We start from the raw sequence: 115,343 nt of genomic DNA on the forward strand, positions 1-115,343 counted from the left end.
GGTGGTAACGCAACACTACTTTCACTGGGTGACAGTGACGAGTAACAATAAGATACAGATCACCTAACTGTGATTAATCTTAAAAACCAGATCTTCGGATCTGGTTTTTTTATATCTAACTTGTAACGGCCTCTCCCAATAAATCGACACTCCCTTCGATCCTGATTGAATACAGCTCATCTTTTTTTTGCGACTTGACTATTGTCAATTTCAAATCAGTTAAACCCTTTAACCTACTTCATGGAGACACTTTTTAATCAATACCCCCTGAGGCTAATGGCTCATAGGGCAATGAGAAAGCGCTAAAACGGAGTATCAAATGGACGAGAATCAATCTGTAAAATCACCGAAAATAGATCAGGACCGCAGACACTTTCTAGGTAGCTCAGTTGGAGCTGGCATTGTTGGAGCTGGTGTTGCAGCGGGCCTGATGTCGAGTAGTGCAATGGCAAGAAGCTCATCATCAAAAGTTGACCGAATGGCACACTACACCGCCGATCAGTTGGAACGAGTGACTCAGGAACTTGTCGTGCCACCTATGGTGCCAAAGCATGACCAAGTTGCTCAAGGCAAGCCTAAAGTGATTGAAGTTAAACTGATGGTGGAAGAGAAGCAGGTGGAACTTGAAAATGGCACAAAAGCTTGGGTCTGTGCCTTTAACGGCAGCGTGCCAGGTCCTATCATCGTCTGTCATCAACATGATTTTGTTGAACTCACTCTCGTTAACCCAAAAACAAATGTACTGGCTCATAATATCGACCTTCACTCTGCAACAGGGGCATTAGGTGGCGGAGAGTTAACACTCGTCAGTCCGGGTCAAGAGGTTACCTTCAGATTTAAGGCAAGCAAGGCTGGCACATTCGTTTACCACTGTGCACCAGGTGGAGTGATGATCCCATGGCACGTTGCAATGGGCATGCACGGCGCCATCATGGTACTTCCCCGAGATGGTCTAAAGGATAGTGAAGGTCAACAACTCGTCTACGACAAAGCATACTACATAGGTGAAGCCGACTTTTATATCCCACAAGATGACAGCGGCAAGTATAAGCAATATGACTCTGTCATGGGCAGTATGAGCGAAGTTCTCGATGTCATGAAGGGGCTCACCCCCTCCCATATCGTATTCAACGGTGCCGTTGGTGCCTTGACAGGAAAGGGATCGATGACAGCTAAAGTGGGAGAATCTGTACTGTTTATCCATTCACAAGCGAACAGAGATACTCGTCCTCACATTATCGGTGGTCACGGTGATTACGTCTGGAGCACCGGCTCTTTTGCCGACAATCCACAGCGAGATCTTGAAACCTGGATGATACCGGGTGGTAGTGCTGCTGCGGCAATCTATACCTTCCGTCAACCCGGGCTTTATGCCTATGTTAACCACAATCTTATCGAAGCTATTATGAAGGGCGCAGCAGCTCATATTAAGGTCGATGGTGAGTGGGATGACAACTTAATGGTACAGGTGAGAAAACCGAGTGCTATCGCCTAGGTTTCATACCAATCGATATCATTTTTAGTGAGATTGATTGCTGGGGGCGGACTGAGGCTTATTGAGTCCACTTCCAGCTAACGATGCCCCTCTTGCTTTAGGAGTATTAGATGAAAATAGCTATCTATCTGCTACTTACCTTACTATTTGTCAATGTGAGTACATTTGCCAATGCCGACGAGCAACGTAAAAACTATGCTCTTAATGGCGCAATATATCAGTGGTATGGTCAGCTCGACCGCGGTATTTTACCGACTGACCTAGTCTCAAAGTCATCCATAGATCAGCCATCACTCTTCGACAGTTCATATTATCAAAATGGACAGATAGTCGCCGGAGCACATCATCTATTACAGATAACGCCTATCACTAAAGATAGTCAACATACCCAAGTTGAAGTGACCTTTGAGTTTTACCATTATGACGAAGAGCAGACTCGGGTAACTGGGCGTTACGTAATACAATCACTCACCTTAGAAAATGACAACTTATCTCTAGTCAGCAGCCAAAATATCACTAATGAACTTGATGATTTTGAATCAAAATATATCCCTTCGTCAGACAATAATTTAATCCGCTCTTTAGTCTATCGATGGACGAACTCACTTGATAAGCCTGGCAGTGTCAATATAAAACAGCTGATCACAGCTAGTGCTCCCTTTAAAGCCGCTGAGACATCTGTCGCCTCTGCAAAACAATATCCGCTGTATCTTGCTTCGCTCAACTTCAGTGATAGCCGCAGAGTCATTAAAAACCTGCAGATAAGCAAACAAGTGATAGCGCAAGGGAGATATAGCGTCAGCTATGAGTATCAATGGACAGCCATTAACGCCGAAGGTGAGCTTGAACTTGCTCAGGTCGGTGTCAATCTCAGTGTCGACGTTGCTAATGGTATCGCGGTGATAAGCGACTTTTGGGAGGAGTACCTTCCACCAGTGACAGATTTAGGTGCTGAGATCCGCTGCTAGCCTGTTCAAAAAAGCGAATAAAACAAGAATGAGAGGAATTTATCCCATGATAAAACTAGATAAGCAAACCAAGGTCGCTAGCCTCACCTTAATAACCATTGTGTTGGCACTCATTTTTTTAAGTATAAGCTTCACCGCAAAAGCAAACGACATGATGCCAATTCTAAAAGGCATAGGCGGCAACTTTAGCCTGCAAAGTAGTCGAGGTGGAGAGGTATCGCTGTCCGATTTTGAAGGTAAAGTGCTGATGATGTTTTTTGGCTATACCAATTGTGCTGATATTTGTCCGACCACCATGGCTCATATTAGCCAATTGATGAATAGTTTACCGCCTAAGCAACGCGAACAGGTGCAGGTACTATTTATCAGCATCGACAGCGAATATGACACCCCAAAGCACCTCAATAAATACCTAAGCTACTTTGATCCAAACTTTATAGGTCTAGTCGACAGTAGGGATAAGATTGACCATGTCGCCGAGCTCTATAAAGCTGAGTATGCCAAGCTCGCCAATGAGAAGGTCACCACAGAATATAAGAAGCTCAGCCTTGAAGGTGATGACAAAACACAGAAAGGTTACCTCTATTCCCATACAGCCAAAATTTTTGTCATCGATGGAAAAGCTCGCGTCAGAGGTTTTTTCTATACCGGAACCCCCATTGCAGATATGAAACAACAGCTAATCAGCTTGCTTTAATTTGAGAGGAAAATAACCATGAAATATCTACTTAGCTTAACGACTATGTTGCTATTGACCCTTAATGCTCAGGCTTCTGCGCTCGAGGTAGACAATGCCTGGATCCGCGCAATGCCACCAACATCTAGGGTAGTACCAATCTATCTCACCATGAATAACCAAGGCATAGCAGAAATTCAGTTGGTCGCAATTGAATCAGAGGCGGGAAGCGTTGAGCTGCATCAGACAGTAATGAAAGGAGAGAGTATGCACATGACGCCAGTAGCGAGCATTCCGGTCTCCTCTAACGGCACTACAAAGCTCGCCCCTTCAGGCTATCACGGCATGATGTCGAATTTCAGCAATGGAGTCCCCACATTGAACACCAAGGTATCGCTAACATTAGTTTTTGCAGATGGGACAAAGCAAACCATTGATGCAAAAGTGATTAAAAACTCCGTAGTGAAAGATACAATGGCACACCATCACCATTAGCATAAATAACCTTCTATAAATTTAGTAAACACTAAACTGATCTAGATCACTACAGCTGTACAAAATGTGATCTAGATTGGACAGATCAATGTAATAGTTCTATGGATAGGAAAACTTACGTGATCTCAGACAAAAATATAAAAAACTGTGTTCATAAGCATCATCTTTTCTCCTCACTTGTCCCTCAAGAGCTGGCTATTCTTCTTGAAACCGCCGCGCGGATGCATTTTGAACCACAGGAAAACATCATCTATCAAGGTGATAAAGCGCTGCGCTTTTATCTTATAATTGAGGGGCATCTGCAACTATATCGTACGAGCTTACAGGGACAAGAAAAGGTCATTGAAGTCGTTAGACAGGGGCGTACCTTTGCCGAAGCATTAATGTTTTCAGAGCAATGTACCTACCCGGTATCGGCTCAGGCAGTTTCACCTTGCCAACTCATTAGTTTCGATAGTGAGAGTTATCTAAAAATGCTCAGAAACAACCCTAAAGCCTGCATCGCCATTATGGCTGATATGAGTGTTCGTCTGCGTAAAGATCTCAATGAGGTAGAGATCTTATCAGTACAGAATGCGCAAAACCGATTCCTACTTTTTTTACAAAGAAACATCAACTATTCACATCGTAATCATGGTGTTATCAAATTGGATATTCCCAAAAGAATGCTTGCATCCCGACTATCTATCCAACCTGAAACCTTCTCAAGATTAATTAATAAGATGGTCAAAGATGGTCTTATCATTGTCGATGGCGGTCTCATCGAGGTTCCTGATCTCAATAGACTTTATGCTAACTCAGATATTCCTTTGGCTCATCTCCCGCTCAACAAGCAGATCAACTTTCAGAACAAAAATTCAAGCGCTGCAACGCTGCAAAGTATCTCAGTGCAAAATATTTAACAGCGCTATCACCATCAAAAATGCTATTCGATGCAATAATCATTAGTTCAACGCTGTGAACTTAAGCATCACTTTTAACTAAACCTTTAGCGTCCTCTCAAGTACAATCATCACAAAATCCTACTAAAGCTATGACTTTACAGCACATTTAACTATTCCAAGACAACATAAACCAAGTTAAGTAACGATAATCCTACATAGAATAAAAAACAGACTCATGACATTAACAATCAAAAGAAAAATTCAAATTGCGATCCTACTGACTTGTGCGTTTATTAGTGCTGTACAGTCATACATTTCAATATCACAGCTTATTGAAGAGACAACCAACACCATTACCCATAGAGTCAATGAGACAAGTATCGCCACCAGCAACCTTATTGCCACCAATATTAAGCTAGGCGCTAACTTACTACTGGCCAATGAAGCTCTCATTAGCACTAGTGTTGATGTTGAACGCGAAATGTTACTGACCTTACGAGCGGGTGGGTTTATGTCTGTCTATGCAGGTCTCGATAATGGCGATGTTGTTTATGGTAACCAAGATGAAGTGTGGCCGAGTGATTATGACCCTACGACTCGCCCTTGGTTTCAACAAGCAAAGCGCAGCCAACAACTGATCTTCACCGATCCCTACCTCGATTTTGACGGCAGTATCGTTGTTACCATGGCCAAAGCCTTCTCCGGGAAAAACAGCGGGGTAGTCGCTGCAGATATGACAGTCGATGACATCACCAAGCAAGTTGAACAACTGCAACTGCCCAATGATGGCTTTGCCTTTCTAATCGACGGTAGTAACCAAATACTGGCGCATAATGACCATCAGCTACTGTTTAAGTCCGCCACTGAATTGAGTTCAAATTTTAACTCCCGCTATGTCGAACAAACTCGCGTTTCAGGCGAGCTACTTACCCTAAATTGGCGCGGTGATGACCAAAGTAGACTGGTACAGTTAACTGCGATTGCTGGAACTGATTGGACATTAGGTATCGTAGAAGATGAAGATTTAGCCTATGCAGGCGTTCGCAGCCAAATTACTCGAGTAATCGTTATTATGTCAGGGCTATTTATACTGATTTTAATATTGGCTACGTTCGCATTAAACCGCATGTTTGCCCCGCTGCATAAACTAACGTTAGCGTTAGAGAGTTTGTCCAAAGGACAAGGCGATTTAACCCAAAGGTTTGAGATTAAACACGCCGATGAAATTGGCACCCTTTCATTGCATATGAACGCCTTCTTGCAATCGCTGCAACAGATGATAGCCGCGCTCGTTAATAATGCAGCAGAGCTCACCAAGCAAGCTAACGACTCCTCTTCGCTAGTCAGTACCACCAGCGCGCAGATCGACATTCAGCACCGAGATATCGACCAGATAGCCACTGCGATCCATGAGATGTCAGCAACCGCAGGGGAGGTCGCCAACCATGCTGAAACGACAGCCAGCGCCGCCAGTGTATCAGCTGACAACTGCCAACAAGGGCAGTTGATCATTCGTCAAAGCAATACCTCTATCAATCAGTTATCACATCAGTTAGCGCAAGCGTCTAGTGTTATCACAGAGTTAGAGGAGAACACCACTGCCATTAACTTGGTACTGGCGACGATACAATCGATTGCTGAACAAACTAACCTGCTGGCGCTAAATGCTGCGATTGAAGCTGCGCGAGCGGGTGAACAGGGGCGCGGGTTCGCCGTGGTTGCAGATGAAGTGCGCGTGCTCAGCCATCGTACTCAAGACTCTACGGAAGAGATCCGTAACATGATTGTCACCCTGCAAAAAAATAGCCAGTTGGCCGTAAGCAATATGCAAACCAGTACCGACATCGTGGTTGAAAGTGTTGATAACTCAGAAAAGGCCTTAGAAAACTTAGAGCTTTTGACGCAGTCAATTACCGATATTTCTGACATGGCAACGCAGATTGCTGGCGCCGCTGAAGAGCAGCGAGCGGTGTCAGAAGACATTAGCCGTAATACTGAGGCTGTTCGTGAGGTGTCGGACTTACTGACCACCCAAACAAACAGTGTGGCCAGTAATGCGGATGAACTGCTTAGCATAGCGGCAGAGCTAAACGAAAGAGTGGCCAAATTTAAGATCTAACATTTAGTTCTTAACAAGATCTAATTGGGTAATTTTAGCGTAATAAAATGCCACGTTAATAAACTATTATCGTGGCATTTTTTATAAAAAACGATTAAGCCCCTAGGCTAATTTCTGATATAAGCTGGCGTAATAACTATCGTTTTTGAGTAGTTGTTGGTGATCCCCAGAGCAACGAACCTTACCTTGTTCCATTAAATGAATGGTGTCCATTCGCGCCATTGCTGTTAACCGATGGCTAATCATCAACACCGTTTTATCGCTGGCAAACTCAAACAATAATGACAAAATTTCTCGTTCAGTCTTTTTATCTAACCCTTCCGTTGGCTCATCTAGCAGCAGTATAGGGGCGTCTCTAAGCAGTACTCTAGCGACGCCAATTCTGCGCAGCTCGCCACCGGATAACTGCCGCCCACCTTCACCAATCCAGTTGTCTAATGGCTTATCGCCTTTAAGCAGTTCACTTAGGCCCACCTTAACTAAGACCGCAATCAGCTTAGCGTCATCTTTACGGCTAGAATTATCTAAAGCGATAGCTAGGTTTTCCCTTAAGGTGCCGCTAAACAGGTAGATACGCTGGCTCACCACCGACATCGATTTACGCAGAGCATCCTCAGAATAGGCACTGGCTTCACGTCCATCCAGCAATACTTGGCCACTTTGAGGCAACCACTCGCGAGTAATGAGTGATAATAAACTCGACTTTCCACAACCCGTCTGTCCCAGCAATGCCACTTTACTGCCCGCCGGCACGACTAAGTTAAGTTGTTTGATTACCTTGTGCTCAGCATCATAGCCAAAGTTGACATTGGTGAGTTCAACGCGACCCTCAGTGACATGCAGATCGTCATTGTCTGCAAAGGTCACCTCAGGAGATTGCTCTACCACTTGATTGAGCCGGGTCGCCGCTGAGCTACATGCCGACAGGTGCTGAAATGCTCCGGCTAAAGGCATCATCATCTCTATGGTAGCCATCGTCATAAACACAATCATGGCCAATTTAGGCCCTGGTGGCACTGACTCCCCTACACCTGCAGCGGCCATATACAACATGACTAGCACCGCAAAACCATGGCAGAAGATGAGGCATGCTTGACTGAGTGCTGTCACCCGATTCATTCGGTTCTGACTGGCAATCATTACGCTCTCAGCACCGTTAAGCCGTTGACGATATTGCGCTTGCGCAGCAAATAAAGTTAACTCAGCTTGGCCTTGTAAATACTCAAGTAACTGCACTCGCAGCTGACGCTTAGTTTCGAGTTGTGCGATACCCGATTTACGACCGAGAAAATAAAATACTGTCGGCAGCAGCAACCATATCGCCAGTAATATACTGCAGAGTGTGACAGCCAGCCTTGCATCAAACCATGAAACAAAGAAATACAGCCCAGCTAACATCAACAAAGAAGCTAAAAGAGGGGTTAATAAGCGCAGATACAGATGATCTAAGGTGTCGATATCGGCAACTAATCGATTGAGTAGATCACCGCGACGGATCCCTTGCAGGTTTTTGGCACTGAGTGGCATCAGCTTATTCCACACCCAACAGCGTAGATCGGTTAACAGGCTAAACGTGGCCTCGTGAGTCGCTAATCGTTCGCCATAACGGCTTGCGGTACGAACAATAGAGAGAAAACGCACCCCCCCCGCTGGCGTGAAATAGTTAAACATCTGCGCCGTAGCTATGGTTAAACCAGCAACGGCTGCTGCGGATAAAAACCAGCCAGAAAGGGCTAATAAGCCGATACCAGCCATTAAGGTCGTCACGCTTAAAAATAAGCCAACAAACATCATCAACCATTGGCTTTTAAATCGTTTAATGTAAGGTAATAGCGCTCTCATTACAGCTCTCCCTCAGGTTTAACTGTAGGCTCAATATCAACAGTAGCTTCTATATCTACTGACTCTGATTCAGTTTCAAGGGCTGTAGACTCAAGCAACATCTGTTTAAATGTCCCTTCAGCTGCGCTAAGCTCAGCGAATGTGCCTTGTTGCACTAACAAGCCTTTCTCCATCACCAGCACCCTATCCATCGAACTTAGCGATTCCAACCTGTGAGTCACCATCAAGCAAGCCGTATCTTGCATGGCTTGAGCTAATGTCGCTTGTACCGCTTGCTCGCTTAAACTATCAAGACTGGCGGTAGGTTCATCCAAGATATAGAGTTTCGGCTGCTGAGCGAGTGCTCTAGCAAGGGCGATACGTTGCGCTTGCCCAACAGACAAGCCTGCGGTTTGCTCCTGTATCGGATGGTCTAGTCCTAGCGGCTGCGATTCAACAAAATCGAGGATGTGCGCTCGGGCTAACAATGCCTTGATAGCGTCATCTGGCAAAGCCGAATCAGGCGTTAGCTTACCGAGGGCGACATTTTCACGCACTGTGCCACAGAACAGTTGTGGCTCCTGCCCCAGCCATGCCAATTTTTTTCGCCATTGCGGCATGGATAACTGGTTCAGCTCTCTACCGTTTATCTTGAGCTGACCTTGATAAGGTAAGAAGCCCAATAAGGCGCTAAGCAGGCTGGTTTTACCCGCGCCGCTCGCCCCCACCACAGCTAAATGTTCACCTTTTTGCAAGGTAAAACTAATAGGTCCAAGTAGCTGGCTGCCATCAACGCTATACACTTTAAGATCTATTGCTTCGATGTGTATATCAGTCTCTAGGATGTCACCAACATCCAACTTTTCACTTGAGCTTGAATCCGGCTGGTCAAGCAATACCATTAACTGCTCTGCGGCGCCTATCGCCTGTGCTTTGGCATGATAATGCGTACCCATATCGCGCAGGGGCTGATAAAACTCAGGGGCTAAGATAAGAATAAACAAACCGGTAAATAAACTGATTGAGGTACCATAATGACCAAAATCTAGATGACCTAAATAACTAAAGCCAAAGTATACCGCTAACACAGCAATCGATACGGCGGCAAAGAACTCTAGTACAGCCGAACTTAAAAACGCCATTCTCAGCACCGACATAGTACGCTCTCTGAACTCTTCTGACGCCTTCTCTATCGCCTTCGCTTCTTTAGCGCCTTGATTAAACAGCTTTAACGTCGATAAGCCTTTAAGCCTATCCATAAAGTGACCACTTAAACGAGCCAAGGCACCAAAGTTCTTGCGATTGGCATCCGCTGCACCCATGCCCACTAAAATCATAAACATTGGGATCAGTGGTGCTGTCGCCAGCAGAATAATGCCTGCTGCCCAGTTAATCGGAAATACAGCCATTAAAATGATAAGCGGGATAAAACCTGCAAGCACGATTTGCGGTAAGTAACGAGCATAGAAATCCTGTAAGTCTTCCACTTGTTCAAGCACAATACTTGCCCAGCTACCCGCAGGCTTGCCTTGAATAAATGCGGGGCCTAATGCTGCGAGCTTATCGAGCACCGCCACGCGCATATGTACCCGCAGCTGTGCGCCCGCTTTAAAGCTTGAACGCTCTCTGGCAAATGCCAGTACACCTCTAAAAATAGTCAGCAGTAGCAGTAACCAGAAGTGGTCAGTAAAAACAGATTTTGGCAGCTCATCAATAATAATACCTTGGAGTATGGTGGCGATGAGCCAGGCCTGACACATCAAGCTAATACCGGTTAACACCCCGAAGAGAATCGACAAATTTAAGTAATAACCACAGGCTGATTTTTGCAGTTTTAGCCAGTGAGTGAGCTTTTTCTCTACGGTTTTATCCATTGGGTCCCAGATTTACTGTACATGACAGATAAGCTTAATAAATTAACGGAGTAAGACGACTGAAGAAGTGTGAGTATCGCAAGCATTAACCGCAGAATAAAACGCCAGTTACTTATTTGCTATGAGACTCACAAAAATTGAGCTAGATCAAAAAACAGGGTAGGTATTACTCAACACCATTACTAGTGATAAGTCACTTTTAGCCACAAAAAAACCGCGAAAGCAGTGCTTATCGCGGTTAATGTTATCTGTTGCTTACATTAAGTGTTATAACACTTAGCAAGTTAGCCTTGCTATTAACGCTCTGCGTCTGAACCGTAATCAAGGTTATCGTCATCAGAATTTCTTTCAGATGCCGCTTTTTCATCACGAGCACTGCGCCATACATCAGCTGCAAGCTCTTTCTCTTCAGCAGCTTTATTACGCTCTTCACGTCCCTTAGCTTTACGTTCGTTACGCTTAACAAGGTTTTCTAAGAATGATTTCAGCTCAGTTTCGCCCCATGCTATCGCCTCAGCTTCAGTTTCAAAACCTTTTTGGGTTTTTGAAACGACAATTTTTCTAGCTGATTGACGACGAGTGATCTGGCCAGTCCAAGTTGTTTTATCTTCAACAACGCGAAAATCATACTTCTTTGTTTGTGTCATGTTACTTATTTTCCTAACAATAATCGTAATACTTTGAGCTTAATGCGTAAATGATCCAGCTCAATCAATAAGTAGCAGCAATCGCTTTTGCTTTGCAGCTACCTTCAATATTCTTTCAGCGTAATCGCGTCTAATTGTCTTACCAAATCATAGTCGTTAATACCATGTCTGACTCATCAATTCACCTATTCGCTACTACTTCAGTTTACTGCCCATCTCGAATTCACATAGTTTACATGTGAGTTTATACCCAAGCATAGACTTTCTACCGCCAGTGCTTGTCACCCAACCACGGTCTTCCCAAGGTGGACGATGGCGCACATGCTGCTTATGACCACAAGCTAACTCTGCAACCCAATGTTGTTCATCATCTTGATGATAATTAATAATGGCTTGTAGCAAGGCTTACACCTTCAATTGGCCAAAAGGGATTGGCTAAGTTTGGGTTGAGGTCGATAGACAAACTTTCAGGGGCGCGAGATTAACACGTGCGGACTCGAAACAACATCTTTTAAACGACTAAAAATCACACAATTGCAAAGTTTAGCTCAATTAGTTGATTTTCTCAGCGCTGAAGTCGTGTTTATTGCTAGCGTCAGCCGCTCAAAAATGGCGATTCACTGCCATACTCTAGAGGATGGAGATTATAGGGCTACTGTTTATTAAATAGCGCTTTTTAGGCAGATCCTGTAAGCTGCACGCCCGCCAGCATTAGCCGGCCCTTCTATAAACTGCAGTCAGCGCGCTTTACGCCAGCTTGGCTGGTCTAAATGAGATCTATCTATGAGTTTTGCTTCACTGGGCTTATCAGCCCAAATTTTGAAAGCTGTCGCCAGTAAAGGCTATGACACTCCATCTCCAATTCAAGCACAAGCTATTCCAGCGGTACTTGAAGGTAAAGACGTCATGGCTGCCGCCCAAACCGGAACAGGCAAAACAGCAGGCTTCACTTTGCCGCTGTTAGAACTTCTTTCAAAAGGCACCAAAGCGCCTGCAAAACAAGTAAGAGCCTTAGTATTAACCCCTACCCGCGAACTTGCGGCTCAAGTGGGTGAAAGCGTTGAAGTATACGGCAAGAATTTACCTCTTAAATCAGCGGTTATTTTTGGTGGTGTGGGTATTGGCCCGCAAATATCCAAGCTTAGCCGCGGTGTCGACATTCTAGTCGCAACGCCGGGTCGTTTACTTGACTTGTATAATCAGCGTGCGGTTAACTTTAGTCAGCTTGAAGTACTCGTATTAGATGAAGCCGATCGCATGCTAGATATGGGCTTTATCCACGATATTAAGAAAATCCTTGCTGTTTTACCTGCTAAACGGCAGAACTTAATGTTCTCTGCGACCTTCTCAGATGATATTCGCAAGCTAGCTAAAGGCTTGGTTAACAATCCGGTAGAGATCTCAGTAACACCTCGTAATGCTACAGCCAATACCGTAAAGCAGTGGATCTGCCCGGTCGATAAAGGCCAAAAAGCAGCTGTACTGGTCAATCTTATCAAGCAACATGACTGGCAACAGGTACTGGTTTTCAGCCGTACTAAACATGGCGCCAACCGTCTTGCAAAAAGCCTAGACGCTAAAGGCATTACTGCAGCGGCTATTCACGGTAATAAAAGCCAAGGTGCACGAACTAAAGCATTGGCAGAGTTTAAGAGTGGTGCTGTTCGCGTGTTAGTGGCAACGGATATTGCTGCACGTGGTCTAGATATCGATCAACTCCCTCAAGTGGTCAACTTCGACCTACCAAACGTGCCAGAGGATTACGTTCATCGTATCGGACGTACCGGCCGTGCGGGTGCAACAGGCCAAGCCGTTTCACTGGTTAGCGATGAAGAAGTTAAATTACTGCGCGATATCGAACTACTGATCAAACAAAACTTAGAACGCAGAGTCATCGAAGGGTTCGAGCCGACGCATAAGCTGCCTGAGACCGATTTAACCGGTAAGTCTCACGGACAAAATAAAGGCCCGCGTAACAGTAACTCTCGTGGTTCAAATCAGAGACGTGGCAATTCAAGTGGTAAACCAGCTAATCGCAGTCAAGGTAGCGGCCAGCAGAATAGTGCAGGAAAGGTTGAGCATAAAGATGGACAACGCAGCGGAGAAGCCGCGCGTGGCCATAAGCCAAATGACAAAAATCCAAGACATGCCAGATCAAGCAAGCCTGGCTCAGCGCCATTATCGGGGCAGCGCCGCAGTCGTCGTAACGAAAGTGGCCCTCAAGGCTAACATTTTGTGTTCTAGTCTCTGATGAGAAGAATTAAATAGCCCCGATACTTATAAGTATTGGGGCTTTTTTGTTAGCGCTATATGCCCATAGCGCCTAGAGGTGGCAATCTAATATGTAAGCTATTGCACCCGAAAGTGCTTTATAGCAAGCCATTATAGGAATCACTGCCTAGTTATAATGACTTTTTATGAAACGCATCAATACTGGCTACTTTCTGCTGTTGTTTAAATTCAGCAAATGCAGCATCTTTAAACTCGGTGCCACGCAGCTGTACTACCACACGACTGAGTTTTCCTTCGCTATTAAGATCGCCGTATAACGCTTGTACATCAGCTAAGGTCACCACTTGAACAACGTCAATCAGTTGCTGCTGACTGACAAAATCAGTTTTGCGTTCAAGCCAATCTTTATAAAATGGCCAAGCTTCTTCTCTGATGTTTTTCGGCGGTTGCACTAGCCCAACTAAAACACTCTCTCTAATCGCAACAATACTTTCTTCTTTGGTTGTCGCAAGCTCTTTGTCGAATTGGTTTTTAAATGCATTGAAGCGACTCAGAAGTTCATTGGGACCTTTAACGGGAGATTGAATGTACATTGCCATCAACACATGCTCACGCATCCTCTGGCTAAAGAAACCAACCGAGTAGCCCAACTGCTCCTCTGTTCGCAACTGCTTATGTGCACTAGGCTGAATAAGCTTCTGCAACACCATAGCGGTTGCAGCGGCCTTTGGCGTTAACGATGTAAAACTTGCATCAACTAAGCCAACATCAGTCATGTTAACATCTGTTTGCAGGTTAACGACTGATGCAGCAGATAACGCAATTAAAGGTGAAAAATATACAGGTTCAATAACTCGCTTTTTCGGTAGAGCATCCACAAGCTGCTTAACCGTTTTGGTTAACAATGTCTCTTGGTAATTACCAAAAGCAAAAAAACGCGGCTTGCCACTTTTAAATAACTGTGACTTAAATACATTAAGTTCACTCGGTGTAATTGAGTCGATGGCCGAAAGTAGACTTGAATCTTCAAACTCATCTGCAGTAAGTAACTTATTAAATGTTTGAAAAGACTGTCGAATGACAATCTGCTTTTGATTGCTTCGTAGCTCCGCGGCATAGCTAGCTTTCAAATTAGTGAGCTCAGCATTGCTCACTTCATAGCGTTGCAATTTATCAAATACCGTTAGTAGTAATTCAGCTTGCTTGTCTGTAAAACCTCGAACCCATGCAGACAGGCCATTATTAACCTCTACCGAGAGGTACATGCCTGCTGCACGAGATTCACCATAAACCGCGGGGAGTACGTTATTCTCCCACGACTTGACTAGCAGTTGTGCCATCACCTGCTGCTTTGCGGTCTGCTTATCGATATCACTATTAAGTTTTGCCGCCAAATAACCTTTAGGTTGACTAAACTGCTCTGAATGAGTCAGATAAACTTCAACTTCTTTACTATCAAGAATCAGTTTTGGAGAGGTATATTTGGCTTTTACTACCTCAAAGTTTTCCGGCATTAAACGGTTAACACTTGGCAGCTTTAACTCAATATCGTTGGCTTTTGCTTGCCAAATATTACGCAGAGAATCATCTATCGTTTCTACCTTATATCGACCCTTAAAGTACTCCATGTCAGTATCGACCGGTTGAGCCTGATCGATATACAGCACCCGCGAGTTTTCTACCGTTAACTGCGATAGCACCTTGTTGATCTCGGTCGCGTCAAAGCGCTCGTATTCATAAGCATAATTTAATACCGATTGTGGCTCATACTTTTGTAATGTTGCAGCAATTCGCATTGCATAAGCGTAATCGTTATATTTCTCCACAAACCTAAAGTCATTATCTAGCGATTGCTTTATCTCTTGGTAATATTGCTCATCAACACCTTTACTTTGCAGTAATGCTATGTATTTAAAGATAAGGCCTACAATCAAATCTCTATTTTCTAGGCCGCCAGCTGTTAGCTCAGAAGTAATTGTGAAGCTGCCTTGGCTGCCATATTCACTTGGATCAGCACTAGCATATAGGTTTTCTATTAAACCTAATTCTCGAAGTTTAGCAGACAAGGTATCAGGCATTTCGCTGCCGATAAGGTGTGCTAAATATTCATTTGGTTTAACCTGAAATTTTGACAGATTATTAGCAATAACAAATTTGACTTGCAGCTGATTGAGTTCAGTTTGTGGTACATAACGAATAAGCTTGTTCACGTTACTTGGTGTTGCTGCTAGCGCTTTTATAACTGGCTTATCGATACCATTATTTGGGATCACGGAAAAGTGCTTCTTCGCCAGCACTTCCATCTCATCAAGAGAGCGATTGCTAATTAAACTCGCTTTCATTAGATTTGCAGAGTAGTACTTATCAAAGAAAGCCAACAACTCTTTTTGCAGTGTTCGCTCACCTTTATCCGACAGTGAATTGAGATTTCCCCAGTTAAACTGCGAAATCGGATGGTCTTGATTAAGTGTTAACCCGTCCAGCGCCCCCATGATCACATAGTCATTAGGCCCTTTCATACTCCACTCTGAATGCACTGCATTACGTTCTTTATCCGCGTATTTGGCATCGAGTAATGGTTCATAAAAGAAGCCTGAAAAGCGGGCTAATGCTTCGTTGTAAGCGCCATTGTTAACCGCAATCATGTAGTTGGTATGATCGAGTTGAGTGTACGCATTTATAGTACCGCCATTCTTAGCAACAAAGTCGGCATATTCACCCACTTTAGGGTAAGTCTTCGTCCCGAGGAACAGCATGTGCTCTAGGTAATGAGCTAGGCCGCCAAACTCTAGAGGCTCTTGATATGAACCGACCCCTACACTCAATGCCGCTGCAGATTTTTCAATACTTGGGTCCGATACCAGCACTACCTCTAACTCGTTATCCAGAGTAATGACACGGTAACTGCGCTCGTCATTAACACTTTTCTTAATTTCGTTTGAGTCAACCACACTAGATGCATTTGCAACAACGGAACTTGCTTGCTCAGCAACTGATTGCTGCTGACTACAGCCGCTGCTAATCACTGCAATGGCACATAAGCTCATCGTTAGGCAAAGGTACTTTTTAGATCTCATATATCTTCCTTGAACTGTGACTAATTAGAATAAACCAGCTCAAGGTATACTTTATACTCAGGTTAAATGCAAAACCCTTGCCCTACACGAAAAATCAACCCGTCACCAACAAACCATTAAAAAAGGCCCCTTAATAGGGGCCTTTTTTATTTCATCATTCGATGAGGTTTATTTGAGTTCCTGCTCAAAAAGCTTATGTATACGGCGATATTCATCTAACCAGCTTGACGGTTGACGGAAACCATGGGGCTCAACCGGATAGATAGCCGTTTCAAACATTGGCTTCTCAAGTTCAATCAAACGTTGTACTAAACGCACACTGTCTTGAAAAAACACATTGTCATCCAATACGCCGCTCATTATTAATAATGGCTTTTGTAACCCTTCGGCATGCTCAATTGGCGAGCTGCGCTCATAAGCGATTGGATCAACATCCGGAGTATTCAAGATATTGGAAGTATACGGTGCATTATAATGTGCCCAATCAGTGACAGGGCGCAGAGCTGCACCCGCTTGGAATAGTTCAGGCTCGTTAAACAGCGCCATAAACGTCAAGAAGCCACCATAAGATCCACCGTATGTCCCTACTTTGCCGGCATCGACATTAGCATTCGCCGCCATCCAGCTCACACCGTCTTTAAGATCTTCAACTTCCGGTGTGCCCATTTGACGGTACACTGCAGTACGCCAATCTCGGCCGTAACCTTTTGAACCACGGTAATCCATATCCATGACCACATAGCCTTGTTGCGCTAGTAAGTTATGGAACATGAACTCTCTAAAGTAACCAGAGAAGCCGTAGTGAGCATTTTGCAGGTAACCTGCACCATGGTTAAAAATAACCGCCGGATACTTGTCAGCGTTGTCTTTGCTGTACCCTTGTGGCAAATAAACTCGAGCATACACGTCGCCGGCACCATGAGTAGATGGAACAGCGACAACTTCTGGCGCTTGCCATGCATAATCTTTAAATGCGGCGCTAGTGTAATCTGTCAGCTGCTTTATCTCGCCGCCAATCGGTTGCACGAAAAGTTCAGCAGGTTTTATGCGAGTAGAGGCATTAAGGAGTAGCTGTTCGCCATCTGGACTCAAACTGTAGTCGAGCTGGCCCTGCCACTGGGTTAACTGCTCATCTTTACCGGTTGCGATCTCTACCCGATACACATTATCAATACCAGGATGACTCTTATTGGCTTTGTAATAGATAAACTGCGCTTTGGGCCCTAAGGTAATATCGCTGACGACATATTGACCTTGCGTAAGTGCCTTAGCTTTCTCGCCATTAGCTTTTAGATAGATATGTGAGTAGCCAGTTTCTTCAGAAAGGTAATATAGGCTATCGCTATTAGGTAACCAGCCATACTGATTAAAGTTGTAGTTTATCCAAGCATCATCATGTAAACGATGCTCTGTCTTCAAACTGCCTTTGCTTAAATCAACTGTCGCTATCCAACGATCTTTATTATCAACGGCTTCTAACATCACTGCGACTTTATCGCCATTTGCTTGCCACTGAATAGCACTTTGTGACCAGCCCCAATCTTGGATTCGTTGCACTTTACGTGGCAACTTCTCACTCTTATAACTTTCACCTTTTGCTTCGGCATTTTCGGTTTTAACAGAAGCTAGTACATCTTCATCAAAGCCCGTTAAACCTTCGATGGTGATATCTTTTTTAGTGTGAGTTTGCAGATCAAGAACGACTAAACGTTCGCCTGCTGGCGTATCTTCGGCAACACGGGCACGTGCAGGCACGGCATCGACATAACCGTCTTTACCTAGGTAGTTAGGCATGATGTCGTGTTCGCCGCGCCAGCTGTAATCTTTATCACGCAGCGACAGTAATACATAGCGTCCATCCGGAGACAAGCTCAGCTCGGTAACGACTTCGCTATTGCCCAAATACCATGTCTTAGCTGACATAGTCGGATCTGCTTTAGCTAATGCTTCTTTATACTGCTCTTTAGATTTAGCGTTACTCTGCTGCAGTGCTACGTACTCGATAAGGCGCTGCTGCTGTTTAGCGATGTAAGTTGCAGGCTCTTGGACACCTTTTGGCTCAACTGCCATTTTGATGTTGGCCAGCTGCTCAGATAGACCTGAGTTACTGTCAATCTTGAAAATGTTATCGCCCTGCCAATAGGCAATATCACCATTGATAAGAAAACGCACGCCATCAACTTTAGTATTTTGGCGAGTTAGCTGAGTGATCTTTGCTGATTCGAGATCTTTGACGAACAAGTTGCCCTGATAGATGTAGGCTTTACGGACTTTTTTATTATCCAGTACACCGTACTCTTGATCTGCCGCGTGCAATTGATTTAACGCAAGCTCGTTAGCTTCAGAACCGGTCAGATCTTGTTGATAATAATTACGCGTCGGATTGCCATGAGCTTGACGTGCGAAGTAGACAGATTGGCTATCATCGCTCCAATAAGCGCCTTTTGCGAGTAATCCCATCCAGTCGGGATTAGCCATTATTTGATTAAGCGTAAGTGCTTGGTCAACTTGCGGTGGTGCAGATAAAGTGACAGCATTTTCTGAAGTCACTGGCTCAGGTGTAACTGTGGTATTAGTTGCCGAGCAGCCTGCTAAAATAGCAACTGTTAGAGCACTCAATCCGATATGACGAATGACGCTTTTCATTATCCATCCCTTTTATTATTGGTATTTTTGCGGACTTTTATATCACACTTTAGCAACGGGATTGGTTTAAAACGCAGTTAATTTGTAACAGATAGTAGCGACTTAGGAGCGATTATTGTTTCACGGTTATTTTTAGCTCAATTTATTGGCTATGTAACGAGGCGGGGCTAGGGGTTTAGTCGTTTTCAACAGCTAGCCTGCAGCACAAATAGCTAAGAAATGCGGCTTTAAGGCTTATTTTGAAGCAGCTAGTTTTTAGCGGTGTTGAGCAGCTGTCCTTAGCAGCCAATAGATCATTGCCGAACGGGCCCTAGCAACATTAAGTTCGCAAAGGTCAAGTTCGAGGCATAAGTCGTTTCTAGGTGGTACCAATAAAATTGGCTAACAATGCGTGCCCCTGCTCTGTCAAAACAGACTCTGGATGAAACTGCACTGAGTAGATTTTTTGTTCAGGATTGCGCATTGCCATTATTTCACGGCCGTGCAATGGATCGTCATACCAAGCATCCAACACAAAACCAGTTGGAACTGCATCGATTAATAGAGAGTGATACCGCGTCACGGTAAGTGGGTTATTCAAGCCTAGAAATAGCCCCTTGCCTGAATGCGTTATGCGACTGGTTTTTCCATGCATGACACGTTTAGCCTTTACCACATTGGCGCCAAATACTTGCGCAATGGCTTGATGACCTAAGCATACACCTAAGATAGGCAATTTACCCGCAAACTGCTTAATGATGGCAAGCGAAAGACCCGCGTCATTTGGCGTGCAGGGGCCGGGAGAGATAACGATATGGCTGGGGTTGAGCAACTCAATTTGCGCTAGAGTTATTTCATCATTGCGCCTGACCGTGACGTTTTGCTGCAATTGCTGGAAGTATTGCACCAAGTTATAAGTAAAAGAGTCGTAGTTATCGATCATTAAGATCATAAGAGCGCCGTGAGCCTTTATTACACCGCATTATCTATCGCGAAAAACTCTGATAACCATCGGGATAATCGCGTTAAATGTTACTTTGTATTGGGTTTAAGTATTGTTGGGCGCTGATGCTATCACAGTGCCCCTAGATCTTCACTTATAGAGTAGCGTAGATGATCAATACCCCATATTCATTTTGTAGTGAATTTTTGCCAATAAAAAAGCCAGTCAATGACTGGCTTTTCTTTCAGATTACAACCTATTTCACCAAGGTCAAATGACTACGGCGTTTAGGTTCCTTAACCTCTTCTTTGCTCTCTTCAGGCTCGCTTACTTCAACGACAGGTTCTTTCACTACAGAAAGCCCCGCCTCTTCAGCATCATCTATCTCGTAAGATTCTTCTAAATCGAAAACCGTACCAGCGCCATTTTCTCTGGCGTAGATAGCAACAATTGCAGCCATAGGCAGCAATACCTGCTGAGGAACACCACCAAAACGCGCACTGAACTCAATAAACTCATTAGTGATCTGTAGGTTACCTACAGCACTTTCAGTAATATTAAGTACAATTTGACCATCTTTAACATATTGTTGTGGTACTTGTGTGCCAGGCACATAGGCATCAACAACAACATGGGGCGTTAACTGGTTATCCATTAACCAGTCGTAATAAGCCCGTAACAAGTATGGACGATTCGGGGTAAGCTCTTTCATTAGATACCCATGCGCATTTCGCGCTCAGTCTCTGTTAAAGAAGCTTTAAAAGATTCACGATCGAATAAACGAGTCATGTAAGCTTTAATATCTTTTGCAGCACGGTTATCTAGTTCGATACCCAATACTGGTAGACGCCACAATAGTGGGCCTAAGTAGCAATCTGCTAAACCAAACTCTTCACTCATGAAGTAAGGCACTTCACCGAAGATTGGGGCAATAGCCGTTAAGCTTTCAGTCAACTCTTTACGAGCAGCTTCAGCACGATCGCCTTTTCTAATACGCTCTACAAGTGCATACCAATCTTCTTCGATGCGATGCATCCAAAGACGAGTTTGACCACGTGAAACCGGATAAACAGGCATTAATGGTGGATGAGGAAAACGCTCATCTAGGTATTCCATAATGATGCGAGAGTTATAAAGTACTAACTCTCTGTCTACCAATGTTGGCACAGTGTTGTACGGGTTAAGCTCGATCAAATCTTCAGGGATCTCATTTGGATCAACCTGCAGTACGTCAACCGTTACTCCTTTCTCAGCAAGAACGATACGTACTTGATGACTATAAAGGTCATCGGCGCCTGAATACAGGGTCATGATTGAGCGTTTGTTGGCAGCAACAGCCATTGATACCCTCCGGGATTCACAAATCAAAAAGCAAAAAATGCAAAAGCAAACGAGGAGCAAAGCTCCCCGTTTACAATATGCGGATAATACATTCTACCCTTTAATAGGGCTTAGTGTACATCTTTCCAGTATTCTTTCTTTAAGAGGTAGGCCACAATAAAGAAAATAAATAGGAAGCCCATCACCCACCAACCTAAGCTTTCACGCTCAAGTTTTACTGGGTCGCCAGAGTAAACCAAGTAGCCAGTGATATCACGGACGTATTGGTCATACTCCTCAGCAGACAGTGTACCGCCACTCGCAACGAGCGTCCCATCTTCCTGTTTAACTGATAGGCCTTGAAGTTCTTGCAGAACATGCGGCATACCCACAGATGGGAAAACAGTATTATTCACACCAAACGGGCGAGTTTCATCTTTATAAAAACCCTTAAGGTATGAGTAAACCCAATCTTCGCCACGAACACGTGCAACTAATGTTAGGTCTGGAGGCGTTGCACCAAACCACTTAGCAGCGTCTGTTTCAGGAATCGCATTTTCCATGAGTTCGCCAACTTTGGCTTCTCCATGGACATACTTAGCACTCATAACATCTAGCGGGATAGCGAGATCTGTTGCTACTCGCTCATAACGCTGATACTGAGTGCTATGGCAACCTGCACAGTTGTTTTGGAAATGATCCAAACCACGCTGCAGTGACTCTTGATCATTTAGATCAATGTTAGCGTCTTCAAGGTGGGCACCGCCACCAGAAGCCATTGCCAACGTTGGAACTAATGCGACTAATGCAATCAATAATTTCTTCATTAGTGTGTCAACCTCTCTGGTACAGGCTTAGTCTTCTCATTCTTACTGTATATCCACAGCAGTAAGAAGAAGGCGAAGTAAGTCACCGTAAAGAAACGTGCCACATAAGTCAGGATTTCCGTTGTAGGAACTGCACCTAAGTAGCCCAATACAATAAATGATACGGCAAACTGACCAATGTTCAGCTTATGGATCATGCTGCGATAGCGAACTGACTTAACACTACAACGATCTAACCAAGGCAGAATAAATAACACAGCAATGGCTAAGCCCATGCCGATCACGCCTATTAACTTGTCTGGGATCGCACGCAAGATTGCATAGAAAGGTGTGAAGTACCAAACAGGTGCAATATGCTCTGGCGTCTTCATCGGATTCGCCGCTTCAAAGTTTGGCCCCTCAAGGAAATAACCACCACCTTCAGGCATAAAGAACAATACATAACAGAAGACAATCAGGAATCCTGCGACACCCATGATATCTTTCACTGTGTAGTATGGGTGGAATGGAATGCCATCTTTCGGCCAACCGTTCTCATCCTTATTCTTTTTAATCTCGATACCATCTGGATTGTTTGACCCAACTTCATGCAATGCAATTAGGTGTAGGAATACCAACACAACTAACACAAGTGGCAATGCAATAACATGCAGTGCAAAGAAGCGGTTTAGGGTCGCACCGGAGACGACAAAGTCACCACGGATCCACAATGTCAGGTCATCACCGATAAAAGGGATTGCGCCAAATAACGAGATAATTACCTGTGCACCCCAGTAGGACATTTGCCCCCAAGGCAGTAGGTAACCCATAAACGCTTCAGCCATCAACACGAGGAAGATAAGCATACCGAATAGCCATAGCAGCTCTCTTGGCTTCTGATACGAACCGTAAATAATGCCACGGAACATATGAAGATAGATGACTACAAAGAAGGCCGATGCACCGGTGGAATGCATATACCGCAGCAACCAACCGTACTCCACATCACGCATGATGTATTCGATAGAAGCGAACGCACCTTCCGCTGTCGGAACGTAGTTCATTGTTAACCAAATACCCGTAAGCAACTGGTTTACAAGTACTAACATGGCTAACGAGCCAAAAAAGTACCAAAAGTTAAAGTTGGTCGGCGTCGCATATTGCCCGACATGACGATTATACGTCGCTGTCATAGGAATACGTGCGTCAATCCAATCAATGATATTTTTAACCATTACGCAGCTCCTTTATCAACACCGATAATCACGGTGCCATCATCAATATATTGATGTGGAGGGATAACTAGGTTCAATGGAGCTGGTACACCTTGGAATACGCGACCAGCCATATCAAACTTAGAACCGTGACAAGGACAGAAGAAGCCAGATGCAACACCTTCTACCTGCTCACCAAATGTATCTGGTAAGTAAGTTGGAGAACAACCTAGGTGGGTACATAAGCCAACGGCTATGAAGTACTCGGCCTTAATTGATCGCCCTGTGTTTTGTGCGTATGCAGGCTGTTGTGGTTCAACAGAATCTGGATCGCGAAGCTGAGCGTCAATAGCAGGCAGACCATCTATGATCTCCTTGGTACGACGAACAACCCATACAGGCTTACCACGCCATTCAACTCGAATAAGTTGACCTGGCTCGACTTTACTTATGTTTACTTCAACCGGCGCACCTGCTGCTTTCGCTTTGGCACTCGGATTCCATGACTTTATAAACGGAACCGCTACAGCAGCGGCACCAGCACCACCTACTACGGCGGTTGCTGCGGTCAGAAATCTGCGACGTCCGGTATCGACTGGCGCATTGCTCATCCACTTATCTCCAGAGAGTGTTGGAATTTTTGTTTTATTCAAGTTTTTTAAAATCTGACTCAAGTCAGTTAATAAAAATATAAATTTGAGGCGGGGCCCATTATAGCCAAAAATTAGAACCAGATCATAGTTAAAACACATAACTAAGTTAACTATGTTGCTTTTAGTGCCGATTATGCACAAAAAGAAAGCATCTAGCCTAACAATCTCGTCAAATCAGCTCAATAGAACATTAAAAAACACCTTATTTAAACAGAGCTAAATTAGATACTTACGTTGTGAGATGCTGGTTTATTATTGTTATCGATGAATAGTTGACAGAATAGGTAGGAATTAGAATAAGGCAGTAAAATTAATTATTTTACCTACAAAAAAGGCCTAACATTTGTTAGGCCTTTTATATCGAGCGACGAACTTACTTACCAGCAGAGCTCTTCATATATCTAAAGAACTCGCTATTCGGTTCAAGTACCATCACATCACTGTCACCAGAGAAACTCGCTTTATAAGCCTCTAAACTACGTAGGAAGCTAAAAAACTCAGGGTCTTTGGTGTATGCATCTGCATATATCTTAGCAGCTTCGGCGTCACCTTCACCACGCAAAGTAAGCGCTTTACGCTCGGCTTCAGCGGTTTGAATCGTAACACTAGCGTCAGTTTTAGCTCGAATAATCTCGGCTTGCTCCTGACCTTGAGCACGATGCTCTTTGGCTACAGCTTGACGTTCTGCACGCATACGTTGATAGATACTGGTACTAACGTTAGCCGGTAAGTTAATCTGCTTAACCCGCACATCAACGACTTCAATGCCCAAGTCAGCGGCACTTTCTGAAGCATTTTTAAGTGCATCTGACTGCAGTTCATCACGGCTACCAGAAACGATCTCTTTAATCGTACGACGACCAAACTCGGTGCGAAGGTCGTTGTTTATTTTGCGTTGTAACAGAGATTCCGCATTCGCTTTTATGCCACCATTAGTAGACAAATAGTAACGTTCGAAATCCAAGATACGCCACTTCACATAAGAGTCGACCATAAGATCTTTCTTCTCTGAAGTCACAAAACGATCCGCTGCACCATCCAAGGTTTGAACACGAGAATCCAAAAACTTGACCTTATCAAGCATAGGGATCTTTATATTCAAACCAGGGCTATAAACTCGCGTAACACCGTCGTCTTTTAAGACTTTTCCAAAACGTGAAACGATTGCGCGCTCACCTTCATTAACCACTAGAATAGACGACAAACAGATAGCAACAAGTACCGCTGCTATTACCGCAGTAAATTTACCCATTACTTAATTCCTCCCCGTACGGTCTCCTCTTGATGGGCGACCATCAAGAGGCATGCTGCTATTATTTGTCGTGCTGTTAACCGACATCACAGGCTGTGCGGGTTGGCTATTAACGCTGGCAGATTTACCAGATTGGCTATTTTGCATCAGCTTATCTAAAGGTAAATACATCAAGTTACCACTGCTTTTTGCATCAATAAGCACCTTACTGGTTCCACTCATCACCTCTTGCATTGTATCGAAATACATACGCTCTCTAGTGACTTCTGGTGCCATTTGGTATTCAGGCAATAACTGCTCAAAACGAGCAACTTTACCTTGTGCTTCAAGCGTGACTCTTTGCTTGTAAGCTTTGGCTTGTTGATCCATACGTTGCACAGTACCTCGAACCTTAGGTTCTAACTGACGAGAGTAGGCTTCTGCTTCACGAATAAAGCGCTGCTCATCCTCTTGCGCAGCGATTGCGTCATCAAAGGCGTCTCTCACCTCTTCTGGTGGACGAGCAGGCAAGAAGTTAACATCGACAACGACGATACCTAACTTGTAGTTCTCGATGATACGCTCAATCTCATCCCAGGTGTCACGTCGAATTTGATCTCGACCCGTGGTCAAGATATCATCCATCGTGTTATGGCCGATAACATAGCGTAATGCACTGTCTGTCGCTTCTCGCAAACTGGCATCCGCATTAACGACACTGTAAAGATAGTCTCTAGCGTTGTTTACTCGATATTGAACATCAAGTTGCACCAATACCACGTTTTCATCCGCTGTAAGCATGCTGCCTGAAGCTGGAATTGAGCGAACTGTTTGCACATTCACGGGAGTGACTTCATCAATGAAGGTCGCTTTCCATTGAAGGCCCGGATCAACTTCACCAATATAACCGCCAAAACGCAGTGCAACACCCTTCTCAGCTTCTTTGACTGTGTAGAAGCCTGATAGGCCCCACACAACAACTGCAATCGCCAAAACGATAACCAAGCTCATTGCGCTTATGCCACCGCCAGAACCATTACCCTTGCCGCCAAAGCGTTTAGAAAGGTTACGAAAAACTTCATCTAAATCAGGTGGTCCTTTATCGTTACCACCTTTTTTCCCCCAAGGGTCTTGACCCTTGTTACCGGGCTCGTTCCAAGCCATTTAGTACTCCATAGTGTATGAAATAAGCGAGATTACTAAAATAACAATTTATACGACGACTTCATCGACGATAAAAGTTTCTATTTCACCAAGGCTCTGCTTCACCAGTCGACGCCAATCGGCCTCTAACAAGCGCACAGAGATCATACAGTTCCCCAGATCGTCATACTCTTTCTGCTGTATTACATCCAGTTTATAAAACTGGCCTAGATAATGTCCTGCCGAAGCGGGAATTTGCAAGGTTAGTTCTTTAACAGCTTTACCAACTAAATCATTGATAGCTTCTTGAACTAGCTCCAAGCCTTTTTGCTGCTGGGCAGATACCCAGACTCTAATTGGATTCCCCTCATCATCGTAATCAATGCGAGGCTTCACCTCATCCAGCAGATCGATTTTATTGCAAACAATCAATTGTGGAATTTCGTCAGCGTCGATCTCTTTGAGCACTCTTTGCACTTGCTCAAAATTATCTGCCATGTTCTCATCGGCGCTATCCACGACATGCAATAATAAATCTGCTTGTCGTGTTTCCTGTAATGTCGCTTTAAATGCTGCAACAAGATCATGAGGCAAGTGCCTAATAAACCCTACAGTATCGGCTAAAATGACATGACCATCTGGTAACTCTAATTTTCGCAATGTTGGATCTAACGTTGCGAAAAGCTGATCCGCTGCATAAACATCTGAAGTTGTTAATGCATTGAATAATGTCGACTTTCCAGCATTAGTATAACCGACCAAAGACACTGTCGACATATCACTTCGCACTCTAGCTCTACGACTTTGATCACGCTGTTTATCTACTTTAGCTAAACGTCTATTAATAGTACGAATTCGCGCTCTTAACAAACGTCTATCTGTTTCTAGCTGGGTTTCACCAGGCCCACGAAGACCAATGCCACCTTTTTGCCTTTCCAGATGCGTCCACCCCCGAATTAGGCGCGTTGACATGTGGCGCAATTGCGCTAGCTCCACTTGCAACTTACCCTCAAAGGTTCTCGCTCTTTGCGCAAAAATATCAAGGATCAAAGCGGTTCTGTCGAGCACTCGACATTCACACAGATGCTCTAAATTTCGCTCTTGAGCAGGGCTCAAAGGGTGGTTAAAGATAACCACATTAGCATCCGTAGCCGCAACCATCGCAGCTAACTCTTCCGCTTTTCCCGAACCAATAAAAAACTTACGATCCGGAGCACGACGACTTCCTGTAATGACTCCGATTGACTGGGCACCAGCAGACTCAACTAAAAGTTTGAGCTCCTCTAGATCCTCTCGGCTATCCTCATCGGAGAAGTCGATATGGACAAGTACCGCTTTTTCTCCTGCCTCATAACGATCAAACAAAAAGCAATCTCCTTAAAAACTTACTTCTCATCACTTTCATCGTGCTGAGCGTTATAACCAGCTTGAGCATTCGTCGCTTGGTGGTTACTCACGTTAAATGGACGTGAAGGTACCACTGTTGAAATGGCATGCTTATAAACCATCTGGCTTACCGTATTTTTAAGCAAAATAACAAACTGATCGAAAGACTCAACTTGCCCTTGTAGCTTAATGCCGTTAACAAGATAAATAGATACTGGAACGCGTTCACGACGCAATGCGTTCAAAAACGGGTCTTGTAAAGATTGCCCCTTTGCCATTTTCTAATTTCCTTTTTTATGTAATATCAATAGTAATTCGAATACTATAAAACTTTATTCTTTGGTTTTAGTATTATACAGCGACGACCAATAAGCTAGCGACTATATCGCATTACTGTAGCAAGATTGCTTTCAGCTCCGCTTTCTAGCCAGATTAAGTCTGGCCAACCACGTAACCATGTTAATTGACGCTTAGCTAATTGCCTAGTAGCAACAATAGCTTTTTCAACCATAGTTTCATAGTCAAATTCACCATCTAAATGTTGCCAGCATTGTCGATAGCCTACACATCGCATTGATGGCAGGTCTAAATGTAAGTCACCGCGAGCCTTTAGATTTTTCACTTCTTCTACAAACCCTTGACCTAACATCGCCATAAAACGAGTTTCTATCGCTTTATGTAACACCTTTCTGTCGTTTGGCGCAATCGCAAATTGCACAGCTTCGTAAGGGAATCCATCTAATTTGGTTTTCGTTAACTCTGTTAACGACTTGCCACTGATCCGAAATACCTCTAATGCTCTGGCTAATCGCTGAGGATCATTAGGGTGAATACGTTCAGCCGATACCGGATCAATTGTTCTAAGCTCGTCATGTAATGCTTGCCAACCTAGAGTGACGGCTTCTGCAGCTATTTGCGCGCGAATAGCTTCGTCTGCCGCTGGAAGAGGTGATAAGCCCTCAATCAAGGCTTTGAAATACATCATGGTACCGCCCACAAGCAAAGGTGTTTTACCACGACTAATGATCTCTTCTATTTGACTCAGTGCATCTCTTCTAAAATCTGCTGCTGAATAACTCTCAATCGGGTCAATAAGATTAATCAGCCGATGAGGAGCTTCGGCTAATTCTGCGGCGTCGGGTTTAGCACTTCCAACATCCATCTGCTTGTAGATCAATGCTGAATCTACAGAAATAATTTCGCAGTCATGGTTTTTGACAAGCTCAATGGCCAGCGCAGTTTTACCTGAAGCTGTTGGGCCCATTAAGGTGATAACTTTATGCTTTTTCTTGTCAGTCACTCTGAGATTCTTTCATCCATTGCTGCCAAGGTAATACTTGGCTTTGATTATAAAGTGCGCTGACAACACCGTCATCGAGCGTATTAAAAGCTAACCACGCCTCGGCGGTGGCAGTAAAATGACCTGAGGATTGCTCAGCAAGCCAACTAATTAATGCTGCATCACAGGGCAGCTCAAACCGGATCCATTGTAATAACTCGGGGATCAACGAAGCCAATTGGCTATCCCTCAAATATGGGGGCACTTTTTTGATAATCAACTGCCCAAGTCGAATAGATAGCTCAATTCCTAACTTTCTCAGTAATTGTTCTCTACTTTCTATGATCTCACTCCAGACCTTATCAACAGGTACAGCAACTGGCATGAGTAGAGGTTGACCCACCAATCCCTGAGCAAACTTTAACTTTATCTCTTCACGTAAAGTCGCATTAATGACATCAGCGATGCTCAGCAAGCACAGTGTATCTTGTTTCACTATCACCCAATATTTATCTGCTAATACTGGCGGCATATTTACCGCTGCGCCAGCCACTGCAGTGGTGTTCCTGTTGCTTGCCACACTAGCAGAGGCGCTGTTAGTTGTACTAAGCAAACTCCCATAAGCATCTAAGCTGCTTTGTGTGGGTAAACTCACTTCCGGGCGATGAGTAACTGGCCTTAATGGCGCTCTATAGCTTGGATCACTGTAACTTTGTGATGCTGCAGTCGCACGCTCGCTGACGCTAAAAGATGCCGATGGCTTATTGTTGGCTTCAGCATAACCTTGAGAAGCAGCTATTGATTCACCGCTTGCAGATGGAGTTTGATCCACAAGGGTTTTATGTTGTGATTCACTAACTTCTGGCTCCACTTGCAACCCAAGCTCGGCAGATTGCGTCATCGCTGATTGCAACGCTTGCAGAATATAATCATGTACATAACGGCTTTGATGGAAACGCACTTCATGCTTTGCAGGATGCACGTTAACGTCCACTTGATGAGGGTCAAGTTCGAGCATGAGTACATAACCAGGTGAAACGCCGACGGCAAATTCAGAAAATGCCTGTCTCACCGCATGGTTAACCAGTCTGTCTTTAACCAAGCGACCGTTAACGTAAAAGTACTGTGTTTCGCAATAGCCAGACGCTGCATTGGGTGCTTGAAGGTAGCCACTTAACGTTAAATCGTTGTGCTGACAATTAATATGCAAGCACGTTTCCGCAAACGCATTACCACACACTTGCCCTAAACGTTGTAGATATTGAATTTCAGTATTAGCCGGACGATAGTTGCGGACACTTTTACCATTATGCTTAAGGGTAAAGTGAATATCACGCCTGACTAGTGCGATACGCTTTAACCATTCATCTATATGGGTAAATTCAGTTTTATCACTTTTTAAGAAACGACGCCTAGCCGGTGTATTGAAAAATAGATCGATGGCTTCGATAGTCGTTCCAACAGGATGCGCAGCGGGTAATATTTGCACCGCCATCTCAGTGCCTTCAGCTTTGGCTTGCCATGCTTCAGTTTGTTCAAGCGTTCTTGAGGTTAAGGTAAGCCGCGAGACAGAGCTAATACTGGCTAATGCTTCCCCTCGAAATCCAAAGCTCATAATCGCTTCAAGATCATCAAGAGACTTGAGCTTAGAAGTGGCATGGCGAGATAACGCTAGCTCAAGATCCTCCTTCGGGATCCCTAAACCATTATCTCTAATACGGATAAGTTTACTACCACCTTTATCGATCTCGATATCGACTCTGGTTGCGCCAGCATCAAGGCTGTTCTCGACCAGCTCCTTGATAACGGAAGCGGGTCGTTCAACAACTTCCCCTGCCGCTATTTGGTTAGCAAGCTGAGGGGGTAACTTTTCTATGGCCATTATTTACTCTTTCAACTGCAACATGGTTACGCCCGAGGAATGACTAACGTTTGTCCAATCCTTAAGGTATCAGATTTAAGCTTATTGGCTTTTTTCAAGCGGCTAATTGTGATCTGATAACGATGGGCAATAACTGATAATGATTCACCACTGCGTACTTTGTGCTTGGTATTACTTTTACTGGCAAGTAATGAATTAACCGGAGGGTTGGCTTCAAAATACTTAACAACCCCCTTATGTACGGCTTTAGCAATATTATTTTGATGCTCTCGTTGGGAGAGTAACCGCTCCTCCCTATGATTTGAAATAAATCCAGTCTCTACCAATATCGACGGAATATCTGGAGATTTAAGCACGGCAAAACTGGCTGACTCTGGCTTATGCTTGTGTAGTTTAGTTACCTTGCCTAGGTTAGATAACACATCACCAGCAATATTGTGACTAATCGCCATTGAGCGATCCATCGACATATCGAGTAAGGTCATCGCCAAATACTGTTCGTTATCAGTATTTTGAATAATTTCACCGGCACCACCGAGCAGCTCAGAATGTTTCTCTTTCTGCTCTAACCAACGACCAATTTCACTGTTGGCACGACGCATAGACAATACCCAGACAGAAGCACCTCTAGGTTGCGGCGAGGTAAATGCATCAGCATGAATGGAGATCAACAGGTCAGCCTTACTATTTCTCGCTATCTCTGAGCGGCGATTCAAATTGACAAAATAGTCTCCAGTACGCGTCATCACCGCTTTCATTCCCGGTGTTGCATTAATTTTTTGCGCTACTTTTTTGGCGATCTGCAGTACAACTTTCTTTTCGTACATTCCTGTCGGGCCGATAGATCCAGGGTCGTCCCCACCATGTCCCGCATCAATAGCCACGATAACGTCACGCAATGCGCGCGCAGGCTTACTTGTGGGTTTAGAGCTTCCGCTATCGAGGTCAACAACCAATCGATTTCCGTAAGGAGCCGTTGGAGGAAGCGCAAACAAACTTGCTTTTATTGGCTTAACTAAGTCAATTACAATCCTAAGCGTGCCTTTCTCTGGCGGAGAACTCTTTCTAATTTTCTTAACAAGCTTACTGTTGTTAGCAATTTTAGACAGGTTGACTTTGTTGGATGAGTTTTTCAAATCAACAACTAATCGATAGGGATTGGTCAAGGTAAAGTGCGTGTAATTCGGCGATTGACTTAAATCAAAAACAATACGTGTTGACTCGGGCGCAGCCCATACTCTTACGCCTTCGAGTTTATTAGCACTCTGCGCAAAAAATGAAGCACCAAAGGTAAGGAATAGTACAACCAGCTTAAGTATATTATTGTTTATTATCATTATTATTCAAGCGCGCCAATATTTGCTCACCCTTTATAGAGAGAGCCTGTAATTCTATTTGTCGTCCAGTATTAACATATTTAATGCCGATGTGTATATCCGCAGGCGGTAATAGACCATGGCCACGATCAGGCCATTCAACGATACATAGGCTACGTTCAGTAAAATAATCTCGTATCCCCATGAACTCAAGTTCTTCGGGATCATATAGCCGATACAAATCAAAATGAAAAACATCAATTCCGTCTAACTCGTATGGCTCGACCAAGGTGTAAGTTGGGCTTTTTACGGCTCCATCGTGGCCTAAGCTTTGGATCAGTCCTCGGCTAAATGTGGTCTTGCCAGCGCCTAAATCACCACTAAGGTAGAGCGTCAAAGGCGGTGTAATTAGGGCGGATAACTTGGTCCCCAAACATACAGTCTCTTGCTCATTATTAAGATCTAAGGTAATTGTTTGCATATTCATATTGATTTAAAAAGGTGTCCTAGTAACACATTGGCTAGAATGCCTTACTTTAACCTAATCAATTCGATTTCTAAACTAGATTTCATTAACCAACTGATGAATATAGGGCATTAAATCACTGGCTAGCATGCCTCTTTCACCGTTTTTAGCCGCTAGATCGGCTGCGTCACCATGAATGACAACGGCTAGATAAGCCGCTTCCATGTTGCTGTAACCCTGCGCCATCAATGCACCAATGATCCCTGAGAGCACATCACCGCAACCACCACTGGCAAGGCCAGGGTTTCCAACAGGCGCTACAACGCAATCATTCCCATCATAAATAAGCGTTCCAGCACCTTTTAAAACAATGACGCCACCATACTTTTCATGCAAGCAACGAACGGCCTTAAAACGATCCTTCTCTACTTCTGCAGTGCTCACCCCGAGTAACCGTCCTGCTTCTCCGGGGTGTGGGGTTAACACCCAATTCTTATTCGATAAAGGGAAATGACACAGGAGGTTTAACGCATCGGCATCTATCACACTGGGTTTTTCAGCTAAATCGACCGCTTTAAGTAGGTTGTAACCCCAATCCGTAGTTCCTAGTCCTGGACCAATCACCAACACATCAGCCCAACCTAATTTAAGGTAAACTTCCATATCGACTAACTCACAACCCCAAAACATCAATTCAGGTCGAGTAGTACAAACCACCGTGTGGTGTTCCGGTCTAGAGATTACCGTTACAAGTCCAGCCCCGGCTCTCAAACATGACTCAGAAGCCAGCCTCACCGCGCCAGACATGCCGATATCTCCACCAATAACGGAAACTTTACCACTATCGCCTTTGTGGGAATCCCTTCTTCTCGGTAAGAAAATGTTCGGCAGGTCTTCACTGATCAATCTTTTAACCTTACTTGGAATAAGGTATGGCCCCAAACCAATATCAGCCAATAATAGTTGACCGCAAAAGTGTCGAGCTTGGCTGGTTAATAAACCTTGCTTAATAGCTCCAAACGTCAGGGTCATATTCGCGTCTATAGCCACCTGCTTCGATATCCCTGTATCAGGCTCAATTCCAGATGGGACATCAAGTGACAACACCCAAGCATCGCTGCGATTCACGGCATCAATAACCGCAACTAGCTCTTCACTCAGTTCACCTTTAGCCCCAGTACCTAATAGGCCATCAACAACCACCTCAGCTTTAACTATTTTATCGGTACAAAAAGGAGTCGTTTTACCACCTAGGCTTTCAAAGCGTGTAATCGCTAGAAGCAACTCTTCTGATGGTGTATGAGCGGTAGAGGCTTGCAAAATGACAGTTCGTCCCGCCTTAATTAACATCGATGCTGTAGCATAAGCATCGGCACCATTGTTGCCATGACCCGCTAAAATCAAAATGGTTTGAGCATCAGGTTTTAAGCTTTGAATCTGCTTAAAAGCAGCTAAAGCGGCACGTTTCACGAGATCATAAAGGCTGGTATCGTCACGAACAGCACTAGCTTCAGCCTGCCTCACTTGTTTGACAGAGTATAATGATAATAATGAAGACAGATACTTTTCGCTCATTTAGGCTTTTCCAAAACAGAATCATGACTAACTTAGAATGTTAGTCATTCAGACTTAAACACAAATGAATTGTTCATCCTAAAGCTAGTTAAATCATCATAAGTTGATCTAACACAAGTATAGCTATGCTGTTGTTACTAGGAGGATCAAAAAAAGGCACCTCATGGTGCCTTTTCAGTACAGGAAAACTTGCGACTAGATATCGTCCATGCGGATACTGCTATGCACCAAGCGCTGCTGTTGAATCTTTTCAACCCTAACGAGATCGTCAAGTGCGCCTTTTGTTTCTGCGGATGCTGATGAAAGAGCAGTCTTTTCAATTAATCCTATCAGCTTATTATCGAGCTCTAGATGGAGCTCCAAAATATCATCTTCACTCATATTTGCAGGCATAGTTTGCTTTATACAAAGAGTAATAAAATCTTCAAACACGATATCTTTGTACCAAGTATCGAGTATTTTTCTAGGAGCTTCATCGATATAGTTTTCCAGTTTCTCAGCAGTCTGAAGCTCATGCTGCTTGAAGTACTCTAGCATTAGCTTTACACGTGACGAATCAGCTTGCATGTGTAAACGGCTATATAGCTGTGCCATTTCAAGACGACAAGTTGCTACATAATCTAAAAGCTCACTAAGTTGTTGAATACGCATGTACAGCTCTCCTATCGCTCGCATTTTAGATGACAAGCTAAAAATTAGTCTGACTGTATTATGAGCTAAATACGCGACAGAATATTTGAGGGTTGTCATACTTTGCCCATTAGGAAATGGCTTACTTTAGAGATAGTGAAAGAAACTAGCGCTTGATCACGTAATTGTTGCCATCGTTCCTTAGCTATGCTCTGAGCCTTGATGAGCAAAGATTGGAGTGAGCTATTGATTCAAACAAGAGTGGTTCGAACTGATGACCTATGCCTTGGCAAAAAAAGGGGAACAACTCTTTCTACGAGCACAACTGAGCTAGATTGGCATTTTTTATGGTGTTAATTGATTTTTTTACTAAGGAAGAAGATTGGAGCGAGCTATTGATTCAAACAAGAGTGGTTCGAACTGATGACCTATACCTTGGCAAAAAAAGGGTATCAACTCTTTCTACGAGCACAACTGAGCTAGATTGGTATTTTTGATAGTTCTTAATTGAAGTTTTTACTAAGGAGGAAGATTGGAGCGAGCTATTGATTTAGACAAGAGTGGTTCGAACTGATGACCTATATCTTGGCAAAAAAAGGGTATCAACTCTTTCTACGAGCACAACTGAGCTAGATTGGCATTTTTTGATGGTGGTTAATTGAAGTTTTTACTAAAGAGGAAGATTGGAGCGAGCTATTGATTTAGACAAGAGTGGTTCGAACTGATGACCTATACCTTGGCAAAAAAAGGGTATCAACTCTTTCTACGAGCACAACTGAGCTAGATTGGTATTTTTGATAGTTCTTAATTGAAGTTTTTACTAAGGAGGAAGATTGGAGCGAGCTATTGATTTAGACAAGAGTGGTTCGAACTGATGACCTATACCTTGGCAAAAAAAGGGTATCAACTCTTTCTACGAGCACAACTGAGCTAGATTGGCATTTTTTTATGGTGGTTAATTGAAGTTTTTACTAAAGAGGAAGATTGGAGCGAGCTATTGATTTAGACAAGAGTGGTTCGAACTGATGACCTATACCTTGGCAAAAAAAGGGTATCAACTCTTTCTACGAGCACAACTGAGCTAGATTGGTATTTTTGATAGTTCTTAATTGAAGTTTTTACTAAGGAGGAAGATTGGAGCGAGCTATTGATTTAGACAAGAGTGGTTCGAACTGATGACCTATACCTTGGCAAAAAAAGGGTATCAACTCTTTCTACGAGCACAACTGAGCTAGATTGGCATTTTTTTATGGTGGTTAATTGAAGTTTTTACTAAAGAGGAAGATTGGAGCGACATATCAGGTTCGAACTGATGACCTATACCTTGGCAAGGTATCGCTCTACCAACTGAGCTAATGTCGCGTAATCTTTTTAAATTGGAGCGACATATCAGGTTCGAACTGATGACCTATACCTTGGCAAGGTATCGCTCTACCAACTGAGCTAATGTCGCATAAATCTTTTCACCTTACCGAATTTGGTAATTCAATAAGTAAATATTTGGAGCGACATATCAGGTTCGAACTGATGACCTATACCTTGGCAAGGTATCGCTCTACCAACTGAGCTAATGTCGCTTTAAAACCTTTCATTACACTCTAGCTGTAAATATGAACTAAAGGGTATCGTTTTCACCTTTAGCAACTGAGCTAGTATCGCGTAAATCTTTTCACCTTACCGAATTTGGTAATTCAATAAGTAAATATTTGGAGCGACATATCAGGTTCGAACTGATGACCTATACCTTGGCAAGGTATCGCTCTACCAACTGAGCTAATGTCGCTTTAAAACTTTTCATTACACTCTAGCTGTAAATATTAACTAAAGGGTATCGTTTTCACCTTTAGCAACTGAGCTAGTATCGCGTAAATCTTTTTACTTACCGAATTTGGTAATTCAATAAGCTAATATTTGGAGCGACATATCAGGTTCGAACTGATGACCTATACCTTGGCAAGGTATCGCTCTACCAACTGAGCTAATGTCGCATAAATATTTCAAATGCTATCTTAGTTCTAAACGCTGACTAGAAGTATCGTTCTCACTTCTAGCAACTGAGCTAATGTCGCATTTCAACTTTTTTACTTAACCACTAAGTTTGCCGCTTAGTGAAAAGTTGAGGCCGCATTATATGAGAATTTCACTGCTCTGCAACCCCTTCTTGCAAATAAACTGACTGATTGCTTAAATTTTGAAAACTTTCGCTCGATAAAACTGCAATTCAGCGATAGATTCCTGAATATCGAGTAACGCTTGATGTGTATTTTGCTTGGTAAAGCCTTCCATTGCTGCTGGCTCCCAACGTCGAACCAGTTCTTTTATGGTACTAACATCAATATTTCGGTAGTGAAAGTAATCTTCGAGCGCTGGCATATAGCGATTTAAAAATCGACGATCCTGCCCGATACTATTACCACACATAGGTGAAGCACCAGCTGGAACATATTGAGACAAAAATTCAATTGTCTTTGCAATTGCATCTTGCTCACTAAACTCGCTGGCTTTTACACGCTCAACTAGCCCTGACTCACCATGATGCTTTTGATTCCAATCATCCATCAATGCGAGTTGTTCATCAGACTGATGAATCGCAATAACTGGGCCCTGAGCAATAATATTTAACTCTTTATCGGTCACTATGGTCGCAATTTCAATAATTCTATCGACTGCTGGCTCAAGTCCCGTCATTTCAAGATCGACCCAAATAAGGTTGTTTTCATCTATAGCCATAAAGAGACCTGTAATCCTTGTTAGCCTAAATTCAGGCTTTTTTGTTTAAGACGGTGTATCATACTGCTTTTTTAAGCGACAAAAAATCACCTTTATAATTGAAGGCTATTTACGTGAGTAATACGTGAGCAAAAAGAAACCATTAAGCCAAGGTCAGTTACGCAGAATGCGTAACAACCAGAAAAAGAAATTGCAGAGCAGCGATGCAGGCGAAAGTACTCCTGAATTACAGGATAACTCTTTAGGCCCAGAGCAGTTAGGCACCATTATTTCTCGTTTTGGTCAGCATGCAGATGTTGAAACTGAAACCGGCCACTTAGCGCGCTGCAATATACGCAGAAATATTAAAAGTTTAGTCACTGGTGACAAAGTTATTGTGCGTTTAGCATTAACGAGTGAGTCAGGTGCTAGCCGCATTGAGGGCATTGTTGAAGCTGTACACCCAAGGCATTCTCTGCTTTCGAGACCCGATATGTACGATGGCGTAAAAATCATCGCCTCGAATATCGATCAGATCCTTATCGTCACTTCAGTAAAGCCTGCGTTTACCACACAGATTATAGACCGTTATCTTGTCGCTTCGGAAGATACTGGAATTGCACCTGTTATCGTACTCAACAAAGTCGACCTTATTACAGCTGAAGAGCTACCCGAAATCGAAGCTGCGCTGCAACGTTACCGTGATGTAGGTTACGACGTTTACAAAGTCAGTAGTAAAACCGGCGAAGGTGTCGAGCAAATAAACCAGCTTATGAATGGAAAAGTTAGTGTGTTTGTCGGGCAATCAGGTGTGGGTAAATCATCGATGATCAACGCCATGATGCCAGACGCTGAATTAGCCATTGGTGATATATCAGAAAATTCAGGCTTGGGTCAGCATACAACGACTACTGCGAAGCTGCTGCATATATCGACTGGCGGCGATCTGATCGATTCCCCTGGTGTTCGTGAGTTTGCCTTATGGCACTTACCCCCAGAGAGAGTGGGCCAATGCTTTATTGAGTTCAGAGAATATCTCGGAACATGTAAATTTAGAGACTGTAAGCACCTCAATGATCCAGGCTGCTCGATAACCGAAGCCTTAGCAGCCGGTGATATCAGCGCTGATAGATATAATAACTATCATAAAATCATTGCCAGTCTGGATGAGCAAAGACACGCTCGCCATTTTAGAGCTGGTCCAGACGAATAAAAATAAAACTTGAGGAATTTAAAATTGGATAAAGTCAAAATTGCGCTGCAGTATATTATGCCTAAGCACCTAATTTCACGTCTTGTCGGCAAATTAGCCGCGGCAGAAATGGGCGCAGTAACCACGGCAGCAATTAAATGGTTTATCAAGCAATACAAGATTGATATGAGTGAAGCGGCGCAGCCCGCGCCTGAAGCTTACCCGACTTTTAATCAATTTTTCACTCGTGCATTAAAGGCTGGTATTCGCCCACTCTGTGATGACAAAGATTACATCACCCACCCCGTTGATGGCGCAGTAAGTCAACTTGGCCCAATTGAAGATGGTCGCATCTTTCAAGCTAAAGGCCATGATTACTCTTCACTAGCGTTACTCGGTGACCAAGCTGATGATGCAAAACGTTTTGAAGACGGTGATTTCGCTACAATTTATCTAGCACCGAAAGATTACCATCGTATTCACATGCCAATCAAAGGCACGCTGTCTAAAATGACCTATGTACCCGGTGAGCTATTTTCAGTTAACCCGCTAACTGCGCAAAATGTTCCAGGATTATTCGCCCGAAATGAGCGGGTCGTGGCCATCTTTGAAACTGAAATAGGCCCAATTGCGATGGTGCTTGTTGGTGCAACCATTGTTGCCAGCATTGAAACGGTTTGGGCTGGTACTGTAACCCCGCCAACGGGTCAAGACGTATTTACTTGGAATTACCCTACTGAAGGTCCTGAGGCGCTAACCCTTGAGAAAGGTGCAGAGATGGGACGTTTTAAACTGGGCAGCACTGTAGTGATGTTATTTGCTAAAGACGCACTCGACGAGTTTGCTGACGGTGTTGAACCTTCAAGCATAACCCGTATGGGCCAAGCTTTTGCAAAAATTGAAGACTAAGCAACGGCATTGAATAGCAGTGACAAAAAAACGGGGCTACTTGAGCTACATCTAGCCGTACTGCTTTTTGGTGGTACAGCCCTGTTTTCTAAACTCATCCCTTTGAGCGCATTAGATATAACAGTACTGCGTTGTGTTGTTGCAGCAGCAGTATTAGCGCTCATTGTTAAGCTCAGTAAGCAAAAGATAACACTAGAAGCAGCGAAAGATTATCTGGTCGCTATCGGACTCGGTATTATCGTCAGTTTACATTGGGTCACATACTTTGCCTCTATGCAGTTGTCCTCAGTTGCCATTGGTATGATTGCTTTTTTCACCTATCCCGTTATGACAGTACTCATTGAGCCACTGGTCACGGATGCCAAACTAAAACTAGCCGATGTTATCAGTGGTGTTTTGGTGCTGACAGGGGTGAGTTTGCTCATTCCTGAGGCAAGCCTTGGTAACGATGTTACCCTTGGGATTGTTGTAGGCATCCTGTCTGCAGCGCTATTCACCGCAAGAAACCTATTGCATAAACGCTATTTTTCACAGTATAGCGGTCAACAAGCGATGTTCTACCAAACCATGGTTGCTGTGGTTTTTCTTGCACCTTGGTTCACTGCTGAAACAAGTAATATTGAAGCCAATGTTTGGTGGTTAATCGTGCTGCTTGGCGTAGTATTTACGGCTGCGCCTCATGCGCTATTCACCTCTGCACTGCGATTACTCAGCGCCAAAACTGTCGGTCTAGTATCCTGTTTACAACCCTTTTATGGTGCAGTGTTAGCGTTACTCCTTCTCGGTGAAGATCTTGAGCTTAAAACCATTATCGGTGGAACATTAGTCGTTGCCACTGCATTATTTGAAACTCAGCAGAGCCACAAGTCACAACGGACTAAAAAGACTATATAGAACCATGTATTTATCTCAATAACTTGGCTACTATTGAGTAAGTCCTTTTCGATTTATGCAAGCTGCTAATCATGCATCGTTTTTTATTGGTTTTTCTGTGTTTTATTTGCACTATAGCCAACGCTAACCCACCAACTCAACTTGAAAAAAGGTTGGGGTTAAACCCATCGCTCAATAGCAGCAACACACCTCAAGAGCAACTGACACTGCTAGAGAGTAAAACGAGTGAGTTAGCCCTCACAGAGGAAAATGCTCGAGCGCTAGTAAACAATTTTGATCTGCATAAATCTAATCTACAGAATCAGATCAGGGAGGCGCAACAGCCCATTGCTTGGTCCAATAAGCAAGAGTTGAACCAGCAAGGTTCACTAGCGTACTTACGTTTATCAGAACTTAAAGATATCGAAATCAGCTTAAGCGATAAAATCAACAGTTTAATAGAGTCACTAGATAACCTTCCGAATGCCTTAAGTAAGGCAAGGGCTACACTCACTAAACATAAAAAGAATCGTATTTCCAACGAACAAACGCTTGCTAACCAATTGCTAGCCGCTCAAAGAACCCTATATCAACAGCGAGTGACCACCTTAGAGGCTATGTTAGCAAGCAGCCAGAAAGAGATAGATCTCAATCAACTGCAACTCAAATTGGTACGAGAGCAACTGCTACAGCAAGAGCAGTTAATAGAGCGTCTAAATCAAGAGTTAGATTTACAACGACATAAGCGCACGGAGGCTGCTATCGCCAGCAGCTTACTGCCCGAGTCAAATGGCACAGATCCGATAGCCCAAGCTATTAGCGAAGCTAATTTAAGTTATGGGGAAACGTTAAAATCGCTAAACTTAAAGATAAGCCAAGCGCTGACACAACAAGAGCAAGCAGAAGCCCAATACCAAGCTCAAGCTAAACAGTTGACCAATATCCAGCAGCAAATCAGTTGGATCAAACTAAACTCGGCTTTCGGCGAGCGTTTTTTGCAAATGCTGCAAGCACTACCCAAGCCGCCAAGCCAAGATCCAGTCCAAAATGAAATAGCGAATGCACGACTAGCGCGCTATCAAATTGAACAAGCGCAAACCCTTAATGTACAGCAGCTCAACAATACTCAAGTACCGACACCATTGCATGCAAAACTACTTGTCTCTCAAGAGCTATTGTTGCAGCAGCTATTACAAAGTTATGATCAATATTTGAGTGAACTCGCTAATTTAAGAGTGAGTAATGAGCAACTTAACCAGCAGTATTTGACCCTAAGAGATACCTTAAACGAACACCTATTCTGGGTTCCCAATGCTAATCGTATAGGCAGTTTATGGCTTACAGATCTGCATCAAAGTGTGCAATGGATGATCCAGCAAGCTCCCTGGAAGCTGTTGCAGAAATCATTCAGTGAACAAGGTAGCTTGTGGTCGTGGTGGTTGATCTTATTTATCGTCAGCCTAGTTGCACAAGATATTCTTACTCCAAAATTCAAAGCAGCAATGCGCCGTGAACTGCCTTTTGTCGGCAACGTCACCCAAGATAAGTTTATCTATACATGGCATGTGCTCATTAACTCAGTCAGCTATAGCCTGCTAAAACCACTGTCCATTGTGTTGGCTGGGGCAATTTTCTATCAATCGAGCCTCAATTTCGTGTCAGCTATTGGCATGGGCGTTATGGCAATCGGTACCTTTTACCAGCTCTATCGCCTTGTGTATTTACTAGCATTAGATAAAGGACTGTTAATCAACCATTTCAAAGCACAACGTAACCTTGTTCGTGCAGGACAAGAGAGGTTTAAACAACTGACGATTATGGTTATGCCATTCTTGGGGATTGCCGCATTTGCAGAAGTCATCGATACTTCCCTGGTTAGAAACAGTCTTGGCCGTGGTGCATTTATAATTTTTTGCTTAATGCTGTTCTGGTTCTATAAAGACATTTTAAATATTTCTAATCGTGAGAATAAGCATCACCAAAATGATAAAAATAGAAAACTAGTCCAAAAACTATTGTGGGCTATGCTGATCATTACCCCCATTGCCTGTGCTATTTTAGCGTTTCTCGGCTACTACTACACCGCCTTTCAGATGTTTTTACAGCTGCAGTTATCACTCATTTTCGGCTTAGGATTTTTACTATTATACCAATTGACTAAACGCTGGATGCTTATTGAAAGGCGCCGGATTGCATTTGATCGCGCCAAGGCTAAACGCGCAGAGGTACTTGCTCAGCGTGAAAAAGGTGAAGTTAACGCGCCAGAACAATTAGATACCTATGAAGAGCCCGAAGTCGATTTAGAGACCATTTCCGGCCAATCTCTAGGCTTGGTGCGCTCATTGTTACTTTTAGCTTTCTTAGCCAGTATTGTAGGTCTGTGGACCCAAACCCATACAGCCTTGTTCTCTTTGCTCGATGGCGTGACGTTATGGTCTAGCAATACCACGCTCAATGGTATTGAGCAGCAGCTGCCCATAACCTTAAAGTCACTGCTGTTGTCGTTTATCATTGTTGGATTTTCGATGATGATTGCCACCAATCTACCCGGCCTGATTGAGCTAACGATCTTGCAACGGCTCGATTTGAGCCAAGGCACAGGCTTTGCGCTTACCACAGTGAGTCGCTATCTGGTGATATTCTTCGGTATATTGAGTGGTTTCTCAACACTGGGAATGGAGTGGTCTAAACTGCAGTGGCTAGTCGCTGCACTATCGGTCGGCTTAGGTTTTGGTCTACAAGAGATCTTCGCCAACTTTATCTCAGGTCTAATTATTTTATTTGAAAAGCCGGTTCGAATTGGCGACACGGTAACCATTAGAGATCTCACCGGCACGGTAAGTAAAATTCAAATTCGTGCAACGACCATTATTGATTGGGATCGCAAAGAGATTATTGTTCCCAACAAGGCCTTTATTACCGAGCAACTCATTAACTGGTCGCTGTCCGACCCGATTACGCGGGTGATAGTTTATGTCTCGGTAGCGCGTGATTCCGATCCAGCGCGAGTAGAAGCCGCGCTTTATCAAGCAGTACAAGAGTGTGATGATGCACTACTAACGCCCGAGCCTGAAGTTTGGTTTGCCGGCTTTGGCAAACATACTCAAGACTTTGAAGTCAGAGCTTATGCAAAAGATATGGGCACCCGTTGGCCATTGAGACACAAGCTGCACAAACAGATCAGCAAGAAGTTACGCGATAACAACTTAGTACTCGCTTATCCTCAACTGGAAGTGCATGTATCACAAGGGCAGAGTAAAGATGTTCAAAATTTAATAAGAACCTAATATCCAATGATTCAAGAAGCTAACTAATGAAGATATATGCTCACCGCGGTGCGAGTGGTTCCGCCCCTGAAAATACCGTCAAAGCGTTTATGAAAGCGATTGAACTCGGCGCAGAAGCCATTGAGCTGGATATTCATTTAGTTGAAGACCAACTCTATGTTTTTCACGATAGAAGGCTCGAAGGAAAAAGCTCAGGCAGAGGCATAATCGATAAAGCGAGTAAACAATATGTAGCAGGAATCACCGTCTCAGGTGAAGCCATTCCGACACTAGTGGAGGTGTTGGCAGCGTTAAAACCTTACAACATTGAGGTTAATATAGAGCTTAAAGGGCTATCGGTGCTGCCTGCCTTTACAGAGCTATACGCTAATCTAATTCAGCAACAGAGTTATGAACCAAGCAAGCTGTTAATCTCATCTTTTAATCACCCGATGCTTAAAACGTTTAAGCAGTCTTTTCCCTGTGCGAATGTTGCACCACTCATCGAGGGTGTGCCTCTAAATTTGGCACAAGTGGTTAGCGAGCTCGACGCATACTCTATCCATTTAGGCCTGAGTTTTGTCACCGAAGAGATGATTAACGATGCACATAAACGTGGCGCGAAGGTTTATGTTTATACGGTGGATTTCTCGGACGATATAACAATGTTGGCGGCGCTAGGAGTTGATGGCATCTTCACTAACTTTCCCGCCAGAGCCATTAATACATTAGCAAAAAACTAACTGCTATTAGTTTCACTTCCCGTAGATGATTTATACCCATCCGACTTGAAGATGCTCGTTTCAGAGGCGATGGGTATAGATATCTATCACCCAAAATAGAATAATATAATCTACACTAAAATGAACAGCTTAAACTTGTTTGTTGCGTTGAGCCCAGCCACCGATAGCGATAAAAACAGCAACAACAAGGATAAACAGCCAGTGCGAAGGCGCTTTTGCCATATATTGCGCTAGTACAGGGCTTAGTTTTACTATAATTAAGCCATAGCCAAACGCATTGACTAACACGAAAACAAATGTGCGAATGATAAAAGAACGCCCAGTTAAGTAGCGTCGCAAGAAACGATTGATATCGCTACCAAATACAACAAGCGCACACGCCACAATAGCTGTTGAAGCTTCTGTTAGCCAAGGATAGATAAACGAACCTAAATAGCTCAGAAACTCAATCAATTTAGACATAAAATACTCGAATACAACGATGTAGAGCTAGGATAAAGGGAGTCAGCATGGGACACAAGCTACTATTGCTTACCAGAGAAAATGAACGATATCGTCAGCTTTTGGCTTCTTGTCATCTGCCTAACATCCATATTTTGGATGATAACCCACAAAATATTTTCAATGCGGACCTATGGCTTGCAGAGCCCAGCCTCGCCGCCCCCATACTGCCTCACGCAGCCAATTTAAAATGGATGCAGTCAACTTTTGCTGGAGTGGACGCATTAGTGAAGCCGAGGCAACGCCGAGACTATGAATTGACTAATGTTCGTGGGATTTTTGGTCCATTGATGAGTGAATACATGTTTGGTTACCTTTTAGCGTACCAGCGAGAACACTTTAAGTATAGAAGTCAGCAAGCTCAGAAAGTATGGCTTCCTGGTAGCTACAAGACGTTACAAGGGCAAAACCTACTGCTGCTAGGAACGGGCTCCATCGCTAAGCATATCGCCCAAACGGCTAAGCATTTCGGCATGCATGTTATCGGTATTAATCGCGGCGCAAAACCGACCAAAGGCTTTGATGAAGTTGACACCTTAGCCAACCTAACCCATTACCTACCAAGGGCTGATGCCGTTGCCAGTATTTTACCGAGTACTCCAGAGACCCGAGGCGCACTTAACCAGCATACGTTATCGCTATTAAAGAAAGAGGTGGTGTTATTTAACTTAGGTAGAGGCGATGTGCTCGATTTAGACGCCTTATATATTCAGCTGATCCAAAACCAGCAGCAACAGGCTATCCTTGACGTATTTAATCAAGAACCATTGCCAGAAGAGCACCCAATTTGGTCTCTCGACAATGTGGTAATTACACCACATATTGCCGCGCCTAGCTTTCCAGAGCAAGTAGTAGAGATCTTTTCAGAAAACTACCATAAGTGGATAAAGGGAGAAAAGCTATCTCATCGGGTTCATTTCGAACGTGGCTACTGATAACTTTAAATCAAGATTGTCCCTTACAACGCAAAACATGACCAAGTAGCCAAGCTGCCACTTGGTTGTGATCCACTGCACCCTTTTTAATAACTGCAAATATAAGCAACGACTGATAACTATTCTCACTAGTTATTAGCATTGAGAATCGTTTTCATTTATACTTCGTGCATATTCGGTTGTTGGATCACTATATATGTACGTTTGCCTTTGTCATGCAATTACAGATACACAGATTAAAGAAGCGGTTAGCCAAGGCGATGCTTCATTAGCTGATGTAAAAAGGCGCCTAGGCGTTGCAGACCAATGTGGTAAGTGTGCCAAAATGGCAACCCAAATAATCCAAAGACAGGTCGATATCGAACCCAATTTTTATGAAGTTGCTTAGTATTTGAATAGCTATTTCTCATAAAAAAATGCAGCCATATGGCTGCATTTTTTTATGTCTGGTAATTCAAACTTCAACACTATTCCTGCTGCTCGCCTTCCCCAAGCTCAACACTATCAACACGCTGAAGCCCACGAGGCAACTTAGCCCCTCTGCGACCACGCTCTCCACGATAATGCTCCAAATCACTTGGTTTTAAGGTTAGCTTGCGCTTACCGGCCCACAAAGTAACTGGCATACCTTCGGGGATAACCTGAAGGTGCGTTAGCAGCTCTTCACGATTCTTAGCCCGCTCAGTCGGTATACCAATGATCTTGTTACCCTTACCTTTTGTCAGTTGCGGTAAAGCATCTAATGAGAACAGTAACATTCTGCCTTCATTAGTAATCGCTAGGATTGATTGCGCTGTTGATTTATCGACTTTTTGTGGCAGTAATACTTTCGCATTGGCAGGTAAACTTAACAAAGCTTTACCTGCTTTATTACGCGATATCATATCCTTATTTGCCGCAATAAATCCGTAACCAGCGTCAGAAGCTAAAATATAGCACTGCTCTTCATCAGCCAACAACACATGTTCCACAGTTGCGCCGGGCGCGAGATTAAAGCGAGTCGTTATAGGTTCGCCTTGAGAGCGTGCTGACGGTAACGTATGAGTTTCTGTGGCGAATGACCTACCGGAAGTATCAATAAAGATACTCGGTTGATTGCTGCGACCTGGAGCGGCGCAAAGATATTCATCCCCCGCTTTATAAGACAAACTCTTTCCATCAATATCGTGCCCCTTGGCGCACCGCACCCAGCCTTTTGCTGATAATACAACGGTAACAGACTCGACAGGGACAAGTTCTTGCTCAGTCAGTGCTTTAGACTCTCCGCGCTCTACCAGTGGAGAGCGGCGCTCATCACCGTAGTCTTCGCCATCTTTAATCAGTTCTTTTTTAATCAGCGTTTTCATACGACGTTCAGAGCTTAAAAGCAGTTGTAGCTTGTCACGTTCTGCGGCTAGCTCATTTTGCTCAGATTGAATCTTAAACTCTTCTAACTTAGCTAGATGGCGCAGTTTTAGATCCAGAATCGCATCAGCTTGCTTATCTGACAGATTGAATCTTGTCATCAACTCAGCTTTGGGTTCATCGTGAAAACGAATGATCTCAATGACTTCATCGATATTCAAAAATGCGATCATCAAGGCATCAAGAATGTGCAGTCTGGCTAAGATTTTATCTAGGCGGTATTCTAAACGACGCTTAACCGTTGTCATCCGGAAAACCAGCCATTCAGTCAGTATTTCACGAAGGCCTTTAACCTGTGGTCGCCCGTTCAAACCTAATATATTTAGATTAACTCGATAACTTTTTTCTAGATCGGTGGTCGCAAAAAGGTGTGCCATCATCTGATCACAATCGACACGGTTAGAACGCGGCACAATGATCATCCGCACAGGGCTTTCGTGATCAGACTCATCACGTAAATCCGTTACCATAGGCAACTTCTTAGCCTGCATCTGCGCCGCAATCTGCTCCAATATCTTACCGCTACTGGCTTGATGCGGTAGTGCAGTGATCACCACTTCACCATCTTCTACACTGTATACAGCTCTAGCTCTAATCGAGCCTCGACCCGTCTGATATATTTTGGCGATATCTGCTTTCGGGGTAATGATCTCCGCTTCAGTTGGATAATCAGGTCCTGTAACGAACTCCATTAAACGAGGTAGATCGGCCTTCGGATTATCGAGTAATTCGATACAAGCGCCCACGAGCTCCTTCACATTGTGTGGCGGCACATCAGTCGCCATACCAACAGCAATACCTGTGATGCCGTTCAGTAGGATATGAGGCAACCGAGCAGGCATGACTAGTGGCTCTTTCATGGTGCCATCAAAGTTAACGCCCCAATCAACGGTCCCTTGGCCGAGCTCACTTAACAGAACTTCAGAGAATTTTGACAGTCTAGCTTCGGTATATCGCATCGCTGCAAATGACTTAGGATCATCTGGCGCCCCCCAGTTTCCCTGGCCGTCGACCAACGGATAACGGTAGGAGAACGGCTGCGCCATAAGTACCATGGCTTCATAACATGCACTATCACCGTGAGGGTGATATTTACCGAGTACGTCTCCGACGGTACGAGCAGATTTCTTATGCTTTGACTGTGCAGACAAACCAAGCTCACTCATGGCGTAAATGATACGTCTTTGAACAGGTTTAAGTCCGTCACCAATATGCGGCAGAGCTCGATCCATGATCACGTACATGGAATAATTAAGGTATGCTTCTTCCGTGAAGCGGCGCATTGGCATTTGCTCTACGCCGTCTAAGCTTAAATCTATCGCATCACTCATTACTCATTATCCTGTGACTGATTTTTTTGTGGATTTTTGTAATACAAGCGGTAAATGTTGCCCTTAAAATCATCCGAAATATACATGCCACCATCGGGTGCTGTAATTAATGAGTGGGGTCTGGCAACCGGAAACTCTCCATCTAGAAAGCTAACAACCGTACTACGTTTAACGACTTGTTTATCTTCTATTTCAAGCATCACTATCTGGTAACCGACTTTGCTTGAACGGTTCCATGAACCATTTTCAGCAACAAACATCTGATTTCTGTAACGCTCTGGAAACTGTTCACCGCGATAAAAGTGTAGCCCCATAGGTGCAACGTGAGCAGGTAACTCATACTGGGGAGCGACCACTTTCAAATTTTCGGGTTTATCATAAGCAGGTTCAATAACATCTGTGGCATGGATATAGGGAAAGCCATAATGGCTGCCTACAGTTTCTACCTTATTGATCTCATCTGGTGGCAGGTTATCTCCCATCCAGTCTCGGCTTAAGTCAGAAAACCATAACTCTTTATCTTTAACTGACCAGTCAAAAGCGCCTACTTTGCGCACGCCGCTAACAATTTGTTCGCTTTCGCCGGTATTGACATCGATTGCAATAATACTACCGAACGGTGTTTCTGGTTCACACACATTACATGTCGAACCAATAGCAATATAAAGCTTACCGTCTGGACCAAAATGCATGGCTCGTTTACTTTTTTTGGTGTTACCAGGTAAACGGTCATAAACCTCTTTAGGTCGTCCAGGACGTCTTAATCGTGACTCAATATCAACAAACCTTAAGACCCGATCATCTTCAGCGACATAAAGATCACCATCTTTAAAAGCTATCGCTTCTGGATAATGTAGCCCTTTAGCAATCGTATAGCGTTTATCGACTCTACCATCCTGGTTAGCATCGACGAGTGCCGTTATGGTTCCCTCTTTGTAGGAACCAACAAACAGTGTGCCGTTACTGCCTAAGGCCAGCTGTTTAGCATCGCCCAAATCGGAAGCAAATAGCGTTAAGCCAAAGCCTTTAGAGACTGTTATCATCACAGGCTCGGCAGCGATACTCGCAGTGCTATAAATAAGCTGAACAAATATTGCGGACAAACCGATAAATATTTGTTTGGGGTAATTTTCAAACGTCATTATTATTCTTTTAGTTTAATGCTCTGTTGATGTATGCGATCTATCTAGATCTGCGCTAAATCGCCTTTCGTCTCCAGCCAAATTTTTCTGTCGCCAGAACGTTTTTTCGCTAACAACATATCCATGAGCGCTAATGTGTCATCGGCATCACCAATGGTAAGTTGAACTAATCGACGCGTATTGGGATCCATTGTAGTTTCACGAAGCTGCAGTGGATTCATTTCACCCAAGCCTTTAAATCGTGTTACCTGTACCTTTCCTTTTCGCTTTTCTGCTGCGATGCGGTCAAGGATCCCCTCTCTCTCGGCGTCATCGAGTGCATAGAAAACTTCTTTGCCAATATCAATACGGAACAGGGGAGGCATCGCCACATAGATGTGCCCTTGTTCGACCAATACACGGTAATGCTTCATAAATAGTGCACATAACAGGGTCGCAATATGCAGTCCGTCGGAGTCAGCATCCGCCAAAATACAGATTTTTCCATACCTTAACTCTGAAATGTCGCTGCTATCAGGGTCACAACCGATCGCGACCGAGATATCATGAACCTCTTGTGATGCCAGAACTTGTGACGCATCAACTTCCCAAGTATTTAGGATTTTACCCCGCAGTGGCATTATCGCTTGAAATTCACGATCACGCGCTTGCTTAGCACTACCGCCAGCGGAGTCACCTTCCACCAAAAACAGTTCGCCACGCATCGGGTCTTGACCACTGCAATCGGTCAGTTTCCCTGGCAGTGCAGGCCCTGAAGTAATACGCTTACGCGCCACTTTTTTCGCAGCTTTCAAACGCTTCTGTGCATTATTAATACACATATCAGCTAAAGCTTCAGCCTGCTCTGTATTAGTGTTTAGCCACAGGCTAAATGCATCACGTACAATTCCAGATACAAAAGCCGCACATTGGCGACTCGATAGTTTCTCTTTAGTTTGTCCTGAAAATTGTGGGTCTTGCATCTTGATAGACAAGATAAAGGTGCAACGATCCCAGATATCTTCTGGGGTTAACTTGATCCCCCGAGGCATCAAGTTTCTAAACTCACAAAACTCACGCATGGACTCAAGCAAGCCTTGCCTGAAACCATTCACGTGCGTACCACCTAGTGGTGTTGGAATAAGATTAACGTAACTCTCATTTAAGAAATCCCCACTTTCAGGCAACCAAGTGATTGCCCAATCAGCTGCTTCAAGGTTACCCTTGAAATTGCCAACAAACGGAACTTCAGGCAACGTAGGCGCGCCATCAATTGACGACTTTAAGTAATCTTCTAAGCCACTTTCATAGAACCACTCTTGTGTCTCATTGGTCTGCTTATTTACAAACTTAATTCTTAAGCCTGGGCACAACACAGCCTTTGCTTTGAGCAAATAAGAGAGCTTACTGACAGAGAAATTACCGGAATCGAAATAACTAACATCAGGCCAAAAGTGGACTCTAGTACCGGTATTTCGTCGACCACAGGTACCCGTTACACGTAGTTCTTCAACTTTTTCGCCATGCTCAAAAGCCATATCATAGACTTCAGCATTACGCCTTACGGTGATTTCAACTCGATTAGATAGCGCGTTAACAACCGAGATCCCCACCCCATGTAAACCACCTGAGAATTGGTAGTTTTTATTAGAAAACTTACCACCGGCATGCAGCTTAGTGAGGATCAACTCAACCCCGGGTATCCCCTCTTCTGGGTGAATATCTACAGGCATACCACGGCCGTCATCGGTAACTTCGAGTGAGTTGTCGGCATGTAAGATAACGTCGATTCGACTAGCATGCCCAGCAAGCGCCTCATCGACACTATTATCGATGACTTCCTGCCCTAAATGGTTCGGGCGCGAAGTATCCGTGTACATACCCGGGCGACGTTTTACAGGGTCAAGTCCGTTGAGGACTTCAATAGCATCTGAGGTGTATTGATTTGTCATGGCACACATTTTTTTTTGTTATTCAGGCCATGTTGCGGCCCTACGGGTCTATTTGTCAAGAAAACAGGTATTCACAAATGGAAGTCAACTGATCTTCATAGCCAATAAAGCTATGGTCACCGTCTGGTTCTATTAACAGTTTACAACAATGATACTTCTGAACAGCCTGTTTATAGTCGAGTACTTCATCGCCAGTTTGTAACAGTACATAAAAGCGATCAGGATTCATTATGGCTGCAGTATCGAACTCAGCGACATCCTGTTTATGCTTAGCTGAAACCTGATAGGTTTCATTTGTGTAGGGATTGTACTGAGTGCCAATGAATTCATCAAACAGTTCGAAGGGTTTTACCGCAGGATTAATCAAAACTGCGCGTCCACCGTAGTTTTCAGCCAAATAACTAGCAAAATAGCCCCCGAGTGAAGAACCAATATAGGTTAACGGCTCATTTACTGCTTGTGCTTTTTCGACAATTTGAATCAATAACGCCATTGCCTCTAGTGGCTCACTCGGCAATTGTGGCTGATAAAAGCTTAACTCTGGATGATGTTGCTTAATAAAACTTGCAGTAACAAGCCCTTTCTCTGAAAAAGGAGAGCTATTAAATCCATGAATATAAAGCAGCATAGTTCCTCACGCTGCGGTTTTATATTTTACTTAATAACCGCCAGCTTCATTGTCGGGTGAAAAATTTTCACCCGGTACCCGATATACGTTAGTTAGGATGCTACCATCAGACTTAAGCTCCAGCAAACGGTAACCGGGTTGAAGTGCATCTAACGCAAAATAGGGAGATTTAGGTTTAAATTGAATGCAGGTAGATGGTGTAGCCATCAACTGAACCGGCCCAGTAGGTCCTAGATGAACAGTATCAACGCTTTGGTGAATATGCCCCCAAAGTAACCCTTTAACTTGCCTATAACGCGAAACCTGTTGAATAAAATCACTGCCGTTATCCATGCAATGTTGATCTAACCAAGCACAGCCAGCAAGAACTGGGTTGTGATGCATCACCAGTAAGATGTAGCGATTAGGTTCAGCGTTAATAGCACTATCAATAAGGTCTAATTCTGCATCAGACATGTGCCCACCAGGTCGGCCTCGAACGGTAGAGTCGAGCATAATAATCTGCCAATTACCTGCCAATATTCTTTTTTGCCCATGTACCTTTTCACCCTGCATGTGCAGATTCATAATACGTGGGTCATCATGATTGCCGGGCAAATAATGACAAGGCATGTTTAATGGTGCAATCGCATCGACAAAGTTATGGTAAGACTCATTTGAGTAGTCTTGGCTGATATCCCCTGTCGCCAACATAAAGTGTGCAGGGTAATCAACAGCGGCGATAGTATTCAAAACTGCATTTAAGCTTTGAGAAGTGTTTACACCTAATAATTGAGCTTCAGGATCAGCAAAAAGGTGAGGATCGGTGACCTGCACCATTCTCACACTGCCTGATTCAGAAATTGAGTAAGAGATTGCCTCTTTTAGCAAAGTAATTACCTAAATATCAGATTAACAAATAAATTTAGTCAAGTTATCTATCTTCAATAACTCTTCAAGAAACGCATTCACTTGATACTTCTCATCACGATGATGCATATGCATATTTGGATAATCATACACTGGACGTAATTGATAAATCTGTTGACTAGTTAACACTTCTGCTAATTTAGCATCGTGATAGATGCGCACAGAAACTTTAGGGGTTGACACTAACGCATGACCGCCGGCGCACCTTGAAATTTCGACCAGTTGTGTATATTTGGTATTTTCCAACAAACGAACATCCAGCTGGCCAAATTCACCATCAACTTGCCAGTGCTTTCCTTCGCTAGGCTCCAGTGTAAGCCAACGCTGAATATGCATATAGTTACGAGCACATACAGCCAAAAACTGACTTATATTTGGCTGGTACTTGTTCTTGCGAGCGTATGCTACTTTCGACACGATATAATTCCAAGGATCTTTTAAACCGACTATTAATGATTATTTTTCATGATTACTTTCAATCAGATCTCGATAGTTGAGTTGTAGCCATTGGAGGCCAATGACAGTAGAGGCGTTATCTATTCGACCATCAGCCATCATTTTATATGCAAACTCTCTATCCACAACATGTACTTTAATATCTTCATGCTCTTCAGGTAAACCGTAGTGACCATCCGCATTGGATGAATCTACTGCAGCCCAATAAAAATCAAAGCGTTCGCTGGTGCCACCGGGACTGGCAAAGTATTGATTCACCTTGGTGATACTCAACGCATCAAGACCCGTTTCCTCTTTAAGCTCTTTAATGGCCACTTGTTCAGAAGTATGACCTGCGTCAATCATCCCTGCGACTAACTCAAACAACCAAGGCGATTTAGCACTCTCAAGCACAGGAATACGGATCTGCTCAATCAGCACCACTTTATCGTTAATAAGATCGTAAGGTAACACGACCACAGCATGGCCCCTCTCAAACACCTCTCTAATGATCTCACCACTCCAGCCACCATCAAACAGCCGATGTTTAAAGCGATACTCATCCATTTTAAAGAAGCCTTTATACAGGGTTTTCTTCCCGAGTAACTCAACATCATCATGAGTAAAAGTACTGTTCATTTAATCTCCAAAACCTACTTATTTATCAAGGTGTTTATACCTAAACAAGGCAAAGTAAAAATATTAATACTAAGATTTAGGCAGATCTGATTATTGCGATAAAAAACTGTTACACTTCCTAGTTGACTTAGGAATTGTAGGTTTTTACTATTTAGCCCACTAAGTTTAGATGTATTGGGAAGCGTCGGGAAGCGCAAACCGCCTAACTTTTCAGCTAAAGTTGGGCATAACTAAACAAAACAAAGTTAAATTCGCTCCTCAATGGGGAATTTTGTCTAAAAGGGACAGCAAATGAAATTCAAGATCCGCTCTCTATGTGCCGCGCTGACACTAGCCGTTTCAGCTCAAGTTGCACATGCCGACGACCTTCTACAGATATATCAACAAGCATTAACCAGTGATCCTGTTGCACTTCAAGCCAAAGCACAGCGTGATGCGCTTTATGAGCAGATAGAAGAGCAACGCGCACCACTATTGCCAACGATAAGTGCAAACGTGGGCTACGATAAAGCTTGGAACGATCCATCAGATGATTCAAGTGGCATTATTGGTGGCGTTACCTTAAATCAAGTTATCTATGACCACAGTGCATGGGTTGGTTTAAGCTTGGCAGAAAAAGCCGCATCTCAAGCTGACTCAGCTTATGCATCTTCACTGCAAAATCTGATTATTCGTGTAACAACAGCATACTTCGATGTGCTTACCGCAAAAGACAACTACGAGTTCCAAGGTTCAGAGAAGCGTGCAATCGAGCGTCAACTTGAACAAACAAAACAACGTTTTGCTGTAGGTCTTACCGCGATTACTGATGTGCATGAAGCTCAAGCACAGTATGACTTAGCCAACGCGACTGAAATTCTAGCTGAAAATACACTGGCTAATAGCTATGAAGCGCTACGTGAAATCACTGGTATTGATCATAAAAGTATCAATATCTTAGATACCAGCCGTTTCTCAGCAGCACCAGTTGCTCCTGCATTGTCAACTGATTGGATCAAAATGGCAGAAACTAATAACGTTGACTTGATGACAACGCGAATTGGTAAAGATATCGCCGAAGAGACCATCACGCTTTATAAAGCGGGTCATATGCCTTCACTGAACCTGAACGCGGGTTATAAGAAAGGAATCGAACAAGAGAGTGGCGGTGCTAACCAACCTGACTTCGACAACGGTACTCTAGGATTAACACTTAGTATCCCACTTTTTGAAGGCTTCAAAGTTACTTCTCAAGTAAACCAAGCTCAGTATCAATATGTTGAAGCAAGCGAGAAGCTTGAACAGACCCATCGTAAAGTTGTCAAAGATATTCGTAATAACTTTAACAACGTCGGTGCTTCTATCAGTTCAATCCGCGCCTATGAGCAATCAGTGATCTCTTCAGAGAGTGCGCTGAAAGCAACTCAAGCCGGTTTTGAAGTTGGTACTCGTACCATTGTTGACGTATTGAACCGTACGCGCGACTTGTATGATTCAAAGCGTAAACTGTCTGATGCACGTTATGGCTATATCAATTCAATTATTGCGCTAAAACAAGCTGCTGGTACTTTGAATGAAGATGATGTTAGCAACATCAACAATGGCCTGAAAGCGCCATTGTAATTGCTTAAATAGACAATCAATAAGCAAAAAGCCCAGTGTTAACACTGGGCTTTTTTCATCCGTAATTTGTCATGCTAACTAGCAGTTAGTCTTTCAGCCAGACGAGTCGCATTACGCGCAGTTATCCCATATATAGACAGTTGTGGGTTAGCCCCTAAACTGGTTGGAAATATAGAACCATCCATTACCGACAGGTTTTCAAAGTAGTGAGATTCGCCGTAACTATTAACCATAGAGACTTTAGGATCTTCTCCTAACGGGCACCCTCCCATCACGTGTGCTGAAGCGACGACCGTCTTTAATGGTGCAAGCTCCATCTCAGCAATCGCCTTTTTCGCTGCAGACCAGTTACTTAAATATGGCATTCCCTCACTAATCGGCAGTACTTTATTGGCACCAGCAGCAAATTGCAGCTCTGCCATACTTGCATAAGCCCGTCGTGCTGCTCGCCAAAAAGCCTCTGTGAGTGGATAGTCCAACGTACTGCCATGATCTGTTAACTTCACCGTTCCGCCGGGACTGTTCTCATGATAGCCATCTCGAACCAGTGCAATGGTGACTTGCAGCTGGTTAAAGTTCGCCATTAATTCAGCATGGCTTTGTCCATAACCTAACGTTTTAGATGCAATCAGGATAGGGTGAACCGGCGGAACTTCCAGTTTATAACCGAGCTCACCATCGGCGCCATCCTTCCAAACAAATTCGTCAGAATAAATGGATTGTGGCGCGCCACTATGACCATTGATAGGATCGGAAAATATTGCACCGCTGAGCAAACTAGGGTGAAGAAAGGTGCGTTTTCCGATGATTTCATAGGGATCGGGCAATTTTGAACGCAACATTATTGTCGGAGTATGGATAGCACCAGCGGCGAGAATATAATGCTTTGCCTTGAATACGATCTCCACCGGCAGAGGTTTCAGATTGCTATCCAATGCCTGTGCTTTTAATGCATAAATTTTGTCATCGTGATGCTCTAGCTTCATCACTTTTGCTTGGCTTACCAGTGTTGCTCCACGCTCTAACGCCGCAGGTATGGTGGTCAGCAGCATTGATTGCTTAGCATTAACAGGGCAGCCCATACCGCAATAGCCAGTATTCCAACAGCCTTTTACATTGCGCTTGATAACTGTGTAATCCCACCCTAGCTGCTCACAGCCATCCCTCAAAGCGGCGTTATTACGATTTGGGTCGAATGGCCATTCACTAATGTTGAGCCGCTCTTCCATTTTTTCGAACCAGGGTGCCAGTTCATCAGTTGAGAGTCCAAGCACCGATTTATTTGAGGCCCAATAACTTAAAGCGGGTTCTGGAGTACGAATTGATGTGGTCCAGTTAATCGTGGTAGACCCACCGACAGCTCGCCCCTGAAAAATACCAATCGCTTTGTCAGTCGTCTTCATCCCAGCGGCTTGTTGGTAAAGATCGGGATAAGCGCTTCGCTCCTCCATCACAAAGTCTTTAGAAGACTTAAGCGGTCCGCCCTCAATAATAATGACTGACAAACCCGCATTAGTGAGAATCTCGGCCGCTGTTCCGCCTCCAGCCCCACTACCGACAATCACTACGTCAGCTTCAAATGTTTGATTTGATGATAGCTGGCCTGCATTTATGTGCGCCCAGCCTGAATTTAGCCCTGTAACAATAGGATCTTCAATGGCCACAAATTACTCCTTACAACCGACAAGGTTTACTATTAACATCAATTATTCTCTTCAAGAAAACTGGGCTTGGCGTAATGCAATCGACTCCAATGTTCTGGCTCCGAGTAGTAACTAGCCATGACCAACTCTCTCAAGCCTTGATAAGCTGTCACCATCATTTCGATATAGCTTGTACGCCATCCTTCTAGCATCTCGATTAACTCTGAGCTATTACGCATCATGAGTGGTGTCATACTGCCGGTAAGAATTAGCAAGCCTAATCGCCCCTCTAATAGATCCAGCAATTGCTCAAGTTCAAGCTGACTATCTTCGGGTAGTAATGAAATAGTGTGCTCAATAGCATCTAAAGTACGATTTTCAGCATCTCTTTTTAATACAGGTACGTCAGGTAACGCACCGTCGAGAAATACTGGCAGTAAAACGCTAAATAACAGTCGATGTTTATCATCGAGTCTGGCATTAACATTGGCGTAATCAGTAGAACAATAGTTAACGCCTAATGCTAAACATGCCGTTCCAGCTAATGCAGTCGTTATAAAAGTACGTCGCTCCATCTTGTCCTCTTATTGTTATTATTGGCTTTTATTAAAAGCTGCCTTTGATAAAAGGTTGACTTTCATCGGGCGCATTCACCACTAAGATACAAAGCTAAAGTGCTTCAAATTTGTATTTTCAATCTGTGTTACACTCTTGTCACAACAACAATTAAACACACGTTTTAATTTTCAGCAATAGCCAATTATGATAAGACAAAGATTTTCACCTCCTTGGTGGGCCAGAAACCCCCACATCCAAACGATCTTACCCGTACTAACCAAAGTGGACAGACCACGCCTAGAAAGGGAAAGATTAGAGCTCGATGATGGAGACTTTATTGATCTTGACTGGCAAGGCCAGCCAAAATCAGGCCAGGTCATAGTTGTTATCGTACATGGTCTAGAGGGTAGCTCAGACTCTCATTATGCCCGTCGTATTCTGGCCGCTTGTAAAACACAAAAACTATGTGCCGTAGTACATCATCACCGCAGCTGTTCAGGTGAGTTAAATAGGCTCGTCAGGGGTTACCATAGTGGTGATACCCAAGATATACATGCCACGCTCACCCAGCTTAAGCAGCGCTTTCCAGACTCTCCTTTGCTGGCCGTGGGTTATAGTCTTGGCGGTAATGTTTTAATTAAGTATCAAGGTGAACAGCAAGATAACAGCTTGATTGAGCGAGCAGTTGCCATCTCTGCACCACTACATCTTGCAGCATGCGCAAAACGGCTAGAAAAAGGCTTTTCAAAGGTGTATCAGAGTTACCTGATAAAACAGCTGCAACAGAAGATGATTGGTAAAATATCGACTCCCTCACTCAAAAACCTAATGCCGATTAGCCAAACTGAAATCGAACACCTCACGACTTTTCATGCCTTTGATGATCAAATAACAGCACCACTGCACGGTTTTAATGGTGTTGATGACTACTATCATAGAGCGAGTGGCCTTCCCTATTTGAGTCAAATTCAGAAACCCACCTTAGTCATCCACGCTAAAGATGATCCCTTTATGACCCATGCAGTTATTCCTAGCAGTGAGCAGTTAGCTGAACAGGTCGAATACGAACTGCATGATAATGGCGGTCATGTTGGCTTTATCGACGGCGGTACACCATGGCGACCCCGCTACTATATTGAAAATAGAATATTGTCTTTTTTAACTTCTCACCTCAATCAACCTGAGAATACAACATGCTAGTACCCTATGAAGCATTGACGCAGTTACCCGCTGAAACATTTGATAACATCATAAAAGAGTTCCTCATTGGTCAACTTGAAGATGGCAGCTTCTCGAGCACTGATAACAACAGCTTGAAGAGTGCTATTTCAACCTGCCGCGCTGCACTTGCCCGTGGTGAACTCGTAGTCGAGTTTAGCGAAGAGGACGAGTCGATCGCGATTAGGCGTAAAGAGGATATCGTCACGATGGATCCTGCACAAGATTGACCTAAGAGTGTCGAATACGTATAACTATAAATTCACATACAGTTTTTGAAGAATCGATTTGTTGCGACATAAAAACAATCAGCCATCTTTGGCTGCTTACAGGTGATATTCAACTGTTTCTATTTTAGGTAAAAAAATGTCAGCGAAACATCCTATTATTGCTGTAACAGGCTCATCTGGTGCAGGAACGACAACCACAACCACCGCATTCAGCCATATCTTTAGGCAGCTTGGCATCAACGCAGCCATCGTAGAGGGTGACAGCTTTCATCATTTCACTCGCCCTGAAATGGCAGTGATGATCCGTAAAGAAAAAACTGAAAATCGTAATATTAGTTATTTTGGCCCCGAGGCCAATGACTTTCAGCGCTTGGAGCAATGCTTTAGTGATTATAGCGCTACTGGCCAAGGTGAAACCCGAGCCTACCTGCACACTTTTGACGAAGCCGTTCCATTCAACCAGATGCCAGGTACGTTCACTCAATGGCACCCATTGCCTGAAAATACCGAGATGCTTTACTATGAGGGTCTGCATGGCGGCGTCGTCACCGATGATTGTGACGTGGCACAACATGTCGATCTGCTAATAGGAATGGTACCCATCGTCAATTTGGAGTGGATTCAAAAGATTATTCGTGACACCTCAGACAGGGGTCATAGCCGCGAAAAAGTCATGGACTCAATAGTCCGCAGTATGGACGACTATATTAACCATATGACGCCACAGTTCTCCCGTACCCATATTAATTTTCAGCGAGTGCCTACAGTAGATACTTCTAACCCTTTTAGCGCTAAGAGTATCCCCAGCTTAGATGAAAGTTTTGTAGTGATCCGTTTTCGTGGCATTAAGAATGTCGACTTCCCTTATTACTTACGGATGATCCAAGGGTCATTTATGTCTCGTATCAACACCTTAGTAGTTCCTGGCGGCAAGATGTCATTAGCAATGGAGCTGATTTTAACGCCATTAGTTAAAGACTTAATAGATAAACGACTGCAGCTTATAACACCAGAAAATGAGTAATTAAACCCAACAATTAGCTTTATTAAGATTTGTTTAAGGCTGGCTCTGTAGACTTTAGCTTATCGGGATTTCAGGCGAAAGAACGATAAGTTAGCATGCTCTTGGTGGTAAATTCCCCCATCTTGATCTGTTTGTCTCCTTGGGTGTGCTAACTAACCTAACCTCTCCATAAAAACATAAATTAAATTCCTCATTCATGTTGATCTGTTTGTCACCTTGAGTATGCAGGCTAACCTAACTTATCCCTCTTCTGTGCAAAGTAAATTCCACCTCCATGTTGATCTGTTTGTCTCCTTGGGTGTGCTAACTAACCTAACCTCTCCATAAAAACATAAAGTAAATTCCATCTCCATGTTGATCTGTTTGTCTCCTTGGGTGTGCTGGCTAACCTAACTTATTCCTCTTCTGTGCAAAGTAAATTCCACCTCCATGTTGATCTGTTTGTCACCTTGAGTATGCAGGCTAACCTAACTTATCCCTCTTCTGTGCAAAGTAAATTCCACCTCCATGTTGATCTGTTTGCCTCCTTGAGTATGCTGGCTAACCTCTCCCAAAAAACATAAAGTAAATTCCGCATCCCTGTAGTTCGATCTATTTTCAGTGATATGAATTCAGCCACCAATAGCACTTAGATTCCGTCTCATTATGGAGTTAATCCCCCTTCAAATATTACTAAAAGTGTTTTTCAGCCACAAAAAAAGCGCTTAATCACTTAAGCGCTTTTTAAATTCGATGAGTCTTAGTCACCGATTAAAGGAACAACTTCACGGTAGGGTTCAAAATTCTGGTATGTTTGCAAACGCTGCATAAATTCACCGGTTTTACTTTTATCAGAGGTGAGCGCTAACGCCTCAATTGCTTTCTGTTGAGTCAAAATAGCGGCATCAAAATCGCCTATTTCCGCATACGCTGCGGCAAGGTTATCCAGAGTTGTCGGGTCTTTTTGATTCGCTTTAAGCAGGTTAAGTGACAATGCTAAAGCTTGGTCGCCATCCCGATACTTAGCTTCTGGACACGTCGCTAAAATCCATGCCACGTTACCTAATGAAACCTCATCACCAACGAGCTTAAATTGCTCAACCGCTTTGCCACAATTACGCTCAACCCCTTCGCCACCAGAGGCATAAATAAAGCCTAATCTAAAGTCTGCCCATTTGTTGCCCTGTTTACTCAGCGCCGTGTACCACTGTTTTGCCATTGGCAAGTCTCGAGTCACTATACTGCCTTCAAACGCTAGATCAGCGACCGTTTGCTGCGCTTTAGCATGACCTTGCTTCGCTGCGCGAGTCACCCACTCCATACCCGCTTCTTGATTTTGCTCAACAAACCGTCCAGACAAATACATCAGCCCAAGCAGGTACTGGGCATCGAAGTCACCTTGAGCAGCTTTTAAATGGATATGCGCTACTCGGCTAGCTTCTTCCGTGCCTGCAGGCTGAGGAATTGAAAAAGCATGGCTCGCAGGGCTCGCAGCCATCAAAAAGACCACTACAGTATTTAAAATCCAAGGTCTAAATTTCACTCGCGCTCCTATTAAATCAAATGACTAAAGCATGGCTTATTGATGAATCTCGAACGTATCTTGTAGCAGTTAGCCAGATATCGATACAAATGTCGAGGATAAAGACTGCGTAAGCGTAATGAGAATGACTGCGATTGGAAATCGCTCGAACTGATGACGTTAAATCAAGCCCAGCACAGCGTAATTATTTCTCTAACAGCCCGTTAACAAACAAGATGTGATATCGCTTGCAGAGTTAGCCATACAATTAGTGGAAAAGCCGTAATAAGTTGACATATATTACTAATGTATCAGAATAAAGAATTGTCATTATAGCCAGTTACCTTTATGCAATAAGTCTAAAGTAAGACTTTCATCAAGGTTTCATCTGCTTAATTGACGTAAGATGCTTAATTAGCATACTCTTACTCTTAACGTAAATCAGTCGAGGAACATAGGCATGGCTCTGATTGGAAAGCCAAAACCAGATCCTACTTTGGAGTGGTTTTTATCACACTGTCACATTCATAAGTATCCAGCCAAAAGCACTTTGATCCACGCTGGTGAAGAATCAGATACACTTTATTATATCGTTAAAGGCTCTGTAGCTGTCTTAATTAAAGACGAAGAAGGTAAAGAGATGATTCTTTCTTACCTTAACCAAGGCGACTTTATCGGTGAATTAGGTTTGTTCGAAGAACAAGCTGAACGTACAGCTTGGGTTCGTGCTAAGCAAGCTTGTGAGATCGCTGAAATTTCATATAAGAAATTTAAACAACTCATTCAGGTTAACCCTGAAATCTTGATGAAGCTTTCTTCGCAAATGGCTTACCGTCTGCACAGCACAAGTCAAAAAGTAGGCGATTTAGCTTTCTTAGACGTTGCTGGCAGAATCGCACAGACATTGCTTCATCTTGCTAAGCAACCAGATGCGATGACGCACCCTGACGGCATGCAGATTAAGATCACTCGTCAAGAGATTGGCCAGATTGTTGGCTGTTCGCGTGAGACTGTTGGTCGCATCTTAAAAATGTTGGAAGAACAAAGCCTTATACAAGCTCATGGTAAGACTATCGTAGTATACGGTACGCGCTAATACAGTATTAAGCTCGGTTTAATATAGCTTCTATAAAGTGGTCTGAGATTTATCTCAGGCCATTTTTTTTAGGAGTATTGCTTGAAAGTTGCCATTTATTTAAGCATTTTGATTTGCTTTCTAAAACTTCCTACACTGGTATTTGCTAATCAAAAAGTGGAAGTGCAGCACAATCAGGCCCAACAGCTGGTTAAAAGCGGTCAAATATTGTCATTGGACGTTACGCTCGCAGGTATGCAGACCATATGCCATGGCAAACTAATCGACGCTCACCTTTACCAACTCGATGGCAGTTGGCTTTACGTGGTACAAATTCGTCCCTTAGCAGGGGAGATTGTCGAGCTAACGCTAAATGCACGTAACGGACAACTTGCTAAGCCAGCCAAAATGCCCAGTAGCTGTATTACAGAAACAATGTAATATTTGCTTATAAATCACATCGCTTTACACTGTTCACATTACTTTTGAGTTAACATTACCTGTCGAAACCTAAGCGCTATTTACTCTGCAGGCATGATTGAGAGCATATTTTATGAAATTACTCCTTGTTGAAGATAACACCCTACTTGTTGAAGAACTTCTAAAACAGCTTAAGCAAGCAGGCTATGTCACCGATGCGACAGATAAGATTAGCGAAGCTGATTATCTGATGAAAGAGACCAACTATGATTGCGTCATTCTTGATATCGGCTTACCCGATGGTAATGGTCTTGAATTACTCGAGCGTTGGCGCGAGCAAGGCATACATACGCCAGTTATCATGCTAACCGCTCGTAGCCAGTGGCATGAAAAAGTCGAAGGCTTTAATTCCGGTGCTGATGATTACCTAGGTAAACCTTTTCATACTCAAGAGCTGCTAGTCAGAATTCAAGCGTTGATCCAACGTGCCCACGGTAAAGCTAACTCACCCAACAAACAACTCACTTATGCCGGCGTTGCTTTAGACGAAGGGCAACAATCGGTCACGATTGGGGAAAATACTTTTGAACTAACGGCAATGGAGTTTAGGCTGTTAAAGATATTCATCATGTCGCCTAAAAAACTGCTTTCAAAAGCTCAGCTCACCGATAAGTTATATCAATTTGATGATGAGAAAGAGAGCAATGTCGTTGAAGTTTATGTCACTCACTTACGTAAAAAGTTGGGTAAAACGGCTATCGAAACGCGTCGCGGCCAAGGGTATATTTTTCACGGCATCACACAATGATATCCATCCGCAGTAAACTAAGCCTGTGGTTAACAGGCTTAGTGGTTATCGCCACAATTGTGGCGCTTATCTTTTTTGAGTCTATGCTGCGTCAAGCTTTTCATGACTCGATTATTGCAAGGCTGCAAGAAGATCTGCAGCAAGTATTACTCGCCACGCATAACGACGACAACACTTTCAGCATTGACCAAACCCAGCTTTCAAATTTCTATAAGCCCGTCTACTCAGGGCGCTATTACCAGCTTGACCTACCTGAGCAGGAGCTGAGATCACGTTCGCTTTGGGATCAACGCTTAGAAGTTGTCGACTTGAAAAAAGGTGAGACTCGCGCATGGCAAACCAAGGGGCCACAAAATCATGATATTCAGCTACTATCGATAGGGCTTAAATCTGATACTTCAGGACTCAATGCCACACTCACCGTCGCCCAAGACTTAAGTATCGGTCGCAAAGTATTCTCAGAAATTTATGGCACCAAGCTCATCGTCAACCTAGTGATGCTGATGGCAATGATAACTGGGATTTTTTTAGTCCTGCGTCAATCGTTTAAACCCGTCAATCAAATGAAAGATACCTTGGCTCGGTTGCGCGAAGGCGAAATATCTTCATTCGACCTCGACACCATCCCTTTAGAACTGCAACCATTGGCCTCCAATTACAATGAACTCTTACAATATTCGAGCAAGCAGATAGAGCGTAGTCGCAATAATTTGGGCAACTTAAGCCACGGACTTAAAACGCCGCTCGCTGTCATGCAGCAACAGGTTGAAGCATTAGGCTTAAAAGATCCTGAAACGGCAGAAGCAATGCAAAAACAACTTAATCTAGTGCATAAGATGATTGAGAGAAAGCTTGCAGCTGCACGCATAACAGGCGATATGTTACCGGCGGCGCAAATGCAGCTACCCAAAGATATTGAAGATCTAACCCAGACGCTGAAAAAAGTACATCGTACTAAGACCATCAACTGCCGCTTAGATATCCCAGCAGATCTCAGCAGACTCCCTATGCATCGTGAAGATGGCATGGAGCTGCTGGGTAATTTGTTAGACAACGCGTTTAAATGGGCAGACACTGAGATTAGAGTGTGTATCAGTAATCATAATCAGCAATTGATACTGAGTATTGAAGATGATGGTCCTGGGGTAAAAACTGAAGAGTTAGCGCTATTAACTAATCGAGGTAAACGCCTAGATGAAGCAACGATGGGCCACGGGCTCGGGCTATCCATTGTCAAAGACATTGCCGAGCAATATAAAATAGCCCTGAAATTTGAACATAGCCAATCTTTGCCCGGTCTAAAAGTAACGCTCAACTTTTCTGGTTAATAGCAGTGGCTTTATCAGCCATAAACATCAGACACAAAAAAGCCGGAGCCACTTCAGTCACTCCGGCTTTTTACATCTAATGCAAAAGACTTATCTTGCAGCTTAGATTACGATTTAATCAGCATTACTAGTTAACATTTGTGCTTTCAAAGATCTTATCCGCAGACGCAGCCACAAAGCCGGTGTAAAGCTCACCGTCAGCTTTTGGATAACGTATAGCAAACTCATAAAAGCAGCTAGGGATCTCAACCACAGCGTCTGAGAAGCTAACTTGCAGCTTATCTGCCATTGTGGACGATTGCTCTAGCAACACTTCAGCACTGCCTTTAACTTCACCACCAGCAGCGTTAAGTACAAAACCGGCCGCTTTAAGTGCATCATTAACATCAAAAATGCTATCAAAGTTTGGTAAATGATTAATTGAAACCGTAAAGTGATTCGCTCGGTAACCAAAAGCTGCAACCCAAGCTGCATACTCACTCTCTGCTAATAGCGATTCATAAGTCTTAGAGTCTAGCGCCCAGTGGCGTCCAGAATAGAGGAAGTTATCAGCCGTCGTAGCAGATTGCTCCACCTGCTCAATTAAGCCTTTAATGGTCGTTTGTAGTTCATCACTAAACTCATCTACCAACAACTCCGAGATAAACACCTTTGGCTGCGTGCTATCTGGATGTTCAAAATGCTTAGCATTAAGCTTTTTAGCTTCAAACTTGTAGTCACCACAAGCTACATAACCAATCGATTCAAAATGTGCAGCGAGTACATCAAGGTTAACCTTGCTGATATTAAACGTTCGCAATGCAATGTGATCATTAATGATCTTCTCGCCCTGAGAAAGTAACTGATGAACTTTAGCGGCAGAGGGTGTCATCTTAATATAATCTTGCCAAAGTGCTTCAAATAACGCGTTTACATTAGTGTGCATCATCAACTCCTTTATGCCATCGTGCTTACTGTTTTTATATCACGCGGCTGTACACATTTGAGGGATTTAGCGGCACCACCTAGGTTGGTAGATAAGGGCCGCTAGTACTTGCTAGGTTTGCGTAGTATCAAATGCTGTTGATACTTGCTCAAAGACATATAACTGTTCAAAGCCTTTGATATAAACAAAAGGGAAGCGCCAGAAGCTCTTCCCTTTTATGTTAAAGCTAAAACTAAATGCTCAAGCCTGGGCTCAATTTCGCCGGTAAGCTCACTGCATCAGCTTCGACTGACGCCACTGGATAGGCACAATAATCAGCAGCATAAAATGCACTAGCTCTGTGGTTACCCGATGCGCCAACACCACCAAATGGTGCAGCACCTGAAGCGCCTGTTATCTGCTTATTCCAGTTCACAATGCCAGCACGAATACGCGCTAAGAAGTAATCATAATCTTCGCGGTTATCTGCAAGTATTCCTGCAGATAAACCGTAGCGAGTAGCGTTAGCCAGTTTGATCGCTTGATCAAAGTCGCTGTAACGGATGACTTGTAGCAGCGGACCGAAGTACTCTTCATCAGGCAGTTCAATTACATCGGTAACATCTATCAGACCCGGTGATACAAGACCAGTACCCGCTTCTAAGTGAGTAAGCTCAACTAACGGAGAGGCGCCTAAGTTCACTAGGTTACGCTGCGCTTCCACCATACCTTTTGCGGCAGTTTCTGAGATCATCGAACCCATAAAGGGTTGTGGCTGTGCATTCCACGCGCCCACTTGGATCTTATTAACAGCGACTGCAAGTTGTTCAAGCAGTGCATCACCTTGCGCACCTTTTTCAACATATAGACGACGAGCACAAGTGCAACGCTGACCCGACGAAATATAAGCTGATTGAATGATGTCATGTACTGCAGCTTTTGTATCTTCAACGCCCTTAATGATAAGTGGATTATTACCACCCATTTCAAGTGCTAAGATTTTACCAGGGTCACCGGCATACTGTTGATGCAGGATATGACCAGTACGAGAGCTACCGGTAAAAAACAGTCCGTCTATTTGTGGATGCGCGGCAAGGGCTTTACCAGTTTCGACTTCACCTTGTACAAGGTTGATAACCCCAGCAGGCAGACCCGCTTTCTCCCAAAGCTTAAGCATCAGCTCAGCCACTTTTGGAGTTAATTCAGATGGCTTAAATACCACTGTGTTACCCGCTAAAAGTGCAGGTACGATATGGCCGTTAGGTAAATGCCCTGGGAAGTTATAAGGACCAAATACTGCAACAACCCCATGTGGCTTATGGCGCAATACCGCACGACCGGCAGGGATCTCGCTTTCTGATGTTCCTGTACGCTTATTAAAAGCGGCAACTGATAAGCCAATTTTACCAATCATGGCGCCCGCTTCAGTTGCAGTTTCCCATTGTGGCTTACCGGTTTCTTGAGCTATGACCTCAGCCATTTCAGCTTTATTGGCTTCTAGCTGATCACGGTAGGCCTCAACAATCGCTAAACGCGCTTCAAAACCCAACATAAACCAATCAAACTGTGCATTACGTGCAGCATCAACAGCAATGTTAACTTGCTCTGGAGTCGCGGTTTTGCTGTTCCAGATGACTTCTTGGTTGGCAGGGTTAATCGATGTCACTTCGTGACCTAAGCCTGCAGTCCACTTACCTTCAATAAATTGTGTCATATTTTTTTCCTACATTGCCAATACGCGGATCTGCTCACCCTCTGCAACCATAAGGCCTGCAGCAGTTTCAGCATCTAAGATCACGTTGTCATTGTCTTCTGATACAGCCAAGTTTACGGCTGTAGCGCGGTAATTTGCGAGTTGGGTATTTGAAACAATATAGCTTGTTGCATCAGCCGGTGTGTCACCAATGGTCACCTTTAACAGACGGCTTTCGCGTACAGAGCGAATGTCATGCAAGTTACATTCAACGGTGGGTCCACCATCAAAAATATCTACATAGCCACGGCACCTGAAACCTTCAGCTTGCAACAAATTAAGCGCTGGTCGAGTACTGGTATGTACTTCACCAATCACTTTTTGCGCTTCTTCTGGCAATAAACATACATAAACTGCATTTTTCGGCATCATCTCAGCCATGAATGCTTTCTGCCCGAGACCAGATAAGTAATCTGCTTCGATAAAATCGATACCCAAAAAGTGCTTCTGCAACCAGTCATAAAATGGTGAATTGCCCTCTTCGTCGCTCTCGCCACGCATTTCAGCAATCACAGTTTCGCCGAAACGGGCGGCATGTTGTGCTAAAAATAGAAAACGGCTTCGAGATAGCATGCGACCATTATTATTCTTGCGGTAACTTCCGCGCAAGAACAGGGTGCACAGCTCTGCGGCGCCGGTATAGTCATGACACAGGGTTAATGTCTCAACTTCATTGCGCACATCAATCTGTTCAGAGTGGTAAACTTCGGTACCAAGACGGTAATGGTAGAAGGCATCTTCCATACCAACAGCCGCTTCAATACCACAGGTACCAACGACTTCGCCAGTTTCTGTGTCTTCGAGCACCATTAAATAGCCTTCATCAAAAGGCTTATCGACTTGTTTCTCAAACGACGCTTCAACACGGGCAATTTTGCGCCTAAGAAGGTCTTCGTTTACGGGTAAAGATGTAAATCCATGTCCTGACTCTTCGGCTATTTGGTATAGCGCATCAAAATCAGTGGATCGTATTGGACGTATTATTAACATCTAGGAGTCTCCTCACTATCACTTGCAACTATCGAGTAGACGATGCCTTTACAGGCAAGGTCAGCACGAGAGCTCGCAAGTATCCTAAAGACAAAAAAGAAGCGCTAGGGTGACCTAGCGCTTCGTTTGCCAATTTAGGCTGCGACTACTTTAGCGACTGCTCGTTCGAAACGCGCTAGGCCTTCCGCGATGTCTGCTTCTGGGATGACTAGTGAAGGAGTGAAACGCACAACATTTGCGCCAGCAACTAAGCTCATCACACCCTCTTGGATCCCAGCGACTAAAAACTCTTTAGCGCGTCCTTGATATTTTTCATTTACCACGGCGCCGATCAACAAACCTTGGCCACGAACTTCAGAAAAAACGTCATACTTGTCATTGATCTTGGCAAGACCGTCACGTAATAGTTGTTCACGCTTTTTAACGCCATCCAATACTTCTGGAGTATTAACCACATCAAGTACCGCATTACCAATAGCACATGCAAGCGGGTTGCCGCCGTAAGTAGAACCGTGAGTACCAATCTTAAGGTGCTCAGCAATCTCTTTAGTTGTTAGCATGGCTGCAATTGGAAATCCGCCACCAAGGGCTTTAGCTGTGGTAAGAATATCTGGTACCACATCACCACGCATATAAGCATATAGCTCGCCTAAACGACCAACACCCGTTTGTACTTCATCAAATACCAGTAGTGCATTGTGCTTATCACAAAGTGCGCGAACGGCTGTTAGGAACTCAGGGTCTGCATCGATAATACCGCCTTCACCTTGAAGAGGCTCCATCATTACTGCACAGGTTTTATCAGAAAATACCGCTTCTAGTGCCGCAATATCGTTAAATGGAACATGAGTGATGCTCTGTGGCTTTGGACCAAAACCGTCTGAGTAAGCAGCTTGACCGCCAACGCTAACCGTAAAGAATGTACGACCGTGGAATGCTTTATCAAAGGCAATAATTTGGTCTTTTTCTGCACCGAACTTATTCATCGCATAACGACGAACCAACTTAAGTGCTGCTTCATTGGCTTCAGCGCCAGAGTTAGCAAAATAAACACGATCAGCAAAGGTTGCTTCTACAAGCTTAGTGGCAAGCTCTAGAGCGGGTTCGTTAGTCATAACGTTAGATAGGTGCCAAAGCTTCTCACCTTGCTCTTTTAACGCACCAACCAAAGCTGGATGACAATGACCTAAACAGTTAACCGCAATACCACCAGCAAAGTCGATAAACTCTTTACCCTCTTGATCCCAAACTCGGCTACCTTCGCCGCGAACAGGGATTACTGCTGAAGGCGCATAGTTAGGCACCATAACTTCGTCAAATTGGGCACGTGTAAGATTAGTGTTAACGCTCATTTCTTCTTATCCTTTCTAATTTGCGACCACTATAAAAGCAGTCGTATTCCGCTTGATGCCTTTAGTTTTTGTAGGTGACATCACGGTTGTTTGTTTTGCTAGGGGGACATTATTAGCGAAAACGTGATCAAAATACCAGTTTTTCACAACCTTCATGGGATCTAAAGAGCGCTGTAGTGCATAAAGAGTTGAGATTTAGAATTATCAAAGCGTATATAGCGGGGGTTTAAGCATATTTAGTCATAAAAAAGTTATCTTGCGCCCTTAAACACTAATTATTCAAACTTATTGAATAATTAACTGCCGTAATTGACGTGTATGGGCTGAGTTAGCGTAAATTCGACAGTTTTTTAACCGCTGTTTGATTAACTAACCAAAAGCAGCTGAATGATAGAAAATCGTATACCGTTTGGTAACGAAAAATAGCAGGCGTTTGGATGGCTATTTGACATTTAATCATATTGGTTAACAGAGGGGCTGAGTACTCGATGATGCTATGTGTAAAATCAGTGATAGTTGGTTTATAGAAGTTCTAATTTACGATAGTTCTTTGCATTCAATCGGATCAGCTCTTGCTCGGAAATTTCATAGTAATCGTACATTAAGCGACATTCCGCAGAGGTGATATTGTCAGCTTCCTTTAACAGGTAAACTCTAGCAAAACAGTTAGCTCTTTCGATAAGCGCTGAATCTTCATCAAGTTCAGTATATTTAAGACTCTCATCAACCGCCTTAAACGTTGCAGTTAATCGACTCCCTGCAAAACCTAGCTGTTTAAGTAGCTGCCAATTGAGTGGACTGCTGTGGGTGAGTGCTTGTTGATAAACATCTGTCGCCGGAAACTCTGTTGCCATCACGGCATCATAAAGTTCCTTATCTCGGCTAGCACTGGCTTCTCGCAGCCAAGTGCCCCAGGTAGTATCAAACATCTTAGCGCAATTGCTGATAACGCAAGTTGTGCCAAGCTGGCTCATCAAACTACAACTGTAGGCAAACGCGCGGTCTTTATTGTGTAGCTCAACTAACACCTGAGCTGCAATCGCACTGATGACACTGTAACGCCATAGCTTGCGCGTTACCCACAAAAGTTGCGGCTGGCCACTGGGCATTAGATGACGCAGGCAAAAATAGGGGATTAACGCTTGCAGGTTTTCAATACCAATGTAGTTAAGCACCAGTTTGATATCAGTCACTTGAATGTCTGAAGTTTGCGGGCGACGATGCCGAAACGTCGGACTGTTGATCATATTAATTAAGTCACGCTGTAGCCAAGGTAAGTCGATGACTAATGGACGTATACGCGCAAGATCGACCCGCTTTGAATACAACAGCTCAAGCAGCAAGACTTGCTTTTCATCGAGCTTTGAATGCTCAAGCACCTGCTCTACCGATGACAGTTGATGCTCTATAGCTCGGTTAACACTGGTAATAAGTTGAGTCGAAACAGCCTTGTACAGTGCTTGGGCTTTATGCTGTTTTTCTAGGCGGGCTCGAATAGCTTCTCTTTCGATTTCGAGTTTATTGGCATCACCTTCAAGTTCTGAGTAGATTTCATCAGGTATAGAGACAGACTTGCCCTTGCCGACAATGAGTTGCGCTTGTAGCCTATGCTCTATCTCTATAATTTTACCGGGCTTAACCCCACCCGCTACCGAAATGGCCACTGATTTACCTACTTTAAACTATCAACTCAATTAGTCGTGACTGGCAGCTGCAGTGCCTCATCACCTGTTGAACAGCGATAACCATCCAAGCTTCTCCTGAATGGTTTATCGGCTCTAGTACAAACTAATTTAGTATTTAACGCATTTCCCAAGCGCGGTATGTGCGCCCTTTCAGTTTACCATTCACAATTTTGTGCAACGCGCGCTTGGCAACTCTGCGATTAACAGCGACATAAGCACGATAATCAGTGATTTTGATTTTACCAACTTCGCTGCCATCAATGCCATCTTCCCCCGTCAGTGCACCTAGGATATCGCCTGGGCGTAATTTTTGCTTTTTCCCGCCATCGATTTGCAAGGTGATCATGCTTGGCTGAGTAGGGAATGTATCAAGCAAGTTCTCTGAAGGTAGTGCTTCATTGACAATGTCACGCTCAAGATAATCTTCAAGCAACGCAATTTTATAGCCATCCTCGTCGTTATAAAACGTATAAGCTGCACCCTGGCTGCCTGCACGTCCTGTACGACCGATACGGTGAATATGTACTTCAGTATCGAATGCGATATGGTAGTTAATCACAGCATCAAGCGCGTCAATATCCAGTCCACGCGCAGCAACATCCGTTGCTACCATCACCGACACACTCTTGTTGGCGAACTGCAGAAGAGTTTGATCTCTATCTCGTTGCTCAAGATCGCCATGCAGTGCTACAACGCTAAAGCCATCGTTTTTAAGTTGCGCAGCAACATCTTTAGTTTCACGCTTAGTATTACAAAAGACGACTGCGCTATCTGGACGATGTTGCAGCAGAAGTAACTTCAGTGCACGCATGCGGTCATTATTATTGCCCACTTCATAGAAGTGTTGATCAATAGTACTTGTTTCATGTGTCGAAGCTACTTTAACCAGCACAGGCTTGAACATTATAGAATCGGCAATAGACTTAATCTGTTCAGGGAAGGTCGCGCTGAAAAGTAACGTCTGACGCTCAACCGGAACCTGTTCAACAATGGCTTCAAGTTCCACTTGAAAGCCCATGTCTAACATACGGTCAGCTTCATCTAACACCAAGGTGTGTACATTATCTAAATCTAAACGACCACGATCTAAGTGATCAATAATACGTCCTGGTGTACCAACAATGATGTGCGCACCGTGTTCCAGCGAACCAATTTGTGGTCCCATAGGCACACCACCACATAGGGTTAATACTTTAATATTGTGGATACCGCGGGCTAACGTACGGATCTCTTTGGCCACTTGGTCAGCCAGCTCTCGAGTTGGACACATCACTAAACACTGAATGCGGAATCGCTTAACATCCAACTTATGCAGTAGACCCAAACCGAATGCGGCTGTTTTACCCGAACCGGTTTTGGCTTGACCAATGACATCTTCCCCATTAAGGATCGCAGGTAAGCTCTGAGCTTGGATCGGTGTCATCGACTCAAAACCCATGGTGGTTAAGTTGTCGAGTAGCTCAGTTTTAAGCTTTAGGGTTGAAAACGGCACTTGGCCATCGGTGTCGAGGACTGATTGAGTCAAAGTTTCTTTCCTAAGTATTTACCGCGAGAATGAAGCTCATTGCTGGCAGATAACCTCTAACCAGTACAATACCGTCGGCGCTTTGGCCTATTCTCAACAGCAATAAAATATAGTGACAAGAGCCTTAAAATTACTAGGCTGAAGTTGTCGATGATGAATGCTAACTATTATAGCGCGGTATTGTAGCAGTTATTACAGTAGATGCAGCATTCCCACGCATTTGCAGCAACAAATACTGCAGCGAGCAGTAGATTAAACCCTGTGCTTTACCTTTGAGGGCGTTGGCGCTTATGCTAAAACTAACTTTCTCGGCTTTGGGAGTACCGAATTTTAGCTATCAAAGTAGTAAGCAACTACTGAACGTGTGGGGGCAAGACAGATTGACAAGTATTGAGCAGCTTACCCAAAGCCAACGTCTTTAAAGGCGTTGGCGAAGAGTGCTTGAATGACTGCGGAGATCTAACGCTTAGAGCGTTTCACCACGTAAGGTTTTACTCAAACGTTCAATCCACCAATCCACTGCATCTTTAGCATCATCGGTTGAGTCAATCATGGTACTCAAATCTTTGTTCCCCCCCCTACGATCAATCACTGCAACGATTGGCTTGCCCGTCTGAGCATCGCTAATCATCAGCTCTATCGTCGCACTACCAACATTGGTATGTTCGCCAGTCACGATTTTAGAGATGCTTGAAATGCCGAGTCCGATAGGCATGATACTGCTCGTCACTGCCAAAATAGGGTTAGGTGTTTCAATATTGGTTAGCGCGACACTCACTCTAAGGGTTTTATCGGTTGCCTTGTCGACCAAGGTAAAGCGGTTGCTGGCTTTCTCCTTAATCTTATCGATAAGGTATTTCGACACCTCGACAATGTCCTCATCATCGAGCCCGTCATAACGATCTTTATCATCAAGCAGCAGCCAAGCCTGATCGACAATGACATTGTCATAGCGGTTTAAAACCTGATTAAGATCCGCCACACTCTTGATATTAGGCTGCGCCCACACTAAGTCACTACCACCTTCAGGCCCTGGTCTGAAATCTTCAAAAGTACTGAACATTTGCGACTTACGGTAATCTTGAACCGTACCGCAACCCACCAGCAATAACATGCAACTGATAACAACTAACCGAGCGATATTCATCTTGCTTCCTAATCAACAAACCAACATATATATCGCACAAAGTTTAAACGACCATTAAGTAAAAGTACAGTGAAATACACAGCTGTATACATAAGACAATAAAGCGACTTTCGCTACTCAGGTTTAAATACCCCTATCACTGCTCCGGTGGCTTTTTTAGCGATTTTATCTTCTGTTTGCTGCTCGCGATAATCACATACAACACACTCAATCGTTTCAATACCATTTTCTTTAAATAGAACGATAGATTCCTTCGCTTGGCATTTCGGACACTTTGCCCCAGCCACAAATCGTTTTTTCACTTTCTTAGCGGTGCTCATCGATTAGATCCCTAAGGGTAAATTCGCGCCATTTTGCCACAAAAGTACAAATAAGCCGATACCAAGCAATAGTTTTACCGCTTGGTCATAGCAGTCAGACTAGATTCTGGGCTATTATCCCCTGCAATAATTGCTTTCACTCAGACTCAAGCCGGCATAAATGATCACCATCACTCAAGCTCAACTCGTTCGTGGGTCTAAGATCCTACTCGATGAAACCTCATTAACTGTTTATCCAGGTCATAAAGTCGGTCTAGTGGGCGCCAATGGTACCGGTAAATCTTCACTTTTAGCGCTTATTCTAGGCAAGATAACTTTAGACAAGGGCGACTTTGGTATGCCATCAGGTTGGCAAACCGCGACCGTGGCACAAGAAACACCTGCGCTGGACGTCGCAGCAATTGAATATGTGATTGACGGCGATACTGAGTACCGCGCTCTCGAAGCTCAATTACATCAAGCCCAAGAGCTTGATGATGGCCATAAAATTGCCCTGCTGCATGGAAAAATAGACGCTATTGGTGGTTATGCCATTTATAGTCGTGCGGCCAGTTTACTGGCAGGACTGGGCTTTAGTGAAGCTGAGCAGTCTAATCCCGTTAAAAGCTTCTCGGGTGGTTGGCGCATGCGCTTAAACTTGGCCCAAGCGCTATTGTGCCGCTCAGATCTACTACTACTTGATGAACCCACCAACCACTTAGACTTAGATACCATGTACTGGCTGGAAGGTTGGATTAAAGCTTATCAAGGTACATTAATTTTAATCAGTCACGATCGTGACTTTATCGACGGCATTGTCGATGAAATCGTCCATGTCGAAAACCATAAACTGAACTACTACAAAGGTAACTACACTGCCTTTGAACATGTCCGCGCAGAGCGTATGGCGCAGCAACAAGTGGCCTTTGAACGTCAGCAGAAAGAACGCGCGCACATGCAAACGTTTGTTGACCGCTTTAGATATAAAGCCAGTAAGGCAAAACAAGCACAGAGTCGCTTAAAAGCGCTCGAACGCATGGCAGAGTTATTGCCATCACAGGCTGATAGCCCTTTCCATATGGCGTTTAGAGAACCAGAAGCACTACCTAACCCGCTGGTCACCATGGAACAAGTGTCTATCGGCTATGGCGAGACAGAGATCCTCAAAAAGGTTCAGTTAAACTTGGTGCCAGGTGCACGTATCGGCTTGCTTGGCAGAAATGGCGCGGGTAAATCGACGTTAGTCAAACTGCTTTCCGGTGAACTTTCAGCAATGAAAGGTAAATTTGAATCCAATCCAGGCTTGAATATTGGCTACTTTGCCCAGCATCAATTAGAGTTTTTGAGCTTAGATGATACGCCGCTGCAACACCTTGCACGCCTCGCCCCTAATTCAAAGGAGCAGGAGCTACGCAACTTTTTGGGGGGTTACGGCTTTAATGGCGATATGGCCGTGGCACCTGTTCGTCCATTCTCCGGTGGCGAAAAAGCCCGCTTAGTATTAGCGCTATTGGTTTGGCAGCGCCCTAACCTATTGCTACTCGATGAACCTACCAACCACTTAGATTTAGAGATGCGTCACGCGCTCACCATGGCGCTGCAGTCATTTGAAGGGGCGATGATTATCGTATCACACGATAGACATTTACTGCGTCTTAGCTGCAGCGATTACTACTTAGTGGATCAAGGTGAAGTCAAAAGCTTTGAAGGCGATTTAGACGACTACCATCAATGGTTACTCGATGCCGCAAAAGCCGCCAACAAAAGTGATACCGGCCCCGAGACTAAGCCCACTCAAGACAAAAAACAGCAAAAGCGCTTAGAAGCTGAACTTAGGCAAAAGCTGTCACCAATAAGAAAAGTCCAAATTAAGCTAGAAAAAGAACAGCAAAAGGCAAATGATCGCTTAGGTGAGCTAGAGCAGATGCTGGCCGATGCCAGCCTCTACGACGCCGATAATAAGGCAAAGCTCACCAAGGTACTCAATGAACGAACAACGTTGACTCAAGGGTTAGAAGAGAGTGAGATGGAGTGGCTTGAGGTTCAAGAGGAGATTGAAAAAATTGAACAAAGTGTTCGTTCTGCACTCTGAGTATATAGGGTAAGATATAAAACAAAGGGGCCTTGAGTCCCTTTTTTAATGGATGAAGATATGACCTTTTTAAACAACTTAGACTTGAGTTTGTGGCAAGACTGCGACGACATTTATCGTAAACACCAACAGCTGTGTCTGAGTTTTCAGGATGAACATCAGGTCAATGTTAACTTGTTATTGCTTGCGCTTTGGCTAGATAGCCAAGAGAAAATGCTGTCCGCCACACAATGGCAAACACTACAACAAGACACACTTAAGTGGGAAGAGAAGGTACTTCTGCCCTATAGAAAACTACGTCGTCTGAGTAAGTCTTGCTTAAGCGACACCGAATACCAACAAATGCTCGAGGTAGAGCTGATGCTGGAGCGTAAGTCTCAAAGACTTATATTGCACGCCTTAAACCAGCTAGCATGGCAAGGTGACAGCAGTAACTTATCCAGCTATTTAGCCCTGTTTAACCTCTGCAGCGAGCACTACCCATGTTTAACCTCTGCAGCGAGCACTACCCATGTTTAACTATATAGTTAGATAGTTAAACATAAAAAATGCCAGTCTCAACGACTGGCATTTTTAGTTTACTTAAGCCTTAGTCAGACTTAGAAAACCAATTCTACGCCGGCAAAGTAGCCTTTGAATTGCATATCGGCTGTCACACCATCAAAGCCATTGACATCAAACTTAAAGTCACGGTAACCGGCACGGATGCGATAATCCACAGCGGCACCATCAAAGTTCCAACCAAGACCGATTGAATAATCGTACACATTTGACTCATCTACGCCCATCATCACATCAGCAAAACCATACAAGCCTAAACCTGGAATACCAACCTGGGCATCGACATAACCCATCACGATACCGCTATCGATATCTTTTGACTCTGGGTGGCCTGCATCAGATACTCTGAATTCACCGTGCATAACTTTATAAGCCGCACCAATATCTAACGCGACAATATCGTTATCTAGAATTTCGTAATAAAGTACAAAGTCAGTATTACTCAAGTCTGTTGTCGCATTAACATCGCCAATAAAGCGATTATCGTTAAAGCTAAAGTCAGCACCAGACATGCTGCCTTTACCTTCCAAACGGTTTTCACGGATCTTAACATTAGGAACTAATGGGATTGGATGCTCAATCGCAAGCCAAACGCTACCTTGAGAATCGTCTTTGTAGTTAAACTCTTGCTGTGGCTGGCCTCTTTCAGCAAAAGTACCGCTGGTATCAGCTTGCCAATAATCGCCACCCACTTTAAAACCAACAACAGAAGCAGCATGAGCAGAAGTGCCTACCAAAGAGCCTAATAGTGCACACGCCAATAATGTCTTTTTCATAGTTAACCCTGAGTCAATAAGTTAGTTAAATCGATAACCGCTGCATTTGCGCGGGAGATATAGTTCGCCATCACTAACGAGTGATTAGCGACAACCCCAAAGCCCGAACCATTAAGGATCAATGGGCTCCAAACGGATTGTTGTGTTTCTTCAAGTTCGCGAATGATTTGACGCAAACTCACTTGAGCATTCTTTTTCTTTAGCACATCAGCAAAATCAACTTCTATGGCTTTCATGAAGTTAAGCAGTGCCCATGTCGCCCCGCGAGTCTCATAGAAAACATCATCTATTTTCCACCAGCTGGTTTTTATCTCTTGCGCCACATAACCAGGTGTAGACTGACTTGCTGAACTGTCACCCGATAAGTCGGTATTTAGCCTTTCTTGACCCACACTAGCTGAAAGTCGTTGCGACATACTGCCTAAGCGCTTTTGGATCTCTTTCAACCATTCATTGAGGTTGTCAGCGCGAGCATAAAACTGTGCATCAGGATTCTCAGTCGCAATCATGCGACCACGGTATAATTTCAACAGCTTAACCGCATCACGATACTCGCTTTCAGCACTGGGGACCAACCAACTGGTGTGCTCAATGTTCAGCTTTGAATGCGCTGCTAGCAGATCTTTATCGGCCGTTGATTGCGACTGGGAACGACTAAATTCCTTTCGCATAATAAGCGCCAAATCACGAGCCTGTTCTATTGCACCAAACTCAAATGCCGGCATGTTATCCATTAGGATCGATGGTGGCGTAACATCATTCGATAGCCAGCCGCCAGGCTTATCCAGCAAGGCCTCAACGGTCAATATAAGCGACGTCGTCGTGGCATAACCGGTGACTTGGCGTCCATTATCTTGCTGGTAAACCTCTTGCTCGATAACATCCGGTTCAATACTCCACCAAACCGCCATAAGGTAGCCAATAAAAAAGATTACCGCTGCGATTCCGACGCCTTTTTTCCATGTCATTTGCATTAGCTTTATTCCTTAATGATGATGGTGGTGCTCAGACTCTACTAAGCTTGCCTGCTTTTTAACTGGCAACGAAATCAGTTGCTGCTTGCCATCTGAGAACGTTAGGGTTAAATCCACTTTACTCTCTTCAGCTAAAGGTGTAGTCAGCCCCAATAACATGATGTGATTACCTGATTCCGACAGTACTAGGCTGCCATGAGAGTCTATGTCAATGCCGTCAACTTGGCGCATTTTTATCATGCCGTCTTCATCAACAAGAGTGTGCAGCTGTGCCTCTTTTGCAAAAGGGGCTTCAACTGCAATAAGTCGTGTGGCAGGGCCATGATTTTCTAAGGTGATATAAGCAGCGGTATTGGGCACACTTGGCGGCATTGCACGCACATAACCGTCAACCAGCATTACTTGCGCAAAAGCCGTAAATGAAAAGCAGCTAAGCAGCGTAAGGTTAAACAGTTGTTTGAATATTTGCTTCAATGTCTTAAACTCCATTTTAAAACCCAATTCGCAACATGAGGACATAACGAATGAGTACGATTCAGGTTAAGGACGATAACGGGGTACGCATTATTACGTTTAATCGTCCAGACAAGCGCAATGCGCTCAACCTTCAAATGTATACACGGTTAACAGAATACCTTATCCAAGGCGAATCAGACAATGAAATTCGAGCCTTTATGTTCCGTGGCCAAGCTGAATGTTTTACTTCAGGTAATGATGTTGCTGACTTTTTAAAAAATAGTAACTTAGGTGTAGACCATCCCGCTTTTAGGTTCCTATTTTGTCTACTCGACTTAAAAAAACCTGTCGTCGCTGCCGTTACCGGATCCGCTGTTGGTATCGGGACAACCTTGTTACTGCATTGCGATTTAGTCTATGCCGATGCTAGCGCGAAATTCCAATTGCCCTTCGTAAGGCTAGCCTTGGTGCCAGAAGCTGGCGCAAGCATGTTATTACCGCAGATAGTTGGCCCAGTGAAAGCGGCAGAGTTAATTATGTTGGGCGAGAGCTTTAACGCGGCAGCTGCACATTCGTACGGGCTCATCAATGACGTTATTGACTCTGATGACATTTTTCAGTTTGCGTTGCATAAAGCCAAGCTTTTGGCACAGCAACCCCCCATCTCTTTGCAGGCGACTAAACGGCTAATGCGTTATAACAGGGAAGAGGTAAGAACTCAGATGAAGAAAGAACTCGCGGAATTTGCGACTAGGCTTGCAAGTGATGAAGCAAAATCTCGTTTCGCGGCATTTTTAAAAAAATAGTTGCCATCTAACTAGGCGAACAATTTCAGAAGGCAGGCTTGCTTATGTCGGTATCGATTTTAGCAAGCATACCTTATTGAATAACATACTAACTCGCTGAGTGAACGATGAGTATTACTCGTCGCACCGTTTATTTGATCACTGCTGGCACTATCAGCCTCTTGGCACTTAAACATCTGCATTAGCATTAGCATGGCTTTTCCCATTTAGGTAATACCAAAGCAAGTACAAAGTAGATAACTAAGCCCATTGCCGGATTACAAAAAACAGCCAGTGCGCATACCACACGAGTCCATAAGCATGACCAGTCAAACTTATCTGCCATTGCCGCAGCAACACCACAAACCAATGATGAAGGATCTTTTAATCTATTAATAAAATCAGCCATTTGAAACTCCCTTTAACTTCAGATTTAAATTTTTAAATCCAATCTTTTAAACTTAGTCTTTCAATTTATGCCACTGTAGCGAGCAAACAATACAAGCAAACATCGCTAAACTAACCACCGGCAGTAATAACAAACCAACAAACTGAGCAATAAACCACATAATTAATCCTCAATTAGTGCGCTTGTTACTAATGGCTTTTCAACCTTTTCAGCTGTTAGTTTGGCAGCTTTCAAATCTTCATCACTGCTTAGTTCGAACATCATTTCTGACATTTGTGATTGAATAGAAAGACTCAATTCTGTTTGTGCTTTACTGACCATGTCTTGCATTTGTGCGCTAATGTTTTGCTCCAAACTGTTCGCCACTTCAGTGACCAACGACGTTTCTGCTTGAGCAGAAACACTAGCAGCTAACAACACAGCAGTTAATACAGAGGTCTTTACCGTTTTCATAACAATAGAATTAAACATAATGGATTCCTTTTCGAGTTTCGCCTAATTGCATAGAGACTAATACAAGTGGCGTGCCAACTTTTTGAAATGCTGTTAAAGCATTGATAAGTATGCACTTGGCATCTTACTCAGGAATTTTTACGGTATGGAGTATGACGAGGAGTAACTAACGTTAGTGAAACTCACCATGCACTGGTGAATTTCACTACAAGCAATTTTCAATTGGATAATAAGAGACAAATTAAAGGCTAATAACTGCTTTCATCTCTTGTCTAGCCTGGGTTATAACTTCGATCCCAGCACCCGATTTATGCGCGTTTTCACTTAAATAACGGCGCCATACTCTTGAGCCAACTTCACCTTGAAACAATCCGATGATATGGCGAGTAATGTGATTGAGGCGTCCGCCCGCTTGTAAATGTTTCTCTATATAAGGAAGTAGTTTCTCTAAAACAGCATCCCTGCTCAATACTGGCGTATCAATACCGCATAACTGTTGATCGACTTCAGCCAGTATATAAGGGTTTTGATAAGCTTCACGCCCAACCATCACACCATCGAGTTGCTTAAGATGCGTTTTACATTCAGCCAGTGTTTTAATCCCGCCATTAAGGCTGATACTTAAATCGGCATAATCACGTTTGAGCTGATAAACACGCTCATAATTTAACTCTGGGATCTCACGGTTTTCTTTAGGGCTTAGCCCTTGCAACCACGCCTTGCGGGCATGAATAATAAAGTCATCACAACCCACTGCTTTTACGGTATCGATAAATTGCGTTAAAAACTCGTAGCTATCTTGCTCATCAATACCAATACGCGTCTTCACGGTCACCGGAATATCGGCCACCTGCTTCATTGCATCGACACACTCAGCAACCAATTCAGGCTCAGCCATTAAGCAAGCACCGAAACGACCGCTTTGAACACGGTCTGATGGGCAACCCACGTTGAGGTTGATTTCATCATAACCACGCTCAAAGGCTAGCTTGGCACAGGTAGCAAGATCTGTAGCATTAGACCCACCTAGCTGTAATGCCAACGGGTGCTCCTCTTCGTTATAAGCAAGGTAATCACCTCGTCCATGAATTATTGCTCCCGTTGTTACCATTTCTGTATATAGCAGCACTTCAGAGGACATCAATCGCGCAAAGTAGCGATAATGGCGATCAGTCCAATCCAGCATGGGTGCGATAGAGAAAGTACGGTTAAGTTGGGTTTGCATATAATTACCAGTAAAACGAAAACAAGAAACGATTCGGGCGCGCATTTTACACTGCCGGCTAACAAAACAACAGGAGAAAAGCCTTTATGGTCGAGCGCTACGCCAGCTCGGCCATTATTTATGAGATGAAATGATATACGTTTCTAGTGCCTGCTGTAGCCACAAGGGTGAGACTATTTTTCCATCCGCGTCTCGCCTTAGCCACAGGTAAACTGTGGGATCGCTAAAGCCTTTCAGTAAGCATTTATCCTGTGAATAATCTATTTTTTGGGCGTGTAAGCCATTAATGCTAGCGAGAAAATCAACAGCACATTTCACACCGACGACCATCACCGCACGAGAGTTTAGTAAGCTACTCGCGGCGCTACCAAGATCGGGTGCGGTAGCATATACCTGCATCGGTTTACCTTGTGCTTTAGCATAAATGCCTAATGGTGATCTGTTGGCAGGAAATGGCATCGTGACGAGCTTAACAATAGGGAAGTCAGTCATATTGTCTATCGTCGGATTATCCCAAACAGGATGCTGTGATTGGGCAACTAAATACCCACCTCGATGTTGGATAATCGATTTAGATAACACTTCTTTTCTAGTCGATGGCCTAAAGCAGATCGCCGCGTCGATCTCCCCGTCAATAAGTTGCTGCTCACTCAGATCTGACCAAGCTGTTGTTGATACTGCGATATTTGGCTTTTGGTTATTAACTGCGGCCTTTCTAATAATTTGCTGTGCAAGCCCTATTTCTAATTGAGGAACGGTGCCGATAATGATTGGCGGCTCTGCAGGCGATACACTCTTGATAGCATCACTTTCGATAGAGCGACTACAGATTAAAATTTCCGCTAGCAAAACGTGTAAACTGTGGGCCATCTCAGTTGCAACGAGCTGATTATTGATTCGCACAAAAAGAGGATCATCAAAGACCTCCCGCAGTGAATTAAGCCCTCGGCTAACTTTGGGTTGAGATAACGATAAGTCACTTGATACAGCCTTAGTACTGCCCTTGAGGTACAGTTGACAAAATATCTCTATGGTACCAATACTAATATTACTCAGTTTTTTCATGTCCACCTCCAACTGGTAAGGTCATATTGCTGTTGATGTACCCCTGTATTTCATGATTTAACCAGTCTGGTATCGACCCGCTTTTTCTTGTTTGGGTGATATAGTGATGATACTGACCACTTCGCTGATTAATGAGATCACAGAGAACATCGTCCAGCGCTAATGATCCGATTTCACCGCGCTGACATAAAAATTCAATCGCATCTCGGTAACATAACAGTGCAATTGCATTACTGTGCTCCAGCTGAAGCATTAAATCCGCAAGTAGGCACACTTTTGCAACCACGTTTAAACCACTGTTGCTGTCAAGGGCATAACATTCAAGGGGATCGGTAACATCATCCAGTTCATTTCCAGCAAAGCTAATATAGGGATAATCCAATATATCAATGAGACTCAATGGCTGAGTTGCAGTAAGAAGTGGGTGATCCTGTCTGGCAACCATGACATAAGCGTCAGACTTAACGATTAACGTTGAAGACAATTGCTCTGTGTTATAAGCACTATAGGTAACCGCAATGTCGACACGCTGCTGCTTTAATAACTCGCCGACGTTGCTATTACAGGGTTTGATATGGAATACATAGTTTTCATTTTCTTTAGACGATCTTTTTTGTAACTGCCGTAGAAGGTTCAGTGACAAGGTTGGCGGACACGCAATGATCAACTCTCGTTTTCGCACTTGTGTTTGATTAAGGTCGATCTGTTCGCATTTTTTAGCCAACTGAACTATTTTCTTCATTTTAGGATAGATATCATCGGCAAAGCGGCTTCTTTCAAACCCCTGCTGTTTTCTGATAAATAGCGGGGCATCCAATGAGTGGCGGATAGATTTTAAGCTGCGACTTATTTTAGATGTGGGAACGCCAAGTACCTGACTTACCGCTGTAGCATTTAATAATTCGTACAGTAAAACAAAAACTTGGATATCAAATAAACTATTGGTATTTAACTTATTCATTCATCCTCTAAACACGCGTTTAATGCACCGTTTGCTAACATAAAACAATTTTTACCGCTTAGATATGCGTGTGCTCAATGTTCCATCTGCTTACTTTAGTTATGCCTCAATTTTGTGACACATGCATGTTGATTGATTAAAGCTATCGATTTCACTTTGTAGATTTGCGATATGCGAATTTCACATTTTCACATAACGAATACAAGCCCATCGCACTAACAAACAAACAATAAACGATACTAACCGCTAACAACCCCAGACGGTGCAGCGCGAACACCCAGAACAACCTTTATTACCGGCATTTAAAACCAAAAAACAACATCGTACATCAGTGATCAACTTCATATCTACGATCAGGGGAAATATCTAACATTTCATCAACCAAAAGTGGTTACTTTTAAGGAACGTATGATGATGACAACAAAAAAAGCATCGTTAGCTCTGTTGATTAGCTCCGCATTTCTAATCTCAGGCTGCTCAGATGGTGAAGATGGAAAGAATGGTGAAGATGGTCAACCAGGTGGACCGGGCGGGCCCGGTGATCCCGGCACCTCTGGCCTGCATATCGATATGGCGGCAGAGGCAATGGCAGAAATCAGCAATGCGACTTATGCTGACGGTATCATTACTGTTGATTTCGACCTGGAAAATAAACAGGGCGTTGGTCTTCATGGTCTTAGTGCTGAAAACGAGTTTCATGATTTCCGCTTCTCATTAGCTCAGCTGCAAACTAACACTGGCTCAGAGCTTAAACAGTGGATCTCGCTGTTAAATGACGCCACTAATGATGACGGAACTACATTCGAGCAGGGATTCGAGCAGATAAAGAATTGCGCAGAGTGCCTTGTAGATCATAAAGATGGTACCTATACCTACACATTCAATACTAACTTAACCACAGCCGTTGATCCTGCAGGAGTGGTATTTGACTCATCATTGACTCAGCGTATCGCTATCGAGATGCAGTTTGAGTATGACTCTGGCCATGAGCTAGCTGAAAATGCCCATTATGACTGGATCCCAGCGACCAATGCGACCGAGGGTGTAGAAACTCGCGAGCTGGTAACACTTGAAACATGTTATACCTGTCACCAACCAGATAGCCTTAAGGCTCACGGTGGTCGCAGACTTGATCTTGAAAACTGTCAGTCATGTCACAACGGCATCGTCTCAGATCCAAATGATGTTTCAGTTGAGTTAGGTCATATGGTGCATGCTATCCATATGGGGCCTGAGCGTGAAGGCAAAAATGCTGAGGGCAATGTTGTTCCAATGCCTTATACCATCGCTGGCTACGGCGGTGACCATGCATTTGATTACCCTGCATTCCCAACTAAACCGTTTATGGACTGTGCCGTTTGTCATGTTCAAGATGAAACGCTAGCCGACAAAGATCTATGGCTTTCAAATGCGAACGCGAATGCATGTACCGGTTGTCATACTGATTCTCCGGCGCAGCATAAGTCAGATAAGAACCCTGAATTAGTTTGTACCGATTGTCATAGTGCAGCAGTGCATTCCGACCATAAGAAACCTTATGAAGCGGCGAAAGACTATGATGTAACAGTCTCAAACGTAGAGATAAATGCGAATAACTTACTTGAGTTTGATGTACAAATCATCGACGCTGATGGTGTTGCAGTAACCGATGATGAGGTTTATCAGAAAGGCTACTCTAACCCTTATATGGTCGTAAGCTGGGATGTAGAAAAAGACTATCCTGAGTATGCCAAGTCTGTTGATACAGATACTCAAACTACGGGGTCTACCTATGATCATAGACGCTTTAGCTTAAAAGGTGATGGCTCTACCACTTATGCTAATGGTGTATTCCATGTAACCACAGAGAAGGTTAAGCCAAACAAGATAGATGACAATACAACTGTTGATAAAACTTATACTTTAGATCTTCCTGCTACTATTGCTGATAAGTCGTTAGAGATTTTACCTATTGTTAAGGTCTGCTTCGAAGAAGGTACTGGCACCCGTACAGATTGTACTGCTGATAATGCTTACCCAGCTTATTTACAGGTAGAAGCTTACCGTACAGTATTAGGTGATGCTGACGCCGTTGTTGGTGAGCGTCGCGCCATTGTTGATACAGCAAGCTGTTTTGGTTGTCACAGCCAAGAGTTCTACCATGATTCAAACGGTGTGAACTGTATTGCTTGTCATACTAATGATAAGGGCCTTAAAGGTAATGGAGATGCTAGCAATGGCGTTGCCTTGCTAAAATCAACCAGCTTCATGTACAAGGCACATAAAGCCACTGGTCATGACAATGGCCACGGTGGTAGCGGTACCATCTTGAAGACAGATTGTACAACGTGTCACTCAGCAACTGAGGGCTATGGTGGTCTTAAGTATGGCTTTGAGTTAGGCCGTAATGCTGGTCAAGCCCACACAATTCCTAGCACTCAAAGTCCAGCTGCCGATGAGACAGTTGAAACTTGGTATGCCTCTGCTGATGCTGCAGCTTGTATTAGCTGTCATCAGAAGTACCTATCAGATGCAGCGATGTCGCATATGGAACTAAATGGTGCTTACATTGGTGCTGATAAGGCGTTGGCTAAAGATGCGAAAGAAGCTTGTGCCACTTGTCACAGCCCGGCGAAAGTCATGGAACACCATGGGTTTACTTTGTAATTTGCCCTTGTAAGAACAGAGTGTCTAATTTGTCCCTAGGTTTACTCTAACGTTTTACCCCCTGCAAAAGTCAAAGGCACCCTCCGGTGCCTTTTTTGTGTGTAACAGAGATGAAAAGTCAGCTGGCACAACCATTAGCCCTTTTGATTTAAAAAGGCTGGTTGACCATTACCCAGAACTGACTATCTTCACTACCGAAAGCAAGTTCAGCCCTGACCACTATACTTTCAACCTCAAAACGTGCGCCAATACCTGCGGTCCACTGCAGATCATCGTGCAGTGCCTGCGCATCAAATTCATCGGCAACCTGCCCCGCTTCGGCAAAAGCGACCCATTGCCACCAAGGTATATCGTACAAATTAAATACTGGCCACTGTTGCAGTGGCTGCCATCTTGGCTGAATGCGGTACTCGGCGGAATAAAGCACCGCCGAACGCCCAGTAAATCGCTTACTGGCGTAGCCTCTAAGCCGGTCAAAACCGCCTAAACTAATCCCAGTAAATGTTGGTGGACGATGATAGCTCCCATCGCTCTGTGCGTTCCACGTTGGCGTGTCAGCCAAATAGAAGTTAAACGCCATGACCTGCTGGGCAAACCAATCATTTGCGCCAACAGCAAAGAATGCACTTTGCTCAAACTCCCAAGTTGTCCAACTACTACGATCTGCAGAGCCAAAGTCGCGACTGAACTTGAGGCTTGTTTGCCCGCCTTGGGTGCTGTCTTTACCATTGTCACGGTTATCCCAGTCTAACTCTAATGCGACACCTTGGGACTTTTGCGGCAAATAGTCATAACCTTGTAGCTCTCGCGTTTGCACAAAGGGGCTGACTTTAACGCTGGTCACACCCGAGGTTAGTGGGTTCCACTCAATGGGCTCAGCCGATCTTGCCAAACTACGGGCGGCACCATTAACGCCACGCCCCCAAGGCAACACGTATTTAGCGTGAAATCGGGTGTAGGACTCATCGCCTAGGGTCACCACTTTTTCAGCATCTTGATAAGGTTCAGCCAACTCAGAGAGATAATAGATACCCTCTTTAAACTGGGCTTGATAGGTTTCTAGCGAAAATAGCCAGCTATCGACTTCAGGGATCTGATAATTATGCGCACTTAAATAGCCTATCCAACTATCGTTAGCACTATATAAACCGATACCCAATATTGACGCTTGTACTTGGCCTGCATGTTTAACAACTCCTGCGCCGCCCAGTGCGGTACTTAGCGATTCAGATGAGAAGGCAAACGGCACCGCAACGAATTCGGCACTGGGTGCTGTTACCGTCGTTGTCGTTGCAACTTGCTCTGATGTTGTATGAGCTGTATCGCTGGTATTAGTGGATTGATTTTGCGGCTTTGTTTCTAAAACAGGGCTGGCAAATACCATTGGCTGCATTAACAGCAGTGCAGCAGGAGTTATTAATCGTATTTTCAATTTAAGAGATCTTCACACTGATGATGGGCATCCCGCCTCATCACAGCAGCACATAAATTTATTACTTGCTCAATCTAGGCAAACAGCGACTCGGGGCGTTAGTTTGGTGACTAGCTCATAGGCGATAGTACCAATATGTTCTGCAACCTCTTCAACAGGGAGCCCTTTACCCCATAGCACAGCGAGATCGCCGACGTTATCTTTGGCATTAGCACCAAGATCAACTGTCAGCATATCCATCGACACTCTACCGACAATCGGCACCAAACGGCCATTCACTAATACGGGCGTGCCTAGTGGAGCATTGCGCGGATAACCATCCCCGTACCCAATAGCAACAACCCCGAGTTTAGTGTCTTTATCAGCCGTCCAAAAACTGCCATAGCCTGCACTTTCACCCGCTTTATGCTCTCGAATGGCAATCAATTGCGATACTAAATCCATCGCTGGTAGTAAGCCGTGCTTGGTGCCTAAATCCCCCAAAACGGGTGACACGCCGTAAAGCGCAATACCGGGTCTTATCCAGTCAGCTTGGCTTGAATGCCAAAACAGTGCTCCGGCTGAATTAGCCAAAGTTCTATCCCCTGGCAAGTTTTGGGTTAACGCATCAAAAACTTTTTGCTGCGCTGCGGTACTTGGATTACTCGGCTCATCGGCACAAGCAAAATGAGTCATTAGATGGATAGGTTTAGCGACATTATCATTGGCCAGTAACCTTTGATAGGTTGAGTCGAACTGCTCAGGAGAAAAGCCGAGACGGTGCATTCCGGTATCAATTTTAAGCCAGACTGTAACAGGTTTTGGCAATACTGCACTTTCTAACATCTCAAGCTGAGACTCATGATGCACCACGGTTTCAATGTCATGCTCAACCAAAGCGACTAGATCGCCGACTCGAAAAAAGCCTTCCAACAGCAGAAGCTTAGCTTTAACCCCGCCCGCTCGTAATGCGAGCGCTTCATCTAAGCGAGCCAAGCCAAAACCATCGGCATTATCCAAGCACTGGGCAACATTCAGTAAGCCATGGCCATAACCGTTGGCTTTAACAACCGCCATCACTTTGCTTGATGGCGCTAGCTCATGCAATCTCGCTAAATTATGCTTGAGCGCCTTACGGCTAATTTCTGCTCGTGGGAATGGTTTCAAGAGTAACCTTGTTGTATCTAATCAAAAAATAAGAGCCTCAATGAGGCTCTATTGTAGTTAATTGTGTAGCAGAAAAACTATTGTTAACAACAATTAATCTTCTTCAAACTGCGGACCAGAGTAATTATCAAAACGAGAAAATTGTCCTTGGAAGGTTAAACGCACGCGGCCAATGGGACCGTTACGCTGTTTACCAATAATAATCTCTGCGGTGCCTTTATCTTCAGAATCATCGTTATACACTTCATCACGGTAAATAAACATGATCAAGTCGGCATCCTGCTCAATCGCACCAGATTCACGCAAATCCGAGTTAATCGGACGTTTATCAGCTCGTTGCTCCAATGAACGGTTTAGCTGTGATAGCGCAACAACTGGGATCTCTAACTCCTTGGCCAGCGCTTTTAGTGAGCGAGAGATCTCCGAAATTTCTAAAGTACGGTTATCTTTCAGTGCGGGCACCTGCATTAATTGCAGGTAATCGATCATAATCATCGACAGCCCGCCATACTCACGGGCAACACGTCTTGCTCGGCTACGCACATCAGTTGGCGTTAAACCTGAACCATCATCGATATACATCTTACCTTGCTCAAGCATGATTCCCATGGTGGACGATACCCGCGCCCAGTCATCATCATCTAATTGCCCGGTACGAATTTTGGTTTGATCGACTCGACCCAGTGACGCCAACATACGCATCATGATCTGTTCTGAGGGCATCTCTAAGCTGAAAATAAGCACGGGTTTATCTTCATTCAATGCCGCTTGCTCACACAAGTTCATCGCGAAAGTAGTTTTACCCATTGATGGACGCGCGGCAACAATAATTAAATCACCCGACTGAAAACCTGCGGTCATTTTGTCGAGATCGCCAAAGCCACTCGACACCCCAGTCACACCATTGGTTGGGTTATTGTAGAGTTCTTCAATTTTATCGACGGTTTTTTCTAGGATGGTCTTTATGCCTTCAGGACCTTCGTTAGCATTGGCACGCTGCTCGGCAATCTTAAATACTTTGGTTTCAGCTAAATCAAGCAGTTCACTCGAGTTACGCCCTTCAGGATTAAAACCGGCATCAGCAATTTCGTTAGCCACCTTAATCATGTCACGCACTACCGCACGTTCACGTACGATATCGGCGTATGAATGAATGTTACCCGCACTCGGCGTGTTCTTAGCAATCTCACCGATATAAGCAAAGCCGCCCACATCTTCCAATTGATCTTCAAGCTCTAATTGTTCAGAGACGGTGATCAAATCGATGGGATTACCCACACTAGCTAAAGATTCCATTGCCGCAAAAATCGTCGCATGGGCGCGCGAATAAAAATCCTCTTTGACTACGGCTTCGGCAACTCGATCCCATGCGTCAGAATCTAACATCAAGCCACCGAGCACAGACTGCTCTGCTTCAATTGAATGCGGTGGCATCTTCAGCGCATCCATCTGCAGATCTCTGGGCTTCTCTTTGGCCTTAAAGGCGCGTTGCTGTGACATTAAATCTCCAAAATTCCAACAATAAAGCAAAATGTGGTATAAAACGGGCTTAAGCAGAGCAGACAATTAACAACATCCAACCTGCAGATAAAAAATACACAATAACAAAATAAGGAAAGAACATGCGCAATGCATTGATTGCCGCTATTGCTCTCTCTACAGGGATGTTGTCATCCTCTGTGGTTAAGGCCGATGAAGGACAGTGGCAGCCGTATCAAATGCCCTCTATCGCTGACAAGCTTAGCGAACGTGGTATCGATATACCTGCTAAACAGCTAGCAGATCTTACTAGCTACCCTATGAATGCTGTTGTCGGTTTGGGCTATTGTACCGCCAGTTTTGTTTCGCCCCAAGGCTTAGTTGTCACAAACCATCATTGTGCTTACCGCGCCATTCAATATAACAGCAAAAAAGAACATAATTATCTCGCCGAGGGTTTTTTAGCAAGCAGTAAAGATAAAGAACCGACGGCTGGCCCTAATGAACGTCTCTATATTACAGAAGCCGTCACCAATGTATCGGAGCAAGTAAAAAAAGATATCGGTAACGATCCACTGCTTCGCTTTGAAAATATCCAAGCCAACCGTAAAGCGCTCATCAAAGAGTGTGAAAGTGATGAAAACTACCGCTGCTCAGTCCGAAGCTTTCACAATGGTTTAGAATACTACCTCACTAAGCAACTTATCATTCGAGACGTTCGCTTAGTCTATGCGCCACCAGAAAGTGCTGCTGCATTTGGCGGTGATGTCGATAACTATGAGTACCCACGTCACTCTGCTGACTTCACCTTTTTACGTGCTTATGTAGGTAAAGATGGTAAGCCAGCCATTTTCAACAAAGACAACGTACCTTATGAGCCGAAGAGCTATCTAAAAATTAACGCCGATGGTGTAAAGGCCGGTGACGGAGTTTTTGTTGCCGGTTACCCAGGCTCAACCAGCCGCTATCGCTTAACAAGCGAACTTAAGTTTGCCAGCGATTGGTTATATCCAACACTCGCAACACGTTATCAACTGCGTATAGATACTATTGAAGCGATGAGCGGAGCCAATAGCGACGTTAAAATAAAGTACGCGGGTAAGCTAGCAGGTATGGCTAACCGTATGAAAAAGTACAATGGTTTACTGGATGGATTTAAGGCCACCGATATTGCGGGTATTAAGCAGGGCCGTGAAGATGACTTTAAAGCTTGGCTGGCGCAAGACAAAACTTACAGCTCTTTTCAAACTCAGTTTGATGAACTAGAAACCCTACTGGTTGAGCAGCGCAGGCAACGTCAAACACGTTACTACTTCAACAATGCTCAGAGCAGTGCCCTACTTGATACAGCTAACAAGCTGTATCGCCTAGCAAAAGAGAAAACTAAGCCGGATGCTAAGCGTGAAGAGGGTTATCAGCAGCGCGACATGAAGATGTTTAAAGCACGTCTAAAGCGTCTTGATTCAAGCTTTGCTATCAGCGTCGATAAAACGCTATGGTTACAAGACTTAGAAGCTTATTTAAAGCAAGATATTCGTGTTAGCGAGCTGGATGACGCGTTAAATGAAGGCGATGTTGAAACTACGCTATCTGAAAAACTAGATGCACTTTATGCATTAACATCGTTAACCGATAAAGATAAGCGACTCGCTTGGATGGATGCAGAAGCTAACACATTCGAAACCAGTGCCGACCCTTTCATTCGTCTTGCCGTCTCATTGTATGAGAAGAACATGGCCGCCGAGAAAGAAGCTAAAACATTGGCCGGTAAGTTATCGATGGCTCGCCCTGATTACATGAAGGCAATGATCGCCTACTACCAATCAAATAACTGGCCAGTATACCCAGATGCTAACGGTACCTTACGTATCACCTACGGTATGGTTGATGGATACCAATCAAAAGATGCTCTCTACAAGCAACCATTTACGCGCCTAGAAGGGATCCCCGCTAAACATACAGGCATAGAGCCATTTAGCGCTCCGACTAAGTTGTTAAAGACAATTGCAGAGCAGCGTTATGGTAGCCATAAAGTCGAGACTGTTTATCAAGATCCCGCTTCTTGGATATGCCGACTATTCTCTTGCCTAGACAAACCAGAGCAATTTAACTCTGTCCCAGTCAACTTCCTGTCGAGTGTCGATACTACTGGTGGAAATTCTGGTTCACCGGTGTTTAACGGTAAGGGCGAGCTAGTGGGCCTTAACTTTGACTCCACTTACGAAGCGATTACCAAAGATTGGTTCTTCAACCCTACAATCACCCGTGCGGTACATGTCGATATTCGCTACATACTGTGGATGATGGATGAAGTTGACCATGCAACGAACCTCATCGAAGAGCTGGATTTAGTCAAAAACTAACCCGTTACTCTGACATATAAAGGCAGGTTAACTAAGTTTGCAGCTTAGTTAACCTGCCTTTTTTTATCCACTAACTTCCCTATCTGATTAATCCTACCTCCTATCGCTATAGGAATAAGTGTTTCAACACATTTCAAAATGTGTTGACTTATTTCAACAGAAACATCTAGAAATACAACATAAACCAGCAGTAACAACTAATCACCACTACATGAGCAGTGCTAATCACCAGTAAGTCAATAGTATTAAGAATACACGTTCGATAGAACGATTTGATCTAAGCTATGCAACCATATAGCATCGACCCCGTTACAAATAAAACAAAATAATAACAACACAAGAACATATGTTTCTACAAGGATTGAACATGAAGACAGTAAATTTCAAACGCTCTTTGCTAGCGGCGTCAATTACGACGTTACTCGCAATTAGCTCCCCGGTATTAGCGGATAGCGCTGCAGGATCCATTTACGGTAAAGCCTCAAGCGGTACTGAAATCACTTACAAAAATACAAAAACAGGTGTGTCACGTACCATTACAGTTAACGATACTGGTCGATTTAAAATGAACAGTATTGCTCCAGGTACATATATCGTTAGTGACAGTCTAGGTAACGAGCAGCAAGTTACTGTTGTAATTGGTACCGGTGCATTCGTTTCGCTAGCTGATACAACAGAAAGATTAAGCGTTGTAGGTTCGCGTATTAGTTCTATCGATACTTCAAGCGTTGAGTCTTCAGTTGTATTTACTGCTGAAGATATTGCTAAATTGCCGATGGCAAGAAACTCTGTAGCAGTTGCATTACTTGCACCTGGGGCTATTCAAGGTGGCGATGCTTTTGGTAGAAACCTACCATCATTTGGTGGATCTTCGATTGCTGAAAATGGCTATTACATTGATGGAATGGATGTAACCAACCTTCGTACGATGTTGAGTTTCGCTTCAGTTCCACAGGATGCAATTGCTCAAACCCAAGTAAAGACGGGCGGTTACAGTGCTGAATACGGCCGTTCACTTGGTGGCGTTATTAATGTTGTGACGAAATCAGGCTCTAACGAGTGGGAATTCGGCGGTTCAGCATACTATGCACCTGACTCTCTTAGGGCTTCAGGAAAAGATGTAAGACTTTTAGATATCGACGAAAATGGTGATGTGTATGACACTCTAAGCACCTCAAATCAATACGATACTAAAGACGAATTAGTATACAATGTCTTTGGTGGTGGCGCCATTATTGAAGACTCACTTTTCTTTTTTGCAAATATTGAAGGAAAAAACAACCAGCGTGAAAATTATGGTAAAGATAGTAGTTATGAATATACTAATACCACTCCTAACTACCTCGCTAAATTAGATTGGTTTATAACTGATAACCACTCTATACGCCTTACGCATATTAATAATGAAGAAGAGTATGACCGAACTAACTACTTTAATGACCTTGATACTGATGGTAACCCTATAGTTGGAAAGCATGGCGAGCAAACAGGTCAATTCAGTTACAAAGAAGGCGGTACAGTTAACATTTTAGCCTATACAGGCCATCTTACTGACGATATAACCTTTAATGCTATGTTTGGTAAGCTAGAAAACACCTACCTTAAAGTGCCTAACCTTCCTGGTGATGACTGTCCAGCGGTATACGACACAACTCCTGGTAATAACTGGGTGCCTATCGGTTGCTGGAATAAACCTGGGCAGTTTTATATTACAGACCAAGTAGAAGATAAAGATGAACGTGAGAGCATGAAGTTTGACGTAGATTGGGTTCTTGGTGATCACAGTCTTCGTTTCGGTTATGACTCACAGAAATATGATTCAACTTCTCCGGGCACCAACCCATCAGGTGGTGTTTATTATCGTTATGCAAATGCTTACGCAGGTAACGACAATACAATTAACGGTGTAGTCCTTCCCGAAGGAACTGAAGCTGTGCGTGTACGCTTACACAATACTGAAACAGCAACTTTTGGTGTAGAAAATACTGCTTGGTACATAGAAGATAACTGGCAATTGAACGATGATATGCTCGTATACTTAGGTGTACGAAGTGAATCTTTTGAAAACATGGATGGTAACGGTAATACGTTCGTAGAATCTAGCAATCTAATCGCTCCACGCTTAGGCTTTACATGGGATGTTAACGGCGACTCTTCTGCAAAACTATTCACAACTCTTGGACGTAGCTACATTCCAGTAACAGCTAATACTAATATCCGCTCAACGCGAGTAGAGACATATAATCAAAGCTGGTACTTACTGCCTGATGGTCGTAAAACGGATGGCTCTGAAGCGCCTGTAACAATAGGTGATATAATTGGTGCACCAATTATTGACAACCAGATACCACAACCAGAACGTATTGCTGATAAAAACTTGACCCCTATGTACCAAGATGAGTTTATTATTGGTTATCAACAATTTATAACTGACGACTGGAGTGCTGGAGCCAAATTCACAGCAAAAACACTGCAAAATGGTATGGATGATTTCTGTGGTCACGATGGATTTACCAAGTGGGCTGCTGACAATGGGTATGATAACTTTGACCCTAACTCTATGGCAGGCTGTATGTTAATCAATCCAGGTGAAGATATAACAATCGCGATGGATCTTGAGAATGACGGCAACCTGACCTCTGTAACCACGCCTAATTCATACCATGGATTACCAGAGTATCAGCGTGATTACTATGGTTTAGAATTAACTGCAGATAAAGCAATGAGCAACGGTTGGAAGGCTAGCTTTTCGTACGTACTTTCAAGAACATATGGTAACGCAGAAGGTTATGTGAACACTTCTTTAGCACAAGAAGATCCGGGTGCAACTCAAGATTTTGATCACCAGAACTTTATGCATGGTTCAGAAGGTAACTTACCAACAGATAGAACCCATCAATTTAAAGCTTTTGGTTTATATGAAATCACAGAAGAATTGCTCGTGTCGGCAAATATCTCTTTAGTTTCAGGGATCCCAATGAGCTGCCAAGGCTTCGTGAAAACGGATGACATGCTCACTGGTGATGGCACAACTGGCTACGATGCGCCAAACTTCAGTAGATATGGTGCTTCAAGCTTCTACTGTATGAGTGATGATGGACAACAGGAACTTACTGAACGTGGCGATGAAGGGCGTACGCCTTGGTTGTTTAATGCCGATCTTGGTATAAGCTATTCGCCTAATTGGGCTGAGGGTCTAAGCCTTAAAGCCACAGTCTTCAATGTGTTTAATAACCAGGAAGATACAACTTATGATCAAGTGAATGATTATGAGCAAGGCTCAACGGCAAGAAGTCCTAACTACTTACAGGCTGCATCTTACCAATCACCACGCTACGTGCAATTTTCAGCACACTATAGCTTCTAGGACGTTTGAATTAATAAAGACAAAACGGCAGCTATAGCTGCCGTTTTTTTATGCCAATTAAAGCGTAATACCAATTACATTAAAAGTTTGATTTAATAAAGGCGACTACAATCAATGGACTATAAATACACTCTTCTGATGGTTTTAAGCTGCTAGCTAGCTAAGCTAGGCTAGCAACACCCAAGGGTTTAGCTGTATAACCAGCCGTTCGAAACATGCCAAACAATCGCAGCAAGCTCAAGACGCTTTTAAAAAATTCCAACTGGAAACGATCCTTAACACACCTGGGCAGCTACCTCTACATCACGTTGACGTTTGGTTCCAAGATGAGACGTGCTTTGGTCAGCAAAACCAAACAACACATCGATGGGCTAAAACAGGAACAAGACCTAGGATAGTGAAACTGCAGCAGCTTGAGTACGTGGACTTATTTGGCGCCGTGTGTCCAAGTTCAAGCCAAACGTAAGCCTTGATCACGCCTTTCGTGAATAAAGAGGCGATGACACTTCACTTGAAACAGATTTCACAAGCTACCCCGGATGGGCGTCATGCTCTGGTAATCATAGGTTGTGCAGATTGGCATACCATGGCACTTTAACAATTTATCTTTGTTAAAGTTACCGCTCTATTCACCAAAATTAAATCCAATAGAACTTTTTTGGGTTTTGATGACATTATTGAGCAGCTATCCAAAGCATAGAATACTTTTATTTCAGATAAAAATAGGGTGAAAGCCTTATTCTAGAGAGATTGGATAAAATTGGTCAATTAGTTAATGCAATGGGGATAATACATGCGGGCTATATCAATCCAATTACTTCAAATTCCAGACATAAAAAAACACCGCGCTAATTAAATTAGTGCGGTGTTTTAAATTAAAGCTTTGCTAATACCAAAAGGTATTAAGGCAAAATATTAGTCTTCTGCAACAACAGAAAGCTTAACAATTGCTTTAACTTCAGTATGAAGTTGAACTTCAACTTCAAAATCACCAGTGTTGCGCAATGCACCTAATGGTAGACGTACTTCGCTTTTAGCAAGCTCAACGCCAGCAGCAGTAACTGCATCAGCTACGTCACGGTTACCAATAGATCCAAATAGCTTGCCTTCGTCACCCGCTTTAGAAGCGATAACAACAGACTCAAGTGCATTGATTTTCTCTGCACGAGCTGTAGCAGTAGCTAGTTGACCCGCTAACTGAGCTTCTAATTCAGCACGACGTGCTTCAAAGACTTCAGTGTTAGCAGCGTTAGCAACAACAGCTTTACCTTGTGGTAAAAGAAAGTTACGTGCGTAACCTGATTTTACAGAAACTTGGTCACCCAAGTTGCCTAGGTTAGCGATTTTATCAAGTAAAATAACGTTCATTTTATATTCCTCTAAATTAATGCAGTTTACTGATGTAAATCAGTGTACGGCAGTAGAGAAAGATAACGAGCACGCTTGATAGCGCGAGCTAGTTGACGTTGATATTTAGCATTTGTACCAGTGATACGACTAGGAACAATTTTACCACTTTCAGTGATATAGTTCTTCAAAGTAACGATATCTTTGTAATCAATCTCGGTAACGCCTTCTGCTGTGAAACGGCAGAACTTGCGACGACGGAAATAACGTGCCATGTGACAGTCTCCTAAGTTTTCAATTCGACATTTTCAGCGTGTAATACCAAACGATTTTGACCATTTCTGCTCTGTTGCAGATTAAGGAAACCTTCGACTTGGATTTCAACGCCGGCTTTCAGATTTTCTGTAACGCTATTAAAGCGTTCCCCACTTAGCACAACTTGAATTTGGCAATAAACGTTGCGTAACATTTCTGCTTCGTAACGCTGCGATTTGTGTTCCAACATCAGTACCGTATGGGCAATGCCTGCTGGGCTATCAAACCGTCTAGAACGCGTAATGGTTCCCGCTAATATCAAATTGTTCGTGGTCACAAAAAAACTTACTCAGCAGTGTTTTCAGCGCTTTCTTTAACTTCTACAGTAGCTTCTGCACGAGGTGCACGCTCTTCAGATGAACGACGTGTATCGCGTTCGTCTTTAGCTTTAGCCATTGGAGATGCTTCAGTGATGGCAGCTTTAGTACGCATAACCATGCTACGCAAAACAGCGTCGTTGAAACGGAAAGCAGTTTCAAGTTCTTCTACAGTTTCAGCAGTAGTCTCTACGTTCATAAGAACATAGTGAGCTTTATGCAACTCGATGATTGGGTAAGCCAATTGACGACGGCCCCAATCTTCTAAACGATGGACTTGACCACCAGCTTGGGTAAGAATACCCGTGTAACGCTCGATCATACCTGGCACTTGCTCACTCTGATCAGGGTGAACTAAAAATACGATTTCATAATGACGCATTTTTTGCTCCTTACGGTTATCTAGCCTCGTTGTTGGCTCAGTCAAACCTAATAGAGGCAAGGAACTAATTAAAGTGACTGATTTAAGCCGCGGAATATTACATAAACTAGCGACATAATTCAAGCAATAACTTCCCAGCGCCGTAATTACCTTAAATTAAGCGGGCTATCACTGGCATCTCCTGTGAATAACGCTATTTATGGCCTAAAAATAGATAATTGAGTCATTAGTCGTCAGCTTGAATCTAGTTTGCGCTGCTGCTGATTCTAGGTATGATGTCGCATTACATGATTTTACTTTCAACTAAAAGCATCACGCCAAGAATAATAATGCCTAGAATCCTCACAGCAGCTATCGCTCTTTGTTGCTCTCCAGCAGCCTTTGCACTTGTACCGCCTGATTATCAAGAACCGCCTAGTGATTTAACTGCCGAAATCGAGGCGGGTTTTCAACTCAATACCGGTAATACTCAGTCGAGCAGTTTTAACGGCAGAACAAAAATTGTTTATGATACTGACGCGACGCGGCAAGAGGGTACAGTCAAAGCCTACTTCGCCGCTGACGATGAACAGACCACTTCAGAGAAGTATGAGTTACAACTTCAATCAAGTTATAAACTCTATAGTGGTTATGTTTTTGGCCGAGGAGATTTTACCTGGGATAAATTTGGTAGTTACACGCGAATTTCCACAATATCAGGTGGTTACGGCTTCGATGCGATAGCAAACTCAAGCACCAAATTAAGCTTAGAAATTGGTCCCGGTTATCGTTACAACTTGCCCATAGGCACCGACAGCATTCCTGAGCCCGATGCGAATAAAGATCTCATCTTACGTACTGCGGCAAAGTTTGAACAAAAACTGCAAGAGTACACCAGCCTAAATGCCGACTTAACCTCAGAAGTGGGCGAAGATAACAACACGCTAACCTTGGATATGAGCTACAAAAACACCCTTTTCCAAGACTGGGCCTTCAAGATCGGTGTCAATATCAAATATACTCAAGTGGTGCCTGAAGGCGCTAAACAAACAGACACCATTACCACCTTTAATTTGCTTTATACCTTTCAATAGCGACGTAACACGCTCAGGAGTTAATTTTCTGCGACTGCACGCTGGTTGAAAGAACTTTCGCTAGCTAGCAAAAATTGAGCAATACGGGCAGCAACACGATCACTTTAACTTGGATCCGTTTCTGCCCGTATCAGCGCTAGATAGAGCTTAAAAACGGCTACCTAAGCTGCTGCATCAAATAGGCATAGACCATTGAGCTTAACTCAGCAGCTTGATTATTATCTGCCGCCCCAGCATGGCCACCCTCAATATTTTCGTAATACAGCACATCGATACCCATAGCTTCCATTTTTGCGACCATTTTACGCGCATGGGCGGGGTGAACACGATCATCACGAGTTGAAGTGGTGAAAAACACCTTAGGATATGCCGTGTCTACTTTTAAGTTATGGTAAGGCGAGAACCCTTTAATGTAATCCCATTCTGCAGGAATATCTGGATCGCCATACTCACCCATCCAACTAGCCCCCGCGAGTAATTTATTATAGCGCTTCATATCGAGCAGCGGCACTTGGCACACAACCGCATTATAAAGTTCGGGTTTACGGGTGAATGCAGCCCCCATTAATAGGCCACCATTACTGCCCCCCTGGATGCCTAAATGTTGACTTGAGGTGATTTTTCTAGCAATAAGGTCTTCCGCTATCGCTTCAAAATCTTCATAAGCCTTATGGCGGTTCTCCTTTAGCGCCGCTTGATGCCAAGCAGGTCCATATTCACCACCACCGCGAATATTAGACAATACATAGACACCGCCTTGCTCAAGCCAGTTTTTGCCAATCGTGGCCGAATATGAAGGTCGTAATGAAATTTCGAAGCCACCATAACCATAAAGCAGTGTTGGGTTAGTGCCATCAAGCTTAAGGTTTTTAGCCATCACCACAAAGTATGGCACCTTGGTGCCGTCCTTCGATTGAGCAAAGTACTGCTTTGTCTCGAACTTATCAGCAACGAACTGCTGCTTCATCGCCTTTATCTTGTTAGCCTTCATATCTTTGCCATCAAACAGATACAAACTTGAAGGCTCTAAAAAGCTAGTGTAGTTAACAAACACCTCATCACTATCATCTTCACCACCAAAGACACTTAATGTACCGTTAACATCAAATGGGGCTTGCTGAGATTGCCACTCACCATCCTTTTGCGCATAGCGCATTAACTTACTCTTGACGTTATCAAGCCAAGTAATAAGGATTGTGCTTTTGGTAAAGCGTACTTGGGAAATAGAAGCTGTTGCAGTGGGTTCAACCAACACGCTAAACTCTGGCTTTTGAGCAATAAGCTTATCGAGATCGGTGTAAACTATTGCGCCTTGTTTAAAAGTCTTACCTGCAACTTTTAATTCACTTTTAAGCTCGATATAGAGCTGGTCATTAAAGTAACCTTTAATATCTGCATCCATTGGCAGCGGTAACGTAATGAGTTTATCATTGTGATAGGCATAGTGCTGAGCAGTGTAAAAAGTCAGACTTTCAGAAACTAATTGCAGTGACTTTTTGTCGTCATAGATGACATAACCAGAGACTGCCACTGAAGTTTTGTCGCCACTAAAAATAGTTTTAGCGGCTGACAACGGAGTGCCTCGCTGCCACTGTTTAACCACTCTCGGATAGCCTGAATCAGTCAGGCTATCGCCATCAGAAAAATCGGTTCCAACAAAAACAGTGTCTCTATCTATCCAGCTAACGCTTGATTTGGCTTCACCCAAGGCAAAGGGCTGCTGCTTATCTTCTACAAATGATTTGCTGTTTAAATCAAATTCACGAACTTCCACGGCATCAGCGCCACCGCGAGATAGTGACACTAGGCAACGGTCATAATCTGGATAACGACAACTCATGCCCTTATACACCCAATTAACGCCCTCGGCCTTGCCCAAAGCATCAATATCTAACACTGTTTCCCATTTGGGTTCAGCCTTGGTGTATTGCTCCATAGTCGTTCGACGATAAATACCTCGCTCATGATCCTCATCTTTCCAAAAGTTATACAGGTAACCATCCATGCGACTGGCATAGGGGATCCGTTCCTTATTGTTAAGAATCGCTAAACTGTTACTGACTAAACCGTCAAACCCCTTATAGGATTTAATCTCTTTCGCCGAGATAGCATTCTGCTGCTTAACCCACTCAAGGGGCTTAGCGCCCTCGACATCTTCCAGCCACAGATACTTGTCTTCCTCAGCTAAAATAGGTGCTGCTGCGGCAATTGAACTTAACACGCATAAGGATAAAATTTGATTACGCATTTAAACATCCTGTTCTTCGAGTGATACCGTTTTAATAGTACAATCAAACTACTGCATGTTGTGTAAAAGTTAAATAGCAATTAAATAATAATCAGTGCCCAGCGCTGTAACCTTTCCGCCAAAAATCGATTCAGCTGAACTTTCTATAAACCAAATACAAAAATGCCGAAGCGGTATAAACCGCTTCGGCATTTAGCATTAGTACTTAATACAGCAAACTAGGCCGTAATAAGCGACTTACTTAGCGATACGTTGACGTACTGCTTCAAATAAGCAAACGCCAGTAGCCACTGAAACGTTTAAGCTTGAAACACTACCCGCCATAGGAATAGATACCAGTGTATCGCAGCTCTCGCGCGTTAAACGGCGCAGGCCTTTATCTTCTGCCCCCATTGCAATAGCAAGCGGGCCGGTTAGGCTGGCTTGGTAAAGCTCACAATCAGCCTCACCTGCCGCGCCAATAATCCAAATACCTTTATCTTGTAAGCTACGCATTGTCCGCGCTAGGTTAGTCACCTGATATAACGGAACAATCTCAGCTGCGCCGCAAGCAACTTTACTAACAACTGGCGTTAATCCGACAGAGTTGTCTTTCGGTACAATAATACCTTGTACCCCAGCCGCGTCGGCGTTACGTAAACAAGCACCCAAGTTATGTGGATCAGTCACGCCATCCAAAATCAATAAGAATGGTGTTTCAGTTGTTTCCAACATCGCGTTCAAGTCATTGTCGTTAAGAATTTTGGCTGGTTTGACTTTAGCCACGACACCTTGGTGTTGACCGCCATCAGACTTATCGTCTAGCGCTTTACGTGAAGCGTACTGAACGGTTACGCCCCATTGTGCTGCAATCTCTAATATTGGCGTTAGTCGTTTATCATCGCGACCTTGTAACACCCACATTTCTATAACGCGCTCAGGACTATTGTTAAATACAGCTTCAACGGCATGTAAACCAAAGGTAACATCTTGCTTTTTCATCTATTTCTTACTCGTTTTACGCTTCGCTGGCTTGGCCTTTTTAGCCGAAGACTTTTTTGCAGAAGCTTTTGTCTTAGTCGTAGTTGCTTTCGCACCACTGCTTGATTTATTTTTACTGCCAGAGCGTGAACGCTTGCCTTTAGCAGCACTCTTTTCTTTATCGGCAAGTTTAGCACCCTCACGATTAACGCGCTCTCTGGCGGTCATTGGCTTGCTCGGCTTACGACGCTTACCGCCAGCAGAGTCGCCTTCCAGCATCAGGTCAATTTGACGGTCATCAAGGTTTACAGCAGCCACTTTTACCGTGACCGTATCGCCGATTTGATAAACTTGCCCAGAAGCCTCACCAACCAAGCGTTGACGCATATTATCGTACTGATAATAATCACTGCCTAAACTTGAGATGTGCACTAAGCCGTCAATGAACAGGTCATTTAGGCGAACAAACATCCCGAAGTGAGTCACTGATGCCACGACGGCTTCAAACGTATCGCCCACATGGTCTTGCATGAACTCACATTTAAGCCAATCACTTACATCACGTGTGGCTTCATCTGCGCGTCTCTCTGTGGTTGAACACTCGACACCTAGCAGATCAAGCTCTTCAATCTTGTAGCAGTAACCGCCGTCTGCAGTCCACTGCTCGGACTGCTCACCCTCTTGTTTTTCTAACAAGTAACGGATCACTCGGTGCAAAATCAAGTCAGGATAGCGACGAATTGGCGAGGTAAAGTGTGAATACTCTTCTAATGCCAAGCCGAAGTGGCCTTCGTTATCTGGTGTGTAAGTTGCTTGCTTCATTGAACGTAGCAACATTATTTGGATAAGTTCAGCATCGGGTCTGTCTGCAACTTGCTCCATCACCGCTTGGTAATCTTTTGGCGTCGGTTCTAGCCCGCCCTCCATCGTCAAGCCACGCTCTTTAAGGAAATCCTTAAAGTTGGTGAGCTTTTGCTCCGATGGCGATTCATGTACGCGGTACAGCACTTCACCTTTGTTCTTTCTGACAAACTTAGCCGAAGCCACGTTTGCCAAGATCATGCACTCTTCAATGATCTTATGCGCTTGATTACGATTACGCGGCACAATTTTTTCAATTTTGCGCTGCTCATTAAAGACAAACTGGGTTTCTGTGGTTTCAAAAGCAATAGCACCACGATCGCCACGAATACTGTCTAAAGTCAGATACAAAGATTGCAACGTCTGCAAGTGCGGGAATATAGGCTTAAGCTTATCACTCACCTCACCACCTTCAAGCATATCTGCAACCTGAGTATAGGTTAGACGTGCATGCGAGTGCATAACCGCGGGATAAAACTTATAGCCTGACAACTTACCAGCAGCAGAGATAGTCATCTCTGCCACCATGCAAAGACGGTCGACCTCTGGCATCAAAGAACATAATCCGTTAGAGATCTTCTCCGGTAACATTGGGATAACTTGTGATGGGAAGTAAACAGAGTTGCCTCGTGAGCGTGCTTCTCTGTCTAAGGCTGACTCTGTACGCACATAATGACTTACATCAGCAATCGCTACCCATAAACGCCACCCCCCAGACTTTTTCGTTTCTGCATAGACTGCATCGTCAAAATCACGGGCATCTTCACCATCAATCGTCACCAGCGGCAGATGACGTAGATCGATTCGACCCTCTTTGTCGGCTTCGGTCACTTCATCTGGGATTTTTCGTAGTTTTTTCTCAATCAGCCCCGACCATTCATGTGGCAAGTCGTAATTGCGCAGTGCAATTTCAATCTCCATACCCGGCGCCATTTGCTGGCCAAGCACTTCAGTGACTTTTGCGGCCGCTTTGACATAGCGGCCAGGTCGACGGGTTAGCTCTAAAACAACGATATCACCTTGTCTTGCACCTAATCGGTCTTCTTCAGCAATCAGTATCTCTTGAGTGATGCGGCGGTCGTCAGCAATAACGAATCCCATACCGGCATCAAGATGGAAGCGGCCAACAAGTGCAGCGCTTCGCTGCTCAACTAAACGCACTATCCTAGCTTCACGACGACCTTTACGGTCAACGCCTGCTTTTTGCGCCAGTACTTTATCACCGTGGAAGTACATCATCATGTCACGGTTGTTGATATAGAGATCGTCACCGCCCTCTTCCAACTTTAAAAATCCAAAGCCATCACGATGACCTATGACTGTGCCAGTCAGTAAATCCATTCTTTCTGGTAAGCCATAGGCTTTACCACGAGTAAACACCAATTCACCGTCTCGCTCCATAGCTCGCAAACGACGACGTATCGCCTCTAGCTGCTCTTCACCTTCGATGTTGAGCGCGTTTGCAATATGTTCACGGGTTAACGGGGACGTTTGAGAGCGTAAGTATTCCAAAATATACTCACGACTTGGGATGGGATTGTCGTACTTTTCTTGCTCTCGCTTAATATGCGGATCTTGTATCATTCATGTTCCAAATTATTGGCATAACTGCTGTCAGCCATGCTTATTGTTGCGTTCTCAGGTGTTCTTTCTTTGCCCTAGCTACTGCGCTGGGCGGCATTTTTGCCTCTAACACCTTTAACAAATTGGTTGCTTCGGTTTGCACTGTTTCATCGCTAAACACTTCGTTGTATAGCCAATGAAAGCCAGTTTCATAATCGCGGGGGCTACCATAGCCTTCACCAAATAACCGAACCAACATTATTCGCGCAGGCAGATCACCTGTCGCGGCTGCTGGTAGCACATAGTGCACAGCACGTTCTTTATCTTCCATGACGAATTTACCGTCATGGTAATACTCAGCCATTCTTACCATGGCTTCAGCACTGCCTTGCTGTGCTGAGGTTTTTAACATCGAGATCCCGCGCGGCGGGTTAGCCTTTACGCAGATCCCGAAATTCAGCATTTCAGCCCAAAGGTACTGATACAAAGGCTGCTTTAACACTTCAGCTCTTGCTTCAATATCTTCAACTATCTGACAGTCATCGCCTGTAACTTGAGTTAAGTAGCTTTTGCTGCGAATTAACTCAACAAGTTGCTCTTGAGTATAGACGTCTACCGCTTTGGGAGTCGCCAAACTAGGCAAAGAAATTATCGATATTACAATAATTAACACATAACGCAGCATAAGGTCTCTCAATGACAGTGGGTTAATTCAAGCGCAGAATCTCAAGGCTGCTAGCAGCAAATTCTAAGCGTGTTCTGTCTTTCATCATCGGCAGTATAACGCATTTCTTGAGTACAACCTGCACATTAACCATTTCTGATTACTGGGCTTTTATAAATTAGCTTGCAATAAAAAGGCCGCTAATCGCGGCCTCTTCTTATTAACTAAACGGATTCACCAGAATCATGGTCTCGTTTCTATCCGGACCCGTTGAGATAATATCAATCGGCGTTTCTAACAACTCTTCTAAACGCTTAATGTAGTTAATCGCTGCCGGAGGCAGTTGCTCTACAGATGTCGCGCCAAATGTTGTCTCACTCCAACCAGGTAAGGTTTCTAAAACAGGCGTGACCTGCTCATAGCCTTCTGCTGCTAGCGGAGTTGTAGTAGCCACAGTTCCATCAGGATACTGGTAGCCAACACAAATTTTCACTTCTTTAAGACCATCTAGAACATCTAGCTTAGTCAGGCAGAAGCCGCTAACGCTGTTGATTTGAACTGCACGCTTCATCGCGACAATATCTAGCCAACCTGGACGACGCTTACGACCGGTAGTCGCACCAAACTCGTGACCCTTAGTACCTAAGTAGTCACCAATTTCGTTTTCCAATTCCGTAGGGAAAGGACCTGCACCAACACGCGTGGTGTATGCCTTCATAATACCCAAAACGTAGTCAAGATGACGAGGACCAAATCCTGAACCTGTTGCAACGCCACCTGCGGTGGTGTTAGAAGAGGTTACAAATGGATAAGTACCATGGTCAATATCGAGTAACGTGCCTTGAGCACCTTCGAATAGAATTGGTTCACCAGCTTTACGTGCCTGATCAAGAAGCTCAGAAACGTCAGTGCACATACTCTTCAAGTAATCAGCAATTCCAAGAGCATCTTTCAATGTCTCTTCATAATCAACTGCTTCGCACTTGTAGTATTCGGTCAACATAAAGTTGTGATAAGCCATCACTTCCTTCAACTTCTCGGCAAACAATTCTGCATTAAACAGATCGCCTACACGTAAGCCGCGGCGTGATACTTTATCTTCATATGCTGGACCAATTCCACGACCCGTTGTGCCAATAGCTTTATTGCCACGCGCTTTTTCGCGAGCCATATCTAATGCACAATGGAATGGAAGAATTAGAGGACATGCTTCAGAAATTAATAAACGTTCCTCTACAGGTACGCCACGCTCTTTAAGCATGTTAATTTCTGTCATCAGTGCGTCAGGTGCAAGCACCACGCCGTTACCAATAATGCATTTTACATTATCACGTAAGATCCCTGATGGAATAAGATGAAGAACGGTCTTGTCGCCATCGATAACAAGAGTATGACCCGCATTGTGGCCACCTTGGTAACGAACGACATATTTAGCCTGTTCGGTAAGAAGATCGACTATCTTACCCTTTCCTTCGTCACCCCATTGGGTGCCGAGAACTACAACGTTTTTGCCCATTATTTGCTGCACGGTAGTGGTTAAAACGGGATTTTAGCAGATCTATAGGGGCGGTAGGCAAGTATTTTATGAAAAAATAATCAATATAACCACTCCGACAGTGACTAAAGAACCACCTAAACGTTGCAAAAGCTGCTGATTTTGATTGGAAATTTCTTTTAAATACGCTCGCCAACGATTTGGAAACAAAAGAGGACCAATTCCTTCAATTATTAACACTAAACCCAACGAAAGCATGATTAACTCAAAAGACATAACAATGTATCTCCTATACCGAACAGTAGTGATGGTTAACGTCATTATTTTCTAGAGACGAGAGTAGTATTTGCACCCATTAACCTGTTGAGCTCATCATATTCTATCTCGTCACTACAACAAGTGACACTGACAATAAATATGTCACTCAACCCAAGGTTTATAGAAATTTACTTTATAGGGAGCTCTCACTTACATAACCCAGCCTCTAATCGGATAAGCGCTAGACGGTAAACATAAGGCAATGCCCTAAAAGCCATCTTGGTGATACTAAAAACAGATAATTTGTTAGGCGCTACTAGATTGTCCTCTACTAGCATTTTCCGGCTTAAAAACGGCTTAAGACACCTTTAAAGGCTTTCCACCTGCCTATCCACAAGTACTGCGAAGAAATGACAACAGCTAGGCTGCATTTGGTTTGGTTTGGTTTGGTTTGGTTTGGTTTGGTTTGGTTTGGTTTGGTTTGGTTTGGTTTGGTTTGGTTTGGTAGACAATGAAGCTGAAAGGTGAATTTTAGCCAATAAAAAACCCAGCATATAGCTGGGTTTTTTGAACTCTGAAAGCGAAAATTAACGCTTTGAGAATTGTGGCTTACGACGTGCTTTACGTAGACCAACTTTCTTACGCTCAACTTTACGAGCATCACGGGTAACGAAACCAGCAGCACGTAGAGAAGGACGTAGAGACTCGTCAAGTTCCATCAACGCACGAGTAATACCGTGACGAATTGCACCAGCTTGTCCAGTGTTACCACCGCCCTTAACTGTTACATTGATGTCTAACTTATCAGTCATTTCAACTAGCTCTAGTGGCTGACGAACAACCATACGAGAAGTTTCACGACCGAAATATTCGTCTAGAGGTAGTTTGTTAACAGTGATGTTACCAGTACCAACTTTAGCGAATACGCGAGCTGTAGATGTTTTGCGACGGCCAGTGCCGTAGTATTGAGTTGCAGCCATTGCTATAATCCCGTTTAGATATCAAGAACTTGAGGTTGTTGTGCAGCGTGGTTATGCTCTGTACCAGCGTAAACTTTAAGCTTACGGAACATGGCACGGCCCAAAGGACCTTTAGGTAGCATACCCTTAACTGCTTTCTCAATAATCATTTCAGGCTTATGATCTTGCAGCTTCTCAAAAGTAATCTGCTTAATGCCACCGATGAAACCAGAGTGTGAATAGTAAACTTTGCCTTTAGCTTTGTTTCCAGTCACTGTAACTTTCTCAGCGTTAATAACGATGATGTAGTCACCAGTATCTACATGAGGCGTATACTCTGGCTTATGCTTACCGCGTAGGCGAGTAGCAATTTCAGTAGCGATACGACCCAAAGTTTTACCTTCGGCGTCAACGACGAACCAATCACGAGTGACTGTTTCTGGTGTAGCAGTAAAAGTAGTCTTCATTTTACAAAAACCCAATGTTAAAATTCTGTCTCACATGCTAATGCCACTATTGGCAAAAACACAAAAAATGCCTTTCCCCGCCCCTTCGAGCAAAGAATTAGGCTTTACAACTTCCACCTAGAGTGGTGGATAACGAGGGCAGGTGGCGGATTATAGACAAAGATGGGTTAAAAATCACCTAATTTTTAGATAAATTTCTATCTCTTTTTAAACATTTGCTCTATCAACGCTATCGTTTACCCTCAGATGCTCTAATAACAGCGGCCAACAGCCCGCTTGAGAGCAAACCAACTGACTAAAAAGCAGCAGCGGTTTATCTTTGAACTTAAGGTAAATGCTCTAAGGCTAAATAATCGTGGGACTGCATTTCAGTCAATCTCGAGCGACAACGTCTAAACTCAAAATTCAGTAAGCCTTCAGTATAGATATCCTCTAAAGAGACAGCCGATGAAATAATTAATTTAACGTTACGCTCATAAAACTCATCCACCATGGCTAAGAATCGACGCGCGATGTCGTCACCGGTTAAATGCTCACCCATCTGCTCAACGTGACTCAGCAGCACCGTGTGATAGAGTCTCGCGACCTCCATGTAGTCTCGCTGGCTGCGCGGACCATCGCATAATGCTCTAAAATCAATTAACAACACCCCTTGGGCTTGTTGACGGATCTCAATAACCCGACCATCAATGACCACGCCCTCTTTTGAGACTTCAGATTCCGGAGCTAATTTGGCAAAGTACTCTTGTAGATTTTGTTCTGCCTTATCATCTAATGGCGAATGATAGATCTCAGCCTGTTCAAGTGTTCTTAATCGGTAATCGACTCCTGAGTCGACATTTAAAATGTCACAATGTTGATTGATTGCCGCTATCGCAGGTAAGAACCGAGCCCGTTGCAAACCATTACGATACAGCTCATCTGGGATGATGTTAGACGTCGCCACTAGTGCGACCCCTTCCGCAAATAGGGATTCAAACAATGAGCCCAACAGCATGGCATCGGTAATGTCAGAGACAAAGAATTCGTCAAAGCAGATAACCTGATACTGTGTCGCCATTTTTTTAGCGATAATAACCAGCGGATCGCGTTGCCCTTGTAGTTGAGCCAAATCAATATGCAACTGGTGCATAAATCGATGAAAGTGCGCCCGCAGCTTTTTATCACCTGCAATGGAATCAAAGAAGGTATCCATTAGATACGTCTTACCACGACCAACACCGCCCCATAAATAGAGCCCTTGCACACTTCGCTTTGATTTTTTCCCAAACAGAGAAAATAGCTTACTGGTACTACGCCCTTGGCTGTTGAGTGCGGTCAGGTCATCATAAACCCGCTGTAGTTGCTTTACCGCTTCCTCTTGCGCAACGTCATAGGAAAAGTCATCTCGAGTTAAATCTTGTTGATAATGCTGCCAAGGCGTTAAATGCGACACGTAAATCATTCTCTATAGGTAGGGGACAAACACAAATCAGCCACTTTAAGCTGTTTGTCGATTAATTATAATTAAACTATTGCAGTAAATAGTACCACGGCCGAATGTCGCAATGTATATTTGGCTGCATCTCTCTTATTAAAGTAGTCATTGGAGTCAGTATGGAATGGGCATTAACCTTTGCCGCCTTTGTTATAGGTAGCGTTTTTGGGTACGTTGGGCATAGTGTTTTAACGAGAAAACACCAAGATAAAAATCAAAAGCAGCAGTTAGAGCAAACACAACTTGAGCTGAGTCAATATAAGCAAGAGGTGGTTGATCACTTTGATGATCATCATAAACAGCTGACTGAACTCACCAACCTCGTCAATAAGGTTAACCAGCAATGGAATACTTCAGCGAGCTTATTAACCTCTTCTACGACCGAAAATCATCTAGCTGATATCGCGCCACTAGATAACCTCAGCGCAACTGAAGATAATACCTATACCCATCCTACTTGAAGCTGCTCGTTTCAGAGGCGTTGTGCCAGTTCAATTCTAGGCGCATTAACGTAGAAATGGTTATTCCCTTTTAAATTAATGCAACAACGAAGTGGGCTTGCACAACGCCTTCTGCGATGGGTTTTAATGGGCTTTACTCTGTGTTATTGATTTTACTAAGGGAACGACCATTAGTGGTAATCAATGTCTTGATTAAAGCCCATTAAATTCCCACTGAATCCTGCATATTCAGGCAGGGTGGGTATATACTAAAAAGGTTGCATCAATGTGAACCAATAAGGGTAATGTATCGATAAATTAACCTTTGTTAATAATGATGAACTTTTTGATACTCGCTTGAGTCCGACTCAATAACGAATGATATAAAACAGATTATATGATCTGCATGGTAATCGCCTTTCTTCAAGGCAAACATTGAACAGCCATGCATTGATATTGACGATATTGGAGCAACGTATAAATGAAGACTAAATTATCCCTACTTTCAGCAGCCCTTTTAGGCGCAACCTTGACGCTAGCTCCCATTGTATCTCAGGCGGCCATTCCTCTTTCGGTCGGCGGTGAAACCTTACCTAGCTTAGCGCCGATGCTACAAAAAACGACTCCAGCAGTCGTCGCTGTAGCCGTTTCAGGCACACATATCTCAAAGCAAAAAGTCCCTGACGCATTTCGCTATTTCTTTGGCCCTAACGCGCCAAGGGAACAGGTGCAGGAACGTCCGTTTAAAGGGCTAGGTTCTGGCGTCATCATCGATGCCAAAGAGGGATATATTGTTACCAACAACCATGTTATTGAAGGTGCCGACGAAATTCTTATCGGACTATCCGATGGCCGTGAAATTGAAGCCAAGCTCATTGGTATCGACGCTGAGTCTGATATCGCCCTATTGCAAATCGAAGCTAAAAACCTAACAGCTGTTAAGCGGGCTGACTCTGACGAGCTGCGAGTCGGTGACTTTGCCGTCGCTATTGGTAACCCCTTTGGTCTAGGGCAAACCGTCACATCAGGGATTGTCAGTGCGATGGGGCGAAGCGGTCTAGGTATTGAGATGCTAGAGAACTTTATTCAAACCGATGCCGCGATTAATAGTGGTAATTCTGGCGGGGCATTAGTTAACTTGAACGGCGATCTTATTGGGATCAACACTGCCATTGTGGCCCCCGGTGGCGGTAACGTCGGTATCGGTTTTGCTATTCCATCAAACATGGTCAACAACCTAGTTGATCAGATTATTGAACATGGTGAAGTGCGTCGCGGCGTACTGGGCGTATTAGGCCAAGACCTTACCAGCGAACTGGCAAAGGGCTTTGGCATTGAAACCCAACACGGTGGCTTTATTAATGAAGTCATGCCAGACAGTGCCGCAGATAAAGCAGGCATTAAAGTCGGCGACATTATTGTCAGTGTTAATGGCCGCAAGATTAAGAGTTTTCAAGAACTACGCGCGAAAGTCGCTACGATGGGTGCAGGTAGTAAAGTTGAATTTGGGCTAATCCGTGATGGTGAAGAAGAGTCAGTTACCGCGACACTGGGTGAATCAACACAAACTGCACAAGCCACGGCGGGAGCTGTTCACCCGATGTTGCAAGGCGCAAAACTTGAAAATGCTAGTGGTTCAGGTGTGACGATTACCGATGTGGCCCAAGGCTCACCAGCCGCTGCAAGCGGCTTGATAAAGGGAGATGTGATTATTGGTGTGAACCGCACCAAGGTGAAAAACTTAAAATCACTTAAGTCTGTGCTTGGAGATCAAAAAGACTCTGTCGCGTTAAAAATACAGCGAGACAACACCAGCATATATTTGGTCCTTCGCTAAACACAGCAACTCAAGTTAAATAGCCGAGTAATGCACTCGGCTATTTTTTCGAGCCAAGGTGCTTTCTTATGCGTGTTTAATATATCCCCATCCCACTGAATCCTGCATTTTCAGGTAGGATGGGGATAAACATGTTAATCTAGTTCATCTTTCAGTATTTACTCTCAGGCATGATGATTAAAGACACTCTTATATATGTCGGTAAAGCCATAGCATTTGGCCTTATCATGGCTGCGGTTATCATTATTGTGATGCCTTTAATTACCGGGCAAAGCCTCACTAATGGCTTAATGAGCCGTGCGGTAACCAGCAGTAACGAATTATCTTTTGCAACCGCAGTACGCCGAGCCGGGCCTGCCGTTGTGAATATTTATAGCCTCAGTATTGATCAAAGAAAACCACTTAAAGCCAGCTCTCTGCAAGGGCTAGGCTCTGGCGTGATCATGAGTACAGAGGGTTATATTCTTACCAACTACCATGTCATTAAACAAGCCGACGCAATTGTTGTTGCGCTGCAAGATGGTCGTAGATTTACCTCTGAAGTGGTCGGCAGCGATCCCGAAACCGATTTAGCAGTATTGAAAGTTGAAGGAGATAACCTCCCTATCGTGCCGCTAGGTCTCGACGTTCCCGCCAGAGTTGGTGATGTCGTTTTAGCCATTGGCAACCCTTACAATTTGGGGCAAACCATTACTCAAGGTATTATTAGTGCAACCGGCCGCAATGGCCTGAGCTCTGGTTACTTAGACTTTCTTCAAACAGATGCCGCAATTAATGCGGGGAATTCAGGTGGTGCGCTCATTGATACTACCGGTCAATTAGTCGGTATTAACACCGCTGCTTTTCAGATTGGTACAGAGAGTGGTACTCACGGTATTAGCTTCGCCATTCCAATCAAACTAGCCCACAGCATTATGGGTAAATTGATTAAAGATGGGCGCGTTATTCGTGGTGCTTTAGGGATTGGTGGTGAAGCCGTTGGCCCTGTAATGGCTCAAATTCTCAATATCCCAGATTTGACTGGTGTACTGATTACCAGTGTCGATCCAGATGGTCCAGCAGCAAGAGCACAACTGCAGAAACGTGACGTGATAACTCACTATGAAGGTGAAGCAATACCTGGG

At 43.9% G+C, this 115,343-nt stretch carries 99 protein-coding genes, 5 tRNA genes and 1 pseudogene (2 of these 105 cut by a window edge); 34 read left to right on the plus strand and 71 right to left on the minus strand.

All coding sequences use genetic code 11. The annotated features are described in order from the left end of the window. The 7 genes from putA to JK628_RS18490 form a co-directional block, all read left to right on the plus strand. Nucleotides 1–45: the 3' end of a bifunctional proline dehydrogenase/L-glutamate gamma-semialdehyde dehydrogenase PutA gene (gene putA, locus JK628_RS18460; RefSeq protein WP_202286393.1), read on the plus strand. Its footprint begins 3,150 nt before the window's first position; only the last 45 of its 3,195 coding nucleotides appear in the window; the start codon falls outside the window, past its left edge; it ends in the stop codon at nucleotides 43–45. Between the two features lie 274 nt (nucleotides 46–319). Further along, complete coding sequence (gene nirK, locus JK628_RS18465; RefSeq protein WP_202286394.1) at nucleotides 320–1,495, plus strand: copper-containing nitrite reductase; 1,176 nt, start codon at nucleotides 320–322, stop codon at nucleotides 1,493–1,495. 110 nt (nucleotides 1,496–1,605) lie between these two features. Continuing rightward, a complete protein-coding gene (locus JK628_RS18470; RefSeq protein WP_202286395.1) occupies nucleotides 1,606–2,463 on the plus strand; it encodes a hypothetical protein in 858 nt (285 codons plus the stop codon). 46 nt (nucleotides 2,464–2,509) lie between these two features. After that, entirely contained in the window at nucleotides 2,510–3,160 is a 651-nt protein-coding gene (locus JK628_RS18475) for an SCO family protein (RefSeq protein ID WP_202286396.1), read from the plus strand. An 18-nt stretch (nucleotides 3,161–3,178) separates the two neighbouring features. Next, nucleotides 3,179–3,634: a copper chaperone PCu(A)C gene (locus tag JK628_RS18480; protein ID WP_202286397.1), complete on the plus strand. Its 456-nt coding sequence runs from the start codon at nucleotides 3,179–3,181 to the stop codon at nucleotides 3,632–3,634. Nucleotides 3,635–3,735: 101 nt separating this feature from the next. Then, nucleotides 3,736–4,536, plus strand: a complete 801-nt coding sequence (locus JK628_RS18485; RefSeq protein WP_237524062.1) for a Crp/Fnr family transcriptional regulator — start codon at nucleotides 3,736–3,738, stop codon at nucleotides 4,534–4,536. A 217-nt stretch (nucleotides 4,537–4,753) separates the two neighbouring features. After that, nucleotides 4,754–6,637, plus strand: coding sequence for a methyl-accepting chemotaxis protein (locus tag JK628_RS18490; RefSeq protein WP_202286398.1), 1,884 nt, complete (start codon nucleotides 4,754–4,756; stop codon nucleotides 6,635–6,637). A 102-nt stretch (nucleotides 6,638–6,739) separates the two neighbouring features. Here the strand turns inward: JK628_RS18490 and cydC are convergent, their stop codons facing one another. The 4 genes from cydC to JK628_RS18510 all read right to left on the minus strand — a co-directional run bounded on the left by cydC (nucleotide 6,740) and on the right by JK628_RS18510 (nucleotide 11,381). Beyond that, the gene (gene cydC, locus JK628_RS18495; protein ID WP_202286399.1) at nucleotides 6,740–8,479 is read right to left on the minus strand and encodes a heme ABC transporter ATP-binding protein/permease CydC; all 1,740 of its coding nucleotides are present in this window, start codon (nucleotides 8,477–8,479) and stop codon (nucleotides 6,740–6,742) included. Next, nucleotides 8,479–10,332: a heme ABC transporter permease/ATP-binding protein CydD gene (cydD, locus tag JK628_RS18500; RefSeq protein ID WP_202286400.1), complete on the minus strand. Its 1,854-nt coding sequence runs from the start codon at nucleotides 10,330–10,332 to the stop codon at nucleotides 8,479–8,481. Before cydD ends, cydC begins: the two co-directional genes overlap by 1 nt. Before the next feature lie 296 nt (nucleotides 10,333–10,628). Next, nucleotides 10,629–10,979, minus strand: coding sequence for a DUF3622 domain-containing protein (locus JK628_RS18505; protein ID WP_202286401.1), 351 nt, complete (start codon nucleotides 10,977–10,979; stop codon nucleotides 10,629–10,631). Nucleotides 10,980–11,174: 195 nt separating this feature from the next. Continuing rightward, entirely contained in the window at nucleotides 11,175–11,381 is a 207-nt protein-coding gene (locus JK628_RS18510; RefSeq protein ID WP_202286402.1) for a DUF3565 domain-containing protein, read from the minus strand. Nucleotides 11,382–11,762: 381 nt separating this feature from the next. Here JK628_RS18510 and JK628_RS18515 point away from each other — a divergent pair, with 381 nt between their 5' ends. After that, nucleotides 11,763–13,208: a DEAD/DEAH box helicase gene (locus tag JK628_RS18515; RefSeq protein WP_202286403.1), complete on the plus strand. Its 1,446-nt coding sequence runs from the start codon at nucleotides 11,763–11,765 to the stop codon at nucleotides 13,206–13,208. A gap of 173 nt (nucleotides 13,209–13,381) precedes the next feature. Here JK628_RS18515 and JK628_RS18520 read toward each other — a convergent pair whose 3' ends face one another. The 24 genes from JK628_RS18520 to orn all read right to left on the minus strand — a co-directional run bounded on the left by JK628_RS18520 (nucleotide 13,382) and on the right by orn (nucleotide 37,487). Further along, nucleotides 13,382–16,288 (minus strand): insulinase family protein, encoded by a 2,907-nt coding sequence (locus JK628_RS18520; protein WP_202286404.1) that lies wholly within the window; start codon nucleotides 16,286–16,288, stop codon nucleotides 13,382–13,384. Between the two features lie 168 nt (nucleotides 16,289–16,456). After that, nucleotides 16,457–18,934 carry a S9 family peptidase gene (locus tag JK628_RS18525; protein ID WP_202286405.1) on the minus strand — a complete coding sequence of 826 codons (2,478 nt, stop codon included), beginning with the start codon at nucleotides 18,932–18,934 and terminating at the stop codon, nucleotides 16,457–16,459. A gap of 358 nt (nucleotides 18,935–19,292) precedes the next feature. Beyond that, on the minus strand, nucleotides 19,293–19,865 hold the full coding sequence (locus JK628_RS18530; RefSeq protein ID WP_202286406.1) for an anthranilate synthase component II: 573 nt from the start codon (nucleotides 19,863–19,865) through the stop codon (nucleotides 19,293–19,295). A gap of 247 nt (nucleotides 19,866–20,112) precedes the next feature. Then, entirely contained in the window at nucleotides 20,113–20,568 is a 456-nt protein-coding gene (locus JK628_RS18535; protein ID WP_202286407.1) for a ClpXP protease specificity-enhancing factor, read from the minus strand. Beyond that, nucleotides 20,568–21,197, minus strand: coding sequence for a stringent starvation protein SspA (sspA, locus tag JK628_RS18540; protein WP_202286408.1), 630 nt, complete (start codon nucleotides 21,195–21,197; stop codon nucleotides 20,568–20,570). The genes JK628_RS18535 and sspA overlap by 1 nt, the downstream gene beginning before the upstream one ends. 110 nt (nucleotides 21,198–21,307) lie before the next feature. Further along, nucleotides 21,308–22,003 (minus strand): cytochrome c1, encoded by a 696-nt coding sequence (locus JK628_RS18545; RefSeq protein ID WP_202286409.1) that lies wholly within the window; start codon nucleotides 22,001–22,003, stop codon nucleotides 21,308–21,310. Then, nucleotides 22,003–23,217 carry a cytochrome b gene (locus JK628_RS18550; protein WP_202286410.1) on the minus strand — a complete coding sequence of 405 codons (1,215 nt, stop codon included), beginning with the start codon at nucleotides 23,215–23,217 and terminating at the stop codon, nucleotides 22,003–22,005. The genes JK628_RS18545 and JK628_RS18550 overlap by 1 nt, the downstream gene beginning before the upstream one ends. Beyond that, complete coding sequence (petA, locus tag JK628_RS18555; RefSeq protein WP_202289882.1) at nucleotides 23,217–23,807, minus strand: ubiquinol-cytochrome c reductase iron-sulfur subunit; 591 nt, start codon at nucleotides 23,805–23,807, stop codon at nucleotides 23,217–23,219. The genes JK628_RS18550 and petA overlap by 1 nt, the downstream gene beginning before the upstream one ends. A gap of 415 nt (nucleotides 23,808–24,222) precedes the next feature. Next, nucleotides 24,223–25,101, minus strand: coding sequence for a protease modulator HflC (hflC, locus tag JK628_RS18560; protein ID WP_202286411.1), 879 nt, complete (start codon nucleotides 25,099–25,101; stop codon nucleotides 24,223–24,225). 3 nt (nucleotides 25,102–25,104) lie between these two features. Then, nucleotides 25,105–26,244, minus strand: a complete 1,140-nt coding sequence (gene hflK / locus JK628_RS18565; RefSeq protein WP_202286412.1) for an FtsH protease activity modulator HflK — start codon at nucleotides 26,242–26,244, stop codon at nucleotides 25,105–25,107. A gap of 48 nt (nucleotides 26,245–26,292) precedes the next feature. Next, nucleotides 26,293–27,588, minus strand: a complete 1,296-nt coding sequence (hflX, locus tag JK628_RS18570; RefSeq protein WP_202286413.1) for a ribosome rescue GTPase HflX — start codon at nucleotides 27,586–27,588, stop codon at nucleotides 26,293–26,295. 20 nt (nucleotides 27,589–27,608) lie between these two features. Next, a complete protein-coding gene (gene hfq / locus JK628_RS18575) occupies nucleotides 27,609–27,887 on the minus strand; it encodes an RNA chaperone Hfq (RefSeq protein ID WP_202286414.1) in 279 nt (92 codons plus the stop codon). A 95-nt stretch (nucleotides 27,888–27,982) separates the two neighbouring features. Continuing rightward, complete coding sequence (miaA, locus tag JK628_RS18580) at nucleotides 27,983–28,909, minus strand: tRNA (adenosine(37)-N6)-dimethylallyltransferase MiaA (RefSeq protein ID WP_202286415.1); 927 nt, start codon at nucleotides 28,907–28,909, stop codon at nucleotides 27,983–27,985. Next, complete coding sequence (gene mutL / locus JK628_RS18585) at nucleotides 28,902–30,770, minus strand: DNA mismatch repair endonuclease MutL (RefSeq protein ID WP_202286416.1); 1,869 nt, start codon at nucleotides 30,768–30,770, stop codon at nucleotides 28,902–28,904. The genes miaA and mutL overlap by 8 nt, the downstream gene beginning before the upstream one ends. Before the next feature lie 26 nt (nucleotides 30,771–30,796). Beyond that, nucleotides 30,797–32,107 carry an N-acetylmuramoyl-L-alanine amidase gene (locus tag JK628_RS18590; protein ID WP_202286417.1) on the minus strand — a complete coding sequence of 437 codons (1,311 nt, stop codon included), beginning with the start codon at nucleotides 32,105–32,107 and terminating at the stop codon, nucleotides 30,797–30,799. Then, nucleotides 32,091–32,567: a tRNA (adenosine(37)-N6)-threonylcarbamoyltransferase complex ATPase subunit type 1 TsaE gene (gene tsaE / locus JK628_RS18595; RefSeq protein ID WP_202289883.1), complete on the minus strand. Its 477-nt coding sequence runs from the start codon at nucleotides 32,565–32,567 to the stop codon at nucleotides 32,091–32,093. Before tsaE ends, JK628_RS18590 begins: the two co-directional genes overlap by 17 nt. Before the next feature lie 81 nt (nucleotides 32,568–32,648). Then, nucleotides 32,649–34,127 (minus strand): NAD(P)H-hydrate dehydratase, encoded by a 1,479-nt coding sequence (locus JK628_RS18600; RefSeq protein ID WP_202286418.1) that lies wholly within the window; start codon nucleotides 34,125–34,127, stop codon nucleotides 32,649–32,651. Between the two features lie 195 nt (nucleotides 34,128–34,322). Then, entirely contained in the window at nucleotides 34,323–34,778 is a 456-nt protein-coding gene (locus JK628_RS18605) for a hypothetical protein (protein ID WP_202286419.1), read from the minus strand. A gap of 1,265 nt (nucleotides 34,779–36,043) precedes the next feature. Next, nucleotides 36,044–36,119 (minus strand) — tRNA-Gly (locus JK628_RS18610). Nucleotides 36,120–36,134: 15 nt separating this feature from the next. After that, nucleotides 36,135–36,210 (minus strand) — tRNA-Gly (locus JK628_RS18615). A gap of 48 nt (nucleotides 36,211–36,258) precedes the next feature. Continuing rightward, nucleotides 36,259–36,334 (minus strand) — tRNA-Gly (locus JK628_RS18620). A 130-nt stretch (nucleotides 36,335–36,464) separates the two neighbouring features. Beyond that, a tRNA-Gly gene (locus JK628_RS18625) sits at nucleotides 36,465–36,540 on the minus strand. 129 nt (nucleotides 36,541–36,669) lie between these two features. Further along, a tRNA-Gly gene (locus JK628_RS18630) sits at nucleotides 36,670–36,745 on the minus strand. A gap of 196 nt (nucleotides 36,746–36,941) precedes the next feature. Further along, nucleotides 36,942–37,487 (minus strand): oligoribonuclease, encoded by a 546-nt coding sequence (gene orn / locus JK628_RS18635; protein ID WP_202286420.1) that lies wholly within the window; start codon nucleotides 37,485–37,487, stop codon nucleotides 36,942–36,944. Between the two features lie 124 nt (nucleotides 37,488–37,611). Between orn and rsgA the strand changes: the two genes are divergently transcribed. The 5 genes from rsgA (at nucleotide 37,612) to JK628_RS18660 (ending at nucleotide 44,449) form a co-directional block, all read left to right on the plus strand. Continuing rightward, nucleotides 37,612–38,679, plus strand: coding sequence for a small ribosomal subunit biogenesis GTPase RsgA (rsgA, locus tag JK628_RS18640; RefSeq protein ID WP_202286421.1), 1,068 nt, complete (start codon nucleotides 37,612–37,614; stop codon nucleotides 38,677–38,679). 24 nt (nucleotides 38,680–38,703) lie between these two features. Further along, nucleotides 38,704–39,567, plus strand: a complete 864-nt coding sequence (gene asd, locus JK628_RS18645; RefSeq protein ID WP_202286422.1) for an archaetidylserine decarboxylase — start codon at nucleotides 38,704–38,706, stop codon at nucleotides 39,565–39,567. A 9-nt stretch (nucleotides 39,568–39,576) separates the two neighbouring features. Then, nucleotides 39,577–40,461, plus strand: coding sequence for a DMT family transporter (locus JK628_RS18650; RefSeq protein WP_202286423.1), 885 nt, complete (start codon nucleotides 39,577–39,579; stop codon nucleotides 40,459–40,461). Nucleotides 40,462–40,532: 71 nt separating this feature from the next. Beyond that, the gene (locus JK628_RS18655) at nucleotides 40,533–43,727 is read left to right on the plus strand and encodes a mechanosensitive ion channel domain-containing protein (RefSeq protein ID WP_202286424.1); all 3,195 of its coding nucleotides are present in this window, start codon (nucleotides 40,533–40,535) and stop codon (nucleotides 43,725–43,727) included. A 26-nt stretch (nucleotides 43,728–43,753) separates the two neighbouring features. Next, a complete protein-coding gene (locus JK628_RS18660) occupies nucleotides 43,754–44,449 on the plus strand; it encodes a glycerophosphodiester phosphodiesterase (RefSeq protein ID WP_202286425.1) in 696 nt (231 codons plus the stop codon). A 129-nt stretch (nucleotides 44,450–44,578) separates the two neighbouring features. On the opposite strand, the gene JK628_RS18665 is transcribed toward JK628_RS18660, so the two are convergent. Then, nucleotides 44,579–44,911: a DUF3392 domain-containing protein gene (locus tag JK628_RS18665; protein ID WP_202286426.1), complete on the minus strand. Its 333-nt coding sequence runs from the start codon at nucleotides 44,909–44,911 to the stop codon at nucleotides 44,579–44,581. Between the two features lie 47 nt (nucleotides 44,912–44,958). Between JK628_RS18665 and JK628_RS18670 the strand changes: the two genes are divergently transcribed. Next, the gene (locus tag JK628_RS18670; protein ID WP_202286427.1) at nucleotides 44,959–45,885 is read left to right on the plus strand and encodes a D-2-hydroxyacid dehydrogenase; all 927 of its coding nucleotides are present in this window, start codon (nucleotides 44,959–44,961) and stop codon (nucleotides 45,883–45,885) included. Nucleotides 45,886–46,081: 196 nt separating this feature from the next. Next, a complete protein-coding gene (locus JK628_RS18675) occupies nucleotides 46,082–46,273 on the plus strand; it encodes a bacterioferritin-associated ferredoxin (protein WP_202286428.1) in 192 nt (63 codons plus the stop codon). A gap of 79 nt (nucleotides 46,274–46,352) precedes the next feature. On the opposite strand, the gene parC is transcribed toward JK628_RS18675, so the two are convergent. From parC to nudF, 7 genes are read right to left on the minus strand one after another with little or no spacing between them, the layout of a single operon-like run. Further along, entirely contained in the window at nucleotides 46,353–48,620 is a 2,268-nt protein-coding gene (gene parC / locus JK628_RS18680; RefSeq protein WP_202286429.1) for a DNA topoisomerase IV subunit A, read from the minus strand. Continuing rightward, entirely contained in the window at nucleotides 48,620–49,762 is a 1,143-nt protein-coding gene (locus tag JK628_RS18685) for a PQQ-dependent sugar dehydrogenase (protein WP_202286430.1), read from the minus strand. The genes parC and JK628_RS18685 overlap by 1 nt, the downstream gene beginning before the upstream one ends. 44 nt (nucleotides 49,763–49,806) lie before the next feature. Beyond that, a complete protein-coding gene (parE, locus tag JK628_RS18690) occupies nucleotides 49,807–51,693 on the minus strand; it encodes a DNA topoisomerase IV subunit B (protein WP_202286431.1) in 1,887 nt (628 codons plus the stop codon). A 55-nt stretch (nucleotides 51,694–51,748) separates the two neighbouring features. Next, on the minus strand, nucleotides 51,749–52,321 hold the full coding sequence (locus JK628_RS18695) for a YqiA/YcfP family alpha/beta fold hydrolase (RefSeq protein WP_202286432.1): 573 nt from the start codon (nucleotides 52,319–52,321) through the stop codon (nucleotides 51,749–51,751). Nucleotides 52,322–52,351: 30 nt separating this feature from the next. Next, on the minus strand, nucleotides 52,352–53,191 hold the full coding sequence (gene cpdA, locus JK628_RS18700) for a 3',5'-cyclic-AMP phosphodiesterase (protein WP_202286433.1): 840 nt from the start codon (nucleotides 53,189–53,191) through the stop codon (nucleotides 52,352–52,354). A 21-nt stretch (nucleotides 53,192–53,212) separates the two neighbouring features. Beyond that, nucleotides 53,213–53,647, minus strand: a complete 435-nt coding sequence (locus JK628_RS18705) for a DUF1249 domain-containing protein (RefSeq protein ID WP_443019975.1) — start codon at nucleotides 53,645–53,647, stop codon at nucleotides 53,213–53,215. A gap of 39 nt (nucleotides 53,648–53,686) precedes the next feature. After that, nucleotides 53,687–54,304, minus strand: a complete 618-nt coding sequence (nudF, locus tag JK628_RS18710; protein ID WP_202286434.1) for an ADP-ribose diphosphatase — start codon at nucleotides 54,302–54,304, stop codon at nucleotides 53,687–53,689. 291 nt (nucleotides 54,305–54,595) lie between these two features. On the opposite strand from nudF, the gene tolC reads away from it, so the two are divergent. Continuing rightward, a complete protein-coding gene (gene tolC / locus JK628_RS18715; protein ID WP_202286435.1) occupies nucleotides 54,596–55,906 on the plus strand; it encodes an outer membrane channel protein TolC in 1,311 nt (436 codons plus the stop codon). A 74-nt stretch (nucleotides 55,907–55,980) separates the two neighbouring features. Here the strand turns inward: tolC and JK628_RS18720 are convergent, their stop codons facing one another. Both JK628_RS18720 and JK628_RS18725 read right to left on the minus strand, forming a co-directional pair. Next, nucleotides 55,981–57,570 carry a GMC family oxidoreductase gene (locus JK628_RS18720; protein WP_202286436.1) on the minus strand — a complete coding sequence of 530 codons (1,590 nt, stop codon included), beginning with the start codon at nucleotides 57,568–57,570 and terminating at the stop codon, nucleotides 55,981–55,983. A gap of 38 nt (nucleotides 57,571–57,608) precedes the next feature. Beyond that, nucleotides 57,609–58,124, minus strand: a complete 516-nt coding sequence (locus JK628_RS18725) for a TAT leader-containing periplasmic protein (protein WP_202286437.1) — start codon at nucleotides 58,122–58,124, stop codon at nucleotides 57,609–57,611. Between the two features lie 187 nt (nucleotides 58,125–58,311). Here JK628_RS18725 and JK628_RS18730 point away from each other — a divergent pair, with 187 nt between their 5' ends. From JK628_RS18730 to JK628_RS18740, 3 genes are all read left to right on the plus strand, one after another. Next, nucleotides 58,312–59,307: a hydrolase gene (locus JK628_RS18730; protein ID WP_443019976.1), complete on the plus strand. Its 996-nt coding sequence runs from the start codon at nucleotides 58,312–58,314 to the stop codon at nucleotides 59,305–59,307. Continuing rightward, on the plus strand, nucleotides 59,301–59,555 hold the full coding sequence (locus JK628_RS18735; RefSeq protein WP_202286438.1) for a YheU family protein: 255 nt from the start codon (nucleotides 59,301–59,303) through the stop codon (nucleotides 59,553–59,555). The genes JK628_RS18730 and JK628_RS18735 overlap by 7 nt, the downstream gene beginning before the upstream one ends. A gap of 136 nt (nucleotides 59,556–59,691) precedes the next feature. After that, complete coding sequence (locus tag JK628_RS18740; protein ID WP_202286439.1) at nucleotides 59,692–60,579, plus strand: phosphoribulokinase; 888 nt, start codon at nucleotides 59,692–59,694, stop codon at nucleotides 60,577–60,579. Nucleotides 60,580–61,318: 739 nt separating this feature from the next. Here the strand turns inward: JK628_RS18740 and JK628_RS18745 are convergent. Beyond that, entirely contained in the window at nucleotides 61,319–62,101 is a 783-nt protein-coding gene (locus JK628_RS18745) for a sel1 repeat family protein (protein ID WP_443019977.1), read from the minus strand. Nucleotides 62,102–62,540: 439 nt separating this feature from the next. Between JK628_RS18745 and crp the strand changes: the two genes are divergently transcribed. The 4 genes from crp (at nucleotide 62,541) to JK628_RS18765 (ending at nucleotide 65,711) form a co-directional block, all read left to right on the plus strand. Then, nucleotides 62,541–63,176 carry a cAMP-activated global transcriptional regulator CRP gene (crp, locus tag JK628_RS18750; protein ID WP_202286440.1) on the plus strand — a complete coding sequence of 212 codons (636 nt, stop codon included), beginning with the start codon at nucleotides 62,541–62,543 and terminating at the stop codon, nucleotides 63,174–63,176. An 81-nt stretch (nucleotides 63,177–63,257) separates the two neighbouring features. Next, entirely contained in the window at nucleotides 63,258–63,596 is a 339-nt protein-coding gene (locus tag JK628_RS18755) for a PepSY domain-containing protein (RefSeq protein ID WP_202286441.1), read from the plus strand. Between the two features lie 112 nt (nucleotides 63,597–63,708). After that, on the plus strand, nucleotides 63,709–64,383 hold the full coding sequence (locus tag JK628_RS18760; RefSeq protein WP_202286442.1) for a response regulator transcription factor: 675 nt from the start codon (nucleotides 63,709–63,711) through the stop codon (nucleotides 64,381–64,383). Next, nucleotides 64,380–65,711: an ATP-binding protein gene (locus tag JK628_RS18765; RefSeq protein WP_202286443.1), complete on the plus strand. Its 1,332-nt coding sequence runs from the start codon at nucleotides 64,380–64,382 to the stop codon at nucleotides 65,709–65,711. The genes JK628_RS18760 and JK628_RS18765 overlap by 4 nt, the downstream gene beginning before the upstream one ends. 127 nt (nucleotides 65,712–65,838) lie before the next feature. Here the strand turns inward: JK628_RS18765 and JK628_RS18770 are convergent, their stop codons facing one another. The 8 genes from JK628_RS18770 to JK628_RS18805 form a co-directional block, all read right to left on the minus strand. Next, on the minus strand, nucleotides 65,839–66,636 hold the full coding sequence (locus JK628_RS18770; protein ID WP_202289887.1) for a DUF1338 domain-containing protein: 798 nt from the start codon (nucleotides 66,634–66,636) through the stop codon (nucleotides 65,839–65,841). Nucleotides 66,637–66,868: 232 nt separating this feature from the next. Next, on the minus strand, nucleotides 66,869–68,329 hold the full coding sequence (astD, locus tag JK628_RS18775; protein ID WP_202286444.1) for a succinylglutamate-semialdehyde dehydrogenase: 1,461 nt from the start codon (nucleotides 68,327–68,329) through the stop codon (nucleotides 66,869–66,871). A gap of 9 nt (nucleotides 68,330–68,338) precedes the next feature. Further along, the gene (astA, locus tag JK628_RS18780; RefSeq protein ID WP_202286445.1) at nucleotides 68,339–69,358 is read right to left on the minus strand and encodes an arginine N-succinyltransferase; all 1,020 of its coding nucleotides are present in this window, start codon (nucleotides 69,356–69,358) and stop codon (nucleotides 68,339–68,341) included. Between the two features lie 134 nt (nucleotides 69,359–69,492). Then, nucleotides 69,493–70,710, minus strand: coding sequence for an aspartate aminotransferase family protein (locus JK628_RS18785; protein WP_202286446.1), 1,218 nt, complete (start codon nucleotides 70,708–70,710; stop codon nucleotides 69,493–69,495). A 521-nt stretch (nucleotides 70,711–71,231) separates the two neighbouring features. Beyond that, nucleotides 71,232–72,374 carry an HDOD domain-containing protein gene (locus JK628_RS18790; RefSeq protein ID WP_202286447.1) on the minus strand — a complete coding sequence of 381 codons (1,143 nt, stop codon included), beginning with the start codon at nucleotides 72,372–72,374 and terminating at the stop codon, nucleotides 71,232–71,234. 136 nt (nucleotides 72,375–72,510) lie between these two features. Next, the gene (gene dbpA / locus JK628_RS18795; protein ID WP_202289888.1) at nucleotides 72,511–73,887 is read right to left on the minus strand and encodes an ATP-dependent RNA helicase DbpA; all 1,377 of its coding nucleotides are present in this window, start codon (nucleotides 73,885–73,887) and stop codon (nucleotides 72,511–72,513) included. A gap of 499 nt (nucleotides 73,888–74,386) precedes the next feature. Further along, nucleotides 74,387–75,067 (minus strand): DUF3313 domain-containing protein, encoded by a 681-nt coding sequence (locus JK628_RS18800; RefSeq protein ID WP_202286448.1) that lies wholly within the window; start codon nucleotides 75,065–75,067, stop codon nucleotides 74,387–74,389. Nucleotides 75,068–75,180: 113 nt separating this feature from the next. Beyond that, a complete protein-coding gene (locus tag JK628_RS18805) occupies nucleotides 75,181–75,387 on the minus strand; it encodes a YheV family putative zinc ribbon protein (protein ID WP_202286449.1) in 207 nt (68 codons plus the stop codon). Nucleotides 75,388–75,547: 160 nt separating this feature from the next. Between JK628_RS18805 and JK628_RS18810 the strand changes: the two genes are divergently transcribed. Together JK628_RS18810 and JK628_RS18815 are read left to right on the plus strand one after the other, a co-directional pair. After that, entirely contained in the window at nucleotides 75,548–77,458 is a 1,911-nt protein-coding gene (locus JK628_RS18810; RefSeq protein ID WP_202286450.1) for an ABC transporter ATP-binding protein, read from the plus strand. 60 nt (nucleotides 77,459–77,518) lie between these two features. Beyond that, the gene (locus tag JK628_RS18815) at nucleotides 77,519–77,977 is read left to right on the plus strand and encodes a TIGR02444 family protein (protein WP_202286451.1); all 459 of its coding nucleotides are present in this window, start codon (nucleotides 77,519–77,521) and stop codon (nucleotides 77,975–77,977) included. Between the two features lie 80 nt (nucleotides 77,978–78,057). Here JK628_RS18815 and JK628_RS18820 read toward each other — a convergent pair whose 3' ends face one another. The 3 genes from JK628_RS18820 to JK628_RS18830 are packed head-to-tail and all read right to left on the minus strand — an operon-like array spanning nucleotide 78,058 to nucleotide 80,258. Next, nucleotides 78,058–78,795, minus strand: a complete 738-nt coding sequence (locus JK628_RS18820; protein WP_202286452.1) for a TIGR04219 family outer membrane beta-barrel protein — start codon at nucleotides 78,793–78,795, stop codon at nucleotides 78,058–78,060. 2 nt (nucleotides 78,796–78,797) lie between these two features. Next, nucleotides 78,798–79,769 carry a DUF2333 family protein gene (locus tag JK628_RS18825; protein WP_202286453.1) on the minus strand — a complete coding sequence of 324 codons (972 nt, stop codon included), beginning with the start codon at nucleotides 79,767–79,769 and terminating at the stop codon, nucleotides 78,798–78,800. A gap of 12 nt (nucleotides 79,770–79,781) precedes the next feature. Further along, entirely contained in the window at nucleotides 79,782–80,258 is a 477-nt protein-coding gene (locus JK628_RS18830; protein WP_202286454.1) for a copper chaperone PCu(A)C, read from the minus strand. Nucleotides 80,259–80,293: 35 nt separating this feature from the next. Here JK628_RS18830 and JK628_RS18835 point away from each other — a divergent pair, with 35 nt between their 5' ends. Further along, on the plus strand, nucleotides 80,294–81,031 hold the full coding sequence (locus JK628_RS18835) for an enoyl-CoA hydratase-related protein (protein WP_202286455.1): 738 nt from the start codon (nucleotides 80,294–80,296) through the stop codon (nucleotides 81,029–81,031). A 187-nt stretch (nucleotides 81,032–81,218) separates the two neighbouring features. Here JK628_RS18835 and JK628_RS18840 read toward each other — a convergent pair whose 3' ends face one another. The 5 genes from JK628_RS18840 to JK628_RS18860 form a co-directional block, all read right to left on the minus strand. Continuing rightward, the gene (locus JK628_RS18840; RefSeq protein WP_202286456.1) at nucleotides 81,219–81,419 is read right to left on the minus strand and encodes a PspC domain-containing protein; all 201 of its coding nucleotides are present in this window, start codon (nucleotides 81,417–81,419) and stop codon (nucleotides 81,219–81,221) included. Nucleotides 81,420–81,581: 162 nt separating this feature from the next. Continuing rightward, nucleotides 81,582–81,890 (minus strand): hypothetical protein, encoded by a 309-nt coding sequence (locus tag JK628_RS18845; RefSeq protein WP_202286457.1) that lies wholly within the window; start codon nucleotides 81,888–81,890, stop codon nucleotides 81,582–81,584. Nucleotides 81,891–82,113: 223 nt separating this feature from the next. Continuing rightward, the gene (gene dusA / locus JK628_RS18850) at nucleotides 82,114–83,097 is read right to left on the minus strand and encodes a tRNA dihydrouridine(20/20a) synthase DusA (protein ID WP_202286458.1); all 984 of its coding nucleotides are present in this window, start codon (nucleotides 83,095–83,097) and stop codon (nucleotides 82,114–82,116) included. Between the two features lie 114 nt (nucleotides 83,098–83,211). Further along, nucleotides 83,212–84,162, minus strand: a complete 951-nt coding sequence (locus tag JK628_RS18855) for a LysR family transcriptional regulator (RefSeq protein WP_202286459.1) — start codon at nucleotides 84,160–84,162, stop codon at nucleotides 83,212–83,214. Further along, complete coding sequence (locus JK628_RS18860; RefSeq protein ID WP_202286460.1) at nucleotides 84,146–85,123, minus strand: LysR family transcriptional regulator; 978 nt, start codon at nucleotides 85,121–85,123, stop codon at nucleotides 84,146–84,148. The genes JK628_RS18855 and JK628_RS18860 overlap by 17 nt, the downstream gene beginning before the upstream one ends. 408 nt (nucleotides 85,124–85,531) lie before the next feature. On the opposite strand from JK628_RS18860, the gene JK628_RS18865 reads away from it, so the two are divergent. Then, nucleotides 85,532–87,769: an OmcA/MtrC family decaheme c-type cytochrome gene (locus JK628_RS18865; protein ID WP_202286461.1), complete on the plus strand. Its 2,238-nt coding sequence runs from the start codon at nucleotides 85,532–85,534 to the stop codon at nucleotides 87,767–87,769. 148 nt (nucleotides 87,770–87,917) lie between these two features. Here JK628_RS18865 and JK628_RS18870 read toward each other — a convergent pair whose 3' ends face one another. The 3 genes from JK628_RS18870 to dnaB all read right to left on the minus strand — a co-directional run bounded on the left by JK628_RS18870 (nucleotide 87,918) and on the right by dnaB (nucleotide 91,847). Beyond that, nucleotides 87,918–89,201 (minus strand): hypothetical protein, encoded by a 1,284-nt coding sequence (locus JK628_RS18870; protein ID WP_202286462.1) that lies wholly within the window; start codon nucleotides 89,199–89,201, stop codon nucleotides 87,918–87,920. A 69-nt stretch (nucleotides 89,202–89,270) separates the two neighbouring features. Further along, nucleotides 89,271–90,347, minus strand: coding sequence for an alanine racemase (gene alr, locus JK628_RS18875; RefSeq protein ID WP_202286463.1), 1,077 nt, complete (start codon nucleotides 90,345–90,347; stop codon nucleotides 89,271–89,273). Nucleotides 90,348–90,440: 93 nt separating this feature from the next. After that, nucleotides 90,441–91,847 (minus strand): replicative DNA helicase, encoded by a 1,407-nt coding sequence (gene dnaB / locus JK628_RS18880; protein ID WP_202286464.1) that lies wholly within the window; start codon nucleotides 91,845–91,847, stop codon nucleotides 90,441–90,443. A 122-nt stretch (nucleotides 91,848–91,969) separates the two neighbouring features. Between dnaB and JK628_RS18885 the strand changes: the two genes are divergently transcribed. The 3 genes and pseudogenes from JK628_RS18885 to JK628_RS23360 form a co-directional block, all read left to right on the plus strand. After that, nucleotides 91,970–94,189 carry a S46 family peptidase gene (locus JK628_RS18885; protein ID WP_202286465.1) on the plus strand — a complete coding sequence of 740 codons (2,220 nt, stop codon included), beginning with the start codon at nucleotides 91,970–91,972 and terminating at the stop codon, nucleotides 94,187–94,189. 367 nt (nucleotides 94,190–94,556) lie between these two features. After that, entirely contained in the window at nucleotides 94,557–97,556 is a 3,000-nt protein-coding gene (locus JK628_RS18890) for a TonB-dependent receptor plug domain-containing protein (RefSeq protein ID WP_202286466.1), read from the plus strand. 184 nt (nucleotides 97,557–97,740) lie between these two features. After that, nucleotides 97,741–98,301, plus strand: a pseudogene (locus JK628_RS23360) (transposase); the annotation flags it as partial. Between the two features lie 170 nt (nucleotides 98,302–98,471). On the opposite strand, the gene rplI reads toward JK628_RS23360, so the two are convergent. From rplI to rpsF, 4 genes are read right to left on the minus strand one after another with little or no spacing between them, the layout of a single operon-like run. Then, nucleotides 98,472–98,924 carry a 50S ribosomal protein L9 gene (gene rplI, locus JK628_RS18895; RefSeq protein ID WP_202286467.1) on the minus strand — a complete coding sequence of 151 codons (453 nt, stop codon included), beginning with the start codon at nucleotides 98,922–98,924 and terminating at the stop codon, nucleotides 98,472–98,474. Between the two features lie 26 nt (nucleotides 98,925–98,950). After that, on the minus strand, nucleotides 98,951–99,178 hold the full coding sequence (gene rpsR / locus JK628_RS18900) for a 30S ribosomal protein S18 (protein WP_005497284.1): 228 nt from the start codon (nucleotides 99,176–99,178) through the stop codon (nucleotides 98,951–98,953). Nucleotides 99,179–99,189: 11 nt separating this feature from the next. Beyond that, entirely contained in the window at nucleotides 99,190–99,495 is a 306-nt protein-coding gene (priB, locus tag JK628_RS18905; RefSeq protein ID WP_202286468.1) for a primosomal replication protein N, read from the minus strand. An 8-nt stretch (nucleotides 99,496–99,503) separates the two neighbouring features. Then, nucleotides 99,504–99,917: a 30S ribosomal protein S6 gene (rpsF, locus tag JK628_RS18910; RefSeq protein WP_202286469.1), complete on the minus strand. Its 414-nt coding sequence runs from the start codon at nucleotides 99,915–99,917 to the stop codon at nucleotides 99,504–99,506. 329 nt (nucleotides 99,918–100,246) lie between these two features. Here rpsF and JK628_RS18915 point away from each other — a divergent pair, with 329 nt between their 5' ends. Then, nucleotides 100,247–100,990: a DUF481 domain-containing protein gene (locus tag JK628_RS18915; protein WP_202286470.1), complete on the plus strand. Its 744-nt coding sequence runs from the start codon at nucleotides 100,247–100,249 to the stop codon at nucleotides 100,988–100,990. Between the two features lie 157 nt (nucleotides 100,991–101,147). Here the strand turns inward: JK628_RS18915 and JK628_RS18920 are convergent, their stop codons facing one another. From JK628_RS18920 to zapE, 9 genes are all read right to left on the minus strand, one after another. Next, complete coding sequence (locus tag JK628_RS18920; RefSeq protein ID WP_202286471.1) at nucleotides 101,148–103,238, minus strand: prolyl oligopeptidase family serine peptidase; 2,091 nt, start codon at nucleotides 103,236–103,238, stop codon at nucleotides 101,148–101,150. Nucleotides 103,239–103,475: 237 nt separating this feature from the next. Continuing rightward, nucleotides 103,476–104,219, minus strand: a complete 744-nt coding sequence (rlmB, locus tag JK628_RS18925) for a 23S rRNA (guanosine(2251)-2'-O)-methyltransferase RlmB (RefSeq protein ID WP_202286472.1) — start codon at nucleotides 104,217–104,219, stop codon at nucleotides 103,476–103,478. Then, nucleotides 104,220–106,643, minus strand: a complete 2,424-nt coding sequence (gene rnr, locus JK628_RS18930; RefSeq protein ID WP_202286473.1) for a ribonuclease R — start codon at nucleotides 106,641–106,643, stop codon at nucleotides 104,220–104,222. It abuts the gene before it with no gap. 40 nt (nucleotides 106,644–106,683) lie between these two features. Continuing rightward, nucleotides 106,684–107,307, minus strand: coding sequence for a tetratricopeptide repeat protein (locus JK628_RS18935; RefSeq protein WP_202286474.1), 624 nt, complete (start codon nucleotides 107,305–107,307; stop codon nucleotides 106,684–106,686). Between the two features lie 199 nt (nucleotides 107,308–107,506). Next, nucleotides 107,507–108,802, minus strand: a complete 1,296-nt coding sequence (locus tag JK628_RS18940) for an adenylosuccinate synthase (RefSeq protein WP_202286475.1) — start codon at nucleotides 108,800–108,802, stop codon at nucleotides 107,507–107,509. Between the two features lie 66 nt (nucleotides 108,803–108,868). Further along, nucleotides 108,869–109,057, minus strand: coding sequence for a DUF2065 domain-containing protein (locus JK628_RS18945; RefSeq protein ID WP_202286476.1), 189 nt, complete (start codon nucleotides 109,055–109,057; stop codon nucleotides 108,869–108,871). Between the two features lie 569 nt (nucleotides 109,058–109,626). Further along, nucleotides 109,627–110,019, minus strand: coding sequence for a 30S ribosomal protein S9 (gene rpsI, locus JK628_RS18950; protein WP_202286477.1), 393 nt, complete (start codon nucleotides 110,017–110,019; stop codon nucleotides 109,627–109,629). Between the two features lie 14 nt (nucleotides 110,020–110,033). Then, nucleotides 110,034–110,465, minus strand: a complete 432-nt coding sequence (gene rplM, locus JK628_RS18955; RefSeq protein WP_202286478.1) for a 50S ribosomal protein L13 — start codon at nucleotides 110,463–110,465, stop codon at nucleotides 110,034–110,036. A gap of 325 nt (nucleotides 110,466–110,790) precedes the next feature. Continuing rightward, nucleotides 110,791–111,900: a cell division protein ZapE gene (gene zapE / locus JK628_RS18960; RefSeq protein WP_202286479.1), complete on the minus strand. Its 1,110-nt coding sequence runs from the start codon at nucleotides 111,898–111,900 to the stop codon at nucleotides 110,791–110,793. 161 nt (nucleotides 111,901–112,061) lie between these two features. Between zapE and JK628_RS18965 the strand changes: the two genes are divergently transcribed. The 3 genes from JK628_RS18965 to degS form a co-directional block, all read left to right on the plus strand. Beyond that, nucleotides 112,062–112,403, plus strand: a complete 342-nt coding sequence (locus tag JK628_RS18965; protein WP_202286480.1) for a ZapG family protein — start codon at nucleotides 112,062–112,064, stop codon at nucleotides 112,401–112,403. 460 nt (nucleotides 112,404–112,863) lie between these two features. Beyond that, nucleotides 112,864–114,219 carry a DegQ family serine endoprotease gene (locus JK628_RS18970; protein ID WP_202286481.1) on the plus strand — a complete coding sequence of 452 codons (1,356 nt, stop codon included), beginning with the start codon at nucleotides 112,864–112,866 and terminating at the stop codon, nucleotides 114,217–114,219. Between the two features lie 170 nt (nucleotides 114,220–114,389). Beyond that, a protein-coding gene (gene degS / locus JK628_RS18975) for an outer membrane-stress sensor serine endopeptidase DegS (protein ID WP_202286482.1) crosses the window boundary here: on the plus strand, nucleotides 114,390–115,343 show its 5' portion. Its footprint extends 129 nt past the window's final position; 954 of the gene's 1,083 nt are visible here — the first part of the coding sequence; it begins with the start codon at nucleotides 114,390–114,392; the stop codon falls past the right edge of the window.

This window comes from Shewanella sp. KX20019, assembly GCF_016757755.1.
Classification (GTDB): Bacteria; Pseudomonadota; Gammaproteobacteria; order Enterobacterales; family Shewanellaceae; genus Shewanella.

What these genes read in the sequence shown, in the direction of transcription:
- nirK (WP_202286394.1), top strand. Translation starts at nt 320, where the DNA reads ATGGACGAGAATCAATCTGTAAAATCACCGAAAATAGATCAGGACCGC.
- JK628_RS18470 (WP_202286395.1), top strand. Translation starts at nt 1,606, where the DNA reads ATGAAAATAGCTATCTATCTGCTACTTACCTTACTATTTGTCAATGTG.
- JK628_RS18475 (WP_202286396.1), top strand. Translation starts at nt 2,510, where the DNA reads ATGATAAAACTAGATAAGCAAACCAAGGTCGCTAGCCTCACCTTAATA.
- JK628_RS18480 (WP_202286397.1), top strand. Translation starts at nt 3,179, where the DNA reads ATGAAATATCTACTTAGCTTAACGACTATGTTGCTATTGACCCTTAAT.
- JK628_RS18485 (WP_237524062.1), top strand. Translation starts at nt 3,736, where the DNA reads ATGGATAGGAAAACTTACGTGATCTCAGACAAAAATATAAAAAACTGT.
- JK628_RS18490 (WP_202286398.1), top strand. Translation starts at nt 4,754, where the DNA reads ATGACATTAACAATCAAAAGAAAAATTCAAATTGCGATCCTACTGACT.
- cydC (WP_202286399.1), bottom strand. Translation starts at nt 8,479, where the DNA reads ATGAGAGCGCTATTACCTTACATTAAACGATTTAAAAGCCAATGGTTG.
- cydD (WP_202286400.1), bottom strand. Translation starts at nt 10,332, where the DNA reads ATGGATAAAACCGTAGAGAAAAAGCTCACTCACTGGCTAAAACTGCAA.
- JK628_RS18505 (WP_202286401.1), bottom strand. Translation starts at nt 10,979, where the DNA reads ATGACACAAACAAAGAAGTATGATTTTCGCGTTGTTGAAGATAAAACA.
- JK628_RS18515 (WP_202286403.1), top strand. Translation starts at nt 11,763, where the DNA reads ATGAGTTTTGCTTCACTGGGCTTATCAGCCCAAATTTTGAAAGCTGTC.
- JK628_RS18520 (WP_202286404.1), bottom strand. Translation starts at nt 16,288, where the DNA reads ATGAGATCTAAAAAGTACCTTTGCCTAACGATGAGCTTATGTGCCATT.
- JK628_RS18525 (WP_202286405.1), bottom strand. Translation starts at nt 18,934, where the DNA reads ATGAAAAGCGTCATTCGTCATATCGGATTGAGTGCTCTAACAGTTGCT.
- JK628_RS18530 (WP_202286406.1), bottom strand. Translation starts at nt 19,865, where the DNA reads ATGATCTTAATGATCGATAACTACGACTCTTTTACTTATAACTTGGTG.
- JK628_RS18535 (WP_202286407.1), bottom strand. Translation starts at nt 20,568, where the DNA reads ATGAAAGAGCTTACCCCGAATCGTCCATACTTGTTACGGGCTTATTAC.
- sspA (WP_202286408.1), bottom strand. Translation starts at nt 21,197, where the DNA reads ATGGCTGTTGCTGCCAACAAACGCTCAATCATGACCCTGTATTCAGGC.
- JK628_RS18545 (WP_202286409.1), bottom strand. Translation starts at nt 22,003, where the DNA reads ATGAAGAAATTATTGATTGCATTAGTCGCATTAGTTCCAACGTTGGCA.
- JK628_RS18550 (WP_202286410.1), bottom strand. Translation starts at nt 23,217, where the DNA reads ATGGTTAAAAATATCATTGATTGGATTGACGCACGTATTCCTATGACA.
- petA (WP_202289882.1), bottom strand. Translation starts at nt 23,807, where the DNA reads ATGAGCAATGCGCCAGTCGATACCGGACGTCGCAGATTTCTGACCGCA.
- hflC (WP_202286411.1), bottom strand. Translation starts at nt 25,101, where the DNA reads ATGGGTAAATTTACTGCGGTAATAGCAGCGGTACTTGTTGCTATCTGT.
- hflK (WP_202286412.1), bottom strand. Translation starts at nt 26,244, where the DNA reads ATGGCTTGGAACGAGCCCGGTAACAAGGGTCAAGACCCTTGGGGGAAA.
- hfq (WP_202286414.1), bottom strand. Translation starts at nt 27,887, where the DNA reads ATGGCAAAGGGGCAATCTTTACAAGACCCGTTTTTGAACGCATTGCGT.
- mutL (WP_202286416.1), bottom strand. Translation starts at nt 30,770, where the DNA reads ATGGCCATAGAAAAGTTACCCCCTCAGCTTGCTAACCAAATAGCGGCA.
- JK628_RS18590 (WP_202286417.1), bottom strand. Translation starts at nt 32,107, where the DNA reads ATGATAATAAACAATAATATACTTAAGCTGGTTGTACTATTCCTTACC.
- tsaE (WP_202289883.1), bottom strand. Translation starts at nt 32,567, where the DNA reads ATGCAAACAATTACCTTAGATCTTAATAATGAGCAAGAGACTGTATGT.
- JK628_RS18600 (WP_202286418.1), bottom strand. Translation starts at nt 34,127, where the DNA reads ATGAGCGAAAAGTATCTGTCTTCATTATTATCATTATACTCTGTCAAA.
- JK628_RS18605 (WP_202286419.1), bottom strand. Translation starts at nt 34,778, where the DNA reads ATGCGTATTCAACAACTTAGTGAGCTTTTAGATTATGTAGCAACTTGT.
- orn (WP_202286420.1), bottom strand. Translation starts at nt 37,487, where the DNA reads ATGGCTATAGATGAAAACAACCTTATTTGGGTCGATCTTGAAATGACG.
- JK628_RS18655 (WP_202286424.1), top strand. Translation starts at nt 40,533, where the DNA reads ATGCATCGTTTTTTATTGGTTTTTCTGTGTTTTATTTGCACTATAGCC.
- JK628_RS18660 (WP_202286425.1), top strand. Translation starts at nt 43,754, where the DNA reads ATGAAGATATATGCTCACCGCGGTGCGAGTGGTTCCGCCCCTGAAAAT.
- JK628_RS18665 (WP_202286426.1), bottom strand. Translation starts at nt 44,911, where the DNA reads ATGTCTAAATTGATTGAGTTTCTGAGCTATTTAGGTTCGTTTATCTAT.
- JK628_RS18670 (WP_202286427.1), top strand. Translation starts at nt 44,959, where the DNA reads ATGGGACACAAGCTACTATTGCTTACCAGAGAAAATGAACGATATCGT.
- JK628_RS18675 (WP_202286428.1), top strand. Translation starts at nt 46,082, where the DNA reads ATGTACGTTTGCCTTTGTCATGCAATTACAGATACACAGATTAAAGAA.
- parC (WP_202286429.1), bottom strand. Translation starts at nt 48,620, where the DNA reads ATGAGTGATGCGATAGATTTAAGCTTAGACGGCGTAGAGCAAATGCCA.
- JK628_RS18685 (WP_202286430.1), bottom strand. Translation starts at nt 49,762, where the DNA reads ATGACGTTTGAAAATTACCCCAAACAAATATTTATCGGTTTGTCCGCA.
- parE (WP_202286431.1), bottom strand. Translation starts at nt 51,693, where the DNA reads ATGACAAATCAATACACCTCAGATGCTATTGAAGTCCTCAACGGACTT.
- JK628_RS18695 (WP_202286432.1), bottom strand. Translation starts at nt 52,321, where the DNA reads ATGCTGCTTTATATTCATGGATTTAATAGCTCTCCTTTTTCAGAGAAA.
- nudF (WP_202286434.1), bottom strand. Translation starts at nt 54,304, where the DNA reads ATGAACAGTACTTTTACTCATGATGATGTTGAGTTACTCGGGAAGAAA.
- tolC (WP_202286435.1), top strand. Translation starts at nt 54,596, where the DNA reads ATGAAATTCAAGATCCGCTCTCTATGTGCCGCGCTGACACTAGCCGTT.
- JK628_RS18725 (WP_202286437.1), bottom strand. Translation starts at nt 58,124, where the DNA reads ATGGAGCGACGTACTTTTATAACGACTGCATTAGCTGGAACGGCATGT.
- JK628_RS18730 (WP_443019976.1), top strand. Translation starts at nt 58,312, where the DNA reads ATGATAAGACAAAGATTTTCACCTCCTTGGTGGGCCAGAAACCCCCAC.
- JK628_RS18735 (WP_202286438.1), top strand. Translation starts at nt 59,301, where the DNA reads ATGCTAGTACCCTATGAAGCATTGACGCAGTTACCCGCTGAAACATTT.
- JK628_RS18740 (WP_202286439.1), top strand. Translation starts at nt 59,692, where the DNA reads ATGTCAGCGAAACATCCTATTATTGCTGTAACAGGCTCATCTGGTGCA.
- crp (WP_202286440.1), top strand. Translation starts at nt 62,541, where the DNA reads ATGGCTCTGATTGGAAAGCCAAAACCAGATCCTACTTTGGAGTGGTTT.
- JK628_RS18760 (WP_202286442.1), top strand. Translation starts at nt 63,709, where the DNA reads ATGAAATTACTCCTTGTTGAAGATAACACCCTACTTGTTGAAGAACTT.
- JK628_RS18765 (WP_202286443.1), top strand. Translation starts at nt 64,380, where the DNA reads ATGATATCCATCCGCAGTAAACTAAGCCTGTGGTTAACAGGCTTAGTG.
- JK628_RS18770 (WP_202289887.1), bottom strand. Translation starts at nt 66,636, where the DNA reads ATGCACACTAATGTAAACGCGTTATTTGAAGCACTTTGGCAAGATTAT.
- astD (WP_202286444.1), bottom strand. Translation starts at nt 68,329, where the DNA reads ATGACACAATTTATTGAAGGTAAGTGGACTGCAGGCTTAGGTCACGAA.
- astA (WP_202286445.1), bottom strand. Translation starts at nt 69,358, where the DNA reads ATGTTAATAATACGTCCAATACGATCCACTGATTTTGATGCGCTATAC.
- JK628_RS18785 (WP_202286446.1), bottom strand. Translation starts at nt 70,710, where the DNA reads ATGAGCGTTAACACTAATCTTACACGTGCCCAATTTGACGAAGTTATG.
- JK628_RS18800 (WP_202286448.1), bottom strand. Translation starts at nt 75,067, where the DNA reads ATGAATATCGCTCGGTTAGTTGTTATCAGTTGCATGTTATTGCTGGTG.
- JK628_RS18805 (WP_202286449.1), bottom strand. Translation starts at nt 75,387, where the DNA reads ATGAGCACCGCTAAGAAAGTGAAAAAACGATTTGTGGCTGGGGCAAAG.
- JK628_RS18810 (WP_202286450.1), top strand. Translation starts at nt 75,548, where the DNA reads ATGATCACCATCACTCAAGCTCAACTCGTTCGTGGGTCTAAGATCCTA.
- JK628_RS18815 (WP_202286451.1), top strand. Translation starts at nt 77,519, where the DNA reads ATGACCTTTTTAAACAACTTAGACTTGAGTTTGTGGCAAGACTGCGAC.
- JK628_RS18820 (WP_202286452.1), bottom strand. Translation starts at nt 78,795, where the DNA reads ATGAAAAAGACATTATTGGCGTGTGCACTATTAGGCTCTTTGGTAGGC.
- JK628_RS18825 (WP_202286453.1), bottom strand. Translation starts at nt 79,769, where the DNA reads ATGCAAATGACATGGAAAAAAGGCGTCGGAATCGCAGCGGTAATCTTT.
- JK628_RS18830 (WP_202286454.1), bottom strand. Translation starts at nt 80,258, where the DNA reads ATGGAGTTTAAGACATTGAAGCAAATATTCAAACAACTGTTTAACCTT.
- JK628_RS18835 (WP_202286455.1), top strand. Translation starts at nt 80,294, where the DNA reads ATGAGTACGATTCAGGTTAAGGACGATAACGGGGTACGCATTATTACG.
- JK628_RS18840 (WP_202286456.1), bottom strand. Translation starts at nt 81,419, where the DNA reads ATGGCTGATTTTATTAATAGATTAAAAGATCCTTCATCATTGGTTTGT.
- JK628_RS18845 (WP_202286457.1), bottom strand. Translation starts at nt 81,890, where the DNA reads ATGTTTAATTCTATTGTTATGAAAACGGTAAAGACCTCTGTATTAACT.
- dusA (WP_202286458.1), bottom strand. Translation starts at nt 83,097, where the DNA reads ATGCAAACCCAACTTAACCGTACTTTCTCTATCGCACCCATGCTGGAT.
- JK628_RS18855 (WP_202286459.1), bottom strand. Translation starts at nt 84,162, where the DNA reads ATGAAAAAACTGAGTAATATTAGTATTGGTACCATAGAGATATTTTGT.
- JK628_RS18860 (WP_202286460.1), bottom strand. Translation starts at nt 85,123, where the DNA reads ATGAATAAGTTAAATACCAATAGTTTATTTGATATCCAAGTTTTTGTT.
- JK628_RS18865 (WP_202286461.1), top strand. Translation starts at nt 85,532, where the DNA reads ATGATGATGACAACAAAAAAAGCATCGTTAGCTCTGTTGATTAGCTCC.
- dnaB (WP_202286464.1), bottom strand. Translation starts at nt 91,847, where the DNA reads ATGTCACAGCAACGCGCCTTTAAGGCCAAAGAGAAGCCCAGAGATCTG.
- JK628_RS18885 (WP_202286465.1), top strand. Translation starts at nt 91,970, where the DNA reads ATGCGCAATGCATTGATTGCCGCTATTGCTCTCTCTACAGGGATGTTG.
- JK628_RS18890 (WP_202286466.1), top strand. Translation starts at nt 94,557, where the DNA reads ATGAAGACAGTAAATTTCAAACGCTCTTTGCTAGCGGCGTCAATTACG.
- rplI (WP_202286467.1), bottom strand. Translation starts at nt 98,924, where the DNA reads ATGAACGTTATTTTACTTGATAAAATCGCTAACCTAGGCAACTTGGGT.
- rpsR (WP_005497284.1), bottom strand. Translation starts at nt 99,178, where the DNA reads ATGGCACGTTATTTCCGTCGTCGCAAGTTCTGCCGTTTCACAGCAGAA.
- rpsF (WP_202286469.1), bottom strand. Translation starts at nt 99,917, where the DNA reads ATGCGTCATTATGAAATCGTATTTTTAGTTCACCCTGATCAGAGTGAG.
- JK628_RS18915 (WP_202286470.1), top strand. Translation starts at nt 100,247, where the DNA reads ATGCCTAGAATCCTCACAGCAGCTATCGCTCTTTGTTGCTCTCCAGCA.
- JK628_RS18920 (WP_202286471.1), bottom strand. Translation starts at nt 103,238, where the DNA reads ATGCGTAATCAAATTTTATCCTTATGCGTGTTAAGTTCAATTGCCGCA.
- rlmB (WP_202286472.1), bottom strand. Translation starts at nt 104,219, where the DNA reads ATGAAAAAGCAAGATGTTACCTTTGGTTTACATGCCGTTGAAGCTGTA.
- rnr (WP_202286473.1), bottom strand. Translation starts at nt 106,643, where the DNA reads ATGATACAAGATCCGCATATTAAGCGAGAGCAAGAAAAGTACGACAAT.
- JK628_RS18935 (WP_202286474.1), bottom strand. Translation starts at nt 107,307, where the DNA reads ATGCTGCGTTATGTGTTAATTATTGTAATATCGATAATTTCTTTGCCT.
- JK628_RS18940 (WP_202286475.1), bottom strand. Translation starts at nt 108,802, where the DNA reads ATGGGCAAAAACGTTGTAGTTCTCGGCACCCAATGGGGTGACGAAGGA.
- JK628_RS18945 (WP_202286476.1), bottom strand. Translation starts at nt 109,057, where the DNA reads ATGTCTTTTGAGTTAATCATGCTTTCGTTGGGTTTAGTGTTAATAATT.
- rpsI (WP_202286477.1), bottom strand. Translation starts at nt 110,019, where the DNA reads ATGGCTGCAACTCAATACTACGGCACTGGCCGTCGCAAAACATCTACA.
- rplM (WP_202286478.1), bottom strand. Translation starts at nt 110,465, where the DNA reads ATGAAGACTACTTTTACTGCTACACCAGAAACAGTCACTCGTGATTGG.
- JK628_RS18965 (WP_202286480.1), top strand. Translation starts at nt 112,062, where the DNA reads ATGGAATGGGCATTAACCTTTGCCGCCTTTGTTATAGGTAGCGTTTTT.
- JK628_RS18970 (WP_202286481.1), top strand. Translation starts at nt 112,864, where the DNA reads ATGAAGACTAAATTATCCCTACTTTCAGCAGCCCTTTTAGGCGCAACC.